The organism is Dialister micraerophilus DSM 19965 (genome assembly GCF_000194985.1).
GTDB classification, from domain to species: domain Bacteria; phylum Bacillota; class Negativicutes; order Veillonellales; family Dialisteraceae; genus Dialister; species Dialister micraerophilus.
In genome coordinates this window covers 1,140,282-1,255,624 of sequence record NZ_GL878519.1, presented here as the reverse complement: position 1 = coordinate 1,255,624, position 115,343 = coordinate 1,140,282, and the positions used below count along the sequence as shown (strand labels likewise).

Genomic DNA, 115,343 nt, shown 5'->3' with positions numbered 1-115,343 from the left:
TATTTTCCTTATATCATTAAAATCAAGTGCATCATAGATGGATTTACGTATCATATATTCCTCAAAACTTATCGTCATTAAATTACATAAAAATAAAAGAGGACATCCGCCCTCTTTTATCATACAATCACTTTAAATTTATTGTCAATTACCAATTAAAATTATTGAAGTTCAGGGAACCAAAGTTTTACTTCTCTATTGGCTGTTTCTACTGCATCCGATGCATGAACAACGTTTTCATCAATAGATGTTGCAAAATCACCGCGAATAGAACCCGGAACTGCTTGTAAGGGATTTGTAGCTCCATTAATTTGACGAACTGCAGCAACTGCATTTTCTCCGCTTATAACCATTGCTAACACTTTGCCGGATGTGATAAATGAAATCAAAGCATTAAAGAAACCTTTACCTTCATGTTCTGCATAATGTTTCTTTGCCAATTCTACCGGAACATCAATCATTTTAATTGCTTCGATATTCAATCCTTTTCTTTCAAATCGAGAAATAATTTCTCCGCAAATATGCTTTCTTACACCATCCGGTTTTACTAATACCAATGTTTTTTCAGACATAATTATCCTCCTTAAATTAATCGCATTTCTCTTGCAATTTTATATAATTTCTCTACACGTGCCTCGGTTGAAGGATGTGTAGAAAATAATCTTGCCATATCTCTTACTCCCGACAAAGGATTTATAATAAATAAACTTGCCATAGCCGGAGTAGACTGTGAAATAACTCTTCTATGTGCATAATCATCTAATTTCTGCAATGCACTGGCCAATGCCAACGGTTTCTTGCAAATTTTTGCTCCGCTTTCATCTGCCAAAAATTCTCTTGATCTTGACAAAGTCATCTGAAGTATCATTGCTGCAATCGGAGCAATAACAGATGCAACAAGTAATGATATTGCATTCCCACCGTTATCTCTTTCCCTATTACTTCCACCGAAAATTACCGACCACTTTGCAATATTTGCAAGATAGCCTATTGCAGTTGCAATGGAAGCTGCAAGTGTCATCACCAAAGTATCTCTATTTTTTATATGAGATAACTCATGAGACAACACGCCTTCCATTTCATCTTTGTCAAGCAATTGCAATATTCCTTCAGTAACGGCGATTGCCGCATTTTCGGGATTTCTTCCTGTTGCAAATGCATTTGGCACCGAAGTGGGTATAATATAAATTCTCGGCATAGGAAGCTGCGCTTTTATAGACACTTGTCTTACCAATTCAAATAACTCCGGAACTTCACTCTCCGACAAAGCTTTAGCATTATAACTGTACAATGCAATTTTATCACAATTCCAGTAAACTATAAAATTAATACCGAGAGAAATCAGGAACATAACCAGAGCTCCGTCTTGCCCTCCTAAAATATTCCCGAAAAAAATCAATATAACACTTAACAATACAAGGAGCATTACAGATTTCAAAGTATTCAAATAATAACCTCCTTATAAAATATATTAAAAAAAATGGTCGGAACGACATGAGTTGAACATGCGACCTCTACCACCCCAAGGTAGCGCTCTACCAAACTGAGCTACGTCCCGACAATTACTACATTGAATAGCATACACATTTCATCTTTTTTTGTCAAGTTCAGCATATATTTTTAAATATTAAATCTCTTGATTTATTATTTCTACGGACTTAACGCCTTTCATATGTCCTAATGAATTAACAAAAGATGCCAATAAAGTGTCATCAAATTCTGTCCTGAATACTACCACAGTTACACAATATTTACCGACGGGAATATTCCTATTTATTGAAACAATCGCATTCTCTTTTACTATTCTTTTAATAATTTTATTAAAAACTGATATTTCATCGGATAACATCAATTCCAATACGCATAGTCTTGTATTAGGAACTTCTGATGCCGGTGCAACATGATCTTTATACTTATAATATGCACTTCTGCTTATACCTACTTTATTTACAGCTTCATGAATAGTTGATGTTAATCCTTCTTTCAACATTTCTTTTACGTTTATCGTTTTCTTTATAGATTCCGGTAAAATTTCAAAATCAACCAAGTAAAACTTCTGCTTAGATTTTTTCATTACTTACTCCCTACATCCTTATATGAAATCAATTCTATGTGATTATTTTTTATTTTTTCTTTTACCTTATTTGATAATAAAGCATATAATTCGCGTTCCCCATGATAACCCCATTTAAATTCTTCTTCCATTGCACATTCATCTGAACTTGGATGAGTCATAAACTCATTTACACCTTCCTCTAATGAGTCAATAGCCTCCAACATATGCTCTTCGGAAAAATGCCCGCCATAAATCATTCCCCAAAACCAATCATTCGACTTCAAATTATTTTTTATTAAATATTTTCTATTATTTTTAGATAATACAGACAATCCGATTTTTGCCATTCCTCGGATTATATTTTTTAATTTCACTCCGAAAAAATAATTTTCATCCGGTACACGTATACAAGGAATATTATATTTTTTTGCCAATTCAATTGTTATCGGGAAAAAACTTTTCCACATATGCATATGTTGATGTCCGTCTAAATGCGTAACTTCAATACCTTCGTTTATAATTTTTAAAATTTGGGAATCCCATTCTTCATAAACTTCCTGATAGTTTATCAAACCTCTTAAATCTCTTTTTATTAAATCTAAATAGCTATGACAAAAAACACCATGTTCCCATGTTAAACTCGGAACCTCATGAGGTGAACAAACAGACTTTATATCACCTACCAAAGTCAAATGAACACCTACACCCAATCTATTCATTTTCCTTATTTTAGTTACTGCATCAGTATATGCATTTCCACCCGCTATTAAAGATGTACTTGTTAAAATACCATCAAAAAATGCTTGTTCAACTGCCTCATTTACAGAATAATGAATTCCCAAATCGTCAGCATTTACTATAAGCTTTTTAGTCATTTAAATCTCCTGTCAATACACTTTTATGAATAATAAAATAAAATAACTGCAGTAGCTATAGATACATTAAGTGATTCTACGTTCGATTTAAGAGGAATATAAATCTTTTTATCTGAAATATTTAATATTTTTTGACTAATGCCATTACCTTCATTCCCAAATATAAACATGCAGCAACCCGATAAAGAAATTTGCGTATACGGCTCTGCATCTTGTAATGATGTTCCTACAAAAAATATATTTGTTTCATTTTTCCATTTAATCAATTCATCAATCGATACATCTGTTACTACAGGAATTCTGAATATACTTCCCATTGAACTTCTTATGGCTTTTTCTGAATAAGGATCTGCACAACCTTTACTTAAAATAACGGCATCCATTCCTGTTGCCGCCGCAGTTCTTATAATAGTTCCTACATTTCCGGGATCTTGAACTTCATCTAAAAAAACATATCTTTCATTATTTTTATACTTCAATGTACCTAAATTAATACATCTCTTTTTTACTATTGCAACAATACCTTGTGTATGTTTTGTCCCCGACAATTTATTCATAACTTTTTCACTTACAAATAAAATTTTCCATTTTAATAAATTTCCATTTTTTATTAAATTTTGTATTCTTTCCTTTTCTGTTACATTTTCAGATATAAAACATACAACTTCCGAGTATTTAAGTTTAACTGCCTCTTCTACCAGTCGAATTCCTTCCATAATGAATAAATTATTTTTATCTCTATATTTTTTTAATCGCAATTGTGAAACCGTTTTTATCCATTTATTATTAAGACTGGTAATAATTTCCATACTATCTCCTTTTATGGTTAAATAAATCAATTATTTCGTTATATACTCTTTTTACAGTTATAGTACTCATATCAGCATTTTTATTTCCTGAATTTTCAGCACATATTACCCTACTGTACGGATTATTATACGGTCCGCTTTTTTGTGAAAAGGTAGGCCCGAATAATGCAACTAGAGGTTTTTTCAATGCATTTGCTATATGCAAAGGTCCTGTATCTACTGATACATGCACTGCCGATAAATTTTCTATAGCAATTAAATCCAATAAACTTGTTTTTCCTACAATATTTAACACTTGATTATTTTTAAAAGATGAACTTATTTCTTCTATCATTCGTTGTTCTTGTAACATTCCCGTTATTACTACCGGAATATTTTGTTCCACCAATTTTTCAACAAGTAATTTCCAATTTTTCACAGGCCACATTTTACTTGCACCGCGAGTACCTGGAACAACAAGTACATATTTTCCCTTTATTCCGTTTTCTTCCAACTTCAATTTTATAGAATTCTCTTGTAATTTAAAATCAGGTAAAGGAAATTCTATTTTTCCATCTTTACCACCTAAATATCTTACAACATCTAAAAGCTGCTCGATAATATGCCCGTTATTATTAGGTCCGCTTATAGGTTTTGAAAAAAATTTACTTAATTCTGTATTTTTATTTTTTCCAATTTTAACTTTCCCGTCAGATAAATAAGCTATAACTGAACTTTTAAATAGCATTTGCAAATCTATTACCAAATCAAACTTGCGAGACTTCAAATCGTTATGTACTTTACGAAGATAAGACAAATTTGTCATTTTATTTCTATGTACAACATATTTTTCATTTATCCACGGTTTTCCCGGCAACACATCAATATAAGGATCATGCACTGCCCAAGTAATGTGAGCATCGGGATATGTATGTCTTAGCATATATAAAAATGGCAAAGAATGTACAATATCTCCTAAAGAACTCATCTTGATAACTAAAATTTTTATAGGCATTTCAACACTCATTTATTTTCAAATTCCAAACATTTATTTACAAATTTATCCAAATATTTTTCATTAAACAAATAGCCGCGAATTCCGGCATTTTTTGCTGCTTGTAAATCTCTAATACTGTCTCCAATTAAAAAAGATTTTTCCTTATCTATAGAATACTCTTCCATTGCTTTTAATATCATTCCCGGATTAGGCTTTCTTAATGAAGAATCTTTATCATATTTTTTTATTTTTGCACCTTTTAAATATGGACAATAATAAAATTTTGTAATAATACCGCCAACTTTATTTATTTCAGCATGCATATATTCATGCAATTTTTGTACATCTTTTTCTGTAAAATAACCCCTTGCTATCCCACTTTGATTTGTAACCACAAAAACAGACCACCCCTTTTGATTTAAATCGGCAATGGCCTTTTTTGCTCCGGGTATCCAAATTAATTCATCTATAAATCCCACGTAGCCCGTATCTTTATTTATTACACCGTCTCTATCCAAAAAAACTGCTTTTTTCACTTTTTACCATTCAAACTCATCAATAATTTCACAAATAATATGAGCACATAATATATGCATTTCTTGTATTCTCGCCGTTATATCGGAAGGAATTACTAAAGAAATATCAGAAATATTTTCTAAAATTTTTCCATTTTTGCCTGTAAAAGCTACAGTTTTAATTCCGTTTTTATTCGCCGTATTTATAGCATTAATTACACTTTTGCTTTGACCGCTCGTAGATATACCTATTAATACATCACCAGAATTACCTATAGATTCAACCTGCCTGGAAAAAACACAATTATATTCATAGTCATTACTTATAGCTGTCAATATAGAAGTATCTGTAGTAAGTGCAACAGCGGGCAAACTTTTTCTGTTTTTTGAATATCTTGCAACAAATTCTGCAGCTATGTGTTGTGAATCTGCAGCACTTCCACCATTTCCACATACTAAAATCTTATTTCCGGATTCAAATGCATTTTTACATAAATTTGCAATTTTTTCAATTTGAGGATATAAAATTTCAGATTTTTTTAATACATTTTCATGACTATTAAAAGCATTTTCAATAATTGAAATCATAATTTTTTATTTTCCTTAACTTCTTTATCTAAACCATTTTCATTGGATTCTTTACGCATAAGCATTCTCAACTCACTCATAAAACTTTCCAAATCTTTAAACTCTCTATAAACTGAGGCAAATCTGACATATGAAACTTGATCGAGTTCTTTCAACTCTTCCATAATCCAATTGCCTATAGTTTCTGTATATATTTCTTGTTTTAATGCATTGTAGACTTTAATTTCAATTTTCTCTACAACTTGTTCTATTTGCTCAGTTGATATATTACGTTTTTCACAAGCACGTATCAATCCGTTACGTATCTTATTTTTATCAAAAAGTTCTCTTGTTCCGTCTTTTTTTATAACACGTACCGGTGTACTTTCTATTGATTCATATGTAGTAAAACGCTTTTTACAAGTTAAACATTGTCTCCTACGTCTTATAGAAGTACCGTCATCCGTATCTCTGGAATCTGTAACTTTGGTATCTTTATTTTTACAAAATGGACATTTCATAATAAACTCTTTTCGTAAAAAAAGAGTCGCACAACAACCGGTGCGACTCTTTACATTATTTCTTAAGAAATTCCGGAACTGCTATAGATGTATTATTCACACTACTTCTAAAACTATTTGTCCCTACAGTCCCACGATTTTTCTTTGATTCAAATCCGGTTGCAATAACGGTTATTTTTACCGTATCGTCTCCCAAATTCGGATCTACTGAAGTACCCCAAATAATGTTTGCATCCGGATCTGCAGCTTCCGTAATAATTTGAGATGCTTCATTTATCTCAAACAATCCCAAATCTTCATTACCTGTAATACTTATAATAATTCCTTTAGCTCCATCTATACTGCGTTCAAGTAAAGGACTGTTGATAGCCATAGTTGCAGCATCACTTGCACGATTGTCACCGGTACCTACACCGATTCCCATAAGCGCTTCACCTTGGTCACTCATAATTGTGCGAACGTCAGCAAAATCCAAATTTATTATTCCCGGAACTGTAATCAAATCGGAAATTCCCTGTATACCTTGTCTTAATACGTCATCTGCGGTTTTAAATGCATCTTTTACCGATGTCTTTTTATCAATAACGCCTAACAACTTATCATTAGGTACAATTAAAATTGCATCTACACTTTCTTTTAACTTTTCAATTCCTTCTATAGCGTTTCTCATGCGAACTTTACCTTCAATGGTAAATGGCTTTGTTACAACTGCAACGGTCAAAGCACCTAATTCTCTGGCACATTGTGCAACTACAGGAGCAGCTCCTGTACCTGTTCCTCCACCCATTCCTGCTGTAACGAATACCATGTCCGCGCCGGATAAAGAGCGCACTAAATCATCTCTTGATTCTTCAGCTGCTTGTTCACCTATTTCCGGTTTAGCACCTGCGCCCAAGCCTTTCGTTACCTTTTCACCTATCTGAATTTTCTCGCCTGCATTAGATTTATCCAGAACTTGAATTTCTGTATTTACGGCAATGAAATCAACACCTTGAACCTCAGCTTCAATCATACGATTTACAGCGTTATTTCCACCGCCACCAACACCGATAACTTTAATTTTTGCAATTCCCGAACCTTCCATGTCTGCTCCTCCTTATATATTAGCGGATTATATCTATAAAAGTCATATTTTCTTCAATGTATTTAATATCTTTTATTTTACAATACTTTATTGCAATTCGCCACTAATTACAAATTTAAAATTATTTTTTTAATTTTATGAACGGTGAAGAAGTATTTGCATCAATATATTCTACAGACAATTGACGTGAACTTATATCTCCAACCATATTTTCCGCCAATTTTGCCTGATTTGCAATATTTTTACCGTTACCCAATTTTACAGCTATACCGCTTCGTGTATAAGCGATTATATTATCTTTATTTCCTATGTTGATTTCTGAAAATAATTTTACACCGTCTTCACTTAAACTATTTATAAATTTCAACGCAAGAAGTACATCTGATTCGGAAACGGTATCTCCTAAAAGAAGATTTCCCCATTTTTTCCCGGTTATCATCGGATAATTTGCTTTTTTTAATGAAGTTTCGGTTTCTATAACTAATCCTGTTTTATCCAATATAGCATAGCAAAACTCGCCTTGAACTATCACCAAAGGTTTTCTCTCTTTAACTTTTATATTTATAGTAAAAGGAAATTGTCTGCTTACATCTACCTCTTCTATACGAATATCATTTAACAATCTTTTTTCTACATTAGATGTTCTTATTTGGAAAATATTTATAGGTTTTTTTATTTCAGCCTCAAAAAAAATATCTTCTGTTTTTATAATATCATTTCCTGTAACTGTCAAAATTCCAAAAGGTATCGGCAAAAAAAGCAATGAAACTACAATAATTATTATGAAAATTATTAAATAAAACAATACTTTAAATTTTTTATTTTTTTTATGCTTCTTTCGTTTTTTTAGAACTTTACGAATCTTTTTATCGTCAAAATTCTTGTCGTTTAAATCTTTATTATCATTTTCACTGACATTTACATGTTCGTTACGTATTTTTTTTTGGAAATTTTCAAAATCATTATATTCATGCATTTTTTACTCTCTTTACACTTTATTCAGTCCTGCTCCTTCTAATATCATTTCACACAATTTAGCAAAACTTATACCTATATTTGCTGCAGATTTAGGAACCAAACTTGTTTCTGTCATTCCAGGAATTGAATTTGCTTCCAATACATAAGGAACTCCATTATGATCGGTTCTCATATCAAATCTGACTACACCTTCACATTCAGCAACATGATATCCTTTTTCCGCCATTAATTGCATTTCACTTTTCAGTTCTTCTGAAATTGGTGCCGGTACTAAATAATCAGTTGCACCCTTTGTGTATTTTGAATGAAAATCATATTGACCTGAATGTGGGCAAATTTGAATCACCGGCATAGCTTTCCCATTCATTACCGGAACCGTAAATTCTTCACCATCTAAATATTCTTCTACCAAAATACGTGATTCAACTTTAAATACACGACATATTGCATCTTTTAAATCATTTGATTCTTTTACAATTTCTATACCTATAGTGGAACCTTCACATGCAGGTTTTAAAACTACAGGCATATTAAAATTTTTCAAGATTTGATTATTGACAAAATCAATTCCCTCTTTTTCTTTAAAAGACATAGATTTTGCCATTCTTATACCTTGTTCTTTAAAAATATGTGCAGTAAAAATCTTATCCATTGTAATTGCACTTGAACTTACACCTGATCCTGTATAAGGAATTCCAGCCAATTCAAGTAATCCTTGAATCGTTCCGTCTTCACCATATTTACCATGTAATGCCAAAAAAACTATTTCCGTATTAAGTTCTTGTAATTGCTTAAGTACGCATTCAGGATGATACTCCAAACCCACAACGGAATATCCTAATCCCGATAACGCATTAACTATAGCTTTACCTGTCTTTCTTGAAATTTCGGCTTCATCTGACGGACCGCCCATCAGTACAGTAATTTTAGTATTTTTAGTATTTTTATTAATCATTATCTCTTTCCTTTATTGACATAATCAAATCTTCACCTACACGATAAATATTACCTGCACCCATAGTAATAATCATATCATCTTTTTGCATTTCATTTTTTATTGCTTCCGGAAGATCTTCCATATTTTTAATATATGTAATTGTTTTTGTTGGATGTTTCTCTTTTATTAAATCAACCAACATTTTACCGCTTATCCCGTTAATAGGCTTCTCTCCAGCAGAATAAATGTCCGTAATAAATATTATATCCGCATTATCAAAAGCATTTGCAAATTCGTACTTCAATAAATTCGTTCTTGAATATCTATGTGGCTGAAATGCACAAATTACACGATGCTTTCCACATTCTTTCGCTGCTTTCAATGTAGACATAATTTCTGTCGGATGATGCGCATAGTCATCAACTATTTTTACCTCACCCGAGTATTTAATTTGAAACCTACGTTTAACTCCATTAAATTCCATTAATGATTTTACTATGGTTTTAAAATCTATACCGCAAATTAAACCTGTAACTAAAGCTGCTAAAGCATTTCTGACATTATGTGTTCCCGGAATCATCAAACTTACAGTTCCCAAAAAACTTTCTTTATGATATACATCAAACATCATATAAGAATCAATATATCTTTTATTAATAGCTTTATATTCAGCATTATCAGAAGTTCCATAAGTTATATAAGAATTTTCATCCAACTTGGGTAAAATACTTTTTACGCCTTCATTGTCAATACATAATATTGTATTTCCATTAATTTTATCTGTTTGATTAATAAATTTTATAAATGCATTTTTTATATTTTCTACTGTCAAATAGTGATCTAAGTGATCGTCTTCTATATTAGTTATAACAGATATAAACGGATTAAATTTTAAAAATGATCCGTCACTTTCATCCGCTTCTGCTATTACAAATTCACCATTTCCAAAAATTGAATTTCCATTTAAATAATCTACTTTCCCACCCAGAACAACTGTCGGATGTTTTTCAGCATCACAAAAAACTTTTCCTATCATTGCCGATGTTGTAGATTTTCCATGTGCTCCTGCAACACAAATACTTTTACCTCCGCAAAGAATCGCTGCTAATAAATCAGATCTGTGAAATACCGGTATTTTATGTTTTTTGGCCTCCAAAACTTCTGAATTATTTTTTGAAATAGCTGTCGATACTATAAGAACATCAGCATTTTTAATATTTTGGGGATTATGCCCTACAAATATTTCCACTCCCAATTTTCTTAAATTTTCAAGTTCTGAAGAATATACATTATCAGATCCTGATATCATATATCCTTTATCTATCATTATTTTAGCCAATGCTCTCATTCCGACTCCACCGATTCCTACAAAGTGAAATCTTTTATAATTATTTAAATTCATCTTTTTCCCCACTTCGACAATTCAAACACCAATTTGGCAATCTCTTGTCCTGCATTTATTTTTTGCACTTTCTTGGTAGCCTCAGACATATATCGCAATATATCCGGATTGGCAATTAAATCTTCTATATCTTGAATTAATTCTTTCCCTGTAAGATGCTTATCTACAATCATTTTCGATGCCCCGGCAGCAACAAACACTCTGGCATTATATGTTTGATGATCTTCAGACGCATATGGATACGGTATCAATATTGATGGCAATTCTTTTGCAGCCAGTTCTGCCAATCCTATAGCACCAGCTCTATAAATTACCAAATCTGAAGCTGCCAAAGCCGTAGGCATATCATGCTGGTATCCTACAATAATACTGCTTTTACCGTATTTTTTTTCACCACCGGAATTTAATGCATTCATAACATTTTCATACTCTTTATCACCTGTAACATGGTATAAACAAAGATTTTCAGTATTTTTAAAATGATTATGAACTTCGATCATTGCATTATTTATAGCTCTGGCTCCTCTGCTTCCTCCTGCAATCAATACCATAAACGCATTTTTATCAATATTTAACTTTTGTCTCGATTCTTCTCTCTTGGCATCTATAATTTCTCTTCTCACAGGATTCCCTGTATAAATACATTTTTCCGGATACTTAAATCTGAACTTTGCATCCTCATATCCAAGAGCTATTTTATCAACAAATCTGCTCAAAATTTTATTTGTTATACCAGGTATTACATTTTGCTCTTGTATTAATGTCGGTATCCCTGAAAGTGCCGCCGCAAGTAAAACAGGTCCGCATACATATCCGCCTGTTCCGACAACCACATCAGGTTTAAAACTTTTTATTAATTTTTTAGCTTTCCAAACGCTACCGAATGTTTTGAATACAGTTTTAAAATTTTCAAATGATAAATTACGTTTCAAACCGGAAGATGAAATACCGAAAAAATCGAAACCTTCTTGTGGAATGATTTTTGCTTCCATTCCTAAAGGTGTTCCGACAAACAATATTTCTGCTTCTACAATTTGCAAAATTTCTCTGGCAATTGTTATACCGGGATAAATATGACCGCCTGTCCCGCCTCCGGATATAATTATTTTTTTCATTCAGCACCTACTTATTGCATAGAATTTACAATTCTTTTAAAATCATTTCCACGCTCTGCCATATTTTTATACATATCAAAACTTGAACATGCAGGCGACAAAATAATTATATCTCCCGCTTCGGCAAACTTTGTAGCTTTATAAACGGCATCTTCCATATCTTTTGCTCTTGTTATATTGGAAACTCCCTCTTTTATTGCAACTTTCTCAAATCTTTCCGTTGCTTCTCCGATTAATATCAATTCTTTTGTATGTTCTTTAACTTTTTTCATGTATTCGGAAAGAGGTATACCTTTATCATGTCCACCTGCAATCAGTATCACAGGTTTATCAAAAGCTTCCATACCTTTTATAGAAGCATCTGTGTTTGTAGCTTTAGAGTCATTATAGTAATTTATATTTTTAAATTTTCTTACAAATTCTATTCTATGAGGCAATCCCTTAAATTCTTTTAAAGCTGCTCGAATAGCCTCTAAAGAAATCCCGCTGAAAAATGCTAAAAATGATGCTGCTAAGGCATTTGCATAATTTTGTTTACCTTTTATTTGTAACTCATTTTTGTTACAAATATTAATCTTATTACCTTTATATGAAATTACAAGCTCTTCCCCATCAAGAAAAGCTCCGTTATCAATATTTTTTTGTATACTGAATAAACATACATTAGTATGCTTATTCGCCATTTCAGTCAGTTCATTCGTATATTTATCATCTGCATTTAAAAGAATACAATTTTCAAAATTCATATTCTCAAAAATTCTTGCTTTTGCTTGAACATAAGCTTCCATTGTATGATGACGTTCTAAATGATCAGGTGTAATATTTAAAATTGCAGCTGTTTTGGGTTTAAAATTTTTAATAAATTCCAACTGAAAACTTGAAACTTCTGCTGCTATTATACTTTTCTCATCAATTAAATCAGCTTTATCACTTAATGAAACTCCTAAATTTCCGGCAACTGCGAATTTTTTACCGGAATTTTTAAGCATAAGACCCAATAATTTTGTTGTCGTTGTTTTTCCATTAGTTCCGGTTACCGCTAAAATTGATGCTTTTGTAATACAAAAAGCCAATTCTATTTCACTTATTACTGCAATATTTCTTGCTAAAGCTTCCCTTACCAAAATATTTTCTAATGATATTGACGGAGACACCACAACAGTATCTATGCCTTTCAACTGTTCGCTTGTCTGAATTCCAAAATAAAATTTAACACCTTTCTTTTTAAATACTTGATATTCTTCCGTATTTTGAAAAGAATTATTTAAGTCTGAAATAACAACATTACAGTTATGTCGAAGCAAAACATGTGCAGCTCCCACTCCACTAATACCCGCTCCGATAATTAAAACATTCTTCATGTTTCCCCCTCGGATATTATTTTTTCAATAACAATTAGTATATAACTTTATTTTTAAATAAACAACCTTATCAAGCATTATTTATAATCATAAACAATGTTCCAAACGCAATAAAAAATTCAAAAGTCCAAAATACCCATACAACTTTTGTTTCTTTCCATCCTGAAAGCTCAAAATGATGATGAATAGGACTCATTTTAAAAATTCTTTTCTTATACAACTTAAATGAGGTAACCTGAATTATCACAGATAGTGCCTCAATAACAAAAATAAATCCAAATAAAATCAAAAGTAATTCACTTCTCGTAAGTACAGAAACGGCCGCAATTGTTCCGCCTAAAAAAAGCGAACCTGTATCCCCCATAAATACTTTTGCAGGATTATAGTTAAAAAATAAAAATCCTACACAACATCCAACAACAATCAGACACATATAACTAAGATTGATATATCCGCTTAAATAGCAATATGCGGAATAAGCGGCAAACGCAATTGTACAACATCCGCTTGCCAATCCATCCAAACCGTCAGTCAAATTTACTGCGTTAGATGCTCCTATAATTACAAGAACCACAAATGGATAATATAACCATCCTAATGATATATCATAATTTAAAAAAGGTATTGAAATTGCAGTAGGAATTTTTAAAATCTCTACTACCCCATAGCAAAATACAACGGATAAAAATAATTGACCCAACAATTTTTCTTTGGCAGTTAAACCCAAATTGCGTTTTTTTCTGGCTTTTATAAAATCATCTAAAAATCCTAAAAACCCATGCCCTACCGCTACAAAGAGAAAAAGTATAGATTGGGCAGAAATCAAACCGTTCATAACTGAAACCGCAATAAAACTTATAATCATAAAAATTCCGCCCATTGTCGGTGTTCCTGATTTAGCTCTATGTGCTTTAGGACCTTCTTCTCTAATAGATTGCCGTGCTTTTAACTTACGTAAAACCGGCATACCTATAAAATATAAAATAACAACTGCCAATATTGCTTCTATCAAATAAAAGAAAAAATTTTTATCCATTATTTCTCTAACTCTTCTTTCAGTAAATCAGGTATCGTATACATCTGCATTGAATGCGACCCTTTTAATAAAAAAACATCTCCTGCTTTTGCTATATTTAAAATGCATTCCGCAGCTTCTTTACAAGTATCGAAAGAATATATCATTTTCATGCCTTTTTCTTTTGCACCTTTTGCTATAAATTTTGCCAAATCTCCGACAGTAATTATTCCGCAAAATCCCATATCTGCCGCTTTTAAGCCTATTTCATAATGAAATTTTTCTTCATTTTTCCCAAGCTCTTTCATATCGGCAAGAACCAAATATTTATTTTTAGCAGATATTTGCTTCAAAGAACGAAGAGCCATTTCCATAGACAACGGATTTGCATTATATGCATCATCAATAATTTTAATTCCATTAATTTCAATTAATGATTGCCTGCCCGCTCTTGGAGAAAAATCACTCAAAACTCTTTGTATTTTTGTAACATCAACACCTAAAATACGTGCCGTAGAAGTTGCTGCTAAAGCATCGTAAACATTATGTATTCCTAAAAGTTTCAAATTTACTTTAAAAGCTTCATCAAAACATACGCAAGTATATTTTGTACCGAAGTTTTCAAAACTTACCTTTTCTCCATAGACGGTATAATTACCGTTTAATCCATAATAAATAACTCTACCTTTGAAATTTTCTCCCATCTTTTTGACAAATGAATCATCACCATTTAAAACTGCAATTCCATTTTCAGGTAATGATTGAATCAATTCACCTTTTGCTTTTGCAATATTTTCCTTACTACCCAATATACCTATATGTGAAGTCCCAACATTAGTAATAACACCTATAGTAGGTTTTGCTATATTACATAATTCTTCAATCTGTCCAAAACCTCTCATTCCCATTTCTACGACACATGCATCATGTTCTTTTGTGATATTAAGTAATGTCAAGGACAGTCCGATTTCATTGTTATTATTTTTTTCAGTAGAACACACATTGAATTTTGAGGAAAGTAAAACGGAAATCATATCCTTAGTAGTTGTTTTCCCATTTGATCCGGTTACAGCTACTACAGGTATATCAAAACGCATTCTATTAAAATGCGCTAAATCTTCAAAAGCCTTTTTAGTATCTTTAACTAAAAACACCGTACAATCTTCAGATATTTTTTCCAAACACTCAGAATCGGAAATAATTACAGCCGAAGCCCCTTTTTTGCATGCATTAATTACAAAATCATGCCCATCAAAACGTTCTCCTTTTAAAGCTATAAATAAATCATTTTCCTTTATTGTACGGGAATCTATACTCACATTAAAGCAAACTCCCGTTTTTTTACCGCTGACCAGCTCAGCACTTGTTGCTTTTTTTATCTCATTGAAAGAAAAAGATGCCATAAACTTAACCTCTTAATACTCTCCTTGCCTCTTCACGATCATCGAAGTGAATTGTTTTATTCTTCAATATCTGATAATCTTCATGACCTTTTCCGGCAATAATCACTATATCATTAACTCGTGCAATTTCAATAGCTTCTTTAATTGCACTTCTTCTATCAACTAAAACTTTATACTTACAATTATATTTTTCGGCATTTTCTTTAACACCTTTTACTACTTGTTCAACAATAGAATTCGGATCCTCAGTACGTGGATTATCACTAGTTACTATAGCAATATCTGAATACTTTGCAGCAATTCTTCCCATTATCGGACGTTTCATAGGATCCCTGTCTCCTCCACATCCGAATACAACTATAATTTTACCGGTTGTTATTTCTCTTGCTGTTGTTAATATATTTTCCAATCCGTCGGGAGTATGTGCATAATCAACCACAACGGAAAATTCCTGACCTTCATCAATTAATTCAAAGCGTCCCGGAACATTAGTAAAATCAGTTAATGCCTTTATTATAAAATTAAAATCTATTCCCTCTGAAATTGCTGCACTCATTGCCGCCATAATATTATAAACATTAAATCTTCCCATCAATTTTACCGTAACAGGATATTCTTTATTCTTATACACACAAATAAATTTCGTGTTTTTACCTGTAAATTCAGTTGATATAACTTTAAGTTCAGCATCTCTATTCATACTGGAAGTATGCAACTTGCAAAGCTTTCTATCTTTAATGGCATCAATCATAATATGTGAATAGTCATCATCTATATTTATACAAGCATTTTTATTTGATTTTACTTGTCCCTCTTCCGAAACCATAGAAAACAATTTTGCTTTTGCATTGGCATAATTAATCATGGTTTTATGAAAATCTAAGTGATCTTCGGTTAAATTTGAAAATACTGCAGTATCAAATTCACAGCCTTCTACTCTGCCCAATACCAAAGAATGTGATGAAACTTCCATGCAAACATGTGTTACTTTTGCTTTTTTCATTTTATATAATAATCTTTGCAAATCGATAACATCCGGTGTTGTATTATGTGTTTCAAACTCTTCATCACCAATCAATGCATGTATTGTTCCTATAACACCAGTTTTATATCCGGCTTTTTTTAAAATATGCGAAATTATATGAGTGGTAGTTGTTTTTCCGTTAGTTCCCGTAACAGCTATCATTCTCATACTCTTCGACGGATAATCAAAAAAAAGCGGTGCTATTTTTTCCATTACCGTTCTGGTATTTTTTACGTAAACCACAGTAACTCCTTCAGGAACTGAAATCTTTTTTTCCGCAATAATTGCGACTGCTCCTTTTTCTACCGCTTCACTTACATACTTATGACCATCTACATGATATCCGGATAAACATATAAATAAACTTCCTTCTTTCACCATCCTTGAATCTGCAGTAATATCTATAATATCCTTATCAACATTTCCAATAATTTTTATATAAGAACTATCATTCAATAACTCTTGAAGATTTTTCATTTTTTACCTCTTTCACAAATTATATTATATCGCAAAGTAGCGGCCAAAGGCCGCTACTTTTTAATCACGTATTTTTCTATGACTATCTTTAACTTCATTCATTCCATAAATAGCGGTAGACGGCATTTCCATACCTAATTCTTTTTCAGCTATTTCCTGAATTCTTGTAGGTGCTTCCAAACCTGCAACCTCCAATTTCAATCTGGCGTTTTCTCTAGATAATTCAATAACTTCAGTTCTTAAATTTCTCATAACATATCGCTCTTGATCGTTAATCAATCTGAAACAATATGTAACAGCTAAGGGCAACAATAAAATCAAAAGAATCATTTTAACGTCACGAAAAGCAATAGATGTTTTTACTTTACCTGCATAAACTTTTGCAGGTACATCAAAAGTTGTTCCAACTGACTTTGAATAGCTTAACATCTTTACATTCTGTGACAGCATATAAAATGCCTCCTTATTTTATATTTTTTCCGCAACACGAAGTATTGCACTTCTAGCTCTCGGGTTTTCCGCAATTTCTTCATCCGTCGGACGTATTCCATTTCCCAACAATTTTATTTTCCGTTGATGATTACATACACATAAGGGAAATTCCGGTGGACAAATACATTGCTTGGCAAGATTTTTAAAAGTTCGCTTTACTATCCTATCTTCCAAAGAATGAAATGTAATTATTCCTATACGACCGCCGGAAACTAAACAATCTACACAATCATTTATTGTGCTTTCAATAATACCAAGCTCATTATTAACTTCAATGCGTATAGCTTGAAAAGTTCTTTTTGCAGGATGTGGACCGTTTTTCCTTGCCCCCAACGGTATTGCAGCTTTTATAATACTTACCAATTCCCCTGTAGTTTCTATAATTTTGTTTTTCCTATAATCTACAATGAATTCTGCAATACGTTTTGCCCATCTTTCTTCGCCGTATTCTTTTATAATAAATGCTATTTTTTCTTCAGAATACTTATTTACAACATCATGTGCAGTTAATTCACTATTCTGATTCATACGCATATCCAACCGACCTTCATGCATATAAGAAAATCCCCTATTTGCCTCGTCCAATTGATATGAAGAAACTCCTAAATCAAAAATAAACCCATTAATTTGATTTAAATTTTTTTCTGACAATATATTTTTTATATTCGAAAAATTACTATGAACAAAATTCAAATTGCATGTGCAATCTTTCATTCTCAATTCTGCAGCTTTTAATGCATCTAAATCTTGATCTATACCAATTAAAAGTGCACCATTTTCAACTTTTTCCGATAGAAGAGATAAATGACCCGCACCACCTAACGTACAATCTGCATAGACTCCGTTTTTATCGGTTAAAATTGCAGAAATCATTTCTCTTCGTAAAACTGTTACATGTTTAAATTCCATTTTTCTCTAAAAATCAAAATCCATAGGCATATCCAAAGACTCTGCCAATTCATCTATAGGTTGACTTTCCGTTTCTTGTTCTTTCAAAACCTCAGAGCTCCAAATTTCTATAGTTGATCCTGTCCCTATAATTCGTGCGTTCTTTTTAAGTTTTGCAAGTGTTCTAAGATGTGCCGGAATTAAAATTCTACCTTGCTTATCACATTCCATTTCCGTACTTTTACCAATTAAATAACGACGTAATTGCCTCACATCTTTTTTCGTAAATGGTAGTTTTTGCAATTTTTCAATCATGGCATCCCAGCGTTCACGAGGATAAATACATAAGCATGAATCCAATCCGGGTGCCAAAATGAAAGATTCGCCCAATTCTTCTCGAAATTTGGCAGGAAGAATCATACGACCTTTTGTATCAATCGTATGTGAATATTCATTCATAAACATTTTATTCTTCCACCTCCTCCACTTTCATCCACATTCTACCACAATTCACCACACATATACAACAAAATATTTGTTCTACTATATAAATTTATTTTATTTTGAAATAAAAAACAGATCAGCTTTATATTTCTGATCTGTTTTCTTATTATATTTCAGTTTTTATTAAAACTTTTTTTAAAACAACATCTTTTAAAGGTTTATCTGAAAAATCAGTTTCGACATTACTTATTTCTTGCACCTTTGCATAATTTTTTACCACCTTCCCAAATATAGTATGATGATTTTGCAACCATCTTGTAGGTACTACGGTAATAAAAAATTGTGATCTTCCTGTATTTGGACCCGAATTTGCCATTGCCAACACTCCGGCTTCATCAAAAGTAAGTTCCGACACAAACTCATCCGGTATAACCTGATCCGATCCTCCATATCCCGTTCCTTCAGGATCTCCTCCTTGAATCATAAAATCAGGAATTATTCTATGAAAAATAGTATTGTCATAAAATCCCGATTCTGCCAACTTTTTAAAATTGGCTACAGTAATCGGTGTTTTTTCTTCAAACAATTCAACAACAAAAGAACCGTAATTAGTTTGAAATTCTGCATAAAGTTTATTATTCATATTTTTCTCCTGACTTAATTAGGTAATGAACGAATTTTTTTAAATATTTCTTCAGATTTTTTTACCTTGTGTTCAGAACCCATTACACACAAATAAGGTTCATTGATAACCGATTCTACCAAATCGGCAAGTTTATGAATATCCTCCAAAGTGCAATTTATAATTTCATTTCGAATTCTTTCTCTATCCTCGGCGGTACTTCCTTTAAAATAATCTGCCGCAGCTCTATCACCTAACATTGATGGAGTAAACTGTACTTCTTCTGCAGCCATAGTACCTATTACATATTTCGTCATTTCACGCTCTGAAATTTTCAAGTTACGTAAATAATCCGGAATACCCTTGAATACATCTAAAGTTTCTTTCAAATTGGGATCACGATATGAACATAAAACAGCATTTCCATTCGGTGAAAATTGAACAAATGCCCCATATGCACCACCCAACACTCTAACCTTCTTCCAAAGATAATCATATCTTAAAATTGTTTCCATTACACGAACGGCTCCGGTATATTTAAATCCGTACTTTTTAAAATTTCCACCTTTAGATACATAATTAACTTTGCCTGAAGTCAAAAAGCCTTCATTATAACAATCATTATTGAATTCAAATGAATTTTTATTGTTTTTCTCACCGATTTCCATATCACAAATAAGATACTTAACTAAATCTTTTACACTTTGACTGTCTTTTTCATTTCCTATAACTTCAATTGTCAAATTATTACGTGTAAATATTTTTGCCGATACACTCTCAAGTTTTTTTACAATTTCATCATAATTCTTATCATAGTTATTTACTAAATCTGCCAAGAAATAATAATAACTTAATGCCAATTTTTCGGTAAACTCACCTGTTTTCGAGAAATAAGAAATCAAACGGTTCATTGTGAGCAAATGACCCCTGTCAAATACCGTCATATCCCATTTTGTTTTCTCGGAGAGAATTAATTCTTTTAGACGTTTTCTTTCAGTATATTCGGTATGACAAATAATTTCTTTCAATAATTCCACCATACATTTATTATTAGCTGTCAAAGCTTTACCACCCACTTCAAATGTCGGAATATATTTATCGGAATTATTATAGTCACCAAAGCACATAACGCTGAAATTAATTCCACCCGTATTGGAATTTTCTAAACGTGTAAGTTCTCCATATGTATATTTCTGAGTATCCATTGAACCGAGCAAGGATGTCAAAAGATTTGCATAGAAAATGTCATTTTCATTGATTCCGAAAAGATTAAAAAATAACCTTACATACGAAATTCCTGAAGTATTGACATCGTAATGTAAATAATCTACACCGTTAACGAAATCCTTCTTTATTTTTTTCTCGGTAATAATTCTCTTAAGATCTTTACGTTCGAGCAAAGGTATTGTTTTTAATGCATCTTCGCTATCTTTTGAAGCCTGACGCACTTTAAGCTTCTTGGTATTTTCAACAATTTCATTTAATTGCTCTTCACTTAAACTGTTCTTAAAAGCTTCCAATTTTTGCGCAGTTAAAGCATTTTTCTTTTCTGTTAAACCTTTTTCCGGTTCCATTGTTATCAAAACTTGATGATTATTTTTGATAACATATTTTAAAATTAAATTTTCAAAATAATTTGTATCTATAAACTTTTTCAATTGCTTTAAATTATCAAAATATTTTAAAGCATCCATCGGATTTCTATCATACAACCACAATTCCATTGCTCTGATTCCATAGAATAATCCTTTTGGACGTCCTCTATAATCATTTTCTCTTAAAGTAAACTCTATACGATTTATAGCAGCTTTAAGCATTAATTTATCAATACCGTTTAACGCCAATGCACGTAAAGTTTCGTCAATAGTCTCTTCAAACTTTTTTTGATTATTTACATCTGTTCCCGATAATTGAATAGTCCATACAGGTTGTTTATATCCGTCAGTATATGAACCCGACAATTCACTTCCCAATTCTGCATCCAAAACAGCCTTTTTAAGTGGAGCCCCTTCAATTTCTATAAGCACGTAATTCAAAACTTCAAATGCTAATGAATCCAAAGTGCTCATATAATCGTTAAAAGCTGTATATAATGCATGGATAGCTTTTTTATCGGTACTTTCGCTTTCAGAAATTCCATATTTTCGATTTATCACTTCGCGTTTCTTGAAAGGTACTTGTGTTTTAATTTGTGAATCAATTTTCTTTTCATTGAAATTACTCAAGTATTCACTGTCAATAAAATTCAAAGTTTTTTCTATATCCATATCTCCATACAAAAAGATATAACTGTTTGAAGGATGATAAAACTTTTTATAAAATTCTACAAATTCCTTGTAAGATAAAGCAGGAATAACTTCCGGATCACCTCCGGATTCTACCCCGTAAGTTGTATTTGGAAATAGCTTTTCCATTGCAAAATTTTCCATAATTGCATCTCCGGAAGAAAGTGCACCTTTCATCTCGTTGTATACAACTCCGTTATAAGTTAATTCAGAGTCCTTATCTTCAAGCTCATAATGCCAACCCTCTTGCATTAAAATTTGAGGATCATCGATACAATTAGGATAAAATACTGCATCTAAATACACATCCATCAAATTATGAAAATCTACTGCATTTCTGCTTGCCACGGGATACATTGTCTTATCAGGCCATGTCATAGCATTAAGAAACGTATTAAGAGACCCTTTGACAAGTTCTACAAACGGTTCTTTCAACGGAAATTTTCTAGACCCGCATAATGTAGAATGCTCCAAAATATGCGGTGTACCTTTAGAATTATCCGGAGGTGTACGAAATCCTATAGAAAACACCTTGTTATCATCGGTAGTGTCCAAGTATAACAATTTGGCTCCTGATTTTTCATGAACCATCAAATATACATCTGAGTTCACCTCTTGTATAAATTGATTTTGCTTTATTTTAAATCCTCCGATTACATCGCCTTTATTAAATTTCATAAACAACCTCCTTAACTTATAAAGACCGGACACTCCGGTTCTTTACTAAGTCTATAAATTATTAAAAAATTCAGAATGAATACGTTGTACTGCATCTTTAACATTCTTTTCAAGTATAATAAACGATATGCTTATATCTGTTTTAAAAGCTATATCTACAGCAATATCAACATCATCAAGCGCTTTAATAACTCTTGATAAAACGTTTTCTGAATCAAGCATATCCATACCAACTACAGAAACTTTAGCAATATTTGATTCATATACAATACTGTCAAATAATTTTTCGCTCTTTAAAGAAGCCAAAATAATTTTAGCATCTTCCAAATCAGTATGTTTTATCGTAAAAATAATATTCTTATTATCTCTAATAAACATATCTGCACTTATATTATTCTTTATAAGTTCATTTTTTATAATATCTATAATATTTTCTTCATTTTTAAATCCAGTAATTAAAACTTTAGAAACATTTATATCATGAGTTACACCCTTAACCACGTATTTATTATTTTTTGTTTTACAAGTTTCTTTTATTACAGTTCCTTCATTTTGGGAAAAAGTAGATCTTACATGTATAGGAATATGGTATTGCAATCCTATTTCAACACTTCTAGGTTGCATAACTTCAGCACCCAAACGTGCCATTTCCAACATTTCAGCATTTGTAATTTCTTTCATTTTTACAGCATTATGAACATATCTGGGATCTGCTGAATAGACACCTTCTACATCTGTAAAAATTTCACATATGTCAGCGTGCATAGCTCCGGCCAATGCAACTGCAGTAGCGTCACTTCCACCTCTTCCCAATGTGGCAACATTTCCATTTGAATTAATTCCTTGAAATCCGGCAACAATAACTATATTTCCGTTTTCCAATTCATTAAACACTCGTTCTGGATTTATTTCTGATATAAAAGATTTTCCATAATCACCTTTTACAAAAATCCCTGCTTGTTCTCCTGTCAAAGAAACAGCACTCACACCGAGATTCATAAATGTCATTGCCAACATGGAAATGGCTACCTGTTCCCCTGTTGCAAGTAAAACATCCATTTCTCTGCCATGTTTCTCTTTAGTTACTTTACCGGCTAATTTAATTAATTCATCAGTTGTATTTCCCATTGCAGATACAACAATAACTATTCGATCATTTTCTTTTTTTTCGTATATTACACGCTTGGCAACACCTATCATTTTTTCCGGTGTTGCAACAGAACTTCCACCAAATTTTTTTATGTAAAGAGACACGTTTACCCCCACTTTCATGACTCTTAATTAAGCTATTTCAGATTTTATCATGTTGTAAATATACTGTAAAGAAAACTTGAAAATTTTAAAATATATTTGATTTTAAATAAAAAACCTGTAATAACAGGTTTTTCACTACTAATTATGATCTCTGATTGTAAATGATAAAGGTAAGTGCATTATACATTCAATAGGATTTCCATACTTATCTTTTCCCGGAATAAAAACCCACTGCATAACAGCCTCCAGTGCATTTTGATCCAAAACTGCATCTCCACAGCTTTCAACAACCCATGCATCCGAAACAATTCCGTCAGTATTTATTCGTATATCTAAACGCACTATTCTTTGCACATCTGAATCATCATTTATTCTACTCTCAGGATATATAGAAGAAACTGATCTTATAACTATAGGTTTTGTTGCTACCAAGTCACTATCATTTTCACCGGTACCGTTTCCTATACCATCGCCTACTCCGTCGCCTATGCCATTGCCTCTTCCATTGCCTTGCCCATTACCTACTCCGTTACCTATACCACTTCCAATTCCGTTACCGTTTCCTATACCTATACCGTTACCTTTTCCTGAACCTTTGCCTTCTCCTTCTCCGGTTCCGATTCCTCCACTTTTACTTATCCCCGCACCTGTAATTGAACCTTCATCGAATAAACTGCTTGTCTCTTTATCATTTAATTTACTTTCACAAAAGCTCAAATCAGATAAATCGATAGAATTATTTAAAGAATCAAATACTTCAGATAATGCACTTTTCCCAATATTGTTAATTTGCTGCTTATCGGAATTTGAGGATTCCGCCAAGTTTTTACCTCGACTTCCTCCACCGCCGCCTCCGCCGTCAAGAGTAACTTCTACAACAGTTTCTTTTTTTTGCGTTGGAGTAATGCAAACAACAGCACCTATAATTCCCACAAATACAATATGTATAATCAAAGAGACACCGTATGCGGATAACCATTTTTTCTTATCTTTACTCATAGCTCGCCTCATCAACTTTTGTTTTCAGAAGAATCTACTGCAATACCTATTTTTTCTATACCTATAGATTTAAGTTCATCAATTACAAATACAAAATTCTTATGCTTTGACCTTTCATCTGCACGTATAATTACTGATAAATTAGGATTTACTTTTTTAGCAATTTCCATTCTTGCTCTAAAATCCGATTTTTCAATTTTTTGTTTTTCTACATAAATTGTTCCTTCAGAATCTATTGCAATCGGCAAATTTGAAGTTTGTTCCATTTGTGATGTAGATGCTTTGGGTAAATTTAAATCTATAGATTTTTGAGAAACCATAGTAAGCATGCTCATCATAAAGAATACAAGCAAAAAGAAAATTATATCTATCATCGGTATAATCATTATCTTAGTTTTTTTTCAAACATAAGAGATTTTAATTTCATTCCGATTCTCCTTCTATCATAGTTAAATAAACAGTAGATATTTTTTCAATATCCAAAATCAATTTATTTACACGAGCTGTTAAATATGTATATGCTAAAAGTGCCATTATCGCAACACCTAATCCGATGGCAGTACATACCAAAGCTTCTGCGACGCCTGATGTAACAGCAAACGGTTGTCCGCTAACTACTGAAAGAACATTAAAAGATCCAATCATACCTACAACAGTTCCTAAAAGTCCCATCAAAGGGGATAATGTAACAATAACATCTAAATATGTTATATACTCTTTTAACTTGCCTATAGCATGTATAGCGGCACCTTCTATTATTTTTTCTTGACTTGAAGCTCTATTTGTTGAATTGATACCTTCGAGTATAATTTGCGCAGGTATCCCTCCGTCTTTTTCCAATATAAACTTCAAAGTTTTATTTCCTTTAATATTGCCGCTTTCCTCAATATTTTTTATCAAATAAGCAATATTTGATTCTGATTTTTTATAATATTTAACTCTTTCAATAAAAATAGCAATAACTGCAATAGAACAAAATATCAGCGGATACATCATAATTCCACCGGCATTAATTAAGTGTAATATATACATAAATTCCTCAGAAAATTAATATTTTTTTTGTAAGAGAATATCATAGGCTAAGTCTAAACGTCAAATTATATTTGCCTAATTTTTATTTTTCTTGTTTTTTTCAACATTTAAAAAATAAAAAATGTGCATTACCTAAAATGCACATTTTTTATTTTATCACTAAACGTTTTGAAGTTTTTTCAAAAGTATTCCGTTTACAACTCTCGGATTTGCTTTACCTTTAGTAGCTTTCATAATTTGTCCCATCAAGAATCCTACAGCTTTTTTCTTTCCTTGCTTGAAGTCATCTACAGATTGAGGATTTTTTAAAATTACATCATCTACTATGGATTCTAAAGCACTTGTATCACTAATTTGAACAAGTCCCTTTTCCTTTACGATAAGTGCGGGTTCTTTATGTGTTTCCCACATTTCTTTAAATACTTGTTTTGCAATTTTACCTGAGATAACACCCTTTGATATAAGATCCAACAACGATGCTAAATCTTTTGCCGTCACAGGAGTATCTTCAATTTCCAAACCGGAATCCGATAAATGACTCATAAATTCTCCCATAAGCCAATTAACGGTTGCTTTAGGTTCAGCTCCGACTTTCACAATCTCTTCAAAATAATCTGACAATGATTTATTATTCGTCATCATTTCAGCATCATCTGAACTTAATCCGAAATCTTTGATGTATCTTGCTTTTCTCACATCAGGCAATTCAGGTAAAGTACTATTGATGTTTTCAATATACTCTTCACTTACAGTAAACGGTACCAAATCAGGTTCAGGGAAATAACGATAATCGTTAGCCTCTTCCTTTGAGCGCATGCTCTTTGTTATGCCTTCTTTTTCATCCCATGTTCTTGTTTCTTGAATAACTTTTCCACCTTCTTCAAGCAATTCTGCTTGCCTTATAGCTTCATATTCAATTGCTCTTCCTACTCCACGGAATGAATTAATATTTTTTATTTCAGTTTTAGTTCCAAGTTTTGTAGTTCCTGCCGGTCTTACGGATATATTTGCATCGCAGCGCAAACTTCCTTCTTCCATTTTGCAATCTGAAATCCCAACATATTGTAAAATTGTACGAAGTTTTTCCATATAAGCAACAGCTTCTTCAGCAGATCTCATATCAGGTTCGGACACAATTTCCAATAATGGCGTACCTGTTCTGTTATAATCTACCAATGAATAATCCGAATCGGTAATAGATGTTCCATGATGTACAAGCTTACCTGCATCTTCTTCCATATGTGCACGTGTAATATTTATGCGTTTTTTTACACCTTCAACTTCTATATCTAAATATCCTGGGCCACAAATAGGTAAATCAAATTGTGATGTTTGAAAATCTTTAGGCAAGTCCGGATAATAGTAATTCTTTCTGTCAAATTTACTATATCTTGCAATTTTACAATTTAATGCCAACCCCGCACGAACTGCAAACTCCAAAACCTTTTCATTCAAAACCGGCAATACTCCGGGTAATCCCAAACAAACAGGACAAACATTAGTATTAGGATCCGCACCGAAAGAAGTTTTACAACTGCAAAATATTTTTGTATTGGTTCTCAATTCTGTATGAACTTCAAGACCGATAACTGCCTCATATTTCATGCTTATGCCTCTCCTTTCGTAATTTTATTTAAATCCAAATGTGCTTGTTCAAATGTATATGCCGCTCTCAAAATTGTTTCTTCTCCCAATGCAGGTCCTATAAGTTGCATTCCCAACGGCATACCGTCTTTGTATCCGACAGGAATACTTATAGCCGGTGCACCTATTAAATTTGCCGGTACTGTACAGATATCTTCCATATACAATGACAACGGATCTTTAAAGGCTCCAAACTTAAATGCTGTTCCGCTTGCAGCCGGTGCAACTATAACATCACAAGTTTTATATGCCTCTTCAAATTCATTTTTAAGTAAGGTTCTTACTTTTAAAGCTTTTAAATAAAACGCATCATAATAACCTGCAGAAAGTACGTATGTTCCAAGCATAATACGACGTTTTACTTCTTCACCGAAACCGCTGCTACGAGTATTGATATACATTTCAATCAAATTTTTTCCCGGCTTGCGATATCCGTAACCCACTCCGTCATAACGGGAAAGATTTGAACTTGCTTCAGCAGGCGCAATAATATAATAAATTGAAACACAAGCTGAAATATGAGGTAATGAAATATCCACTATTTCAGCGCCTTCTTTTTCATAAAAACTCAACGCTTTTTTTATAGCTTCTTTAGTTTCTTCTTTAATACCTTTTCCGAAAAATTCTTTTGCAACTCCTATGCGAAGTCCCTTAACATCTGAAATTAATGCTTTTTTATAATCTTTCTTTTCTTGCGGTATAGAAGTAGAATCCTTTTTATCATATGCTGCAATAGAATTCAAAACTATTGCAGCATCAGTTACATCTTTAGTAATAGGTCCAATTTGGTCCAAAGAAGATGCGAATGCCAAAAGTCCATATCTTGATACCAATCCGTATGTAGGCTTTAATCCTACCAATCCTGTAAAAGAAGCCGGTTGTCTTACAGAACCACCGGTATCCGAACCTAAAGCCCAAACAACTTCATTCGCAGCTACGGCAGCTGCACTTCCACCGGAAGAACCTCCAGGTACATATTCCGTATTTAAAGGATTTAATGTTTTTCCAAATGCTGAATTTTCGGTACTGCTTCCCATAGCAAATTCATCTAAATTTGTTTTCCCCAAAGAAACATAATCTTGTTTTTCCAACTGTTCGATAACTGTTGCATTATACGGTGGAATAAAATTCTCAAGCATTTTAGATGCTGCTGTACATGGTAATCCCTTAATGCATATATTATCTTTTATTGCCCCTGGAATACCCGCGATTTCCGATATAACTTCTCCGGACTTTATTTTATTATCAACTCTTTCTGCCGCTTGCAATGCACGCTCATCATTAGTTGATAAAAATGCATGAATTTTTCCATCAACATTATTTCTGTTGGCAATCATTTTTTTAGTTAATTCAACAGCAGATATATCTTTATTTACAAGTTTTTTATGTAATTCATGAATTGTATACTGACTCACCACGGCACCTCCTATATAATTTTAGGAACTTTAAAATATCCATCTTCTCTTTCAGGAGCATTGGACAATGCTTCTTCATTTGAAAGTGATTCATGAGGGATATCTTTTCTAGTTACATTAAATTGTTCTACAGCATGTGCCGTAGGTACTACACCTTCAGTATCATACTGTTTAAGTTCTTCCATATGTGTCAAAATACTGTTCATGGAATCATTCATTTTTTCTAAATCTTTATTATCAAATTCCAATCTTGAAAGAAATGCTATTTTTTTTATTTCTTCCTCATTTATTTTCATATTTACACATCCTTATCATAAATTTGTTCAATACGCTCAAAACTAAAATCAAACTTATTATAACATTTTTTACCATACATAACCATGAATTAAAAATGTTATCACTCTTATTATAATTGCAATTATGGATTATTGTTTTCCCTATCGACATTAAACATAATTATAAATTAATTACAATGATTTTTATGCACTTTTGATTGATTTTTATGCATTACAATGATACATTAAAATTAAGTAATTTAACTGTTATCTGTTTATAAAGGAGGAATTTATGAATATTTCCGGAATTCAATTACGAAAAAGAAAAGGTTTCACATTTTTAGAAATACTTATCGTTGTTGTAATAATAGGTATTCTTGCAGCAATTGCAATTCCGAATTTTATCGGTATGACTGATCGTGCAAAAATTGCGCGCATACAATCCGATTTACAAGCAATAGGTGTTGCTTCGGAAATGTATTATATGGATAAAGGTTCTTACCCGGAAAAATTATCTGCTTTGGTAAATGAAAATACTTCCGATTCATACTTACAATCTATTCCTAAGCCTCCTGTTGAAAATGATTCTTATTCATGGGATGCTGCAAAAGGTGAAGCAACTTATACCTTTAAAAGTAAAAAATATTCATCCAGAAACATGACTTCATAATGAAAAAATTTTTAAAAATAGAACTTATTATACCGTTATTATATTTTCTATCCGTTCTTCCTTGCTTTCTTTTGAATAATTTTAACGTTTTATCATATGGTTGGATTATTCCTGCAATTTTTGGAGCATACGAAGATTTAAAAAGCTCATTGATTTCCGACTCTTGGAGTTTATCCATAGGAATCTGCGGGCTTTTTCATGCTTTTATCTTTTCTCATATAAAATATTCACTCCTGTCTTTCATATTAACAGGAGTTTTTTACTTGATTATTTATTTTTTATTCAAAAAAGGATTCGGTGCAGGAGATGTTATTTTCTCTCTTGCATTATCCTTATGGCTTAATCCGAAATATATTTTAATTTTTTTATGGATATCTGCATTTTCTTCTTTAATTTTTATATTTTTATATTTTCTTATATGCAAAAAACATTTTAAAAAAAATATTCCTTTTATCCCCTTCTTGACCATAGGAGGTATTATTACATATTTTTATGGATATGAAATTTATCTTATCATAGAAACCATTTTATTATAAAACTTTCTGAAAATTATAAAATATTCTATTTTTATAACTGATATTAATTCCCTTTATCCATATATTGTTCATATATTTCATAATATTAAAAAAATATTTTAAACGTAACTTTTTCAAATAGTTTATAATCTTTTACTTGCACAAAGTATTATTTTCTTTATTCATTTATAATTGTTATTCAATAAATGCTTTTATAAGTAGTCAAATAGAAAATTATAGTTTTCTGCCTTTATAGGTTATTTGTGCTTTTCTTTCTCCAATCATTTATATTCCTTTCGTGTAGAAATAAAAGAGAAGTAGAGTTTTTGTTTCTCTACCTCTCTCTATCTTTGTTATTTTACCATTTCCAAGTAAGTATACAATAGGCTATAACTATAATCCATACAGTCGTAAAGAAAAGAATACCTAATCTATCAAAAAACTTATCTTTAAAGCTTTCTTTTTTCACGTCTTTTCCTCCTTTATTTGCCCAGTATGCTGTCTATTGCCGATGCTTTGTTTCTTGTATATGTTTTACGTGTTGTTTCTTTCTTCTTTTTCTTTTGCTTCGGTATGGTGTCTTTTGTTGCCGAGTGTATCAGTCCTGTCATGTATGTCATTCCTACCCAAGTACTTAACAGGAGTGTTCTCACAAAGTTGTCTATATCTCGTTGATCTCCTTATGCGGTCATAAGTGAGTAAAGACTTTGTGTACCTTTCATGCCTTTATCCAATTGTGACAGCGCAGATACTTGTGTCATTGCACGATATAGTAAGTCCGTTGCCGTGGGTATTTCGCCTGTATTATTATACCTTACTCTGTATAAACTCTCCATAAGTTATATATTTAATTAAAGTATATTATAAATTTTTTACTTTAAAAACCATTCGTTTCATATTACGAATACATAAATTAAAAAAATGTTGTACAAATATATGTACAACATTTTTTAAATTACACATTAAATCTGAAATATGCAATATCTCCATCTTTAATAATATATTCTTTACCTTCAATTCTTAAAAGTCCTTTGTCTCTTGCAACTGCAAAAGAACCGCATTTCATCATTTCATCGTATGAAATAATTTCCGCTTTTATAAAACCTCTTTCAATATCTGTATGAATTTTACCGGCTGCATTTGGAGCTTTCGTTCCCGATTTTACAGTCCATGAACGACATTCATCCTCTCCTACAGTAAAGAAATTAATCAAACCCAACATAGAATATGCACTTCTGACTAATCTATTAAGTCCCGGCTCTTTTTCTCCTAAATCTTCCAAAAATATTTTTGCTTCTTCTTTATCCAATTCTGAAACTTCTTGCTCTATTCCTGCAGATATTGTTACCCATTTCGCATTCTCTTTTTCTGCTTCACTTATTGCGATTTTTACAAATTCATTGGAAAGCGGATTTGATATATCATCTTCTGAAATATTCAATACATAAAGCATGGGCTTCAATGTTAACAAATTTAATTCTTTTATCATTTTTAATTCGTCTTCATTCAATAATAAAGCTCTTACTGAAACGCCTTCTTGTAAAGATTCATATATTTTATCAAGTAATTCAATCAGCATCTTAGCTTCTTTATTTCCGGATTTCGCAAGTTTTTCAGCTTTAATTTTTCTTTTTGATACGGTATCCAAATCTGCCAAGCAAAGTTCAGTATTAATAATCCCCATATCACGTACAGGATCTATTGTGCCTTCTACATGTGTTATGTTACTGTCGGCAAAGCATCTTACTACATGGGCTATAGCATCAGTTTCTCTTATATGACTTAAAAATTGATTTCCTAATCCTTCACCTTTAGATGCTCCCGCCACTAATCCGGCAATATCAACAAAACGAGTAAATGCAGGTGTTAATTTTTTCGGATTAAAAAGTTTTGCCAACTTATAAATTCTTTCATCCGGAACTTCTACAACACCTACATTCGGCTCAATGGTGCAAAAAGGAAAATTTGCGGCTTCTGCACCGGCTTTTGTTATAGCATTAAACAATGTACTTTTACCGACATTTGGTAAACCCACGATTCCGATTTGTAAATTTGTACTCATTTTTCATCCTCTGCAATTCAATACCGATTTTAATCTATTCATAGCTTCTTCTGTTTTTTCCGGAGTATTAAAAGCAGTCAATCTTATGTATCCTTCCCCGCAAGGTCCGAATCCTGCCCCCGGCGTACATACGACTTGTGCTTTTTCAAGAAGAAAATCAAAAAATTCCCAGCTGTTCATTCCACAAGGCACGGAAACCCAAATATATGGACTGTTTACACCTCCGGATGCATTCAATCCTATTGCTTTAATTCCGTTCAAAATAGTATTTGAGTTTTTCTTATAAATGTCTAAAGTTTGTTGAATTTGTTTCTTTCCTTCTTCTGAATATATAGCTTCTGCCCCACGCTGAACTATATATGAGCAACCGTTATATTTTGAACTTTGTCTTCTATGCCAAAGTTCATTTGCACTCACCTTTTCTCCTTTTATTGTTTCTAATTTCAACGCTTTAGGAACAACAGTATATCCACATCTTACTCCTGTAAAACCGGCAGTTTTAGAGTAAGATCTGAATTCTATCGCAACTTCTTCTGCGCCTTCTACTTCATAGATACTGTGAGGAATATTGTCTTCGGTAATAAAAGCTTCATATGCAGAGTCAAATAAAATAACAGAGCCCGTTTGTTTTGCATATTTAACCCACAGCTTCAATTCTTTTTTGTTTAGTGTCGCACCTGTCGGATTATTCGGAGAACAAATATAAATAAGCATCGGATCATGTGAAGGTAATAATGATTTAAAATCACATTCTTCAAAACATTCCAAATATTCTATTTTTGAAAATCCTGAATTAACAAACTTCCCGGATCTACCTGCCATTACATTGCTGTCCACATATACCGGATATACGGGATCGCTTACAGCTACTGTATCTTTAATTGAAAAAATTTCTTGAATGTTACCTATATCACATTTTGCCCCGTCACTTACAAATATTTCATCAATATCTATATTGCATCCACGCTTTTTAAAATCATTTTCTACAATTGCTTTTCTTAAAAAAACATATCCTTGTTCAGGTCCATAACCTCTAAAAGTTTCCTTAACACCCATTTCTGAAACAGCTTTTGTCATAGCTTCAACTACAGCAGGTATCAAAGGTTGCGTAACATCTCCGATACCAAGAGAAATTATTTGAGCTTCAGGATTTCCGGCTTTATAAAGTTCTTGTTTTTTCCTTATTTTTTCAAATAAATAAGCGCCTTGTAAATTTAAAAAATTTTCATTGCAATGTGCCATTTAAATACCTCATACAATTATATAAATTTAATTATAACATACTCATTGTAAACGTCTGTATAAATCACAAAGAACATAATAACGTTCCAAGTACATGATCTACGGGAACTGCACCTATAAATCTGCTGTCACTGCTATGATTTCTGTTATCACCCATAACAAAAACACAATCTTTGGGAACTGTATAACTTCCTTCCATAGTAAATTCCATAGGTTCATTTATATAAGTTTCTTCAAGTAAATTTCCGTTTCGATATACATGCCCGTTATGAAATTCAAGTTTGTCACCTGCTTTACCAATTACTCTTTTCACCCATACAACGTGACTTGCTTGGTTTTTATCAAAAATAGAAAGATAATTTTTCATAGGTTCTTGTATATCATCCAACCATGAACGTGATCGTTCGGTTCTGCTGTCTATAATTACTATTTCTCCATAATTCGGAACATTTCTAAAAACATGACCTATTTTAGATACAATTAAATATTGTCCGTCATGTAAAGTAGGATACATTGATTGCCCGTCGACTTTTGTCGGAACAAATACGAATATATGTATCAACATAGCTAAAAAAACAGCAACAACTATCGAATATATCCAATCAAAAATTTCACTCATATTTTCTCCTATTGTAAATATTATTTAAATATAAACGTGCTGCCTTTAGATTATAAATCAGAACAGTTTATGTTACAACAATTTTATATTTATATTTTATGTAAATAAATACAATAAAATTACCCTGAAAGTCTAACAATTTAAACTCCAGAGTAATTTTATTGTAAATTTGCATTTATAAAATAACTTCAGTTTTTGAACTTCCAAATCTATGTACAGTTTCAATAAATCTTACGGTCCCTGTTTTATATCTAAGTACCAACGTACTCGTTTTTGCCCCACCTTCGAAATATTTTACACCTTTCATAGTAAAGCAATCCGTTATTGCAGTTTCAGTAAATATGCAATCATCACCTTTTACCAAATCGTCCATATATAAAACTTTATTTACATCTTTAATTCCCATTGCATGCATTCGTTTAATTTGTTCTTCATTTTGTGGGATTAATTTTGCTTGCATATCTCCACCTAAACATTTTAAACCTACAGCTGCCAATACTCCTTCCGGTGCGCCTCCGATACCTACTGCCATATGTATACCGCTGCCTTGTATTCCGCACTCAACTGAAGGTGCTACATCACCATCTGATATAAGACATATTCTTGCACCTGCTTTTCTTGCTTCATTTATAATTCCTGCATGACGTTCTCTATCTAAAATAACCACTGCTAAATCTGAAATTTTTCTTTTCATAGCATTTGCTACATTAGTTAGATTCTCAGTTATAGATGCATTTATATCTATACATCCTTTTGCACGTGGTCCTACACAAATTTTTTGCATGTACATGTCGGGTGCATGAAGCAGACATCCCTTCGGTGCTATGGCAAGTACAGCTATTGCTCCCTGTTTCCCTTTTGCCACTAAATTTGTACCTTCAACAGGATCTACGGCAATATCTACTTCTTCTCCACCTTTACCTAATTTTTCACCTATATAAAGCATAGGTGCTTCATCCATTTCACCTTCGCCGATAACAACTGTCCCCGAAATAGGTATCATCGCAAATTGCTGATGCATTCCGTCAACGGCCGCTTGATCTGCACCTTCTTTATCTCCTCTTCCCATAAGTTTTGCACTTCTAAGTGCAGCTTGCTCTGTTACTCTTACAAATTCTATAGAAAGTTGTCTATCCATATATACCTCCAATATTTATATTTTATCACGTTTTGCATTAAAAGCCGAAGATAAAATCTTCGGCTTTTAATTATTTATTAGCTACACGTTCATGCCATTTTACCCATAAAGATGTAGCGATACATACTGATGAATAAGCTCCGGAGATAAACCCTATCAACATTACCAATGCAAAGTTTTTTGTTGTGTCCCCACCAAAGAAATATAATGCACCTGTTGCAAATAAAACTGTTGAAAGTGTATACATACTTCTGTGAATAGTCTGATGTATAGAGTCATTTGCCAATTTTGCGAAACTGTCAGTTCTTTTATGTGTATGAATATTTTCACGAATACGATCGAAAATAACTACCGATTCATTCATCGAATATCCTAAAACTGTTAATACCGCAGCCAAAAATGAGGCATCTACTTCTAAATGAAATATTGCAAAAGCACCTAACACCATGAGTATATCATGACAAATAGCAATTATTGATGAAATTGCAATTTTATGTTCAAATCTTACCGTCATATAAATTATCATGGCCAGGAATGAAAATCCTACATTTAAAAGTGTATTTTCTGTAACTTCGGATCCTATTACAGCACCTACTGTTTCCATACGTTTAACATCAACATCTCCGATTCCCTTTTTTATATTTTCAATTACTTTTTGGGATTCTTCAGATGAAAGATTTTTTGTACGAATCATTACATTTTTACCGGAATCTTCATGTCCATCTCCAAGAAGTTGAATTGTGCTTGTTTCCAAATCATTATTCCGCAATTCTTCTCTTACCTGTTGAACTGTAACATTTTGCTTAAATTCCAAATCTAAAATTGTTCCTCCGGTAAAATCTATACCGAAATTAAATTTAAACATAAATATCGCAATAAAAGACAATATTACCAATATTCCGGAAATTGTAAACCATACTTTAGAGTGTTTTATTACATTGAAATTGCTCATTTTTCATAACCCCTCTTTCCACCAAACCACCAGGGATTATGAATCCAAGACGCATCTATAAGCATCATCAATAAAGTACGACTTACAGTTATTGCAGTAAACATTGATATGGCTACACCCAATCCTAGCGAAAAAGCAAACCCCTTTACAGTTCCACTTCCTAAAAAGAACAATATACACGAAGTTATGATTACTGTCATATTAGCATCAAAAATTGTAGTAAAAGCTCTCTTAAATCCTGAGTGAATAGCCATTCTTAAAACTTTTCCGCTTTCGATTTCTTCTTTAAATCTTTCAAAAATAAGTATATTTGCATCTACAGCCATACCTATAGAAAGAATAACACCTGCAATACTCGGTAGCGTTAATGTTGCATTTAATAAACTTAATATTTCGAGCAAAATAAGTACATAAACAAGCAGTGCTACATTAGCCACAAATCCTGCAACACGATACATACATAACATAAATAAAACAATTAAGGATAATCCTATAGTAAATGCAGTTACAGATTTATCTTTTGAATCTTGTCCTAAAGAAGGTCCTACGGTTCTTACTTCCAAGACAGACATTTTAACAGGCAAAGCACCGCTTCTTAATAAAATTGCCAAATCTTTTGCTTCTTCAAGAGTTCTTTGTCCTGATATAACTGCAGATCCTCCGGTAATTGCTTCATTAACTACAGGATTTGTAAGCATTTCTCCATCAAGATATATGCCTATGTGTCTTCCGATATTTGCAGCCGTAAGATTTGCAAATTTAGTTGCTCCGTTTTCTGTAAATTCCAGTGCTACAAGTGGAGATTTATTTTGTCCTACTTGTTCTTTTGCATTTTTTAAATCTTCACCGGTAAGTTTTACATTACCATCTTCATCTTTAAACTCCAAAACAGCAGTTTTACCTATAGTTTCAATAGCTTTTTTAGGATCTTTTTCACCGGGCAATTCAATTATTATTCTATTTCCGCCTTCACGCTGAATTATGGGTTCCGTTAATCCCATTTCATTTATACGCTTTTGCATAATATTGATTACTTGCCCTATAGCTTCATTTGTAACTTTATTCTGCGGTGTATCTTCCGCTTGCATAACTATATGTGTTCCGCCTTGTAAATCAAGTCCCTGTCTTATATTTCCGGCGAGCCGACCTACAGTAAAAGCAAACACCGCAATTATTACAATTATAACTCCGAAAAATCGAGCCAACGCCCCTTTTTTTATCGGAATTAATTTTTTCTGTTCCAAAATTTCAACTCCTTTACAAAATTTCACCTTTTTCAGTTATTATTTTACTTACTTTTCTATCAAATTTATCAATAGGTACATTGTGTATTACTTGAAAACTCCAAATAACCGCTATACGTTTTTTATAAGGTATTTCAGTCAAATATCTGTCATAATATCCTTTTCCCATGCCTAACCTGTTACCTCTTAAGTCACAAGCAACAGATGGAATTAATACCAAATCAATTTCATCCGGTTTTGCAATTTCATATGGATACGACAATGTACGAATATCATACATTCCAATTTCCAAATCTTCAAAAGAATTAATACGTGCTGCAAACATATTTTGTTTATCAACACAAACAGGTACATATACTGATTTACCATCAATTAAAGCATATCTAATAAATTCATCCAAATCCGGCTCGCCTTCCATAGCTAAATAAGCTAAAATTTTTGACGATTTCTTGTAAATATCAAGTTCTTTTATATATTTACTAAAAAATTTTCCGTTTTTTATTTTAGTATTTATAACAGAAAGAGCTCGCCTTTTGGCGAGCATCCTCTTACGCAATTCCTTCTTGTAAAGAGAAATATCAGCATCGGGTTGCATCACTTATTTTCCTCTTTTTTTGATTTGGCATTATTATCTTCCACTTCTTCAATAATTTCAGTTCCGACATCTTCAGGATTATCGACTTCAACTATTTCTTCTACTACTTCAACCGGTTCAGCAGATTTTGTTTTCACATTACTTTTATTGTTCGATTTACTGAATTGTGCAATACCTTGCTTATCAACACGAACAACTATTTTATGCGCTATTTCAAGTTCAACATATTTATCTCTTATTGACTTTATAATACCATAGACCCCACCGAAAGTAATAATTTCATCACCTTTTTTCAAAGAGTTCAAGAAAACGTCTCTTTCATTTTGTCTCTTTTTCTGCGGTCTGTACATAAAGAAATAAATAAATGCCAAAACTAAAACAAATGGCCAAAATCTGGTTACAATGGCGGTAATATCTTCCAAAACATTCACCTCCTGAGATTTAATTACAGACTTATTGTATCATAGCTTTTTTACTTTGTCTTTATTTTATTTTATCTTGCATAATTTTCTTTAAAATTTTTCATAAAATCAACAAAACTTCCATTAATAATCGAATCTCTCATATCACGCATAAATTGTAATAAAAAATATAAATTATGTATTGTTACCAATCTAAATGCCAATATTTCTTCCGCTTTATACAAATGACGTATATAGGAACGGGTAAAATTTTTACATGTGTAACATCCGCATGTTATATCCAACGGTAAAAAATCTTTTTCATATTTTTTATTTTTCATATTCATTCTGCCGGATTTTACCATTGCCATTCCGTTACGTGCAACACGTGTAGGATATACACAATCAAACATATCTACACCACGTGCAACACCTTCAACAAGACAGTCGGGTGTACCTACTCCCATTAAATATCTTACTTTGTTTTCAGGTATAAATTGTGTTGTGTATTCCAATATTTCATACATCAATTCTAGCGGTTCGCCTACAGAAAGTCCTCCGATTGCAATTCCGTCAAAAGGCAATCCGCAAATTTCATCTGCACTTTGCTTTCTTAAATCCTTATACATTCCTCCTTGAATTATACCGAACATTCCTCTATCGGTTCTTGTATGTGCTTTTACAAAACGTTCCGCCCATCTTGTGGTTCGTTCTGTAGATTTTTTGCTATATTCATAATCTGCAGGATACGGAATGCATTCATCAAGAGCCATCGCTATATCACTACCTAAATTTTCTTGCGCATGTGCGGCAACTTCAGGAGAAAGAAATCTTTTTGAACCGTCCAAATGTGATCTGAAATATACTCCTTTTTCAGTAATTTTTCGCATTTTCCCTAAACTGAAAACTTGAAATCCACCGCTATCGGTCAAAATGCCTCCATCCCAATTCATAAAAGAATGCAATTCACCTGCTTCTTTTATAAGCTCGGTTCCCGGCCTTAAAAATAAATGGTATGTATTACTTAAAATAATTTGCGCTCCCATTTCTTTAAGTTCATGAGGTGTCAATGTCTTTACAGTCGCTTGTGTTCCGACCGGCATAAACATCGGAGTCTTAAATGTTCCATGCGGAGTATGTAATAAACCTGCACGTGCTCCGGTATGTTCATCTTTTGCAATCAATTCATATTTTATTACCATTATTATCATCCTTACTAAATTCTTTATTTGAAATAATTAAATCGCATATATATTAAAATATCAATATTTTTTTCAGCTTTCAATACCGTAATTGAAATACTTTTTTCAAATGACTGAAAAGTTCCATCTTTATCGACAATTAGTGGATTTTTAATCTTATAATTGTTATAATGAAAAATAAAAACAAAGGAAAAAATATGAAACAATATATAGGTAAACAATTACTAATTGATTGTTATCGCTGCAACTTTGAAAATTTAATGCAGCAAGATCAAATAATCGCTACACTTACAAAAGCAGCTGAAGATATAAATATGGAAATTATAAAAAACTTCATTCTGCAAACAGACACAGATTTACTTGCAATAGTTTACGGAAATCAATCTTATATTTCTTTGAGGATATATCCTTTTTTAAATTATGCATCTATAGATATATATCTTTTCAATAAAGATTTATTACCATCTAAAGCAATGAAGATTTTCCGTGCTGCTTTATCTCCGGAACAAATTCGTGCAACAACGGTTAAAAGAGGCAATTTTAATTTACCTTTAGATATGAAACCTAAAACAAATACAAAATCCACCACAATGCATAAAATAAAAAATACAGGAAGAAAAATAAATAAAGCCGGCAAAAAAGTAGTTAATATAATCAACATAAAAAAATCAAGAAAATAATATCGGAGTAAGAAATTTCTTACTCCGATATTATTTTTTATTAAGTTATTCACGTAATGAAATATCTTCTTTTGAAAGTTCTTCAATTATTTTGTTTATCCATTGATTTACTTCTTCATCCGTTAAAGTTCTGTCTTTAAGCCTGAATTTTAAAGAATATGCCATACTCTTATAACCGGATTTAATTTGTTCACCTTGATATAAATCAAACAATTTTAAACTTTCCAAATATTTACCTGCGGCCTTACAAATAATATTTTCAACGTAGTTATTGGATTTTGATACCGGTACTGTTATTGCCAAATCACGTTCTACTGCAGGATATTTTGCAATTTTACTATAAATAATTTTTTCATCGGCATATTTATCCAAATTCTTGAGTTCCATAATAAAGCCGAAAACTTTTTCTTTAATGTTAAGAACATCAAGTACATTAGGATGAATTTCACCGAAAATTGCCAATACACAACCATCTTTTACAAATTCTGCTGAAATACCGGGATGAAGAGTAGGATGTGACGAACGTCTTATTTCATAATTCTTTATACCTATATTACTAAGAACATTTTCAACAATTGCTTTTATATCATAGAAATCATATTTTTTTACTTCGTTAGGATAACCTTCATTTTCGGTATTTCCGCACAAAAGTCCTGATATCATTACAACTTCTTCGGGCAATTCTTTCAACGGTAATTCTTTCGGATAATATACTTTACCTGTTTCGAAAATTGCTAAATTATTATTTTTCTGTGATAAATTATATTTCAATGTTCTGAAAAGCCCCGGAAGTAATGTCGTTCTCATAACAGGGTATTCTTCAGATATAGGATTTATAATCGGAATTGCTTTATTTACAAAATCTTTTTCAGTGTAATTCAATAACTTTAATGCATTCTTGTGCATAAAACTATATGTTAAAGTTTCAGTCATTCCGTTTTCTATCAAACTGTTTTGTACTTTTATAAGAGTTTCCATCTCTTTTGTCATTCGACCTTTAACAATTGCACTCCACGGTGTTGTATTCGGTATTTTTGAATATCCGTATACTCGTGCAACTTCTTCAGCCAAATCCGGCATTCCTGATTCTATATCCAATCTGAATAAAGGCACTTCCACTTTTAATTTATTTTCTTTTTCTTCAACAGTAAAACTTAAACGTGTCAATATATCAATTATTGTTTCTTTCGGAATATTCATCCCGATATATTTATTTATCTCTTCTACAGTTGTAATTACCGTTTGCTTTTCCTTCGGAACCGGATACAAATCCAATATATCTCTTGCAACAGTACATGCATTTTGTTCCAAAAGAATTTGACAGAATCTGTTTAAGGCATCTAAAGACGCTTCAGGATTTACTCCTTTTTCATATCGTCCGGATGCTTCAGATCTTAGTCCTAATCTACGAGATGTTCTACGAATTGATGCACTGTCAAAAACTGCAGATTCCAACAAAATGTTTTTTGTTTTATTTGTTACTTCAGAATCTAATCCACCCATTACACCTGCAATACAAACCGGACCTTTTTCATCTGCTATAACTAAATCTGTCGGTAATAATTTTCTTTCTTTTTCATCAAGAGTAATAATCACTTCATCTTTTTTTGCATGTCTGCAAGTTAATGAATGTCCGCTTATTTTATCATAATCATACGTATGCAACGGTTGCCCCATTTCAAGCATTACATAATTTGCAGCATCTACAACATTATTAATAGGTCTTATACCGTTACTGCGCAATCTGTTTTCTATCCATTCAGGTGATCTGCCTATTTTTACATTTTCAATAAGTCTTAAACCGAATCTAGAGCAATATTCCGGATTTTCAATTGCCAAATCTGCTCTGCCTTTAATAGTTTCACCTTTTTCTTCAATAGATATTTCAGGTAAATTGACTTTTCTTTTAAAAATGGCTCCGACTTCTCTTGCCATTCCTATCATACTGAAGCAATCTGCACGATTTGCAGTAAGCTCCATTTCATAAATTACATCATCCAAATCATACAATGTTGTAAAATCTATTCCTATGGGTGTAGATTCAGGCAATATCATAATGCCTTCAGATTCCACTCCTATAAATAAGTTGCAGTCAAGCCCCAATTCCCCAACGGAACACATCATTCCATCAGATTGTACACCTCTTAGTTTGGATTTTTTTATTTTTATATCGCCTTTTGCCAATCCTCCTGGTTTGCTTGCATCATGTTTAGCAGGTAAATGTGCACCGTGCAAAGCCACGGGAACAATTTGACCAACCTTTACATTCGAGGCTCCTGTTACTATTTGTATAGTATCTTTTTCACCGATATCCAATTGACAAACAACTAATTTATTTGCATCAGGATGTTTTTCTATTTCTAATATTTTACCCGTTTTCACATTACTTATACCTTTAGCAGGATATACTACATGCTCAACAGGAATCCCGTCTACAGTTAATGTCTCAGCCATATCTTCTGCATTTATCCCTTGTATATCAACAAGAGTTGCAAGCCATTTTAAAGAAACGTTCATTTATATATCCCCCTTATTAAAATTGTTTCAAGAATCTCATATCATTTTCATAGAACAGTCTCAAATCATCAATTCCATATAACAACATTGCTATACGTTCTATACCCATACCAAATGCAAATCCGCTCACTTTTTCAGGATCATAACCATTCAATCTCAAAACATTTGGATGAACCATTCCGCAACCTAAAATTTCCAACCAATCCGGTTCATCATTCTTCGTTGAAAATGCAATATCTACTTCAGCACTCGGTTCTGTAAACGGGAAATAACTTGCACGGAAGCGAATTCGTGTATCTGAACCGAATAAATTTTTAAGGAATACTTCCAATGTTCCTTTTAAGTCTGCAAAAGAAATTCCTTTATCAACTACCAACCCTTCTACTTGATGAAATACAGGTGAATGTGTTGCATCATTATCCCAACGGAACACTTTGCCTGCCGCAATCATTCTTATCGGACTGTTCGGTTCATGCCTTTGCATTGTTCTGGCTTGAACGGGAGATGTATGTGTTCTTAAAAGAATGTCCGGTGTTATATAGAAAGAATCTTGCATATCACGTGCCGGATGATCTTTTGGCAAATTCAAACAATAAAAATTATAGTAATCTTTTTCAATTTCAGGTCCTTCTTCTACAGAATAACCCATACGAATGAATGTATCCATTATTAATCGCATAGCTTTATTTAATGGATGGATATGCCCTATTTTATGATGTCTTGCAGGTAAAGTAATATCTACAGTTTCCTTTTCAATTCGTGCTTTCAATCTTTGCTGTTTAAATTCTTGAACTTTATTTTTTTCCAAGCTTTCAATCATTTCTCTTACTTCATTTGCAATTGCTCCAATAACGGGACGTTCTCCCCCTCTTAAATCTTTCATACTGCGAAGTATAGAAGTAAGTTTACCCTTTTTACCTAAAAAAGAAATTCTTATTTCTTGAAGCTCTTTTTCACCGATACATTTTACTATTTTCAGCTTTGCATCATTTTGCATTTTATTTAAATCTTTCTTTAAAGACTCCAAAAGATTTGAATGCAATTCATTTGCAACATCGGTTAAACTATTTTTTTCTTCATCCGATAATTTTTTTATTTTTGAAAGAACGTCGGATATTTCCGCTCTAACAGAAGAATATGAATCGCTTTCACCGAGCTGCTTGGTTTTACCTGATAATTCTTCAGCTTTCTTTGTCAGCTCTTCAATTAATTTTTTGTCCATTTCCTTTCCTCCCGAAAAATTTAAGAAATAAAAAAACGCCCCTAAAAGGGGCGAATAATATCCGCGGTACCACCCTACTTTGTACTCTTAAGCTTGTAACGCAGCCAACCGTTTATTCTACTTATTTTCAAATAAATACTCAGAAGTGAATAGATTTGAAATATTCCTCCGGCGTCCCACTATCGCCGAATCCCTTTGCGAATACCGACTCAAATCACGTCTTCATCATTGCTTTTCTGTATTATATCAATATCTTACTCCATTTGCAATTACTATCTTTTGAACTTGATTTGTTCCTTCATAAATTTGCATAACTTTTGCATCACGCATATATTTTTCATTGGGATTTTCTTTTGAATATCCGTTTCCACCCATAACTTGCACCGATATTGTGCTTACTTCCATCGCTACATCAGATGCATAAGCTTTGGCCATAGGTGAAAAAATTCCTTTTGACGGCATATCATTATCAAGCATCCAGCATGCTTTTTGTACCAATGCTCTTGCCGATTCGGTTTTTATAACCATATCCGCAATCATATCTTGCACCATTTCAAATGATGATATTTTACTACCGAATTGTTTTCTCTGATGTGCATAACGAACTGCAGATTCCAATGATGCTTGTGCAATACCTACAGATAATGCGCCTACAACAGGACGAGATTTTTCAAGTGTTTTCATTGCAATTTTAAATCCCATACCTTCACGCCCCAATCTCGAAGATTCAGGAACAAAACAATCTTCAAATATAATTTCAGATGTTGTAGATGCACGTATACCCATTTTATCTTCTTCTTTACCTATAGATACACCTTTTGAATTTGAATCTACAATAAATGCCGTTAACCCTCTAATTCCTCCGGTTTTTCTTGTATTTGTAAATACTACTATTTTTTCGGCAATCGAACCGTTTGTTATAAAACATTTCGTACCGTTCAGTATATACCCACCATCCACTTTTTGAGCATGACAGGCTACTGCACCCGCATCGGAACCCGCACCCGGTTCTGTAAGTGCAAAAGCAGCAATTCCACCATTATTAATAAAATTGCAAAAACTGCTTTTTTGTTCTTCAGTACCTGCAATTAAAACAGGATAACTTGCTAAGGCATTAGCCATACAAATAGTTGCAACACCTGCACAACCTTTGCTTAATTCTTCAGTAATCATTGAAACGGTTAATAAATCGAGCCCGGCACCTCCATATTCTTTAGGAATTGCCAAAGCTGTCATACCTGTTTTTTTCAATATGTCCAATAATACAGAATCCATTTTACCTGTTTTATCAATTTCCAAAGCACGTGGCGCTATTTCGTTTTCTGAAATATTTCTTGCCAAATCTATAAGTTCACGTTGTTCGAGTGTAATAGAAAAATCCATATTTTCCTCCTCATATCAATATCAATTACAAATTATTATAACAGAAAATTGTCCATATAAAAAAGAAGGAAACTGTCATTCCTTCTTTTATTCATAGTGTAATGCATCTATAGGATTTAATTTTGCAGCTTTTTGTGCCGGATAAAGACCGAAAACCAATCCCACAGCAACCGAAAATATAAATGAACCTATTATAGGACCGAAATAAATTACAGTTTTTATCCCCGTTAACAACCCCACCAATTTAGTTGCACTTACACCTAAAATCATTCCTATAATTCCACCTGAAAGACTTATAAATATCGCTTCTATAAGAAATTGTGCAACAATCATATTATAAGTTGCCCCCAAAGCTTTTCTTATCCCGATTTCTCTTGTGCGTTCAGTTACAGAAACAAGCATTATATTCATAATACCTATTCCGCCTACAAGTAGTGAAATGCTTGCAATACTTCCTAAAAATAAAGTAAGCATTTGAGTTGTATCTCCCAAGAAATTCATTAAATCTCTTGAGTTCATTATAGTAAAATCATTGTCTGCACTTCCAATTAATCTGTGTTTTGCCCTAAGCAAATTTGTTACATCAACTTCTACTTGAGGCATAACTTCTATAGATGAATAAGTTAAAACTATAGCATTTAAGTAATCTATTCCAACTATACGTTCCTGTACAGTACTGAACGGAGCCAAAATACGATCATCTTGATCAAAACCGAATAACAAACCTTTAGGTTCAAGAACACCTATAACAGTAAACGGCATATTATTTACACGAATTTTTTTACCTATCGGAGATATTTCTCCAAAAAGATTATTTGCCACAGTCTTACCTAAAACAACTACTCTTTCACGATTAACATATTCTTTTTCAGTCCAAAGTCTTCCTTCTATCAATTTTTGATCTGTCATTGTAATATATTCGGAATTAACTCCCGATATATCGGTATTCCAATTTTTATTACCGTTTACAGCCACATATTGTCCATGCACTAACGGAGATGCATTTTTTATGTTCGGTAACTTTTTTATAGCTAAATAATCTTTATAAGATAAGCTTTCCAAAGCCCCTGTTCTTTCGCTACCGTACTTACTTCTGCTTCCCGGATGTATTGCAACTATATTTGAACCGAGTCCTGAAATTTTACCTTCTATCCTGTCTTGAATTCCAAACCCCAATCCCAACAAAACAATCACGGCAGTAATTCCTATAATTATTCCAAGCATCGTAAGCAAGGAACGTAATTTATTACTTTTTACTGCATCCCATGCCATCCACAAACTTTCAACATAAATATTATTCATCACAAAGATCCTCGTATATCTTTATAAATCTCTCCGTCCGAAAGTATTATATGTCTTTTTGCATATTCGGCAACATCATCTTCATGAGTAACAAGAATCAAGGTTTTACCTAATTCATTTAATTGAGAAAAAACTTCCATAACTTCTTTAGTTGAACGACTATCCAAATTACCTGTAGGTTCGTCTGCCATAATAATAGCCGGATCATTCATCAATGCACGTGCTATTGCTACACGCTGCTTTTGACCTCCTGACAATTCGGAAGGCATATGATGTATTCTGTCTTTTAACCCTAATCCTTCTAAAATTTTAATTGCACGAGCCTTTCTATCTTGCTTATATGTACCACCATAAACCGTAGGCAATATAACATTATTTAAAGCGGATAATCTGGGTAACAAATTAAATCCCTGAAACACAAAACCTATTTTTCTGTTACGTGTATATGCCAATTCATCTTCAGACAAATCAGATACTTCATTACCGTCCAACAAATATGAACCTGATGTAGGCTTGTCCAAACATCCCATAATGTTCATCAATGTAGACTTTCCTGTACCTGATGCTCCCATAATAGATAAAAACTCTCCATTAGAAACAGACATACAAATATTTTTCAATACGGAAACTTCTTGTGTTCCTATAATATATTTCTTTTCAATTTTATCCAGTTTAATGATATTTTTACATTTGTTATTCATATTATTTACCCTGATGTCCAACTTTTTCTTTTGCTGAAACTTCAGTTTTTTCTTGTTCTACAACTCCACTTACTACAATTTTATCGTTTTCAGCCAACCCCGACAAAATCTCAATTTCGGTTTCAGATGTTAAACCGGTTGTTACATATACTTTTTCCAAAGTTTTACCCGATTGTTTATATACATAAGAACCGTTTACGTCACTTCTTATAGCTGTAACCGGAACTTTCAAAGCATTTTTATTCTCATTTCCTCTTATAGATGCTCTTGCCGTCATAGAAGGATACAATCCATCTTTATCGTTATCATCAACATCTACATAAACAGTATAATGAACTACAGCTGCGGCAGCACCCGTTTTTTGTTTTTCTTTCCGTGAAATATCTGAAACTTTTCCATGAAATATTTTCCCCGGATATGCATCTACGGTAAATTCTACATACTGTCCGATTTTTACCAAACCTATATCCGTTTCATCTACTAAAAGTTCTATTCTCATAGAAGAAAAATCTGCAATAGTCATAATTACCATTTGACTCGAAAGTCCTTGTGATAAAGTTGTACCCTCTTTCATAGGTTCGCCTATTACATACCCGTCTATAGGTGCCACAATTTCAGTCTCATCCATATCGGTTTTGGCTTTTTCATATAAAGCTTTACTGTTAAGATAATCCAACTTGGCATTTTCAAGCGCTTGCAGTGAAATTGCATTTTCATCATAAAGCTTTTGCATTCTGTTATAATAAGATTCTTTATTAATCAATGTATTTTGTGCTTGATGAAATGCATCACCTATACCTCTTGAAAAAACAGTTGCAAGCACTTGACCTTTTGTTACATAATCGTTTTGTTTTACCATAACTTTTTCCAGAGTTCCGGATAAAACCGTTGACAAATCAACTCTGTTTACCGGTTGAATTGTACCTGTAGCATCAATCGTTGATACTATATCTCCCCTGGTCACATTACCTAAAACATATTCTACTTTTTTATCATGCTGAGTAAAAAATTTCCAATACACAAAAAAAATGAGAGAAACAATAACTACTACAATTGCAAAAATCGTTAGCTTCTTTTTCATTAAGGCCTCCCTATAAAATAAATATATAAAAATATACATATTAGTAATAAATTATATCATAAAATTAATGTATAATCACTATTGTCAATTAAACAAAATAAAAGAATGAGTTTCCTCATTCTTTTATTTTATCAAATTATTCCACTCATTTGCCAAACGTGCATATTCTTCCATAGAAAAAGTTTCCCCGCGTCTTTTACCATCTATACCCGCTTTAAATAGAATTTCATTTATCATATCTTTAGGAATTCCACCGGATTTCATAGCATTTGTGAAAACTTTTCGTCTCTGTCCGAAACCCATTTTTACCAATCTGAAAAATAATTTTTTATCATTCACCTCAACTGCAGGTTTATCTCTCTTTTTCATTTTAAGTATAGTAGATGTTACAGCCGGTCTTGGTATAAATGCAGTAGGAGGTATATCCATAATATGTTCAACTTCACAATAAAATTGAACTGCTATAGACAATGCACCATATGCTTTTGTCCCCGGTTTTGCAGAAATCCTTTCTGCAACTTCTTTTTGCATCATAAATACAAATGTGGATATCGGAAAATCGGATTGAACTAAATATAAAAGAATAGGTGTAGTTATATAATACGGTAAATTAGCTGCAACACTCCAATTCTTACCATCTAAAATTTTATATAAATCAGCTTTTAAAACATCTTCAAAAATTATTTTTACATTAGTATATGGTTCTAATGTATGTTGTAATATGTTTTCTAACGATTTATCAATTTCAAAAGAAATTACATTGGCTCCTGTTTGTGCCAAAGCTTGTGTTAAAGTTCCTATGCCTGAACCGATTTCCATTACATTTGAATTTTCATTAAGTTCCGCTGCATATGCAATTTCCTTAACAATATCCGGACGAATTAAAAAATTTTGTCCCAACTTGTGCTTTGTTCTTATACCGAATCTTTTCATTAAATAATATACAACTTGTTTGTCAGCCAAATTTACTTCAATCATTTTCATCTCCACACATACGTATAGCTTTATTCCAATCATCTCGAGTAATTCCGAAATGATTCAATTTTTTTAAAAATTGCTTGGAATTTCCATAACCGATTCCTAATAATGCACCTACTTTATTACGTTTTTCAACACATTTTTCAGCACCCGAAAGATTATTTTCTATTAAATCTTTCATTGAAAATTCTTTTGAATCTTTTTGATAATTAATTTTTAAATTTAATAAAGCTTCACGTATAGATTCACAACTTGCGTTTTCAATACCTACATCTTTTGAAGTAGATGCTTTTGATTTCGGTATAAATGCATGCAAAGCATCAGGAAAAAGACGAGTTAAACGCTTACGAATTTTTTCTCCGGGTCCATCCGGATCTGTAAGTATAATAATACCACGTTTTTCATAAGCAAATCTAATTTCTTCAACAACAACAGACCGGAGGGATAACCCTCCGGTCGTTATTACATCTGCTTCTACCGCTTGCTTTATGCGTGCTTCATCAGATTTTCCTTCTACAATTATAACTTGACGTATCATAAAACTCTCAATCTCTTACAACATAACCTATTCCACGTACGGTATGAACATACTTTTTGCCGAATTTTTCATCAATTTTGCTACGAATATATCTAATATAAACGTCTACAATATTAGTTTTTCCGGAATACTCATATCCCCAAACTTTTTTCATTATTTCATCACGCTTGAGCACTCTGTTTTTATTTTTAACTAAAAACAATAATAAGTCAAACTCTTTCTTAGTTAACTCAATAACATTTTCACCTATTCTCACTTCATGTCTTTCAGGATATATATACAAATCTTGAATATTGAAAGAAGGATCTACGACAATCTGTGGTTCTTTATGTCTACGCAACAATGCATGAATTCTTGCAACAAGTTCTTTCGTTGCATATGGTTTTACCAAGTAATCATCAACACCGGACTCAAAAAGTTGAACTTTCTTTTCAACATCTGCATCCGATGAAATAACAACAATCGGCAAAGAACTTACGGCTCTGACATCTGAAATCAATTTTGAACCTTCGATGTCCAATGAATCGGAATCTAAAATAATTACATCTACTTGTTTTTGTCCCGCAAGATCTACAGCTGCTTCTCCACTATAATCAACTAAACAAGTAAAATCAGCTTCTTCCAATTTCCCCTGAATAAAATGTGCTACATTTATGTCTTTCTCTATAATCAACACACAATTTCTCACAATAAACCCTCCGCAAAGTTTAATAACAAATTACAACATTAAAAATTATTTATATATTGTGTAAAATGATACTGCTATAATAGCACACAAATTCAGTTTTTCAAGAGTTTTTTAATCTCTTTATATTAAAAAAATTATACTTTTATGACCAACCTCTTTAATTTTTGATTTTAGTTAATATTTTTTATCATAACAACCTAAATTATATGGCGCTTTTTATATTCATAAATCGAATTGTTTTGGTTAAAATATATGATTTTTTGTTATAAGTCTCACTACTACTCAGATAATTAAAAAATACTTATGTAAGATACAAAATTGACTACATTAATAAAAAAATATATAAAAAAAATTTATTGCCTTATTAAAAAAATCATTTATTTATCTTTATTTTTCTATTAACTAAAAAAAGTAGCACTTTTATGTTTCATTTGATTCAAAATTTAATGTTTACATAAAAGTGCTACTTAAGAAATGTTATTTAAATCTGTTTAATTTATTTATTTCCAAACTGCCATATAAAGCATCTGTATCAAGAATTTCTTCTATTCTCAACAATTGATTATATTTCGCTACTCTTTCAGTACGTGCAGGAGCTCCGGTTTTTATTTGTCCTGCATTCATCGCAACAGCTATATCTGCAATAGATGTATCTTCAGTTTCACCAGAACGATGTGAAATTATCGTTGTATATCCGTTACGATGTGCCATCTGTATAGCGTCAAAAGTTTCTGTCAGAGTTCCGATTTGATTTAATTTAATTAAAATTGAGTTTCCGACTTTTAAATCAATTCCTTTTTTCAAACGTTCAGTGTTTGTGACAAATAAATCATCACCTACCAACTGAACTTTATTACCTAAAGTTTTTGTCATTAATGACCATCCGTCCCAGTCATCTTCTGCCAAGCCGTCTTCAATAGATACAATAGGATAATTTGAAACAAGATTTTCATAAAATTCAATCATTTCTTCAGCAGTTTTAGCTTTTGATTCACCGGTTAAATAATATAATCCGTCATCTTTTAAAAGTTCAGATGCTGCTACATCTGTTGCTAAAACAATATCTCCGCCTACAGAGTAACCTGCTTTCACAATTGCTTCACAAATCATTTCCATTGCAGATTCATTTGATGATAAATCAGGAGCAAATCCTCCTTCATCACCTACTGCGGTTGAAAGTCCTTGTTTTTTTAATACATTTTTTAAAGAATGATATACTTCGGAACACATCATCAATGCTTCTTTGAATGATTTGGCTCCTACAGGCATAATCATGCTTTCTTGTATATCTACATTATTATCTGCATGAGCTCCGCCGTTTATAATATTCATCATAGGAACAGGTAGTCTGCAAGCATTTATACCTCCCAAATATTGATACAACGGTAATCTGCAAGAAATTGCACCTGCATTTGCTGCTGCCAAAGATACACCCAAAATTGCATTGGCACCTAATCTCTTTTTGTTCTCAGTTCCGTCCAAGCCTATCAATATTTGATCAAGACCTCTTTGGTCTGTAATTTCCCATCCTATCAATGCATCTGCAATTTCACCGTTTACATTTTCAACTGCATTGAGCACACCCTTGCCTAGATAACGTTCCTCATCATTATCTCTAAGTTCTACAGCTTCATGAATACCTGTTGATGCTCCCGAAGGAACACAAGCTCTTCCATATGAACCGTCTTCCAAAAAAACATCTACTTCAACCGTAGGATTTCCTCTGGAATCCAATATTTCACGTGCATGTATTTCATTAATTGCAGCCATCATTATACTCCTTGAGTCAAAATAACTTTATTATATATTTCTCTAAATTTAGCTGTATCTAAACTTGCTCCTCCAATAAGAGCTCCATCTATATCTTTTTCTTTTATGAAATCAGATATATTCAAACTGTTTACGCTTCCTCCGTATAAAATTCTCACAGATTCTGCATATGTTTCACCATGTATATTTGCAATATAATTTCTTATATTTTGTGCAATTTTTTGTGCATATTCCGGTGTTGCGGATTTTCCGGTACCTATAGCCCAAACAGGTTCATATGCAACAACAGGTATTATTTTTTCATTTTTACTTATTTTTGAAAATACAGATTCGATTTGAGTTTTTATCTTTAATAACGCTTTTCCTTCTTTTATATCTTTTTCATTTTCTCCTACACAAAGTATGGGAGTCATCTTTTCATCAATAACGGATAATACTTTCTTAACTATTATTTCATTGTTTTCATTAAAAATATCTCTTCTTTCCGAATGCCCGCAAATAACATAACTGCATCCAAGTTCAGAAAGCATAATCGGAGAAATTTCGCCGGTAAAAGCTCCAAATTTTTCAGGATACACATTTTGCGCACCCCATTTTATAAAACTGTTTTTCAGTATTTTACTCATAGCTGAAATACTGATAAACGGCGGACATATTAAAAGTTCTATATTTTTATTTTCAATATTCAAATTCTTTAAAAAATCTATAGCTTGCTTTTCGGTGAAATTCATCTTCCAATTTCCCGCAATTAATATGGACCGCATACAAATTACTCCTTATCTTGTAAAATTGCAACGCCCGGCAAAATCATTCCTTCTAACATTTCCAATGATGCACCTCCGCCTGTAGATACATGAGAAAATCTATCTTCAATTCCCAACTGATCCACAACAGATGCAGATTCTCCTCCACCTATAACAGTTTTAGCATCCAATTCTGCAATCGCTTCAGCTATAGTAAATGTACCGTCTGAAAAAGGTTTCATTTCAAAAACACCCATAGGTCCGTTCCATACTACCGTTTTCATCTTTTTCAGAACTTCTACATACTTAGATATTGTCTTGGGCCCTATATCCAGCGCCATCCACGGATCTTCAAATTCATTTGCTTCCAAAACTTTTGTTTTTGCATTTGAAGAAAATGAATCTCCGGCTTTGAAATCCACCGGCAACATAATTACCGAACCCATTTCTTTCGCTTTATCCATTAAGTCACGTGCCAAATCAAATCTGTCTTTATCTTGAAGAGACTGTCCCATGTCATAGCCTTCCGCCGCTACGAAAGTATTTGCCATACCGCCACCGATTAAAATAACATCGGCTTTTTCCATTAAATTTGCAATTACTTGTATTTTATCTCTTATTTTAGCGCCTCCAATAATTGCTGCAAATGGACGCTCAGGAGATTCCATAAGTCCTCCTAAAAAATCTATTTCTTTTTTCAGCAATAATCCTGCCACCATAGGTAATTTTTTACCTACACCTGCAATTGAAGCGTGCATACGATGCGATACACCGAAAGCATCGTTTACGGCCAATTCACAACCTTTTATCAACTGTTCCACGAATTCAGAATCATTTTTTTCCTCTTCTGTATGGAATCTTAAATTTTCGAGCAAAAGTACTTCACCTTGCTTCAGTTGAGATTTTTTTATTTCAACTTCTTCACCTATACAGTCATCGGCAAAATATACTTTTTGTCCCAATAATTCAGATAATCTTTCCGCAACAGGTTTAAGTGACAATTCTCTTTTTACTTCACCTTTAGGTCTTCCCATATGACTTGCAATAACAATTGATGCACCTTCTTTAATAAGGTATCTCAACGTAGGAATTGTTGCTCTTATTCTTCTGTCATCTGTAATACCGTACTCATTATGCGGAACATTATAATCTGTACGTAAATAAATTTTCTTGTTTCTTACATCAACATCATAAATAGTTTTCTTTTGCATATTTTATAATCCTTTTGATGCAATAAATGCTACTAAATCAATAATTCTCATGGAATAACCCCATTCGTTATCATACCATGCAATAACTTTTACCATTTTATCTTCCATAACCATAGTTAATAAACTGTCTATTGTAGTACTTACATCAGTTGTTTTAAAATCACTCGAAACTAAAGGCTCATCAGTGTATGCAAGAATTCCTTTCATTTGGCTCTCAGATGCTTTTTTAAATGCTGCATTTACTTCTTCAACAGTTACTTTACTCTTAAGCTCACACGTTAAGTCAACCATAGATACGTCAGAAGTCGGAACTCTTACAGACAGTCCGTTTAATTTACCTTTCAATTCCGGTATAACAATTCCGATGGCTTTTGCGGCACCTGTACTTGTAGGAATCATATTTTCTGCGGCAGCACGTCCACGTCTAATGTCTTTTTTATGAGCTTTTTCCAAAATGGCTTGATCGTTTGTATACGAATGAATTGTTGTCATTAAACCGTAGTTTATTCCAAAATTTTCTTGAAGAACTTTTACAACAGGTCCTAAACAATTCGTTGTACATGAAGCGTTGGATACTACGTGATCTTTTTCAGGATTATAAACATCTTCATTTACACCCATAACGATAGTTGTAATACTGCCTTTTCCCGGAGCTGTAATTACAACTTTTTTAACAGTGCCTTTTATATGTTGTCCTGCACATTCTTTATCTTTAAGTTTTCCGGTAGATTCAACAACTATTTGAGTACCGTATTTACTCCAGTCCAACTTCGACGGATCACGATCCATAAATACATGAATTCTTTTCCCATCTACAATTAAATCTTCACCGTCGATTTCAACCGATTTTCCCAATCTTCCATGAACAGTATCATATTTCAATAAATATGCAGCCGTTTCAACTCCGCTCGGATTATTAATTGCAACTATTTCTAAATCATCTCTTTCCAAAAGACCTCGAAATACCAATCTGCCGATTCTTCCAAATCCGTTAATTCCGACTTTTATCATATAGTTGCCCTCCTAGAGCCAATAAATAAAATAATGCACACATTCTAAATTATTAAATATAAAAACTATATATTTTACACAATTAGTATATCACGTCAATCTTTTTTGAACAATATTTAGTAACTTTTAGTGAATAAGTGTACCATTAATTGATAAATATAAAAAACAGTAATAAAATAGAGATAACATATTTTACAAATTAAATTATTTACAATAAAGGAGAATTTATACTATGTGGAACACAGAGCTGACAAAACTTCTTAATATTGAATATCCTATTATTCAAGGTGGAATGGCACATATTTCAGATGCAAAACTTGCTGCTGCGGTTCGTAGTGCCGGCGGTGCAGGTGTTATGGCATCTGGCGGATTTTCCGTTGATGAAGTTCGTAAAAATATAAAATTATATAAAGATATAATGGGGAAAAATCAATGTTTCGGTGTAAATATAATGATTAAAGCGCCTAATAAAGATGATATTTTACAATTAGTTTGCGATGAAAAGGTTCCCTTTGTTACATTAGCTGCAGGAGATGCATCACCATATTTCAGCACACTTCAAACTAATGGAATAAAATGTATTCCTTTAACAACAACTTTAAAATCTGCTATATATATGCAAGAAAAAGGTGCTGATGCATTAATATTGGAAGGTATGGAGTCCGGAGGTCATGACGGAAAAATTACAATTATGTCATTAATGCAAAATATTGTTCCTTCAATAAAAATTCCTATTATTGCTGCAGGAGGTATCGTTGATGGCAAAGGTATTGCAGCAGCTTTAATTTTAGGTGCATCCGGTGTTCAAATAGGCACACGATTCCTCATATCCGAAGAATGTGCGATACATGAAAATGCAAAAAATGCCATCATAAATGCCACAGATACAGATTCTACGGTAACAGGTTTTTCAACAGCAGCAAGTGTTAGAGGACTAAAAAATAAATTTTCTGAAAATTATATTTCAAAAGAATATAACGGCGCATCGCAATCAGAATTAGATTCATTAGCAACAGGCACTCTTGAAAAAGGTATGCTCCAAGGTGATATTGAAAACGGATACGTACTTGCAGGAATGTCACTGGTTAAATTAAATAAAATATTACCTGCAAAAGAAATTGTTAAAGAATTAATTTATGAGACTGAACTTGCTTTAAATAAAGCTCCTAATCTTATTTGATAATTAAAAACACGTTTCACTTCAAAGTGGAACGTGTTTTAATTTTATAATCCCGGAAAATCAAGAGTTGAAAATAAATCATTTAAAGTTTCATTTCTTCTTATTTTTTGAATTGTACCGTCCGAATGTAATAATAATTCTTGATGTCTGAGTTTACCGTTATAATTAAATCCCATTGAATGTCCATGAGCTCCTGTATCATGTATAACAATCAAATCACCTTTTAAAATTTTCGGTAATTTTCTGTTTATTGCAAATTTATCATTATTTTCACATAAAGAACCCACGATATCATAAATTTGAGTTTCATTTGTATCTTCCTTGGAACAAACTGTAATTTCATGATATGCACCGTATATTCCGGGTCTCATTAAATCTGCCATACAAGCATCTACACCTATATATTTTTTATAAATATTTTTATGATGTATAACTTTTGTTACCAAGTATCCATATGGTCCGGTAATTGCTCTTCCACATTCAAAACTCAATTGAGTTTTTTCAAATCCGCTCATCATTGATTTAAACAACTCATGAGTTCTTTTTCCCAATTCAAATAGATTTACAGCTCTATCATCAGGATGATAAGGTATTCCTATTCCTCCACCGAAATCTATAAAATCTACAATTACATTAAATTTTTCTCTTATTTCAATTGCCAACTCAAACAACATTCTAATATTGGCTATTAATACATCCAATGTTAATTCTGATGAAACAATCATCGTATGTATGCCTATAAACGGTATTTTAAGTTTTTTAGCTATTTGTACGCTTTCAAGAAGTTGTTCTTTAGTCATTCCATACTTTGCATCTTCAGGCTTTCCTATGAAATTATTTCCTATGGATACTTTATTTCCCGGATTATACCTAAATGAAATTTTTTCCGGAATAATTTTTAATCTTTCCAAATCTCCAAACATTGATATATCATCCAAATTAATAATAGCTCCTAAAGAATTTGCTTTTATAAATTCTTCATCGGCAGTATTATTTGATGAAAAAACAATTTCCTTTCCTTTTAAGCCTACAGCTTCTGCCAAAATCAACTCTGCCATCGAACTGCAATCTGCACCTATACCCATGTTATGTAATAATTTTAAAATCCAAGGATTGGGTGTGGCTTTTACTGCAAAATATTTATAAAAATTTGAGCACCAAGAAAAAGATTTTTTAAAATTATTTATATTATCTTCAATACCTTTTTGATCATATATATAAAAAGGAGTGCCATATTCTTCTGCAATTTTATATAAACGATGTTCTGTAATAGGTAATTTTTTCAGAACCATAAATAAGTCCTCCTAAAATATTTTGTTCTATTTTAACACAAGAAATAAAGAAAGAAACACTTCAAGTATTTCTTTCTTTATTTTTCATCAAATTATATAAAATTTTTACAACTTCTTTTGCACTTTGTACGGTATTTGCTCCACAGGCTTCAGCCATTTGTTTCCTTTTTTCGGAATTTTGCAAAATACTTTCTACCGCTTCCGACAACTCTCCACGTTTAACCCACAATGCACAACCCTTATTAACCATATAAGATGCATTTGCTCTTTCTTGTCCCGGCAAAGTATTTACAAGTACCATAGGTAATTTCAACATCATGGCTTCAGTACAGCTCAATGCCCCGGGTTTAGTTACCAAAATCTCACTTCTTTTCATTATTTCTGCAACTTTATTTGTATAACTATGTAATTCCACAGGATGTATCAGATGTTCCGACAATGCCGATACATCTTCATAGAGACTAATATTTTTACCTGTAATAACAATAAATTTTTTTATTTCTTTTACTTTATCCAAACGTTTTAAATTATCGGTTATATCTCCAAGTCCTAATCCTCCACCCATCAAAAGCACCGTTCCTTTTTCAGGTGTTATGTTGTCCGAAACTTCATAAAACGACTTTCTTATCGGTATCCCGGTAGAATAAATCTTATTTGAATCAATTCCATAATTTTTTAGATGTTCGGCCAAATTATCGGTTGCTACGCATAATGCATCCAATTCTTTATCTATCCACAGTTGATGTATATCAAAGTCTGTAATAACACCCAACAACGGAATTTTTATTATTTCTTCTTTTTTCAATAAATTTGCGGCAGCAGCCGGAAACGGATGAGTAAATATTAAAGCATCAGGATTTAATACTTTAATTAATTTTTTCATTCTGTTTTTAAAACTCCAAGAAACTAAAATTTGTGAAGTTTCTCCAAAACGACTTTTCTGCGAATTACTATATAAACTGTCATAAAGTTCCGGAAATAATTCAATCATCTTCAAGTACGATTTTTTTATCATTGAATCAATAGAAAAAAAATCTCTTGAAACAAAATCTAAAACTCTTACACTATCTTGCGGATGTTCTTCCTTGATTGCTTCTGCAATCGCTCTTGCAGCTTGACTGTGTCCTGTCCCTATACTTGCCGTTAAAATAAAAAAACGACGAGATCTTTGTTTTTCCATTAATATCACATTCCATTTCATAAGCTTTTTTAATTATAGAGGAAAGAGCTGCAAAGGTAAAGAAATTTAAAATCTTTTATAAAATTAAAAAGCAACACCGCGCTGTGCAATGTTGCTCTTTAATTCTATATTACATTATTTTGCATTTACTTTTTCTTTCAACTGCTTGCTTACACGGAATGCAGGAGCCTTAGATGCAGGAATCTTAATCGGCTTCTGTGTTGAAGGATTGTGACCTTCTCTTGCTTTACGTTCACGAACTTCAAATGTTCCGAATCCGATTAACTGAACCTTTTCTCCTTTTACCATAGCATCTGAAATAACATCAATAACTGCTTTAACTGCTTTTTCAGCGTCTTTCTTTGTCATTTCAGCCTTCTGTGCTACTGCCGTAATCAATTCCGTTTTATTCATATTTAAACATCCTCCTTGAATTAAATGCGATTATATTCACTTAACAAAAATATAATAACATTTTCTGTCTTTTATAGAACACGGACTATAAAAAATAAAAATTAACAAATATAATCGCTTATACAAGCACTTTCAGTCGCCAGTGCCCTATGGAACTGACTTTCTACTGAATTATACACGTTATATCATCTCTTGGCAAGGATATTTGCATTTTTTATGCTTTAAATCTGATTTTTTTATATATATCAATCTTCAATCAGCTCTTAATGCTTAATTTTCTTATAATTTTCGCTAATTTATTTCCTATTTTCGGTATTCTTACTACATCATCTTCTTTTACCGCTTTAATCAAAATAATTGATGCAACATATACTACAATACCTGCAATTATTGAAAATACTGTCGGTATAGTATTTCCTTTTACTATACTATGCAATCCGTTATAAACTCCATAAACTGCCGCACCCATAATGAAAGCTGAAATAAATATTTTTATTGTATGAATCCAATCCATCATATATTTTCTGTATTTATACAAAAATATAAGATTTAAAACAGCTGCAACACCAAAGTCTGCATTTGTTGCCCATGCAGCTCCAAGTACTCCGAAACAAGGTATCGCGGTTAAATTCCACGATAAAACAACTTTCACGGTAGCACTTATAACCATGTTTATAAAAGGTATTGAAGTTTTGCCCATACCTTGTAGTACACCTGTTGTTACTTGTTGAATTCCTAAAAGAAATATACCAAAACTCATTACTGCTATGGATGGTCCGGCATCCGGAATAGCATAAAGCATCGTCGAAATAGGAGTTGCAATTACACACATTCCTATAAAAGAAGGAATTGTAACAAGATTTGATAAACGAATTGCGGTATCGGTTCTTGAGATAATAACTTCTTCTTTTTTTTGTGCTATAGCTTCAGAAATTACAGGAACAAGGCTTGCAGCAAGTGATGCTGTTACAATGGTAGGCATATTCACTAGTGATGTTGCCATACCGGTCAAATATCCGAACAATGTTGTTGCTTGTTCGACATTGTATCCTGCTACTTCCAATCTCTGCGGAACTATAAATAAATCTATATTTGAAACTATAGGAAGCATAATATTTGCTAATGATACAGGTATTGCCAAAACTAAAAGTCTTTTTATAATTTCAAAACTTCCTTGAGGTTTTATACTTAAATCTTGTTCATGTGCCAATTCATTTCGCCAATTGCGTGTAGTATAGAAAAATGCAATCAAAACCATTATTCCCATGAAGGCACCGGGAGCCGCACCAAGTGTTGCTCCTGCAGCACCGAATTCCAATCCATAAGGTAATAATATAATTGCAAAAATAATCATGGCCGCTACTCTGACTACTTGTTCTATAATCTGCGACACTGCAGTAGGTGTCATTAATTGCAATCCCTGGAAATAACCTCTCAATGTTGCAAGCATAGTTGCACAAAAAATAGCCGGAGATAAAGCTAAAAGTGACCAGTAAGCTCTTTCGTCACGAACCATACCGGAATCAACCAACCATTGTGCGCCGAAAAATAAAAGAACACTGAAAAACAATCCGGTGGCCGCCAACGATATCATTGATATACGGAAAACTTTTTGACCACCAAGATAATCATGTATGGCATTTCTTTCCGCAACCATAATTGAAATCGCAACAGGTAATCCTGCAGAAGATACAGATAAACACAGCAAATAAATAGGATATGCCATTTGGTATAATCCTATACCTTCACCGCCGAGCAATCTTGATAAGTATATACGACTGAATGCACCTATAAATTTTACAATAATACCTGCCACGGCTAAAACCATAGCACCTTGTATAAAAGTATTTTTACGCACTTTTTCACCTATGAATTTCTTTCAATATTTTATCAATAAATTCTGATATCCAATCCGTTATATTTTCTTGAATAGCAGCTTTATTAATTCTAACACGAGCAGGAGAACCTGGCAAAATATGTATTTTCATAAGGATTTCTTTTGGAAGATTCATCCAATTTATTTTTTTCAGACACTCTTCTGCTGCCCATGTAATCAATACAGTCTTACCTTCATCCATTATCGAACCGATCCCCAGTTCACTTGCTTTAATACGCATTTCTGCAATTTTAAATAATCGCTTCACAGGCTCTGTAGGAGTACCGTATCTATCAATTACTTCATCAATGAAATCATTTAATTCTTCTATAGATGTAACGGACGACAGTCTATAATAAATTTCCATTTTACTGTTATCATTATCTATATAATTTTTATCCAAATACGCTTCTTGCCTGAATTCAATCATTGCGTGATGAATTTTTTTAGGTATTGGAGTTTTATATATTTTTGCGCGAAGTTTAGATACTTCTTCTTCCAACATATTACAATATGTAGAAAACCCTATATTGTAAATATTTCCATGTTGTTCTGAACCTAAAAGATTTCCTGCACCTCTTATTTCCAAATCTCTCATTGCAATTTTAAATCCGCTACCTAGTTCCGTAAACTCACGAATTGTATTTAAACGCTTTTCGGCAACTTCCGAAAGAACTTTATCTTTTCTATAAAAAAAGTATGCTTTAGCAATTTTATCGGATCTTCCGACTCTACCTTTCATTTGATAAAGCTGAGATAATCCCATAAAATCGGCATCATAAATAATAATGGTATTTGCATTAGGTTGGTCTAATCCATTTTCTATAAGTGTAGTACATAATAATACGTCATATTTATCTTGATAAAAATCAAACATGACTTTTTCAAGTTCACTGCCTTTCATTCTTCCATAAGCTACACCTATACGTACTTTTCCCTTAAATATTTTTTCAAGCCTGTCTTTCATCATATCTATACTTTCGATACGATTATAAACAAAATAAACTTGACCGTTTCTTTCTTTTTCTCTTAAAACCGCTTCTTTAACAATATCTTCATTGTATTCAATTACATATGTTTGTACTGCATGCCTGTTCTGAGGTGCTTGCGTAATTGCAGCCATATCACGTACTCCGGATAAACTCATATGTAAAGTTCTCGGTATAGGTGTTGCAGATAAAGTAAGTATATCAATTCCGCTTGTCAATGACTTCCATTTTTCTTTTTGAAATACTCCGAAACGTTGCTCTTCATCTACAACCAAAAGTCCTAACCTTCTGCAATTTATAGACTTTGATAAAACACTGTGAGTGCCTATCAAAACATCTATTTGCCCTGATTTCAAACCAGATAATATCTTATTTTTTTCACTTGTTTTTACAAAACGATTTAAAAGTTGAACATTAACTCCGAATTTATTCATTCTTTCTGAAAAAGTTTTAAAATGTTGACTTGCCAAAACCGTTGTAGGGCAAAGTACTATAGATTGATATCCGCTCATTACACATTTAAATACGGCACGCATTGCAACTTCAGTTTTACCGAACCCTACATCTCCACACAAAAGCATGTCCATAGGTGTGGAAGATTCCATAGATTTTTTTATTTTTTCCGTTGCAGATAATTGATCGGGGGTTTCTACATATTCGAAAGCATCTTCAAATTCAATTTGCTCACTGCTGTCAGGTAAAAAAGAAATCCCTTTTGCTAATTGACGCTCTGCATATACTTTTAATAATTTTTCCGCCAATTCTTTTATGGATTTTTTTGCTTTATTTCGAATTCGTTCCCATTGAATACCGCCCATTTTATTTAAAGCAGGAACTTTTCCTTCCGGACCTATGTATTTTTCAAGCGTTCGTATTTTTTCCATAGGTAAATATAATTTATCATCACCTGCATACTGTATTGTTACATAGTCACGATGAATACCGTCAATTTCTATAGTATTGACCCCTATATATTTTCCTATTCCATGAGATCTCTGAACTACATAATCCCCGACTTTCAAATCTGAAAAGTATCGTACTTGTTTTCCTTGAGAAAATTTAGCAAAACGTTTTTTCTTATGTTTACCGAAAATATCTCCCGCAGAAAATACAACAAAAGATGAAGAAGGTACTTCAAAACCTCCTGATATTGTTCCGTTTGTAAGGTATACTTCACCGTTTTTTATTTCTTTTGATATATTTATTCCGAAATCGGAAAATAAATTTTGTAATTCTTTATAAATTGAAATACTTGGAGCTAAAACAATAACACTCCATTTTCTTTCAAGCAATTTTCTTAAATCTTCTATAAAAATCTGAATTTGTCTTTGATAATTCGTAACGGTCTGACCGTCCCAATTAAAAGATGATTGTATTTCTATTCCTTCAATTTTTTGTTTTAAAAGTGAAAAGAATGTACATTTTCCTATATTTTCTTTTTTGTTTAAAATATTGATTACGTAATTCCAGTCAAATGCTTTTTCTTTGTTCTCTTTTTCCTCTTTAAAATATTTCTTTAACTGTTCTTTACATCTTGACGGTTCATCAAAAATCAAATGACTGTTATTTAAATATGAAAATATACAATCATCAATTTCCATTCCTATAGTTACAGGAAATATAGTAGCTTTATTTAAACCGCTTACAGATCTTTGAGTATCTTTATTAAAATACCTTATATTATCTACAACATCTCCAAAAAATTCAATTCTTATCGGATTTTCCTCATTTATTGAAAATATATCAAGTATATCTCCTCTTATAGAAAAATGCCCTACTCTCTCAACTTGATCTACACGTTCATATCCCAAATCAACTAATTTGTTTAATATTCTTCCACGAACAATTTCATCTTGAAGAGAAATTGTCCATGTCTTTTGAATTACATTTATTTTAGACGGTATTTTTTGCATTACCTCTACTATTGATGCTATCACAACTACATCTTTATTATCGTATAATGCCGCTAAAGATTGTACTCTGTCCCTTAATCTTTCCGTACTGCTATATGTAACTTCAAAATTTACCTTATCCATAATCGGGAAAAATAAAACTTGTTTTTCCGGCATAAAAAACTTAATATCTTGATTCCATAAGAATATATCTTTCTGTTCAGGAACAATAATCAATGTAGAATTATTATTTTTTAAAATTGAGGTAAGATATGCTTTTTGCGCTCCAAAAGCGCCGGATATCATATTTATTTTACCGGCGTTGTATTTATTTAAATCATTTTTTATGTAAGATTTATTATTTAAAAAATCAATAATCTCTTTACCTGCATATAAATTTACTTCATAATCATCTTTTTTTATTTTTCCTAAAATGTTTTTTGATGGAAGAGTTACTACATTGGCATATTCCGTCTTATCATTCATAAAATTCACCTTTACCACTGCAATTTATATTTGATTACATCTTCATAACCGTTAAGCTCTTCTATTCTATTTTTTATAGTTTGATTTTTAAATTTAAATTCAGGTCGTATATCACATAGCGGAATCAAAACAAAAGCTCTATCCCAGAAAAACGGATGCGGTATTTTTAATGTTTTCGTATTTACATATACATCATCAGCATAAATAATATCTAAATCCAATGTCCGAGGTCCCCAATGTACAATTCTTTTTCTTCCAAATTCTTTTTCGACCGAAAGCAAATATTTCAACAATAAATCCGGTCCTTTATCAAAATTAATTTCTATTACAGAATTTAGAAATACAGGTTGATCTGTTTTACCCCATGGTTTTGTTTTATAAAGTGCAGATTTCGAAATAATTTTACAACCTTTACATTCCAAACTTTTACATGCGCATTTAAATATTTCTTCACTTGCACCTTGATTGGATCCCAATGCTATATAGTACTTCATATCTCACGCTTCTTTTGTATGGTAATAACTATGTCATCCAATATTCCTTGAATCGGTGCTCCGGGTTTATGTACGGATGTTGTTACTGCTTTAACATCGGAGTAATTATTTAATATCTCTTCATTTATTTTCCCCGCAAGTCTTTCCAGCAGTTTGCAAGAATCCTCTTCCACAATTCTTTCCACTCTTTTAAAGACCTCTGCATAATTAACAGTTTTTTCTAATGAATCTGTTTCAGATGCTTGAGATAAATCCAATTTCATAATTAAATCAACATATATACGTTGTCCTATTCTTCGTTCTTCTTTATCTGTTCCATGATGCCCGAAGAAAGACATATTTTTTAAAAAAATCTCATCCATTTTACACCTTCGTCGACAAAGCATTCCACATTTTTATCAATCTTGCATTTAAAGCTACATTATGCACCCTCATTATAGTACATTTTTTCGTTATTCCCCAAATACTTACAGCACCTGTTCCTTCATCTCTTTCATTTACAGGTAAATCGAGCACGGTTCCTATAAATCGTTTGCGACTAACACCTAAAAGCCATGGATATTTATATTCACATGTGAGTTCATCAAGTCTTTTTAAAATTTCTAAATTTTCTTCTGAATTCTTATTGAAACCTATACCTGGATCCAAAATAATTTGTTCTTCATCAATTTTATGTTTAGCTGCAATTTCTAATGATTTATCAAAAAATGATTTTAAACAATCAATAATATCCCCATTGTAAATATCATCTTTTTGATTATGCATTATAATCACGGGTACATTTTTATCTGCAACGACATCTGCCATTTCTCCATTATCATATTGCAATCCCCATATATCATTTACTATATGAGCACCGGCTTCAATTACATATTTAGCAGTTTGCCAATGATACGTATCTACCGAAATCGGGACTGTCAGCTCTGTTATCAAAGAAGGAAGAATTTTTTTCAATCTTTCTATTTCTTCTTCATAGGTTAAAACTGTATGTCCGGGTCTTGTCGATTCCGCACCTACATCTATTATATCTGCTCCTTGTAAAACCATTTCTTTCCCATGTTTCACAGCAGCTTCAATTGAATTCCATTTCCCGCCGTCAGAAAAAGAATCGGGAGTTATATTTAAAATACCCATAATGGAAGGTTCATCACCCAACTCTAATGTTTTGCCGTCATCCCATGAAAATAAACGTTTTTTGAAATTCATAGTTACCTCTCAATTTATTATAAATATTTTAACTTAGATAAAATTGTTATCGATTATAAATAGATAAAGAATTAAAACCATCCTGCCGGAAACAATATTTTAAAACCATCCTCCCGAAAGGATGGTTTTAATTACAATAAAGTTCTTAAAATTATTGCGGATTCAATACATTCATCCAAAATATTTTTTAATTTTTCAATTATTTCTTTCCATCGTATTACATACAAAGTTCTATCTTCCATAGTATATAAACTTTTCAACAAATCTGAATAGCATGCATCTCCACGTTTTTTATATTCGAAAATTTTTCTTATTCTCGCTTCCGCTTTCATGTACGAATCATCGATATTTTCAGTATATTGCAAAATTTTTACCAATTCTCCAAAAGAACATCTTATCAAATTTAGTACTACTTCCAAATTTCTCGGACATTCTTCTTGAGGAAATGTCTGAATTTGCAAAAATATTTCATCAATCAACACTGATGCAGTATATATTTTGTCTACCAATCTATAAACTAAGAATCCTTCATCGGATATTTTACAAATTTTAATAGCCCTTCGATTTATTTTAGGCATTAAAATATTTATATTTTGCTTAGTCTCACTTATAGGAGCAAATGCATCAAAAACATTTAAATTACCTTCAAAGACTTTTTGTAGCAAATTTATTTCATTTTCACAACTTGCTGTAATTTCACAAAGTTGTTCATAAAATTTTTCTTTTTTATTTCCCATAAGTATTCTCCGAATGACAAATCAATCATAAATTTTTAAATAAATTTATCATTTCAAGTGCATCTACAGCACACTCAAATCCCTTATTTCCGGATTTCATTCCGGCTCTGTTTATAGCTTGTTCAACAGTATCAGTGGTCAAAATTCCATAAAGTACAGGCATTCCTGTGTTTAATGATACGGAGGCTATACCTTTAGTAACTTCTGTTGCTACATGTTCATAATGATCCGTTTCTCCTCTGACTACGGCACCTAAACAAATTATTGCATCATATTTATTGCTTTCAGCCATTTTTTTTGCTGTAACAGGAATTTCAAATGCTCCGGGCACCCATACGAGATCGACACTTTCCATATCTACTCCGTGACGATCCAAAGCATCTGCTGCACCGTCTATCAACTTAGATACTACTACTTCATTAAATCTTGATGCTATAATACCTATTTTTACATCACTTTCATTAAGCATACCTATTTTAATATTCATTTCAATACTCCTTTATTAAATTAAATTTTTAACATATGACCCATTTTTTCTTGTTTTGTTTTCAAATAAAATTCGTCTTCATGTGTAGGTTTCATTTCTATCGGAACACGTTCAACTATTTCAATACCATACCCGCTTACATCATGAATTTTATGTGGATTATTTGTCAACAGTTTAATTCGTGTTGCATTCAAATCCTTTAAAATTTGCGCTCCTACCATATATTCTCTTAAATCTGCAGCAAATCCCAATTTTAAATTTGCTTCTACAGTGTCATATCCCTGATCTTGCAGATTATATGCTTTTATTTTATTTATAAGACCTATTCCTCTTCCTTCTTGTCTTAAATAAACCATAATTCCGCATTTTGTTTTTGCAATTTGTTTCATCGCAGCTGCAAATTGTTCTCCACAATCACATCGTAATGAACCGAAGCAATCTCCTGTCAAACACTCCGAATGAATTCGACACAATACTTCTTTTTCTTTTGAAACATCTCCCATAACAAGTGCTACATGGTGCTCATTGTTCAATTTATTAATATACCCATATATTCTGAATTCTCCATATTTTGTAGGCATTTCAGCTTCTGTAACACGTTCAATTATTTTTTCATGCTTTTTCCGATATTCTATTAAATCCTGAATATTCCCTATTTTTAAATTTTTTTCTTTTGCTAATTCAAATAATTCTTTTTCACTTGACATCATACCTTTATCACTCATTATTTCGCAACATAGTCCGGCAGGTTTAAGTCCTGCAAGTTTTGCCAAATCAACGGTTGCTTCAGTATGTCCGGCTCTTTCTAATACACCCCATTCCCTTGCTTTTAAAGGAAATAAATGTCCCGGCTTTCTAAATTTTAAAGGGTCTACATCATCTTTTATCGCTTCAAGTGTTGTCAATGATCTTGCATATGCAGATACACCTGTTCCGGAATCAACATGATCTATAGATTCAAGAAATGCCGTTTGATGATTATCGGTATTCTTTGCAACCATCGGCCTTAATCTAAGTTTATCTACAATTTTTTCATCCATAGGCATGCAAATTACGCCTCTTGCTTCGATAGCCATTCGTGCAACATTTTCAGGTGTTGCAAATTCGGCTGCACAAATATAATCACCTTCATTTTCACGCGAACTTGCATCTTTCATAATTACAATTTTTCCGTTTTTTATATCTTCTATAATATCTTCAATAGGATCATATTTATATCCCATAACGTTTCCCCCTTACAAGTTCGAGATCTTTCATCGTCAATTTTTCATTGCTTTTGTTTATCAGTTGTTCTACAAATTTACCCAGATAATCGCATTCAAGATTTACCATATCACCAACTTTTTTGTTTAATAAAGTTGTTTTAATCCCCGTATGAGGAATAATTGTTACAATAAATGTTTTTCCGCTTTTTTCTGAAATCGTAAGACTTATACCGTCTACAGCTATTGAGCCTTTTTCAATTATATATTTAAACCACTTTTCTTCCGTTTCAATTTTTATATGTACTGCATTTTCATCTTTACGTTCGGATATAATTTTACCGCAGCAATCTACATGTCCCAATACAATATGTCCGCCCAAACGTCCTTTAAATGATAATGCTCTTTCCAAATTCACTTCCGTTCCGATTTGTAATAATGAAAACGCAGTCCTTCTCATTGTTTCCGAAGTTACATCTGCAGAAAACGAATTTTCTCCGAATTCGGTTACCGTTAAGCACGCTCCGTTTACTGCAATACTGTCTCCAACACTTACATCTTGAATTACTTTTTTACATTTTACAATCAACTTGAAGGAATGAGTATTTTTTATGATATTTTCCACTTTTCCTATTTCTTCTATAATTCCTGTAAACATTTTGCATCCTTTAATTAATTTTTACCAATTTGTATATGCTTCAAAAATTGTATCTTCATTTAAATTATTTATACTTATATTTTTAAGTTTTATTGCATCTGAAATTTTACTTACTCCGGATCCTCCTATAATTGATGGAGATGTTTTTCCGCCTATTATAATCGGAGCTATGTATATTCGCAATTTATCTACAATCTTTTGATTAAATGCTTCCGCTGCAGTCTCGGCTCCACCTTCCAGCAATATACTGTTTATGCCTTTTCGTGCAAGTATTTCCAATGATTTATTTAAATCTACTTTGCCGTCATTCCCTAAGTTTGAATATATAAGTTCAATTCCCTTATTTTTAAATTTTTCCACATTTTTCTTATCTGCATATGAAGTTGTTAGTACAACAGTTTTTCCACCATCTTGAAAAACTTTGGAATCTATCGGTGAAGATAATTTACCGTCAACTATAATACGTATCGGATTGCGTTGATTTTTCATCAATTCTTTTTCACCGTTTTTTTTATTAATTATATAAAATCTTGACGTCAAAGAAGGATTATCTTTTTTTATAGTACCTGCGCCGACCATAATAGCCTTATATTTATTTCGTAAGTAATGCACATCATTTCTTGATGTTTCTGATGATATCCATTTAGAATCGCCTGTATAGCAAGAAATTTTTCCGTCAATCGACATTGCAGCTTTATATAAAACGAAAGGTTTATGTTCGGTTATGTATTTAATAAAAATTTCATTAAGCTTTACCGCTTCATTTTCCAACACACCTACAATTACTTGAATACCGTTTTCTTTTAATATTTTTATACTTTTACCTGAAACCAACGGATTCGGATCTTTCATTGCTATTACTACTCGCTTAACTTTTTTTTGAAGAACAAGATTCAAACATGGAGGTGTTTTTCCGTAATGACAACAAGGTTCAAGTGTGACATATAAAGTTGCATGTTCCGTATTTTCTTTGCAATTTTTAAAAGCATTTACTTCAGCATGCACGTCTCCATACTTTTTGTGCCAACCTTCTCCTACAACTTTTCCGTTTTTTACCAGAACCGCACCTACCAAGGGATTTGTTTCCGTATACCAATATCCGTGCTTTGCCAAATCCAATGCATGTGACATCCATTTTTCATCTTCATTTATAAACAAAAAAACCTCCCTTCTTCAGGGAGGCATAACACACAAAAAACATTCTTCTTTCATCCAGACTGTCATGTTTTACTGTCGGCTTCGGAATTTCACCGAATCTACCTTTCGGTTCGTGGGCTTTACCACCGGTCGGGAATTTCACCCTGCCCTGAAGAATCATATTTAATTATATAAGTTTTTAAATTACATTGCAAGAATTTTTCCGTTTACCGTTTTATAAATTTCTTCTGCAATTTCCTCAACTTTCTTTAACTCTTTTTTATTTGTACATGAAATTTTTTCCCAATTGTATCTTTTACAAAGCCATTGATATGAATCATAACACTTATGTAAATAGTCTAAATGCTTTTCATGTATATCCATATTCCCACCGCTTAAAGCTCTCTCTTTTACAAGTTTTTCCGATATTTCAAGAGGCACATCAAGCAAAATAACCATATCCGGAGTCGGTAATCCCAATATTTTATATTCCGTTTCTTCCAACCACTTTAGGAATTTTTCACGTTCATCTTCATTATCATATTTTGTCATTTGATGAACCATATTACTTGTAGTATATCTATCTGCAATTACAATTCCGCCCTGTTCATAAAATTTTTTCCATTTCATTTTATAAGAGGCAAATCTGTCTACAGCATAAAACATTGAAGCGGCATACGGATTTACATCTTCGGGTGCTGTTCCGAAATTTCCGTTTAAATACATTTTCACCAAAGATGATGATTGACTTTCGTAATCAGGAAATGTTACTTGAATAACACTTTTATTGTTTTTTTTCAAAGCTTCGGCGAGCAATTCAGATTGTGTCGCTTTACCGCTTCCGTCTATCCCTTCCAGTACGATAAGTTTACCGCCCATATTTCCTCCAAAATTCCCGTAATAAAAGGTTGCATCGCTTTTGCAATAAACAACCTTTCATTTACATTACACTTATTATTTATTTTTTTTATCATTGAAATAATTCATTGCTTTATCAATATTTTCTTTTAAAGCAAATTCTATAGATTCAGCTACTTTTTCTTCAGCTTCTTCTATTTTCTTTATATCTTCTCCATATGGCCTTCCGAGAACATGTTCAATTACGGTATGTCCGTTTTTAGGATGTCCTATTCCTACCCTAAATCTGCAAAAATTTTCAGATTGTAAATGTGCCATTATTGATTTCAATCCGTTGTGTCCGCCTGCAGACCCTTTTTTGCGAATTCTGACTTTCCCTACAGGTAAATCCAAATCATCACAAATAACCCATATATCTTCAGGTTCAATTTTATAGTATTTTGCAATATCTCCTATCGATTCCCCACTGTTATTCATATATGTTTGAGGTTTTGCAAAAATAATTTTCTCACCGTTATTCATTACAGTTACAATTTCAGAATTCATGAAATTCTTCCACAAACTTAATTTATTTCTATGTGAAAAAAGTTCCAATACATCGAACCCTATATTATGACGAGTTTTTTCATACTCTTTTCCCGGATTTCCTAAACCTACAATCAATTTCATTTTATTTATCAAACATCTGACTCACGGATGCATCGTGGAAAATACGTAAAATAGCTTCTCCTAAAATAGGTGCTATAGAAAGAACGGTCATCTTATCAATCATTTTGTATTTTTCTATCGGCAATGAATTTGTTACAACAAGTTCTTTAATTGCAGATGCTTTTATACGTTCTATTGCCGGATCTGTAAGTACCGGATGACAAACAGCTGCATACACACCTCTTGCACCATATTCCATAAGTGCATTTGCACCTTCACACAGAGAACCTGCAGTATCTACAATGTCATCTACTACAAAGCAGTTTCTGTCTTTTACTTCACCTATAATATTCATTACTTTCGCCACACCGGGTTCAGGTCTTCTTTTTTCTATAATTGCAATCGGAGCTCCTACACGATCCGCCAATTCTCTTGCACGTGTAACTCCACCCAAATCAGGAGACACAATTGTAAGATTTTCAAGTTTTTTTGATTTTACATAATCTGCAAGAAGTGAAGATGACAACATATGATCTACCGGCATATTGAAAAATCCTTGGATTTGTCCTGCATGCAAATCCATTGTAACCACACGTGTAACACCGGCTACTGTCAATAAATCTGCAACCAATTTGGAGCTGATTGGTTCTCTTCCTCTTGTTTTTCTATCTTGTCTTGCATATCCATAATATGGAACAACCACGGTAATATGACGAGCGGATGCACGTTTTAAAGCGTCTACCATTATTAATATTTCCATCAAATTATCATTAACAGGTGCACCGGTAGGTTGGATAATAAAACAATCTTTACCTCTTACACTTTCATTAATCATAATTTGAATTTCGCCGTTATTAAATCTTCCGCATATAGCTTTACCTAACGGTACTCCGATATAATCTGAAATTTCTTTTGCAAGTGCCGGGTGTGAATTACCGGTAAAAATCTTCAGTTTTGACGTATCTTCCATTTCCATTGTTGGGTCGCTCCTTTTCCCTAGATATTAGAATATATTTCGGATTTGTATAAAACAGTATACTTTGTTGTATCGCTTTTATTATATAACAAAATCGACCGTTTTTATAACATTTTTTATTACAAAATTACAGATTTTTGATTTTTTTTATTTTTTTACTTCAAATCATCTTTATAAGTTCCTTTTTTCACCCAATTTTTAATATTTTTTTGACGTTGACGTGCAATAGCAAGTGAATTTTCAGGAACATCCTCGGTAATAGTAGAACCCGCTGCCGTAAATGCACGTTTACCTACACGAACAGGTGCAACTAAATTCGTATTACAGCCTATAAATGCATGATCTTCAACAACAGTTCTATGTTTTTCTTTTCCGTCAAAATTAACTGTCACGGTTCCACAGCCGAAATTTACATTTTCACCCAAATCCGCATCTCCGCAGTAAATCAAATGCGGTAACTTGGTTCCGCTTTTTATCGTGGAATTTTTTACTTCTACAAAATTACCCAGTTTTACATTATTTTCTATTTCAGTTCCGGGTCTTATATGTACAAACGGTCCTATATTATTATCATTTCCTATTTCCGAATCTATTGCGTACACTCTATTTAAATTGCAATTATTTCCGCATTTAACATTTTTCAATTGAGTTTCAGGTCCTATTATACATTTTTCTCCGATTTCCGTACTTCCTTGCAATATTGTTCCCGGATAAATTATTGTATCTCTTCCTACCTTTACGTCTTGCTCTACATATGTGTTTTCTGCATCAATAACAGTCACACCTTGAGTCATCAACTCATCCAATTTTCTTAATCTCAAAATTTTTTCCGCTTGTGATAATTGCTGACGTGTATTTACACCTAAAGTTTCTTCTTGATCTGTTATTACAGGTATTACTTTTTTGCCTTCAGATATCATTATTTCAAATACATCTGTCAAATAATATTCGTTTTGTGCATTTTCATTACTTACTTTAGACAATGCTTCCAAAAAAGTTTCTACGTGAAAAATATATGTTCCGGTATTTATTTCTTTAATTTTCAACTCTTCGGGTGTTCCGTCTTTTTGTTCTACAATAGATTTCATATTTCCATTTTTATCACGAATAATTCTTCCGTATCCGAAAGGATTATCTACAATAGCCGTTAGAACTGTCGCTGCGGCATTGTTTTCTACGCAAGTGTTCAATATTTTTTTTACTGTTTCCACCTTTAATAACGGCGTATCTCCGCACACTACCAAAATATATCCGTCTTTATCATCTTTGAACTCCGGAACAGCTTGCATAACTGCATGTGCTGTACCGAGTTGCTTTTCTTGATGTACAAAAGTAACAATATTTCCTACTGTTTCACGTACATATTTTTCTTTAAAACCTGTTATAACAACACATTTTTTAAATCCGGATTCAGTTGCCACTCTAATAACTTGTTTAACCATAGGCACACCGCAAACACTATGTAGTACTTTCGGATAGTCGGATTTCATTCTTGTGCCCTGCCCTGCTGCCAAAATTACGGCTGTCATTTCTTTCATAACCATCCTGCTTTCTATATACTTATTTTTCAACATAAATTAATTCTCAGTTACAACAGAAAATTATACATTAATTACAACTTAAACTCAATATAAAACGGCAATAACTGCCGTTTCATTAAATTACGTATACTAAAACATCTTCTTTATATCCCCATTGATATGCTTGATTTAAAGTATCTACTCCTACATCTATTATGTTTCCTTTTATGCTTCCGCCTATATCATCGCAAACCGCATATCCGTATCCTTCTATAAAAACTGTACTTCCTAAAGGTATTACTGAAGGATCTACAGCTGCATGACCTTTGCCCGCATATGCTCCCATACTGGTTTTTCCGTTACCGTCACCGTCTAACGGTGTGTATGCGGTAGATTGCATATGAATTTTCTTTTTATATTCTCCTTTAAAGTATGGTGCTTTTTTTAATTTTTTTATTACAACACTGTCTGCTATTCCAGTTACTTCCAAATTATTATCTTTTTGAAATAACTTTACTGCGGTTTCTGTATCATTACCGAAAAAACCGTCGGCAATTCCCGGATTATATCCATGTAAAATCAATTTATTTTGTAATTCACCTACATCGGTACCGCTGTCACCTATCATTATATATTTTTTATGTAAACTTTTATCATATACATTTTTTGTATTTAAAAGTTCTCTCATCGTTTCTTCGTCAATACTGCCCGATATTGCCAATCCGCTTTTTTCTTGAAGCTTTTTGACCGCGGTTTCTGTATCATTACCGTATATACCGTCGATGTCTCCGTCCAAATAACCATATTCTTGTAATTTCGTTTGAATATTTTCTATATCTTTACCTACATCACCTGATGTATATAAATAAATATTATTATTTTTTCTCGCCAAATCTATTTTTTCTTTTCGCTTTTCCAAAGCACTAAGTGTCATTTCATCAATAGCACCTGATACCGGAATATCATTATTTTTTTGAAACAGCTCTACAGCGTTGAAAGTTTCTGTGCCGTATATTCCGTCAACATCTCCATTCAAACATCCCGACTCATATAAAACTTTTTGCCATTTTTCCACTTCGATTCCAAGATTACCTTTTGCGTATACTATGCCTCCACCATTTCTGTATCCTTTATTTTCAGCTTTTTTTATAGCCTTCAACGTTTTTTCATCAGCCTCTCCGGTAATGGTAAGTCCTTTATCTTTTTGAAATAACGATACGGCCTTCTCAGTTGTTGAACCATATTCGGAATCAACTGTTCGCGCTAAATAACCTGCAGCAACCAATGAATTTTGAAGTGCAGTTATTTCTTGCCCTTTCATTCCTATCTTTAATGTTTTTGCAGATATATTGACTGATACACTTAAACACATAATCAAGAGAATAATTCTTGCAAAAAAACGCATGCTTACACCTCCAAATGATTACATTATAACATTTTTACATAAATGCTTAAAATTTCTATTTTATAATTTACCCCTTTAATAAACATTTACCTATTAATACTTTATATTTTAGTAAATTATTCCATTTTTTATTTTTCAAAACATTAATTGCAAATTTTATTTAATATTCTCATATACAATAATCAAATTTGTCTGTTTTAAACTTTATAAAAATTAAAAGTTTATTTCCATGTGCATAAATTACTGAAAAATTATTGAAAACGTGATACTATTATATTTATAAGCTTTATATGATTATAAATAACATATTTAAATTAAATTTATATTATGTATTTTACTTAATATAACGTAAAGCCGAATTCTTATTCAAAAACATTCAATATATAAAAATAATTTTAACAACAATATGTTTCATTTATTTCAAAATATAGAGCATAATGTGAGTTTAAGGTAAATATAAAGAGGAGAAGTGTATGGAAATTCTAAACAGCTTTATTACTATGATTAACGATTTCCTTTGGTCTTCGGTAATCATAATTCTGCTTGTCGGTGCAGGTTTTTATTTTACTTTCAAAACAAAAGCCGTACAACTTAGACATTTTAAACGGATGTTCAATCTTATTATAGATTCTGCCGGAAATAAAACTTCCGGAAAAAAAGTTTCTTCGTTCCAAGCTTTTTGTATAAGTACTGCATCACGTGTAGGTGTAGGTAATATAGCAGGTATTGCAATAGCCATTACAACCGGTGGTCCGGGTTCAATCTTTTGGATGTGGTTTATTGCAGTAATAGGTTCCGCTACAGGATTTGTAGAAAGTACATTGGCTCAAATTTATAAAATTCCGGCCGAAGATGAAGATTCCAGTTTCAGAGGCGGCCCCGCCTACTATTTAAAGAACGGATTAGGTTATAAATTATGGGCCGCAATTTTTGCAATACTGATTTCAGTTACATATGGTATGATTTATAATTCTGTTCAGTCAAATACAATTTCATTGGCATTAAACAATGCTTTAGGTGCTGATCGTATGATAGTCGGTATAGTTATTACCGTTTTATCAATGATTGTTATTTGTGGCGGTATGCATCGTATTGCAAAAGTTACTGAATGGATAGTACCTATCATGGCGGGAATTTATATTATTATCGCTCTTGGTATTATGATATATAACATTAAAGCGTTACCTGACGCTTTTGCATTGATTTTCAGAAGTGCATTTGACTACAAGGCTGCATTCGGTGGAGGTATGGGTGCTGCTGTTTTAACCGGATTCAAGCGCGGACTTTTCTCAAATGAAGCCGGTGAAGGTTCCGTTCCAAATGCAGCAGCTTCAGCTGAAACTAAACATCCGGTTACTCAGGGTTTAGTTCAAGCTTTCGGTGTGTATGTAGATACTTTATTCATTTGTTCTGCATCAGCTTTCATCGTATTACTGTCCGGAGATTATGCATCTGCAGGAATAACCGGAATTGAATTGATTCAATGGGATTTCACACAATATTTCGGACCTAACGCTTCAGTAGCAATTTCAATTCTTATTTTATTATTTGCTTTCAGCTCCATCATAGGAAATTACTACTATGGTGAAATAAATATTATGCATTTGACAAATAAAAAATGGCCTCTCTATTTATTCAGAGTTTTAATTGCAGTAATGATTTTATTCGGTGCAGAAGCGGAATTACCGTTAGTTTGGAATTTAGCCGACTTATTTATGGCTTTCATGGTGCTGACAAACGTAACCGCACTTTTAATTTTATTCCCTCAAGTTAAAGCCGCTTTGACTGATTATGAAGAACAATTACGAAAGGGAATCAAATCTCCTATATTCAATAAAAAATGTTTACCTAAACAAAAAGGTATCTTCTGGTGGAATGATTAATACTAAATAAAATCAATTTAAAAAATTCCCTCTAAAGTATTTATGCAAAATCACTTTAGAGGGAATTTTTATAATTTGTAAACTTAAGTACAAAAACCGTGAATGTCTATATCTGAAATTCAAATAAACATTCACGGCTAAATAATTTTTTATAAATTTTTTAAATTAGAAATTCAAGGTGTTAACCAATTCATTTATATTTTTTATTCCCTGCGAATCTCCCCATGCGTTCAATTCATCGGTAATACGCATAATTGCATCGGGATTAATCAAATTTGCTGTTCCCACTTGCACTATATCAGATCCCGCTATAAAAAATTCTGCAGCATCTTTTCCTGTCATAATACCGCCCATTCCGCATATAGGAATATTTACAGCATTTCTTACTTGCCATACCATCCTAAGTGCAACCGGTTTTATCGCAGGACCGGATAACCCTCCTGTAATATTTCCTAAAACAGGTCTGCGAGTTCTTAAATCTATAGATATACCTAATAAGGTATTTATTAATGAAATTGCATCCGCTCCGGCATTTTCTACAGCTTTTGCTATAGCCGCTATATCCGTTACATTAGGTGATAATTTCATTATTACCGGTAAATGCGTATTTCTTTTTACTTCCTTTGTTATTTCTGCGGCACTTAAGGGATTTGTTCCAAATGCCACTCCACCTTCTTTAATATTCGGACAGGAAATGTTTACTTCAAGTGCGGATACACCTTCAACTGTCAATGCTCTTGCAACTTTCCCGTATTCTTCTTTCGTTTTTCCGAATATATTTGCTATAACCGGAACATCATACTTTTTTAAATCCGGAAGTATTTTATTTATAAAATATTCAGCTCCCGGATTTTCCAAACCTATACAATTCAGAATTCCTGAAGGTGTTTCAGCTATTCTTACACCTTTATTCCCTTCAGAAGGCATTAAGGATAACCCCTTAACAGATATTGCGCCCAATTTATTTAAGTCCAAATAATCTTTATATTCAATACCATATCCGAAAGTACCGGATGCTGCAACTATCGGAGATTTCATTGAAATACCGCAAAATTTTACATTCAAATTCATAAAATAACCTCCGATGATTTAAACACCGGTCCGTCGGAACAAACTTTTGCATGACCTCCGTTTACTTTATTGCATACACATGCCAAACATGTACCTGTACCGCAACCCATACGTCTTTCCAAAGATACTTCACACTCTACATTTGAATTGTCAGCTATTTCTACAGCTTTTTTCATCATCGGCAGCGGTCCGCAAACGTACATTTTTTTTGTATTTCCGTCTTTTAAAATTTCCGGAAGAACAGCAACTGAGTAACCTTTTATACCGTATGATCCGTCATCTGTAGTTACTACTACTTTTTTTACTTTTTCAGGAAATAAATCTTTCCAGAAAACTTCTTCTTCGTTTCTTCCTCCTATTACTACCGTCAATAAATTCTCTTTTGATTGTCGAGAAAGAAACAGTATGGGTGCTATACCTACTCCACCGCCTACGGCTATACTGTTTTCTACAGGTAACTCGAAAGGTTTCCCCAACGGTCCAAGTATATCTAAAAAATCACCTGTTTTCATTTTAGACATGTTTTCAGTTCCCGGCCCTACTACTCTGTAAATTATCTCTACAATTCCGCTTTCAGGATATGCTCCCGATATAGAAATGGGTCTACGAAGTATTCTTGACGAATCATTAATTTTTACATGTATAAATTGTCCGGCACGGGCCTTTTGTGCAGTCAAAGGTAATTTAATTTGCATACGATAAATTTCCGGACCTATTTTATCATTAGTGTAAATTGAGCCGCTTTCAGACAATGAATACATATCAACGCTCCTTCATATATTCTTGCAATGATTTTACTTTGTAAATATGTTCTTTTTCATTTTCAGCCATTACTCTCAGAACTTCTTTCGCAGTATCAAGCGATGTTAAGCACGGTATTGCCAATTCTACCGCTATACGTCTTAAATCATATCCTTCTTGTTCAATTCTGCTTCCGTAAGATATTGTATTTATTACCATATCAACTTTTCCGGATTTCAGATATTTTTCACAATTTTCACCTTTTTCGTGTATTTTCTTTATTATTTCGACATCTATGCCTGCTTTTTGGAAATATTTACCTGTACCTGCGGTACAAATTATGTGATAACCCAATTTTATTAATGTTTTCGCTAAATTTACGGTTTCTTCTTTATCTCTGTCACTTACTGTTATAAGCACATTACTTCCGGGTTCTACAATTATATTTGATGCAACGATGGCTTTATACATTGCCTCTTCATATGTGGACCCTATTCCCATAACTTCTCCTGTAGATTTCATTTCCGGTCCCAATTTTATTTCTATAAGTCCGAGTTTTGAGAATGAAAATACAGGAGCTTTTATTGCTACATAATTTTTATCCGGAACCAATCCTTTCGGAAGTCCCAAACTTTCAACAGTTTCTCCCAATGCAATTCTTGTTGCACATTCAACCATATTTATTCCCGTAACTTTACTCATAAACGGAACTGTTCTGCTTGCTCTAGGATTTACTTCTATTACATACACTTTATCTTTAACTACGATAAATTGAATGTTAACCAATCCTTTTACGTTCATGGCACATGCAATTTGTTTTGTATAGGTAACAAGTTTATCAATAATTTTTTGATTCAAGTGTTGTGGAGGATATACTGCAAAGGAATCTCCTGAATGTACTCCGGATCTTTCAATTTGTTCCATTATTCCCGGTATACATACATCTATACTGTCAGATATTGCATCTATTTCAACTTCTCTTCCTATCATATATTGATCAATTAATACGGGATGTTCATGAGATGCAACTACCGCTTCTTTTAAATATTGTCGTAATTCGGCATAATTATAAACAATTTGCATTGCTCGTCCGCCCAATACATAGCTCGGTCTTACAATTAAAGGATATTCCAAATCTTTTGTTTTTTCTATAGCTTCTTCGATACTTTCAACTAAACATCCTTTCGGTCGAAGAATATTCAATTGCCCCATCAATGTGTCAAATCTTTCACGATCTTCCGCCATATCTATACTTTCATTTGATGAACCTATAATGCGGATACCTCTTTTTGCCATCGGTGTAGCTAAATTAATTGCCGTTTGACCTCCGAATTGACATATAACGCCTTCGGGGTTTTCTTTATCTATTATTTCCATAACATCTTCTTCAGTAAGAGGTTCAAAATAAAGAGAGTCAGATGTATTGAAGTCTGTAGATACAGTCTCAGGGTTGTTATTTATTACAATTGATTTCTTTCCTGCTTTCTTCAATGCCCACGCAGCATGAACTGAGCAATAGTCAAATTCTATACCTTGTCCTATTCTTATTGGACCGGATCCGAATACAACTACCGAGTCTTTTCCTTGCGCTTCAACTTCATCTTCACTTCTATATGAAGAGTAATAGTATGGAGTATGTGCTTCAAATTCTGCCGCACAGGTATCTACCATTCTGAAGGATGAACGGATGTTATTTTTTCTTCTAAATTTTTCTACTTCTTTTTTACTTACTTCGCAGAAATGCGCTATTACTTTATCAGGCATTTGAATTCGTTTTGCTTCCGTCAAAGAATTTTGTGTCATGCCTTCTTTTATCAAAAGTCTTTCTACTTTAATTATATTTTGTAATTTATGAATGAAGAACAAATCAATTTTGGTTATTCTATTGATTTCTTCAGGTTCAATACCTCTACGTAATGCTTCGGCTACAACAAAAATACGTTCATCATCAACTCTGTGCAGCAAACATTTTATGTCATATAAAGATTGATTATCGAGTTTGTTTAAATGCAAATAACCTTCCCCGGTTTCCAATGCACGTACTGCTTTTAGCATTGCTCCTTCAAAAGTTCTGTCCATAGCCATTACTTCACCGGTTGCTTTCATTTGTGTTCCTATGGAGCGATCTGCAAGTGTAAATTTTTCAAAGGGCCACCTTGGGAATTTTACAACAACATAATCCAATGAAGGTTCGAAACATGCTTTAGTATTTCCTGTTATACAATTGCTTATTTCGTCAAGTGTTTCTCCCAATGCAATTTTTGCTGCAACTTTCGCTATAGGATATCCCGTTGCTTTGGATGCAAGTGCCGATGATCTGCTTACTCTCGGATTTACTTCTATTACATAGTATTTATTTGTTTTACTGTCTAACGCATATTGAACGTTGCATCCGCCTTCTATTTCCAAATATCTGATTATATCCAATGAAGCTTTTCTCATCATCTGATATTGTGTATCTGTCAATGTAAGCGTAGGTGCAACAACTATGGAATCTCCTGTGTGTACTCCAACCGGATCTATATTTTCCATTGCACATACAATTATGCAATTGTCGGATTTATCTCTCATGACTTCAAATTCTATTTCTTTCCATCCTGCAACACTTCGTTCTACAAGAATTTGATTTATCGGAGATAATTTTATTCCGCGGTTTGCAATTTCTTCCATTTCATATCTGTCCCTTGCAATTCCGCCGCCTGTTCCACCTAATGTATACGCCGGACGTATAATTACCGGATATCCCAATTTTTCGGCAAAGTCTACTGCAGGTTGCAATTCTTCAAATATTTCACTTTCCGGTACAGGCTGATTGATTTTTTGCATAGCCTCTTTAAAAAGTTCTCTATCTTCCGCATGCTTGATAGCGTGTAAAGAGGATCCTAAAAGTTTTACATTGTATTTTTCCAAAACACCTGCAGAAGCTAATTGCACCGCCATATTTAATCCTACTTGTCCGCCCAATGTTGCAAGTAACGCATCAGGACGTTCTTTTTTTATAATTTCTGTAATAAAGGGTAGTGTAATCGGTTCAATGTAAACTCTATCTGCTAAATCTACATCCGTCATAATCGTTGAAGGATTACTGTTAACCAAAACTACTTCTACGCCTTCTTCTCTCAATGATTGGCAGGCTTGTGATCCTGCATAATCAAATTCTGCAGCTTGCCCTATTACAATAGGACCGGATCCTATGACCAATACTTTTTTTATATTTTTATCAATCATTCTTTTCAGCCTCCATCATTTTTATAAATTCTTCAAATAAATAAAAATTGTCTACGGGTCCAGGGCCTGCTTCAGGATGATATTGAATTGCCTGTATAGGTAATGTTTTGTGTCTGAACCCTTCTACGGTATTATCATTTACATTTATGTGTGTGATTTCAATGCAGTCCGGAATATTTTCCGATGAAACGGCATATCCGTGATTTTGTGAAGTTATATAAACTTTACCTTTTCTTAAATCTTTTACCGGATGATTTGAACCTCTATGCCCAAAAGGTAATTTATAGGTTTGTGCACCTAGTGCAAGTGCTAAAACTTGAATACCCAAACATATTCCGAAAATAGGCTTTTTACCTATTAATTGTTTAACTGTATCAATCACATAATAAGCATCCTTAGGATCTCCCGGTCCGGGACTTAAAAAGATTCCGTCCGGATTTGTACTTAATATTTCTTTTGCTTCTGTTTTTGCAGGGTAAACTGTAACTTCGCAATCTAAGGCATTAAGTCTTTTTAAAATATTTTTCTTCAGTCCGCAATCCAATAACGCAACTTTATACTTACCTTTTCCACAAACATACTTTTCAGAAGTTGTTACACGTTCCACGTTATTTTTATGTAAATCTTTTGAAAGCATTTCTTTTATAATTTCTTTTGAAGTATCCGCTTTAACAATTACGGCTTTCATAGCTCCGCCGCTTCTTATAGCTTTTGTTACTGCTCGTGTGTCTACATTATAAATACAAGGTATATTATTGGTCTTGATAAAATTTTCCAATGTATTCTCACATTCCCAATTACTTGGTTGTTTTGTCAATTGATCTATTACTATACCTGAAACAATAGGTTTTTCATATTGATTAAAATGCTCTGCCACACCGTAATTTCCTATTAAAGGGTATGTAAGTGTAATAATTTGACCTTCATATGACGGATCTGTAAAACATTCTTGATATCCTGTCATTCCGGTATTAAATACCAATTCACCCATTACAGATTCTTCAGTCAGAAGTTCTCCCTCAAAACACTTTCCGTTTTCAAGCACAAGTAAACCTTTCATACAGATACCTTTCCTTTTTCCATAACAACTTTACCGTCAACAATTGTCAATATTGCTTTACCTTGTAGTTCAATACCTTCATATGGAGTAAATACTGCTTTTGTGTACAAATCCTTTCCCGTAACTGTCCACTTGTAATCAGGATCTATTACAGTGATGTCTGCATCAGCTCCTTCTTCAAGTATTCCACCTTCTATTTCCAATAGTTTTGCCGGATTAACCGACATTATTTCAACTACTTTATCAATTGTAATTTCCCCTGTGTGATACAAAGTTGTAAGTACTGAAGCTAAAGACGTTTCAAGTCCTGCAATACCGTTCGGTGCGCATTTAAAAGGCACGTCCTTTTCTTCAGAAGTATGAGGGGCATGATCTGTTATGATTGCATCAACAATTCCTTCTTTAATTGCTTCAATCAATGCTTTTCTGTCATCATCCGTCCTTATAGGAGGTGCCATCTTAAATGATGATTCAAAATTCTTTAAATATTCATCTGTAAAATATAAATGTTGAGGTGTGACTTCACATGTTACCGGAAGTCCTTCAGCTTTTGCTTTTCTTATAATTTCTACAGATTTTGCAGAACTTAGATGTGCTATATGTACATGACATCCTGTCATCTCCGAAAGCAACACATCTCGTGCAACTGCAATATTTTCTGCAACTGAAGGTCTACCGGTTATTCCTAATTCGCATGAAACTTTACCTTCATTCATATACCCGTGTTCAGTCATTGTTTTATCTTCAGCATGATCTATAATCATTTTTCCGAACATATTTACATATTCCATTGCACGTCTCATAAAATCGGAATTCTCAATATAACTTCCGTCATCCGAAAATGCTACTGCCCCGGCCTCTACCATATCACCTATTTCAGAAAGTTGTTTACCTTCGAGATTTTTTGATACTGCACCTATTACATGTACTTTTACACAAGCACTTTCTTGTATCCTGTAAAGCAAATCTTTTACAAGAGCGGCATTATCAATTACCGGAGATGTATTCGCCATTGTCGCTACTTGCGTAAATCCCCCGGCAGCGGCAGATTGAGTACCGGTATAAATATCTTCCTTTGCTTCTTGTCCCGGTTCTCTTAAATGAACATGCATATCTATAAGTCCCGGAGTAACAAAACAACCTTTAACATCATATATTTTTGCATCTTCATCAATTAAATTCTTCCCGATGCTTTTTATACGATTATTTTCTACCAATACATCTAACTTTTCATGTTGACCTTTTGCCGGATTTACTAAAGTTCCGTTTTTAATCAGTAATTTCAAGATCATTCCCCTCCGTCATAGTTAAATACAACAAAGCCATTCTCACGGCAACTCCGTTTCTTACTTCTTCCTGAATCCAGGATTTTTCATTATACGCAACATCATAACTTATTTCTATTCCTCTATTCATAGGACCCGGATGAAGAACTTTACAATTTTTCTTTGCCAATTTCAAACGTTCACTATTTAAACCGAACAACCTTGAATATTCTCTTAATGTAGGAAAAAATCCTCTTGCAGCACGCTCCAATTGTATACGAAGAACGTTTACGGCATCTGCACCTTCAAGTGCTTCTTCCATACTGCTTGCAACTACAGCTCCCATACTTTCAAATTCTTTGGGTACCAAAGTTGCAGGTCCATACAGATATACTTTTGCACCCATTTTTATGAATCCTTTTATATCACTTCTTGCAACCCTTGAATGCAATATATCTCCCAATACGGCCAATTTCATCCCTTTAAAGCTGACACCGGACTCTTTCAAAGTCAGCATTTCCAACAATGTTTGCGAAGGATGTTCATGTGCACCGTCTCCTGCATTAATAACTATAGGCATTTTAATATGATGATTAATTATTTCGGACGCAAAAAAAGCGGAACCCTCGGACGAATCTCGAATAACAACAGCATCAGCTTCCATCGCCGCCATTGTCAATAACGTATCTTTTACGCTTTCACCTTTCGTCATCGAGCTACCGCTCTTGGAAATATTAATAACATCGGCACCTAAATACTTGCCGGCAAGTTCAAATGAACTTCGTGTTCTTGTTGAATTTTCAAAAAACAAATTAACAACAGATTTCCCTCGTAAATATGAAGTCTTCTTATAATCGGAAATAAGAATTTTTTTCATTTTCGAAGCAATGTCCAAAATTTTATCAATCTCAATTGCAGATAATGAATCCATTCCCAAGACTGATTTCCCATACAATGAATTATTTATCATTTCCGCCTCCCAGAATACTTACTTTTTGTTATCTTTGCTATTGTATTGCATTACAAAAACTTTTTCAAGTTTTAAAAGGTTAAAAATGAATAAAAATTTTTTAATTGAAATGATAAATTTTCCGACATATATAAAATAAATGTTTCAAATAAAAAATATATAAACATTTATCATCATTGACAAAAAGATATTTGCTTTATACCCTAATATACGGAGGTTGTTATGAAGAAACAAAAAAAGACAAATGTTATGAGAATACTTGATAAAGCCGGTATTCCATATAAAACAAAATCTTATGATTTCGATTTGGATGATTTATCCGGAGTTCATGCAGCAGAAGAATTAGGTTTCAATCCCGATATGGTTTTTAAAACTATTGTTACAAAAGGAAATAAAACCGGTCCCGTTGTCTTTTGTTTACCGTCAAATAAAACATTGGATATGAAAATTGCAGCATCGGTAAGTGGAAACAAAAGTATAGAGATGATACATCTAAAAGATTTACGTACTTTAACAGGTTATGAAAGAGGAGGATGCTCTCCAATCGGAATGAAAAAAGATTTTCCCACTTATTTTGATGAATCGGTTTCCAAACATAATGAAATAAGTGTAAGTGCCGGTCATCGTGGACAACAGATACTTATTTGCCCAAACAGTTTAATAAAATTCATAAATGCAAAAATTTATAAAATCACTTTAGATTAAATATTTTTCGCATACTTTCCTTGACAAAAGCAACTGTGATAGATATACTAATAAAGTAATACGGCCCGGTGGTGTAGCGGTCTAACATGTCGCCCTGTCACGGCGAAGATCGTCAGTTCAAATCTGATCCGGGTCGCCATTAGCGGAAGTAGCTCAGTGGTAGAGCACCACCTTGCCAAGGTGGGGGTCGCGGGTTCGAGTCCCGTTTTCCGCTCCATTGAGGCGGCATAGCCAAGCGGTAAGGCAGAGGTCTGCAAAACCTTTATCCTCAGTTCGATTCTGAGTGCCGCCTCCATTTATTTATGCCGGGGTGGCGGAATTGGCAGACGCAAGGGACTTAAAATCCCTCGAATCGAAAGATTCGTACCGGTTCGACTCCGGTCCTCGGCACCAAAAAAAGCGATTTATATCGCTTTTTTTATTTATAAAAATAGCTTGAAGAGAAAACTCTTCAAGCTATTTTTTAATCCGATTTTAGTCCAATATATTCAATTTGTAAACATAATACAAATCATTCAAAACTTCAGTCTTTTTCATCATTTCAATTTGAAGTTCAGATGCTGTATCATAATCACCTGTTTCCAATGCATCTTTCAATCTGCTGCAAATACATTTACTATTCACTGTATCTTTAGCCAACTCTCTTCTTAATACATTAATTTCTTCCCATCGTTTCTCATCTAAAAGATCTTCACATTTTAATTTTTTGTAACCTCTTACAATACTTTCCGTATATGGGATAATTCTATCAATCAATTCATTTTTCCATCTGAATAAAATTGTCTGTATAAATGAATCTATAATCGGTTTTGTAAATGAATTTCCACTAAGAAGCGCTTTTACTTTTTCAGCATTTTCTTTCATTATTTTTACATTTTCCCAGACCGTTGCCGGAGGTTTTCCAAATATCGCATCCCTTTCTTCTTGTGTAAAGTCATCGAATATATTTTTTTCACATCTGTATTCTCTACCTTTTTTCAAATATTCATATTCTTCAGATGCTTTTTTAGACAATTCTGCCAACAATTCCTGACCGGTTTTACCTGACTCTACAGCATATTCAATTCCTTCAAGAGCCGCCAAGTACAACGCAGCAACTGCAATATATGCATTTGTAAACGGATTTGGAGCTCTGAGTTCAAATCTTGTTGCTTTAGGATTTCCTATATCTCTTATCAAACCTATTAAAATTGTTCTGTTTCTAGATGGAAATTTCGGTGTCAATCCTAATGATGTAACTATACAAATCGGAGCTTCAAATCCCGGCTTCAATCTGTTAAATGCATCCGTTGTAGATGTAACGAAAGGATTTATAACTTCATAGTTTTTTAAAATTCCCATTACGAATCCATAGCCTAAAGGACTTAAATACTCTTTTTCGGTGTCTTCCGGAACCATTAAGTTTATTGATTTTCCGTTCTTAAGTTTTGCAATAATTCCCAAATGTGTATGTTTTCCACTCCCTGCAACACCTTGAATAGGTTTTGCTTTAAATGATACGTCCAAACCGTTTTTTCTGAAAATTTCACGTACCATAATTCTTACTTCGAGTTCATTGTCACAAGCTTGCAAAGGATTTGTAGTAAATCTCCAATCCAATTCAAGCTGCTCACATACATCTACAATATGACCTTCATCATCTACTTTTGGTTTTATTCCGCCAACTTCTTTATGTCCCATTTCAACTTTAAGTCCACGTGCTTCCAGTTCGGAAATGGTTTCTTCCATAGCTGTACGAACATTACCGCGCATTTTCTGCCAATACTGCTCTTGCAATCTCTGTGATGTAGACAAATGTTGAACAGTTTCATTTTCACTTGGAGTTCTTACCCAAAATTCAAGTTCCGTACCGGTTGTAAATGCAATATCTTGTATTTGATCAACAGGAACATGACTCATTCCTTTAAGCTTATTTGAATTCAACAATTCTTTTATTCTTCCTGCTACATAATCACAAGAACGTTTTAAGATAGAACGTGAATCAATTAACTCGTTATTATGAATCAAAAAAGCCGGAATTCTTAATGTTCCTACAGGTAAATCGTTTTTATCCAAATGCTCATAATTATAATCAACATACCAATTTACGCTGCTGTCGGCAATCATATCCACTCTCGCATCATTTAAAGTTGCAATATTTCCGAATACTACCGATGAACCGTCAGTCTGCACAGCTTTACCTGCAAAGAAATCTTCATAATTTTTTCTGAATAATTCAATCGGTATTCTCTCGTCAGTATCATTTCCACCCAAATCTATCCCGATTAAAGATACAAATTTTATCTCAGGATGCTGAGCCAATAAAGATAATACCCCTTCTTTACCGTACTGCCCTGCCGGAATATAGTATAATAAATCCTTTTTCATAAAAAACCCTCCCAAGCGGTATAATCTTCAAAAGACAAAATGACCCATTCATAAAGAATGAGTCATCATTGACACCAAAATATTAACTTATGGAATAAGAATACAATACATGTCACATTTTGTCAAGCTTACTCAGCAAGTATTTCACGAACGACAGTACTTATAAGCTTACCGTCCGCTTTACCTCTCAACTTAGCCATAACGGATTTCATAACCAAACCCATCTTTCTGTCTTCAGGGTTCATTGCATTTACGATTTCCACTACAACCTTCTTGACAGCTTCTGCTGAAAGCTCTGCAGGCAAATATTTTTGTAATATATCAATTTCAGCCTGTGTCGCCTCAACCAGGTCTTCTCTACCGGAATCTTTTATTTCCGCAAGCGTTTCTTTACGCTGCTTAACTTCCTTACGTAGAATTGTAAGAACCTGATCATCATCGAAGTCTGCGTGTCCGTTGTCAATTTCAGCTTGTCTTATATGTGCTCTTGCCATTCTAATTACATTTAATGCAAGCTTACCGTTTTCTTTAGCTTTCATGGCAGCCTTCATATCTGCCATAAGCTGCTGTTTTAATGACACAACTATCACCTTGACCTTAACGTTACGAACGACTTAAAATAAAAACCTTATTAAATCGAACAAAACCGATAAAATAACAAACTATTTAAATTTGCGTTTTCTTGCGGCCTCAGATTTAAGCTTACGTCTTACGCTTGGCTTTTCATAATGTTCACGTTTTCTTACTTCAGAAAGAACCCCGGCTTTTTGGCAGGAACGTTTAAATCTGCGAAGAGCACTATCAAGAGATTCGCCCTTTTGGACTTTTACTTCAGACATCTATATCCCTCCCTCCAAATAAGACTGATGGGGTGCTAATGCACACTATTAAATTATAAAATATTCATGAATTGATGTCAATCTAAAAGTACTAAAAAGTATTGAACTTCAGATTTCAATTCAAAATATGGTAATTTTTAATGCTTGACGGTTTCCGGAAACGGCGGCCATCCCATATCTTTTCCTCCGATAATATGTGCATGAAAATGAAATACTGTTTGTCCCGCTTTTTCCCCTGTATTCATAACTAAACGAAATCCGTTTTTACCTAAATTTGCATTTTCAGCTATTTCTTTTATCTTCAAAAAGAAATCCGAAAAAATTTCATTGCTTTTTGTATTTATATCTAAAATGTTTTTTACGTGTGTTTTAGGTATAACTAAAATATGTACCGGAGCACATGGCTGTATATCTTTGAACGCAAACCACTTTTCATCTTCATAAACTTTCGTGCTCGGGATTTCTCCTGCTGCAATTTTACAAAATAAACAATTATCCATTTTAAACCTCCTCTATAACTCTACCTATAAGTCCCTCATCGGTAACTTCCTCTACAATAACGGAGTATAAATGTCCCCTTTTTACATTCTCCCCTTTTATAGTAACACGAATATACTCATCGGAAAATCCTTCAAAGTATTCTTCTTTCTTGTTTTCAGCCAATACATGTACAATTTTATTTAAAAATTCACATCTAAATTCTTTTGAAATCTTTTTTTCCAATTCTTGTACACGATGAACACGTTTTTTCTTTTCTTCATTAGTAATTTGATTGGGATACATTGCCGCCGGTGTTCCCGTACGCTTTGAAAAAGGAAATACGTGTATTGCGGAAAATTTCAATTCATGTAAAGTATTTAAAGTTTCTTTGAAATTTTCTTCAGTTTCTCCCGGAAATCCTACAATCAAATCTGTGGTAAGTGCCAAATTCGGGATTTTTTTCCTAAGCATAGCAATCAAATCTTTATATTGCCTAAGCCTATAATGCCTGTTCATACTTTTAAGTACCGCATCCGAACCTGACTGCAACGGCAAGTGCAAATGATGACAAACACGTTTTTCATTTTTTATGATATTTATCAATTCATCTGAAAGTTCTACAGATTCAATTGAGCCTAAACGTATTCTTAAAAGATTCGGAATTTTCAAAAGTTCAGATACCAATGTTGATAAAGATGTTCCATTTCTTAAATCTTTTCCGTAATTACCTAAATGTATTCCTGTTAAAACTACTTCTCTATAACCTTTTTCTACCAGTTTTTTGATTTCATCAACAGCATCTTCTTGTTTTCTTGATTTCAACCTTCCTCTTGCATACGGAATAATGCAAAAAGTGCAATAATTATCACACCCCTCTTGCACTTTTACAAATGCACGAGCTTTTACCTCGCCTTCCGGATCTACTGTCAAATTTTCATATTCACGTATTGACATTATATCCTTGACTGCATTTACCGTTTTTTCACTTTTTTCTGCTTCTTCTATATAATCTACTATTTTATTTCTGTTTTGATGCCCGACAATTACATCGACATCTCCCATTTTTTCCAATTCTTCCGGTGCAACTTGAGCATAACACCCTGTTGCGGCAATAACGGCATCAGGATTGTTTCTACGTATTTTACGTATAACCTGTCTTGATTTCCGATCACCTATACTTGTAACTGAGCAAGTATTTATAATATAAACATCGGCAACTTCAGAATGCTCGACAGGTTTATATCCTCTATGTATAAAAAGTGTACGCATAGCATCACTGTCATATTGATTTACCTTGCATCCCAATGTTATGAATGATACTTTTTTTGTGTTTTTACATTGTTCTCTTTCGTTAATCATTCTTATCTCACTTATTTCTACCAATTTATTCTATTAAAGTATATTATACTCAATTTCAGTATTAATTGCATTCAAAAAAGTTTCGGTTTTCACCGAAACTTTTTATTTATTTTCCTGTACTTCCGAATCCGCCTTTTCTAGTACTTTCTGAATTGTCGTTTTCAATTTTTAAATATTTTTGAAAAATTCCTTGTGCAATTCGTTCCCCTTTGGTTACGGAAAAATCAGTTTCACTTGTATTGTACAATGCAATCATAATATGCCCTTCATTTTCAGGATTATTATAATAATCTGCATCTATAATTCCTGTTGAATTCATCAATACAATTCCTTTTTTTATAGCAATACTTGAACGTATATGAATACTTAAGTACTCATCATTTCCCATATATGCTTTCAATCCTGTAGGAATTATTTTCATTTTTCCTTTTTCAATAACCGCATCAATCGCACTTTCAATATCATATCCTGCACTCGCAATTGTTTTACGTTCCGGCAATGAAATTGCTTTACCTTTCCATTCCGTTACAATTTCAAAACCGCGTTTATTGTTCATTTTTCTTCTCCTGAAGCAATGCCTTTCTAGATAAATTAATTCTTCCTTTATCATCGATTTCCATTACTTTTACCATGATTTCATCGCCTTCATGAACAACATCTTCTACTTTTTCTACACGTTTCAATGCCAATTGTGAAATATGCACCATTCCTTCTTGTCCCGGTAAAATTTCAACAAATACACCGAATTTCATCAAGCGTGTAACCTTACCGAGATATACTTCTCCCGGCTTAACTTCATGCGTTAACGACTCAACCATCTTCTTAGCTTTTTGCGCTGCTTCTTCATCAACTGAAGCAATATAAACTCTTCCGTCTTCTTCAACATCAATTTTTACACCGGTTTCGGTTATTATCTTGTTAATTGTTTTTCCTCCGGCACCGATTACATCACGAATTTTATCTACTGGAATTCTAAGTGTAATAATTTTTGGTGCATATGGTGACAAATGTTCTGCAGGTTTTGAAATACATTCTGCAATTTTCCCTAAAATAAACATTCTACCCTTATGTGCCTGTTTCAATGCCGCCATCAAAATTTCACGTGACAATCCATGAATTTTTATATCCATTTGAATTGCAGTAATACCTTTTGCAGTACCTGCCACTTTGAAGTCCATATCTCCCAGAGCATCTTCCATACCCTGAATATCTGTCAAAATTGTAAAATGCTCACCTTCATTTACAAGTCCCATTGCTATTCCGGCTACCGGTGCATGTATCGGAACACCTGCATTCATAAGCGACATTGTACTTCCGCAAACAGATGCTTGTGATGACGATCCGTTTGATTCCAAAATTTCCGAAACTACACGTATAGCATACGGAAATTCATCTACTGACGGAATAACCGGTTCCAATGCACGTTCAGCCAATGCTCCATGCCCGATTTCACGACGTCCCGGTCCCCTTGAACTCTTAGTTTCTCCTACACAATATGAAGGGAAATTATATTGGTGAATATAACGCTTTTCATTTACCAATGTTAAATCATCAATAATTTGAGTTTCATTCATCGGTGCCAATGTTGTAATTGTCAACGCTTGAGTTTGACCGCGAGTAAATAAAGCTGAACCGTGTGTTCTCGGAATCATACCTACTTCACAGGTAATAGGACGAATTTCATCCAATGCTCTTCCATCCGGACGAATTTTATCTACAGAAATCATTTTTCTTACAATAGATTTGGTCAAATGATCCAAACAAGTAATTACATCGGATTCATTATCCGGATAAATTTCTTTAAAATGATTTTCAGCTTCTTTTCTTACTTCTTCCATATGAGCTTCTCTTGTAAGCTTATCGGGATTGAAAATTGCTTCTCTCAAATTGTTTTCAGCATATTCATAAATAGCTTTTTCTATTTCTTCGGGTATTTCTGAAAAAACCAATTCTTTCTTTTGCTTGCCTACTTTTTCAATTATTTTTTTCTGAAATTCAACAAGTTGTTTTATTACGGTGTGAGCATACATAATTGCATCAAGAACTTCTTCCTCCGATGCTTCTTTTGCTCCGCCTTCAACCATCAAAATAGCTGTTTCAGAACCTGCTACTGTAATATTCATCGTAGAGCGTTCCAACTGTTCTTGAGTTGGATTTACAACAAACTCACCATCAACTTTACCGACTCTGACACCCGCTACCGGACCGTCCCAAGGAATATCTGAAATCGCAATTGAAGCAGATGCTCCAAGTAATCCGCACAATTCCGGTGCATTATCATAATCAACCGAAAGAACCGTTGCAACTACGTGAACGTCATGTCTACATCTTTTATCAAATAATGGACGAATAGGACGATCGATAAGTCGTGCATTTAAAACGGCAGAATTACCCGGACGTCCTTCTCTTCTGAGAAATCCTCCAGGCATCTTACCTACTGAATACATTTTTTCTTCATAATCTACCGTAAGCGGAAAGAAATCTGTTCCTTCACGCGGTTCCTTACTCCATGTTGTCGCTACAAGAACAACAGTGTCTCCATATCTAACCAATACTGATCCGCTTGCCTGTTTTGCCATCTTGCCTGTTTCAATAATTAATGGACGGCCTGCAAGTTCCATTTGAAATGTTTCGAACATTTCTCGTCCTCCTCTGTCTTTTAACCTTCTATATTTACATACAATACATTATACAATTTTTTTTTTAGAAATGCACTAAATATATATTCTGAAAAATTAAAAAGCCGGATAATCCGGCTTTTATTACAAATATTAACGTTTTGAGAACTGGCTTGCTTTTCTTGCTTTTTTAAGACCGTATTTCTTACGTTCTTTCATTCTCGGGTCACGAGTAAGCAATCCTGCACTCTTAAGAACTTTTCTGTAGTCTGCATCTACTTCCAAAAGAGCACGACTGATTCCGTGTCTGATTGCACCTGCCTGACCTGTATGTCCACCGCCTTTTACACTTACGATAACATCATATGCCGATGTTGTTCCTGTCAATTCAAGCGGCTGTTTAACAATCAATTCCAATGTCTGAAGACCGAAGTAGTCATCCATGGAACGACGATTTATTGTAATATTTCCTTGACCCGGTACCAGACGGACTCTGGCAACGGATGTTTTTCTACGACCTGTACCGTAGTAAATAGCTTCTGCCATAATTTTTTCCTTCCTTTCCGGGTTAGCGAATATCAAAAACTAATTCTTCAGGTTTCTGTGCTGCATGCGGATGTTCACTGCCCGCATAAACTTTCAACTTGCGGAACATCTGATCACCTAATTTGTTCTTTGGCAACATACCTCTGATTGCATGTTCAAGAACCCAAACCGGCTTCTTACGAAGAGCTTCACCTGCTTTTGTAAATTTATCTCCACCCGGGTATCCGGAATAATGGAAATATTCCTTTTTCAATGCCTTCTTGCCTGTCAATACAACTTTTTCTGCATTAATTACAATTACAAAATCACCTGTATCTACATGTGGTGTAAAAGTAACTTTATTTTTTCCCCGAAGGACTTCTGCGACTCCTGCTGCCAATCGGCCGAGCGTCTTGCCTTCAGCATCAACAATATACCATTTGCGAGTAATATTTCCCGCATTGGCCATAAAAGTAGTTTTCATTTCTTTTCCTCCTAAAACTGAACGCAAGATTTTATCCTTCCTCCGGGGCTAGTGGGTTCCGGACAAATCTCACAAGGAGTATTATAACTTTTTACAATACTCATGTCAAGTTTTAATAAAAGTATTTTCAAAGCAAAAAGCCTGTTGCGGCTTTTTGACTTTATCAATTATCATCGCTTTCAAGTATAAGCATCGGTTCTTCACCGGGTGCGTAAATTGAATGATACTTGAATAAGTTTTCAACTTGTTGTTTGTTTATAGTTTCTTCTTCAAGTAAAGCTTTTGCCATTGCGTGTAATACTTCGATATTTTCATTTAAAATTCTCATAGTATCGTTAAGTGCATCCATAAGATATTTATGCATTTCTTCATCAATGGCGGAAGCTACGTCTTCTCCGTAATTTCTTTCGGATCCGAGCTGTTTTCCTAAAAAGATTTGCTCTTGATGTTCTCCGAAAATCATCGGTCCGAGTCTTTCACTCATACCCCATTCCATAACCATTTTTCTCAAAATTGCCGTAACTTGCTGCAAATCTCCGGACGCTCCGCTTGATATTTCGTTAAATATTATTTGTTCGGCACAACGTCCTCCCAAAGCTACACGTAATTTTGCGAGTAAATGAGCTTTCGTTATGAATGAACGTTCTTCATGCGGAAGCATCATTGTATATCCGCCTGCTTGTCCACGTGGAACAATTGTAACCTTATGAACGGGATCAGCATCTTTAAGTACTGTTGCCATAATAGCATGTCCCGATTCATGATATGCTGTAAGTCTGCGTTCTTCTTCACTGACTTTATGACTTCTTCTTTCAGGACCATAGGCTACTTTTTCACTGGCTTCTTCCAAGTCTTGCATGGTTATAAGTTTTCGATTTGTTCTTGCTGCTAAAAGTGCTGCTTCATTCAGCAAATTGGCCAAATCGGCACCTGTAAATCCCGGAACTTTTTTAGCAATCGTTTCAAGATTTATATCTTTATCCAAAGGTTTATTTCTTGCATGAACTTTTAATATCGCAACTCTTCCGCGTAAATCCGGTTTTCCTACAATAACTCGTCTGTCAAATCTGCCCGGACGAAGTAATGCAGGATCCAATATATCCGGTCTGTTTGTTGCTGCGATAGTAATTATACCTTCATTAATACCGAACCCGTCCATTTCTACGAGAAGTTGATTGAGTGTCTGTTCACGCTCATCGTGACCGCCGCCCAAACCTGAACCTCTTTGACGACCTACGGCATCAATTTCATCTATAAAAAGAATACACGGTGCATTTTTCTTGGCTTGTGCAAATAAATCACGTACACGTGATGCACCCACACCTACAAACATTTCTACAAAATCGGAACCCGATATTGAAAAGAAAGGAACTCTAGCCTCACCGGCAACAGCTCTTGCAAGAAGTGTTTTACCCGTTCCCGGAGGTCCTACTAAAAGTACACCTTTAGGAATTTTTGCACCTATATCGGTATATCTTCCGGGATTTCTCAGAAAATCTACCACTTCGGCAAGTTCTTCCTTCGCTTCATCTGCACCTGCAACATCTTTAAAAGTAACGTGTATCTTACCTTCGCCTGCCATTTTGGCTTTTGATTTACCAAATGTCATTACTCTTCCGCCGCCTTGAGTCTGATTCATAATCCAGAACCAAACTACAACGAGAATTACAATGGGAAGTACAGAAGATAACAAACTCATCCACCATGCAGGTTGTTCCGGTGGTTTAACATTTATAGCAACTTCAGACTTAGTTAATTTCGGTAAAAGCATCGGATCATTATCCGGTGCATAAGTCGAAAAAACTGTACCGTCTTTCAATTTGCCTGTAATAGAATTTTCCGTCATCACTACAGAAGACACATTCTTATTGTCTACTTGAGAAATAAAATCGCTATATGCAATTTCAGAATGTTTTTGCTGAGGATGTACAAAAGTATTGAATATGGACACCGCAACTATAATAATTAATACGTAAAGTGCCACATTTTTAGCAAACTTATTCAATATTTTCCTCCTTTTGCTATTAGTATATTTTAAATTTATGTTAACAGTTATTCTAACACAAATTTACTTATTTAATCAAATTAAATGTGTTCAAAAACACTCGGATATAATGTACAAATATACGGCAAATTTCTATATTTTTCCGCATAATCACATCCATATCCTACTATAAATTCATCAGGTATTTCAAATCCTACATATTTTGTAAAAACTTCTTTTTGTCTACGTTCTTTTTTATCAAGACACACAGCAATTTCTACGGATTCCGCTCCTCTTTCGCAAAAAATATTTTTTAAAGCTGCCATAGTAATACCTGTATCTATAATATCTTCGACAATTATTACATGTTTGCCTTTTATATCACTGTCAATATCTTTTTTTATTTGTACTTCTCCGCTGGATACAGTTCCTGCACCGTAACTTGATACGCAAATAGTATCTATTGAAACAGGTAAATGTATCTGTCGCATCAAATCACATAAAAACGGCATTGCACCTTTAAGAACACCTACAAGTATTACATCTTTATCTTCATAATCTTTTGTTATTTGCGCACCAATTTCTTCTGTGCGTCTTTTTAATTGTTCTTCAGTAATCAAAATTTCCTTAATGTCGCTTTTCAACATTTTTTATAACTCTCTCCTGTTCATTTTATTAAGGTAACCACCAAAAAATCGGTCGTTTTATCTGTTACACGAGCCTCTTTGCTTCCTCTGCAAAACGGAATCCAATAAATATTGTTTTCATCTGCAAGAAGCGGCCATGTTTTTCTGTCCGCCGAATCAATCCTTAAAGACTGCATACATTTTACAATTTTTTGAGTTCCGTCAATACCGTTAGGACTGAACATATCTCCGTTCTTTTTATATCTGAGCTTCAATTTACCTACTTTATCGGCATCAAGAACGTATTGATTACGAAGTACAACCTCAGGCTTCGACGTGGTTCTATATTCATATAATGAATATTTTCCCAATTCACAAATCTTTTTTGACTTTTCAACGCACTGTTTCATTATATCAGCATATGATTGATTTAGGAAAATATTTTTCATATATTCTTCATATCTATAATCAATATTACCGATAATTTTAAATGATTTTAAATTTCTTGTATTCCCTTCCGTAAATATACAGTATCCTTTTTCTATTTTTAAAAGCATGTTCGATGAAGAAGTTATATTTCCTGTTTTCCCGGAATATATCAACTCACGAAATCTCTCTACAGAAATATAATCAAGGGTATAGTGCTCATTATTATACTCCGAAAAAATATATCTTATAATTCTTCTTTGTAAAGCAGGCATTACAAATTTAAATTCTTCAGTATTCAATACCGTAAATCCATGTTCTTTTTTTATATGTTTTTTTGCAAAGTTTAAAACTTCCGCTCTTATGTATTCATCTTCATCTTGCATTATGGCTGCCGTTCTGCATATTGTATTTACAATATTGGGATTATATTTTTTTAAATAAGGAATAAGCTGCAGTCGTATTTTGTTTCTTGTAACATCCGGAATATCATTTGTTTTATCATGTGCCGGTATATAAGGAAATTCATCTATATACGCTTGAATTTCTTTTTTTGTTACAGCTAAAAACGGTCGTATAAAATATTCTCTTTTAGGAAGCATTCCGGATAATCCTGTCATACCTCCCCCTCTGATCAGACGATGAATAACGGTTTCAGCTTGATCGTCAGAATGATGTGCCAATGCAATTTTAGTATATTTATATTTTGTAAAGATTTCTTTTAATGCTTCGTATCTAAGTTCTCTTGCTGCAGTTTCACATGATTTATTGCTTTCTTCTTGTCTTTCTTTTACATTTATATCGATAACTTTACAATCTATTCCCAATTCTTCACAAATTTTATTTACATAAATAACTTCTTCCGCACTTTCTTTTCTGAGATGATGATCTATAGTACAACATCCTATAGAAAACCCTTCACTACTTTTAAGTTCATTCATCGCAAGTAATAAACCCAAGGAGTCAGGTCCTCCGGATACTGCAAGTAAAATTTTATCTTTTTTTGTCCATAGCATTTTATCATCTGCAAATTTTTTTACTTTTTTAAAAACTTATTTTTATCATTCATTTTCTTTATGTTTTAAAATATCCGCTTCAAGCAGTCCTTCCAATAAATCTTTATCACTTACAATAAATTCACTCAATGCAAAATATTCCATTAAACTGTCTATTATTACACTTCCAGCAACTATTATATCCGCACGTTCTTCAGGTATCCCCTTCAATGCACATCTTTCTTCATGAGACATTCGAGAAAGTTCTTTTGAAAGACGTTGAACATCTTCTTGCTTAAGGATGCAACCTTGTATTTTTTCCGAATCATAAATTTCCATTTCCAATAAAATAGATGCCATAGATGTTGCTGTACCTCCTACGGCAATCCATCTTTTAACGGAAGCTATACTATCGGCACTCTTGAATAATGAAAAACAGTGCTTTTTCAATTCTCCTATACCGCGTGCGGTTGTCATATCAAAAGCACAGGAATCACGTACACATCCCAAATTGAAGCTATAACGGCAATCAACTTCCGCACCTAAACCTACACAAATTTCGGTAGATCCTCCTCCGACATCTACAACGGCTGTAACTGCCGAAGAATTTCCCGATGCACCTATATAACTGTAATATGCTTCATCTTTTCCGGATAAAACAGTAACGGGAATTCCTGTAGATTTTTTTATTTCATCTGAAAAATCTTTTCCGTTTTGAGCATCTCTCATAATTGATGTTCCATATATAAATATGTTTTCCGAATTTTGTTTTTTGGAAATATCTATAAACTCCTCTACTGCCATTTTGGTACGTTTTCTTGCACTGTCCAAAATGACGGCATTATCGGACATTCCTTCTCCAAGTCGTGTACTGTTCAATCGTTTATCTAAAGTTTCCCATTCGTTTCCGTCTTTTTTTTCTGCTATTAGCATGCGGACCGAATTGGTTCCTACATCAATTATTGTTTTCTTCATCTGTATTCCTCCAACAAAGAAAAAAGAGCATCTGAGACGCTCTTTACAGTTAATCGGATCTGCGACCGCCCCGGCCACCTCGTTTTGATTCTACATTACGTTTCAAATCCAATAATCGTTCATCACTTTCTTTTAAAAATTTACTTATTTTATCTTCAAATGACGTTATATCTTCACGTTTACGTTCAGCTTGAAATGAACGAGAATTTTGAGCATTTCCCGATTTCCGATATGCATGGGTTCCTTTTGCGGATAAATTGTTTTCATGGTGAAAATTTTTATATTCACTTGATTTATTCCCTTTTTCATAACTTTTCTTATGCTCAGGATTTGATTGTGCTTGCTTTATTGACAAAGCAAATTTGTTATGATTATCAATTGAAATTATTTTTACCTTTACTTCATCTCCGACTTTCAAGAATTCATTAACATCTTCAACATATTCGTGTGCAATTTCCGAAATATGTACCAAACCGGTTTTCCCTTCTCCCAAATCTACAAATGCTCCGAATTTTACTATTCCGCTTACTTTTCCTTCTACAATACTACCCACTTCTAAAGCCATGAAAAAATAACGTCCCCCTTAATCAACAGTTTTTTTTATTATACGAAAAAACACATACAAGTGCAAACATCACTATACTACCTTACATAAGGAAGTTCGCCTTTTTTTACAAGTCCCAATTCATCTCTTGCTTTTTGCTCAATTTTTGAGGAATCGTTAAGTTCCTCTTTTCTTTTTTCCAAATCCTGTTTCTCTGCATTTAACTTTTCTTTTTCTTGCTTCAATTCTATTTCCAAAACTTTTATTTCATAAAAACGATATACATTTTGTACAACCGTAAAAAGAGCAATTATAACTGCTAAAACAAAAATTATACGTAACAAAGGGCTATGTGGAAATAAACGCTTCAAGATAGGTTGTTTTTTATTTTTTCTCATTTTATTCATTCCCCATTATCCTATTTACCACTTTGTAAACAAAAGGTTCTTCACGCATGGCTTTTTCATACATTTCTTCATTTTTTATGGCATCAAAACCGTAATCCAACAATTTTTTTACATCTTCCCACCTGTTTTCGTCATTATATATGGAAACTACAACAAGATGACCTTCACGTTCTGCAGATGCAACTAAACAATCTCCCGCAGCTTCTGTCATTCCGGTTTTAATTCCGTTGGCACCTTCATATCCGCTTTCCAAAAATTCATTTCTGTTTTCTATTCTTCTGATTGTTCCGTCTCTATATGTCATCATATGGAAAGGTTCTTTAACTATTTTCCTGAAATTTTGATTTTTCATTGCATATACTGCAATTTTTGCCATATCGCTTGCTGTTGTATAATGATTTTTATCCGTTAATCCGTTTGCATTTACAAAATTTGAATTTACAGCACCTATATTTTTTGCTTTTGCATTCATCAACTTAATAAATGTTTCATAATCTCCGCCCACAGTTTCAGCCACGGACACTGCCGCATCATTTCCTGAAACAAGCATCATTCCGTAAAGCAATTCTTGTAAAGATATGGGTAAATCGGGTTTCAATCCCAAACATGTTCCGTCCTGCTTTGTTGCATTTGGTGTAATCAATGCATTATCATTTAATTTATCGTGACCTTCTTCAAGTGCAATTATACAAGTAAGTATTTTGGTAGTGCTTGCCGGATAGACTCGCAATTCTGAATCTTTCCCACCTAAAAATTTTCCGGTATTTCCATCTGCAATCGCAACCGAAACCGCATCTACTTGAGGTAAAACTTTCATTTGAGGCTTCTGCGGGGGCGGAGGAGTTATTTTTATCAGAACGGCTATTGCCGCTATAACCGTTATAAGCAAGATTATTATTATTTTCAATACTGTTTTTTTCTTCTTATTTTCATGTTTTTTTGTTATAATATTTATTTCATTCATTATATATCCTTATTCAATTTTGTCATTTTTTTATTTTTTTCGTTTTTAATTGTATCATTTTTATTCAATTTAGTATAATTGAATTGATATTCTTATCAACACAATATTTATTAAAATTTATTTTAAAAGGAGTTTTTTATGACAGTCGATAATTTAAGCTTCTCTCTTGAGATTGACTTTATCCCAGACTTGGAAGAAGGTCGTGCAGACTTCAAAAAGCGTATGAAAGAAGTTGCAGCAAAACATGATTGTACATTTACACTTGATAAAAAATTCAGACCTGTTATATCCGGACTGTCAAAAGACGATGTTGAAAAAATTCTTTCGGAAATAGGACTTTCAGCATTCGGTTCATGGCCTTCATGTATTTTGACTTGTACAATCAATTCGCCGTTACCTATGTATTCTGTAGGTATGTCCGACGGTTGGGATATATATACCGGTGCAAAAACATTTTTTGCTTTCGCACAATTTCCTACAGATGCCGTTCAAATAATTTTGAAAGCATGCACGTACTACCTTGAACATGAAAATTATCAAACAATGGACGAATTTATTGCTGAAACAGGTTATGACAAATTCAGGGATATCGTTTTGGAAACCGAATCCGATATTCCGGTTTCCAGCGGTTCTTCATCCACAAACAGTTATTTGGATCCTAACCTTCCGGCTTTGTCTCCCGGAGATTTTATTCGTCCGGAACATAACATAATGCAAGTTATAGAAGTTTATCCCGATATGGGTCCGTTCCTTTTGGAATATGGAATGTCTTGTGTCGGTTGCTTTGTTTCTTATGATGAAAATGTATGGCAAGCTGCACAGGCACATGGATTGGATGTATTTGAAATTTTAGGTGAAATGAATGAATTTATAGCTGATAAATATAATAAGCCTCTTCTTACGGAAAATACTCCTATGGAAGAAATTCTTACACTTTATCCTCAACTGCTTTCTATTTTCCAATCACATAAAATAGATATGCCTTCAGATATGCAAACACCTATAGGAAAACTTTGTGAGAAATCCGGTGTGGATTTGAAAAAACTTATTGAAGAATGTGATGAAAGATTAAGAAACGGCAGTGAATTCTAAAAAAATGCAACTTTTGTTTTTCAAAAGTTGCATTTTTATTTTTATTAATTTTTTATTGCTTTTTTCAAAGCTTTTATAATCGGAGTAACTATTAAACCTGACAATAAAGCTTCCGGAATTCCGTTCATTGCCACTATACCTGTCAAAAGTGAAAATGTTGTACTTATCGGTATACCTTTTGCCAAAGAATAAGTTTGACCGATTAAAACAAACCATGTTCCTAAAAATAATACTGTATTTGTAACTGTACCCAATACCGCTGCAAGGCAAATACGAACCGTTTCATTTCCTTTGAAATATTTATAAACCGTCCATACCGCAACACATATACACATACGAGGCACAATACATATAAATGCATCATAAATAATACTTTCAGTTAATGCAAACTGCAATAAAAGACTTGGGGCTCGAATACTCTGTATAAATGAAAACAGTCCGAACAAAAATCCTACTGCAACACCTACTTTCGGACCTCCTACCAAGGTACCTATTATCGTAGGTATATGCAAAACGGTTGCATTCATAAAAACCAACGGTACAAATCCATATCCGGTCAATCCCAAAAATATCGTCAATCCCGACAATATCGCAGATATTGTCAATTGTCTGACACTGAAAAAATGTTTCTGCTTATTTACAATACATGTTTTTTCCATAAGATCCTCCGCTCTCGTTCTTTTAAAAAGATACAAGTCGTAATAAAACTTACTCTTATTCAATTGTCCGATTCTTAAAAGATACCGGCATTAGTGAATATAAAATTATAAAGTTTTCTTTCTTCTCTGACGCATGTTTCTGCCCTTGTGTCCAAGCGCTTTATGTTCTTTTTTCTTTGTAGGCTTGTACATCCCCGGCGTCACAACACGTCTTTTAGGTTTCGCTTGTCTTACTTTTTTTACTCGACCCCTTTCATCATATCTTGTCAATGTTTCATGAATACTTTTTTCAAGTTTTCTCAACATAACTGCATCTTTGGGCGTTACATATGTAATGGCCATCCCTTTAGTTCCGGCTCTTCCTGTACGACCTATTCTATGAACATAATATTTTAAATCTGTAGGTATATCATAGTTGAATACATGTGTCACACCTTCTACATCAAGACCCCTTGCGGCTATATCCGATGCAACCAAAACTTGTATTGCAGCTTTTGAAAATTGTCTGATTACATGATTTCTTTGCCCCTGTGTCATATCTCCATGCAATTGATCTACAACCATATGTGTTGCTCTATATACTTCGCCTGCAAGTTCGTAAGCACCTTCACGTGTATTACAAAAAACAACTGCCATATAAGGATTCATTTCTTTCAAATGTTTAACAAGTAATTTCAATTTACCTGCCTCTGTTGTTTCGTAAATTCTTTGTTCTACAGTTGATGCGACTTCTTTTTCAGATACATCCGCTATAAGAGGAGCTTTTACATATTTTCTCGCCAATTTTTTAGACTCTTCGGTAATTGTTGCAGAAAGCATAAGAATTTGACGCTTTTTAGGAGTCATATCAATCAATATTTCTATATCTTCCCTGAATCCTGCTGCAAGCATTTGATCCGCTTCGTCCAAAACGACTGTTTTTACTTGTGTCAAATCTATAGTATTTTTTCTTATATGATCGATTAAACGTCCGGGTGTACCGACAATAATATGTGGATTTCTTTTTAATTTTTGTATTTGATTTTCTATAGTTCTTCCACCGATAACACCTACACTGTCGACATTCAGCAATTTTGAAAAATCTGATAATACATCATAAATTTGTCTGGACAATTCTCTTGTCGGTGCCATAATAATAACTTGCGTACTTGAACTTTCTTTTTTTATACGTTGTACCAGAGGAAGCAAGTAAGCCAAAGTTTTTCCTGTACCGGTCTGAGCACGACCTATAATATTTCTTCCTTTAAAAATTGCAGGAATAACTTCTTTCTGTATGGGCATAGGATTTATAATCCCTCTTTTTTTCAAATATTCTGATATTTCAGGAATTATACCCAATGAAACAAATCCGCTCATATATCCTCCTGTTTATAATTAATTTCAATTGTTTTTGATATTATAACATATAAATTTTATAATTCATTTTATTGTTTATATTATTTATTCAATGTTATCTTTTATATTTTTAATTTTTAAATACATTGTTATCCTATCATAAAAAATATTATTCCGTAAAAAAAGAAAGAGCAATTTGCTCTTTCTTTTCTTATACCAACTTACTGAAGTCTCCCCACATTTTATAAAGATTCAAAACCTCAATAAGTAATGAAATTCTGTTATTTTTTACATCTTCATTTTCAACCATAACCATGACTGAGTCCAAAAATGCATTTATGTATTTAACCAAATTTTTCAAAGGTTCAAACATTTTTATATATTCATGAGCTTCACATTCTGCTTTTAATTTATCGGCAATTTCGATGTACGCTTTATAAAGTTCTTTTTCTTCATTTGCTTCGAATAAACTTTCTTGAATTTTTACCGGATTTTTATCTTTTGTTATGTGTGAAAGTCTTGTTACTACTTGTCTGAGTTCTATTTCTTCTTTCACATTCATCTCTATAACCGCATTTGCTTTTCTAAACACTGAATAAATATCGGTCATATCATCGGATACCGCATCTACAATATCATAATCTATTTTCAAATCCGACATTATAACTTTCACTCTTTGACGTATAAACTCCAAAATTTGCAAAAGCACTTTGTTCTTTTGTTTTTCATCATCGGATAATAAGTCCAATGCTTTTTTTATTCCGCTTGTAATATCCCAGTGTATTTTTCCGTCATTAAGTATATTTACAATTCCGATTGTCTGACGTCTTAATGCAAACGGATCTTGTGAACCAGTAGGTATAAGTCCTCTTAAAAACGTTGCAGTTAAATTATCCAATTTATCTGCCAGTGACAATGCACGTCCTATATTGCTTTTCGGTAAAACATCTCCTGAAAATCTTGGAAGATATTGTTCAAATATCGCATTTGCAACGGTTTCTTTTTCGTTATCCAAAAGCGCATATTCTTTACCCATTTCTCCTTGAAGTTCAGTGAATTCCGTTACCATATGTGTAGCAAGATCTGATTTGGATAAATAAGATGCTCGTTTCAAATCTTTTGCTTCTTCATCGGAAAGTTTCCATTCTTTTGCAAATAATTCCGTCAAAGCGCTTAAACGATTTGCTTTATCAAGCATGGTTCCCATTCCTTCTTGATAATTTATTCGTTTAAGATTTTCTCTGAAATTTTCTAAAGATTTTTTTCTGTCTTCATCGAAGAAAAACTGTGCATCTTCCAATCTCGCACGAAGTACACGCTCGTTTCCTACTTTTACATTCTCAAGAGATTGCGTTCCACCGTTTCTAACAGTAAGAAAATACGGCATGAGCTTACCGTTTTTATTTCTCAACGGATAATAACGTTGATGATCACGCATGGGTGTTACAACTGCCGGTACAGGAAGTTGTAAAAACTTTTCATCAATTTTCCCGTACAATGCTGTAGGATATTCTACTAAATAATTTATTTCTTCAAGTAATCCTTTATTTTCCCACAAAATCCCGTTAAGCTTTTCGGAAACTTTTTTCAACCCTTCTATAATCATTTGTCTGCGTTCATCTTGATCTACTATTACAAATGATTTTTTCATCGTTTCTTTATAACTTTCGGCATTTTTTATTTCTACATGATCACTTGCAAGGAAACGATGACCTCTGCTTATATTTCCGCTCTTTACATGTGCAAATTCTACCGGAATTATTTCTTCATCACACATTGCAACCAACCAACGTATAGGTCTTATAAATCTTTCTTTTTCAGTTCCCCAATTCATGCTTCTTGAGAAATTAAGATTTGAAATTAAATTTTTGAATATAACAGGCAATACTTCTTGAATCTTTTTACCTTTGTTTGTAATATTCGCCCAAGTATATTCGCCTTCTTTTTCTATTTTTTCTATATCTACTTTTTGTGATTTGGCAAATCCTTGTAATGCACGTGTAGGATTTCCTTCTTTATCAAAAGCGGCTTTTATTGAAGGTCCGCGCTTTCTTAAATTTTCATCTGATTGTATTTCCGAGCTTTTTTCGATTATTACTGCCAATCTTCTCGGTGTTGCATATACTTTTACATCGTCAAAAGATAATCTTGCATTTTTCATTTCAATATTTGCAAGTTGATTTAATTGTTCTACAAGTCCCGGCATAATTTTCGCAGGCATTTCTTCCGTTCCTATTTCAAGCAATAAATTTTTACTCATGTTCTTCACATCCTTTCAACATCGGAAATCCCAATTCTTTTCGTTTTTCATAATATGCTTTTGCACATAATCTTGCCATTGCACGTACTCTCCCTATATATTCAGTACGTTCCGACAAGGAAATGGCACCTGCAGCATCGAGCAAATTGAAAGTGTGCGAGCATTTCAATACATAATCATATGCCGGAAGTACATATCCTTTTTCTATAACGGCTTTTGCTTCTTTTTCATACATATCAAAAAGAGAGAATAACATTTCATGATTTGAAAGTTCATAACTGTATACGGATTGTTCATATTCATTTTCATGCCAAATATCTCCGTAGGTTATTCCTTCTGTCCACACCAAATCGTATACATTGTCTTTTTCTTGAATATACATTGCAATTCGTTCAAGACCGTAAGTTATTTCTACCGATACCGGATTCGCATCTATACCCCCGATTTGTTGGAAATATGTAAACTGCGTAATTTCCATTCCGTCAAGCCATACTTCCCAACCCATTCCCCATGCACCGAGTGTAGGAGATTCCCAATTATCTTCTACAAATCTTATATCATGGTCTTTAGGAGATATTCCCAAAACTTCCAAACTTTCAAGATACATTTCCTGAATATTTTCCGGTGAAGGCTTCATAATTACTTGAAATTGATGATGTTGATATAAACGATTCGGATTTTCTCCATATCTTCCGTCATCAGGTCTGCGTGACGGTTCTACATATGCAACATTCCAAGGTTCCGGCCCTATAGTTCTTAAAAAAGTAGCCGGATTCATTGTACCTGCACCTTTTTCTACATCATAAGGTTGCTCCAATATACATCCTTTTTCGGACCAGAATTTTTGAAGATTAAAAATAATTTCCTGAAATGTCATTTCATTCCTCCTTAAATTATTTCCAAATATAAAATCCCTGTAACATCAATGTTACAGGGACGAGATTACCCGCGGTTCCACCCTAATTGGTATTATACCCACCTTAATTTATTATTGCCCTACTCCATTCAGGCAACAGCTCCAAAACGCCTTCGGCACTTTTCAGGTTCACACTCTTCCTGAATCACTTTTATGTGCTTACTACTTTTTTTCATCGCCATAATTTTCTTAATATTAACAAATAAAATTTAAATTGTAAAGAAAAAAATCTGCAATTTGCAACAATACATGCATTACATGTATAATAGCTTCTGAATACTATTATATTTTTTATTTATATTTATGCAGAATATATAAATGTTTTATTTTATATATTCTTTTTCTTTGAAACAAAGTATAAATTTCTAATTATCTTTTTATATTTTCTTAAATGCTCGTAAAGCCTTATTCTATGTGCTTTCGAGTATTTTTACTGTAGGAAGATACTTCACGTTTCTTTGCATATTTCCTCATGTCTTAGCTGTCAGAAGTGGTAAATAAGTAGTAAATTCATTTGTACTACTAAGCAACAAGACGCTCCTGTTGCTTCTCTTTATTCAAGCGTTTCATTTCTGCCATTGCAGAATCGAATGTTGCATGTGCGTAATAGTTCAGCGTCATGGCTATATTAGCATGTCCCATAATGTACTGTAATGCCTTTGGATTCATTCCTGCATTTGCATAGTTGGTACAGAATGTATGTCGCAAACTATGTGGAGTGATGTGTGGCAATTTATCCTCGTTATACTTATTGTATTTCTTAACAAGACCTTTCATCATGCCGTTGTAATCACTTGCCACTTTTGGATAGTTCTTTCTATTAAGAAAGAGGAAATCACTATATCCATCAATCTCAACACGCTTATCATTCTTTCGATTCGCTAACACTCGCTTAAATGCTTGATAGGCTTCTTCAACCATAGGAACTTGACGTTCGCCACTTTTGGTCTTTGGTGTTTCAATGTAGTACCCAATTTCAGTATCTCTCAATAGCTGATGGTCTATATTGACAAGACGATTCTCAAAATCTAAATCTGGAAGTGTCAAACCACCAAACTCTGAAATACGAAGACCTGTTTTTAAGAGTATCAGAATTTCATCATAATTTTTGCTGTAGGTTTTATCAGCTTTTGCAAAGGCTAACAGTTTTTCTTCCTGTTCTTCTGTTAGTACGGTCTTAGGGACAGTATCATCATCAAGAACTGCTTTCAGTTGAAAGTCAAATGGATTCTTCCGAACACAATCATCTTGTATAGCAATATAGAATGAAGCCTTTAAAGAACGTTTGTAGTTATTGATGGTTTGATAAGCATAACCATTTTCACTCATTCTAATAGCCCATTCTTTAGCGTCTGATGGCTTAATACTGTCAATACTTCTTACACCTAACTTGTCTTTCTTCAAAATATCCATAAGATATTTGCGTCCAGTTTCAGTGTTTTTTCTAACCTTTGGTCTTTGAGCGTTCTGTTTTGCGTAAAGCTGGCAGAGTGTCATTTTCTTTCCTACAACATCAATACCATCATGAATGTCTTTCTGTAACTCTGCGATTTTCTCTCTAAGTGAGATACAATCACGCTTTCCTGCTGGTACTCGGTCTGTAGCCACAAGTTTCCACGAGTAAACAAATTGCGGTTCTCCAAATGAATCTATATATTTGTATAAGTATCTTCCGTCTTTTCGTTGGCTCTCTCCAGTCTTTAAGATTCGACCTTTATTGTCACGTCTTTTTTCTGACATGGCATTTGCTCCTTTCCTTTATGGAAAGAGCCTTGATACGACTTAATACTATTTAATCATATACAAGACCCTTTGGCGACGCTAGATTGCGTCCAATGTATCTATAATTTTTTCAAATTGTTTTCGTTTAATCTGAATACGATTGCCATTCATAATCAGCCAATTTGCATTTTTATTTTCCTCTGCCAAGCGTCGTAGCTTGTTTTCGCCAATACGAAAATATTTTGACGCTTCTTCAATGGTTAGGGTATAACGTTCCCAAATAGGAATGTCAGTCTGCTTCATAAAATCCTCCTTTCCAAATCACTTATTTGGATTTCATAAAAGTTGTTTTACCAGCAATCGAACAGCTTTAGCAAAGCTCACGGGAGTTCCACCCCTGCATGGTTCTCATGTAGCCATACTCATTGCCTGCGACGGTTTTATCACGCTCGGACTATTGACTGTATGGGAGTATCATTATCACGATAAGAATGTCGTTGCAGGCAATCCTGCTAAAGATTGCTTCTCGGATCACTAACATGAATCGCTCGCTATCTTTATAAGATAGGTCATGGCGGTTAGTTCCGTTGGCTCTTTTCTTATCGAAACGTATTCGATTACTTTTATTCAGTTTTCAAAGAACAATGGCTCGTTAGCCTATCAAAACACATTGAAAGCTCAATATGCTTTGGTGGAATAACAAACCTCCCTGTTCGGGAAGCGTGGAATGGTTTAGCACGCTTCCACGAAAGGAGAGAGGATATTACTTAATTTCAAATGACAAAATCTTTGTAATCAGTCTGGTTTCCATTCTTCCACGTAAGACTTCATCAACGACCATACTTTGATTGCCATATTCATCTTTCATAAGTCGTAGGGAACGCTTCGTTATGTACCCTCTGTAATGATGTAGAATCTGGTTAATCGCTTCGGTATCGCCATCTGTTGCCTTTACAATGAGAGGAAAGGGAATCATAGGATATTGTGTTTTCATTCTTCAAATTCCTCCATAAACTTTTTAATTAAGGCTAGTCCACTGGTTCTATGCCGATAGACAGTAGAACGGTTCAATTTCAACAGGTCTGCAATTTCTGAATCGCTCATGTCCATAAAGTAAAACAGCAGTAGAATTTCACGTTTCTTGTCTGGCAACTCACGTAATGCTTCACTCAACAAATCATTTTCAACGCCTACTGATAACCCATTGAGTGTAAAAATCTGAAAGTCAGTTGAATAGTTATCTGTTGTCGCAAACTGGCTAACAAGATAATCGCCAACATCCGAAAAGGACACCTCACGCTTTGCAATCCTTGAAAGATAAAGCATATAATTCTTTCGCTCGTCTTCCATAGCACGTTTACAGATATAGTCAAACTGATTTTCTATTGTGGTCTGAAAAGAAGATGGTTTCATGTTTCTCACCCCCTTTCTGTCTAGGAAAGGAAGTGAGCCTTGCTCGTTTATCTCCTTTCACTCTTAGTCCCAATGTGAAAGGGGGATTTGTTGCATTACTGATAAATAAACTTTGTAAAAAAGTTCTGAATAGCCAAAAAAGCATATAAACAGATTTATTTCTCTGTTTACATGCTTCTGTTATTCTATCTATATGATTTATAAAACCACATTGGTGGACGTACTTATCTATTGCAGATAGACGACTTTTTTTGACAAGAACCCAATGTAAGGAAATTTATTGTATATGATGTACTTCATGGCGACGTTGACCTCCAACAAACCGCCATTTGGAAGTAATATACAATATTTTAACAGCGTAAATAGCACTACCATATAACGGTTTTTTTTATTGGCGTTTAGTAGTGCTTTTTATTAAATATAAACCTATAAACCATATAACACGTTTTTCTATACCTGTTTTTAATTCAGTAGGAACAATAAAATGTATAGAGGTGGTCTACTATGCGTAAAAAAGAAGATAAATATGATTTTAGAGCCTTTGGTTTAGCCATTAAAGAAGCTCGATTGAAACGAGGTTTAACTCGTGAACAAGTGGGAGCATTGATTGAAATTGACCCACGGTACTTAACTAATATTGAAAATAAAGGGCAACACCCCAGCATACAAGTTCTTTATGACCTTGTATCGTTACTTCATGTTTCCGTTGATGAATTTTTCTTACCTGCTAATAACTTGGTAAAAAGCACCCGACGATTACAGATAGAGAAATACATGGATAGCTTTACAGACAAAGAACTATCCTTAATGGAATCTTTAGCCAGCGGTATCAACGAAGCAAGAAACATCGAAGACTAATTAAAAGAATCCATACATAACGGAAAGAGCCGATAAAATGAGATTGTATTAATCTCATTTTATCGGCTCTGCGTCTTTGCGTCTGGCTCTGTAATCACAGTTACTTTGAACTGCTTTATTTCAATTAAATTTTCTTGTCTGCATTTCGGACAATAGAGGGGGAATTTTTTTAATTCAGTATCTTCCCTTATCTTTAATCGTGTTTTATTTCCACATACAGGACACAATATCCACTTGTAGTTTATAATAACTATCTCCTCCTTTACACTTTAATTCAAATCTTTATTAAAAAATATTTCATCTTATTTAACAAGAAACCATATTTATATAACAACATAAAATACACTAAGTTATTTTATTGAACATATATCGTACTTTATCTATCCGACTATTTGGACGACGGGGCTGGCAAACAGGTTCACCGGTAGTAACATGGTACCCTTTTAACTCTGTTAAACAAACACTACGTCCATTTGTAAAGAAAGTTAAATCACTACGATATTCTTGAATACACCGAGCAGGGATTTCTCCACTAAGAATGACCTCATTATTTTTCAATTGAGTGTCTACGATGTTCGCACAATATTTAGGAGCATCGTTGTATGCTCGTGAAAGATATTCCTGTGGCGCATAAATTTTAAAACTAAGATATGGCTCTAACAATTCTGTTCCAGCTTTTTTTAAGACTTGTTCCAATACAATAGGAGCAAGCATCCGAAAATCTGCTGGGGTACTAACAGGGCTATAGTATAAGCCATACTTAAAACAGATTTTACAGTCCGTCACATTCCAACCATATAATCCTTGTTCGCAACCATAGCGTATCCCTTCCATAACTGCATTTTGAAATGATTGATTTAAGTATCCAAGAGAAACCGAGCTCTCATACTGCATTCCACTTCCCAACGGAAGCGGTGATACAGATAAACCAATGGAAGCCCAGAAAGGATTTGGCGGCACTTCGATGTGAATGGTATATTCTGCATTTTTTAACGGTCTCTCCATATAAATGACTGTAGGCTCTTTTAGTTCTATCTCCACATGATACTTTTCTTGCAACAGTGCACTAATCACTTCCATTTGTACTTTCCCTAAGAAAGAAAGTATAATTTCATGTGTCGTAGAATCCACGTAATATCGTAGAAGCGGATCACTATCTGAGATTTCCAAAAGGGCATCAAGCAACATTTCTCTCTGTTCAGGTTTACTCGGTTCAACAGTTGTTTGTAGTAGAGGGTGCGGATTTTCAATCTTTTTTCTCTGTGGCAATAGTTTTGTATCTCCAAGAACACTATTTAACTTCAAAAACTCATTTTGCAAAATAACAATTTCTCCAGAATAAGCTCTATCAATCTTACATAATTCACCATTTATTGAAGTATACATTTCTGTAACTTTTATTTTTTCTTTTTCTGATACTCTAACCGAATCTCGTAAATGTAGTACTCCACTATAAAGGCGTATATATGCAAGACGTTGTCTTTTTTTTGTATATTCAATTTTGAAAACATTTCCGCAAAGTTCAGACGGACCTCGATGTGTTGATGAATAAAATTTATTAGTAATAACTTCTATAAGGTTATCAATCCCTATATTACTTTTTGCACTTCCATGATAAAGAGGGAACAGAGAACAATTCTGAAATCTTATGCTTTCCTCTTGTTCGAGTTCCAATGCTTCTAATGATTTACCGGACATATATTTCTCTAAAAGGTCATCGTTTCCCTCTATTACCGTATCCCATTGTTCAGATTCGGTAAAGTTCGTCACACACATATTAGGATACAGTTCTACCTTCTGTTTGATTACAATTTCGGCAGAAAGTTTCTCTTTAATATCCTGATAAACCGTTGATAAATCAATTCCATTTTGGTCAATCTTATTGATAAAAAAGATTGTGGGAATCCCCATTTTCCTAAGTGCATGAAATAATATACGAGTTTGTGCTTGTACGCCATCTTTTGCAGAAATCAGTAGAATTGCCCCATCTAAAACTGATAATGAACGATATACTTCTGCTAAGAAATCCATATGTCCTGGCGTGTCTATGATGTTCACCTTCGTATTTTCCCACTGAAAAGAGGTTATTCCTGTCTGAATTGTAATTCCTCTCTGACGTTCTAAAAGCGTATTATCCGTCCTCGTTGTACCTTTGTCCACGCTTCCTAATTCTGTAATCGCTCCACTGTTATATAATAAGCTTTCTGTTAAGGTAGTTTTTCCTGCATCAACATGAGCTAAAACTCCAATATTAATAATTTTCATGTGATTTTCCTCCATTCAAAAACCCAAAAGGGCATAAAAATCCCAGTGATAAATACTTTTAT

At 33.3% G+C, this 115,343-nt stretch carries 114 protein-coding genes, 5 tRNA genes, 1 riboswitch and 1 other annotated feature (1 of these 121 only partly in view); of the genes, 12 read left to right on the top strand and 107 right to left on the bottom strand.

Annotation, left to right across the window (positions count from 1 at the left end):
- The 32 genes from HMPREF9083_RS06005 to gatC all read right to left on the bottom strand — a co-directional run.
- Positions 1-54 carry the 5' portion of an endonuclease MutS2 gene (locus HMPREF9083_RS06005; protein WP_256998189.1) on the bottom strand. It extends 2,304 nt beyond the left edge of the window, so only the first 54 of its 2,358 coding nucleotides appear in the window; the start codon lies at positions 52-54; the stop codon falls past the left edge of the window.
- 107 nt (positions 55-161) lie between these two features.
- Positions 162-572 (bottom strand): nucleoside-diphosphate kinase, encoded by a 411-nt coding sequence (gene ndk / locus HMPREF9083_RS06000; RefSeq protein WP_007553839.1) that lies wholly within the window; start codon positions 570-572, stop codon positions 162-164.
- Between the two features lie 11 nt (positions 573-583).
- Positions 584-1,447 (bottom strand): zinc metalloprotease HtpX, encoded by an 864-nt coding sequence (locus HMPREF9083_RS05995; protein WP_007556498.1) that lies wholly within the window; start codon positions 1,445-1,447, stop codon positions 584-586.
- A gap of 34 nt (positions 1,448-1,481) precedes the next feature.
- Positions 1,482-1,558 (bottom strand) — tRNA-Pro (locus tag HMPREF9083_RS05990).
- A 69-nt stretch (positions 1,559-1,627) separates the two neighbouring features.
- Complete coding sequence (locus HMPREF9083_RS05985; RefSeq protein WP_007553882.1) at positions 1,628-2,074, bottom strand: hypothetical protein; 447 nt, start codon at positions 2,072-2,074, stop codon at positions 1,628-1,630.
- Positions 2,074-2,931, bottom strand: coding sequence for a ChbG/HpnK family deacetylase (locus tag HMPREF9083_RS05980; RefSeq protein ID WP_007556497.1), 858 nt, complete (start codon positions 2,929-2,931; stop codon positions 2,074-2,076). Before HMPREF9083_RS05980 ends, HMPREF9083_RS05985 begins: the two co-directional genes overlap by 1 nt.
- Before the next feature lie 23 nt (positions 2,932-2,954).
- Positions 2,955-3,740 (bottom strand): TrmH family RNA methyltransferase, encoded by a 786-nt coding sequence (locus HMPREF9083_RS05975; RefSeq protein ID WP_035062756.1) that lies wholly within the window; start codon positions 3,738-3,740, stop codon positions 2,955-2,957.
- Between the two features lies 1 nt (position 3,741).
- Complete coding sequence (locus tag HMPREF9083_RS05970) at positions 3,742-4,734, bottom strand: glycosyltransferase family 9 protein (RefSeq protein WP_035062883.1); 993 nt, start codon at positions 4,732-4,734, stop codon at positions 3,742-3,744.
- An 8-nt stretch (positions 4,735-4,742) separates the two neighbouring features.
- The gene (locus HMPREF9083_RS05965) at positions 4,743-5,252 is read right to left on the bottom strand and encodes a D-glycero-alpha-D-manno-heptose-1,7-bisphosphate 7-phosphatase (RefSeq protein WP_007556494.1); all 510 of its coding nucleotides are present in this window, start codon (positions 5,250-5,252) and stop codon (positions 4,743-4,745) included.
- Between the two features lie 3 nt (positions 5,253-5,255).
- The gene (gene gmhA, locus HMPREF9083_RS05960; protein WP_007553845.1) at positions 5,256-5,819 is read right to left on the bottom strand and encodes a D-sedoheptulose 7-phosphate isomerase; all 564 of its coding nucleotides are present in this window, start codon (positions 5,817-5,819) and stop codon (positions 5,256-5,258) included.
- On the bottom strand, positions 5,816-6,319 hold the full coding sequence (nrdR, locus tag HMPREF9083_RS05955; protein ID WP_007556493.1) for a transcriptional regulator NrdR: 504 nt from the start codon (positions 6,317-6,319) through the stop codon (positions 5,816-5,818). The genes gmhA and nrdR overlap by 4 nt, the downstream gene beginning before the upstream one ends.
- 55 nt (positions 6,320-6,374) lie before the next feature.
- Positions 6,375-7,403: a cell division protein FtsZ gene (ftsZ, locus tag HMPREF9083_RS05950; protein ID WP_007556492.1), complete on the bottom strand. Its 1,029-nt coding sequence runs from the start codon at positions 7,401-7,403 to the stop codon at positions 6,375-6,377.
- 121 nt (positions 7,404-7,524) lie between these two features.
- The gene (locus HMPREF9083_RS05945; protein ID WP_007556491.1) at positions 7,525-8,379 is read right to left on the bottom strand and encodes a cell division protein FtsQ/DivIB; all 855 of its coding nucleotides are present in this window, start codon (positions 8,377-8,379) and stop codon (positions 7,525-7,527) included.
- A 12-nt stretch (positions 8,380-8,391) separates the two neighbouring features.
- Positions 8,392-9,336: a D-alanine--D-alanine ligase family protein gene (locus HMPREF9083_RS05940; RefSeq protein ID WP_007556490.1), complete on the bottom strand. Its 945-nt coding sequence runs from the start codon at positions 9,334-9,336 to the stop codon at positions 8,392-8,394.
- The gene (murC, locus tag HMPREF9083_RS05935; RefSeq protein ID WP_007556489.1) at positions 9,329-10,720 is read right to left on the bottom strand and encodes a UDP-N-acetylmuramate--L-alanine ligase; all 1,392 of its coding nucleotides are present in this window, start codon (positions 10,718-10,720) and stop codon (positions 9,329-9,331) included. The genes HMPREF9083_RS05940 and murC overlap by 8 nt, the downstream gene beginning before the upstream one ends.
- Positions 10,717-11,835 (bottom strand): undecaprenyldiphospho-muramoylpentapeptide beta-N-acetylglucosaminyltransferase, encoded by a 1,119-nt coding sequence (gene murG, locus HMPREF9083_RS05930; protein ID WP_007556488.1) that lies wholly within the window; start codon positions 11,833-11,835, stop codon positions 10,717-10,719. Before murG ends, murC begins: the two co-directional genes overlap by 4 nt.
- Positions 11,836-11,846: 11 nt before the next feature.
- Positions 11,847-13,196 carry a UDP-N-acetylmuramoyl-L-alanine--D-glutamate ligase gene (gene murD / locus HMPREF9083_RS05925; protein WP_007556487.1) on the bottom strand — a complete coding sequence of 450 codons (1,350 nt, stop codon included), beginning with the start codon at positions 13,194-13,196 and terminating at the stop codon, positions 11,847-11,849.
- A 70-nt stretch (positions 13,197-13,266) separates the two neighbouring features.
- Positions 13,267-14,232 (bottom strand): phospho-N-acetylmuramoyl-pentapeptide-transferase, encoded by a 966-nt coding sequence (mraY, locus tag HMPREF9083_RS05920; RefSeq protein ID WP_007556486.1) that lies wholly within the window; start codon positions 14,230-14,232, stop codon positions 13,267-13,269.
- Positions 14,232-15,614, bottom strand: a complete 1,383-nt coding sequence (locus HMPREF9083_RS05915; protein WP_007556485.1) for a UDP-N-acetylmuramoyl-tripeptide--D-alanyl-D-alanine ligase — start codon at positions 15,612-15,614, stop codon at positions 14,232-14,234. Before HMPREF9083_RS05915 ends, mraY begins: the two co-directional genes overlap by 1 nt.
- Before the next feature lie 4 nt (positions 15,615-15,618).
- Positions 15,619-17,115, bottom strand: coding sequence for a UDP-N-acetylmuramoyl-L-alanyl-D-glutamate--2,6-diaminopimelate ligase (locus tag HMPREF9083_RS05910; RefSeq protein WP_007556484.1), 1,497 nt, complete (start codon positions 17,113-17,115; stop codon positions 15,619-15,621).
- Positions 17,116-17,175: 60 nt separating this feature from the next.
- Entirely contained in the window at positions 17,176-17,565 is a 390-nt protein-coding gene (locus HMPREF9083_RS05905) for a cell division protein FtsL (RefSeq protein ID WP_007556483.1), read from the bottom strand.
- 18 nt (positions 17,566-17,583) lie between these two features.
- Positions 17,584-18,516 carry a 16S rRNA (cytosine(1402)-N(4))-methyltransferase RsmH gene (gene rsmH / locus HMPREF9083_RS05900; RefSeq protein ID WP_007556482.1) on the bottom strand — a complete coding sequence of 311 codons (933 nt, stop codon included), beginning with the start codon at positions 18,514-18,516 and terminating at the stop codon, positions 17,584-17,586.
- A gap of 6 nt (positions 18,517-18,522) precedes the next feature.
- Entirely contained in the window at positions 18,523-18,960 is a 438-nt protein-coding gene (mraZ, locus tag HMPREF9083_RS05895) for a division/cell wall cluster transcriptional repressor MraZ (protein ID WP_007553886.1), read from the bottom strand.
- A gap of 145 nt (positions 18,961-19,105) precedes the next feature.
- Positions 19,106-19,582: a peptidylprolyl isomerase gene (locus HMPREF9083_RS05890; protein ID WP_007556481.1), complete on the bottom strand. Its 477-nt coding sequence runs from the start codon at positions 19,580-19,582 to the stop codon at positions 19,106-19,108.
- Between the two features lie 14 nt (positions 19,583-19,596).
- Positions 19,597-22,524, bottom strand: a complete 2,928-nt coding sequence (locus tag HMPREF9083_RS05885; protein ID WP_007556480.1) for an insulinase family protein — start codon at positions 22,522-22,524, stop codon at positions 19,597-19,599.
- Between the two features lie 51 nt (positions 22,525-22,575).
- A complete protein-coding gene (locus HMPREF9083_RS05880) occupies positions 22,576-23,778 on the bottom strand; it encodes an aspartate kinase (RefSeq protein WP_035062752.1) in 1,203 nt (400 codons plus the stop codon).
- A gap of 138 nt (positions 23,779-23,916) precedes the next feature.
- Positions 23,917-24,777 carry an energy transducer TonB gene (locus HMPREF9083_RS05875; RefSeq protein WP_155800646.1) on the bottom strand — a complete coding sequence of 287 codons (861 nt, stop codon included), beginning with the start codon at positions 24,775-24,777 and terminating at the stop codon, positions 23,917-23,919.
- 11 nt (positions 24,778-24,788) lie between these two features.
- Entirely contained in the window at positions 24,789-25,151 is a 363-nt protein-coding gene (locus tag HMPREF9083_RS05870) for an ExbD/TolR family protein (protein ID WP_256998188.1), read from the bottom strand.
- 49 nt (positions 25,152-25,200) lie between these two features.
- Positions 25,201-25,809 (bottom strand): MotA/TolQ/ExbB proton channel family protein, encoded by a 609-nt coding sequence (locus HMPREF9083_RS05865; RefSeq protein WP_007556475.1) that lies wholly within the window; start codon positions 25,807-25,809, stop codon positions 25,201-25,203.
- Positions 25,810-25,968: 159 nt separating this feature from the next.
- Positions 25,969-27,414, bottom strand: coding sequence for an Asp-tRNA(Asn)/Glu-tRNA(Gln) amidotransferase subunit GatB (gene gatB / locus HMPREF9083_RS05860; protein ID WP_007556474.1), 1,446 nt, complete (start codon positions 27,412-27,414; stop codon positions 25,969-25,971).
- Between the two features lie 2 nt (positions 27,415-27,416).
- Positions 27,417-28,868, bottom strand: coding sequence for an Asp-tRNA(Asn)/Glu-tRNA(Gln) amidotransferase subunit GatA (gene gatA, locus HMPREF9083_RS05855; RefSeq protein ID WP_035062751.1), 1,452 nt, complete (start codon positions 28,866-28,868; stop codon positions 27,417-27,419).
- 11 nt (positions 28,869-28,879) lie between these two features.
- Entirely contained in the window at positions 28,880-29,164 is a 285-nt protein-coding gene (gatC, locus tag HMPREF9083_RS05850; protein WP_007554166.1) for an Asp-tRNA(Asn)/Glu-tRNA(Gln) amidotransferase subunit GatC, read from the bottom strand.
- A 271-nt stretch (positions 29,165-29,435) separates the two neighbouring features.
- Here gatC and HMPREF9083_RS05845 point away from each other — a divergent pair, with 271 nt between their 5' ends.
- Together HMPREF9083_RS05845 and HMPREF9083_RS05840 are read left to right on the top strand one after the other, a co-directional pair.
- A complete protein-coding gene (locus tag HMPREF9083_RS05845; RefSeq protein ID WP_007556472.1) occupies positions 29,436-29,813 on the top strand; it encodes a prepilin-type N-terminal cleavage/methylation domain-containing protein in 378 nt (125 codons plus the stop codon).
- Entirely contained in the window at positions 29,813-30,349 is a 537-nt protein-coding gene (locus tag HMPREF9083_RS05840) for a prepilin peptidase (RefSeq protein WP_007556471.1), read from the top strand. Before HMPREF9083_RS05845 ends, HMPREF9083_RS05840 begins: the two co-directional genes overlap by 1 nt.
- Positions 30,350-30,810: 461 nt before the next feature.
- Here the strand turns inward: HMPREF9083_RS05840 and HMPREF9083_RS06550 are convergent, their stop codons facing one another.
- The 11 genes from HMPREF9083_RS06550 to tgt all read right to left on the bottom strand — a co-directional run bounded on the left by HMPREF9083_RS06550 (position 30,811) and on the right by tgt (position 39,786).
- Positions 30,811-30,981 (bottom strand): hypothetical protein, encoded by a 171-nt coding sequence (locus tag HMPREF9083_RS06550; RefSeq protein ID WP_155800643.1) that lies wholly within the window; start codon positions 30,979-30,981, stop codon positions 30,811-30,813.
- A 27-nt stretch (positions 30,982-31,008) separates the two neighbouring features.
- Positions 31,009-31,164 (bottom strand): hypothetical protein, encoded by a 156-nt coding sequence (locus HMPREF9083_RS06545; protein ID WP_007556469.1) that lies wholly within the window; start codon positions 31,162-31,164, stop codon positions 31,009-31,011.
- Positions 31,165-31,283: 119 nt separating this feature from the next.
- Positions 31,284-32,390: a redox-regulated ATPase YchF gene (ychF, locus tag HMPREF9083_RS05835; protein ID WP_007556468.1), complete on the bottom strand. Its 1,107-nt coding sequence runs from the start codon at positions 32,388-32,390 to the stop codon at positions 31,284-31,286.
- Between the two features lie 3 nt (positions 32,391-32,393).
- Complete coding sequence (locus HMPREF9083_RS05830; RefSeq protein ID WP_007556467.1) at positions 32,394-33,632, bottom strand: LL-diaminopimelate aminotransferase; 1,239 nt, start codon at positions 33,630-33,632, stop codon at positions 32,394-32,396.
- Positions 33,633-33,696: 64 nt separating this feature from the next.
- On the bottom strand, positions 33,697-34,251 hold the full coding sequence (gene lepB / locus HMPREF9083_RS05825) for a signal peptidase I (RefSeq protein WP_007556466.1): 555 nt from the start codon (positions 34,249-34,251) through the stop codon (positions 33,697-33,699).
- 175 nt (positions 34,252-34,426) lie between these two features.
- Positions 34,427-35,389: a class II fructose-bisphosphatase gene (gene glpX, locus HMPREF9083_RS05820; RefSeq protein WP_007554245.1), complete on the bottom strand. Its 963-nt coding sequence runs from the start codon at positions 35,387-35,389 to the stop codon at positions 34,427-34,429.
- 70 nt (positions 35,390-35,459) lie between these two features.
- Positions 35,460-36,341, bottom strand: coding sequence for a protein translocase subunit SecF (gene secF / locus HMPREF9083_RS05815; protein WP_007556464.1), 882 nt, complete (start codon positions 36,339-36,341; stop codon positions 35,460-35,462).
- The gene (secD, locus tag HMPREF9083_RS05810) at positions 36,338-37,561 is read right to left on the bottom strand and encodes a protein translocase subunit SecD (protein ID WP_420864490.1); all 1,224 of its coding nucleotides are present in this window, start codon (positions 37,559-37,561) and stop codon (positions 36,338-36,340) included. The genes secF and secD overlap by 4 nt, the downstream gene beginning before the upstream one ends.
- Before the next feature lie 37 nt (positions 37,562-37,598).
- On the bottom strand, positions 37,599-38,180 hold the full coding sequence (locus HMPREF9083_RS05805) for a 5-formyltetrahydrofolate cyclo-ligase (RefSeq protein WP_007556462.1): 582 nt from the start codon (positions 38,178-38,180) through the stop codon (positions 37,599-37,601).
- Complete coding sequence (yajC, locus tag HMPREF9083_RS05800) at positions 38,180-38,611, bottom strand: preprotein translocase subunit YajC (protein WP_007556461.1); 432 nt, start codon at positions 38,609-38,611, stop codon at positions 38,180-38,182. Before yajC ends, HMPREF9083_RS05805 begins: the two co-directional genes overlap by 1 nt.
- 62 nt (positions 38,612-38,673) lie before the next feature.
- Positions 38,674-39,786 carry a tRNA guanosine(34) transglycosylase Tgt gene (gene tgt, locus HMPREF9083_RS05795; protein WP_420864489.1) on the bottom strand — a complete coding sequence of 371 codons (1,113 nt, stop codon included), beginning with the start codon at positions 39,784-39,786 and terminating at the stop codon, positions 38,674-38,676.
- A gap of 194 nt (positions 39,787-39,980) precedes the next feature.
- Between tgt and HMPREF9083_RS05790 the strand changes: the two genes are divergently transcribed.
- Positions 39,981-40,463 carry an S-adenosylmethionine decarboxylase family protein gene (locus HMPREF9083_RS05790; protein WP_007554168.1) on the top strand — a complete coding sequence of 161 codons (483 nt, stop codon included), beginning with the start codon at positions 39,981-39,983 and terminating at the stop codon, positions 40,461-40,463.
- 45 nt (positions 40,464-40,508) lie between these two features.
- Here HMPREF9083_RS05790 and pheT read toward each other — a convergent pair whose 3' ends face one another.
- The 13 genes from pheT to gap form a co-directional block, all read right to left on the bottom strand.
- Positions 40,509-42,980 carry a phenylalanine--tRNA ligase subunit beta gene (pheT, locus tag HMPREF9083_RS05785; protein ID WP_007556458.1) on the bottom strand — a complete coding sequence of 824 codons (2,472 nt, stop codon included), beginning with the start codon at positions 42,978-42,980 and terminating at the stop codon, positions 40,509-40,511.
- Between the two features lie 16 nt (positions 42,981-42,996).
- Positions 42,997-44,202 (bottom strand): phenylalanine--tRNA ligase subunit alpha, encoded by a 1,206-nt coding sequence (gene pheS / locus HMPREF9083_RS05780; protein WP_007556457.1) that lies wholly within the window; start codon positions 44,200-44,202, stop codon positions 42,997-42,999.
- 43 nt (positions 44,203-44,245) lie between these two features.
- Positions 44,246-44,440: a binding site (T-box leader), on the bottom strand.
- 8 nt (positions 44,441-44,448) lie between these two features.
- Positions 44,449-45,585: an acyl-CoA dehydrogenase family protein gene (locus HMPREF9083_RS05775; protein WP_007556456.1), complete on the bottom strand. Its 1,137-nt coding sequence runs from the start codon at positions 45,583-45,585 to the stop codon at positions 44,449-44,451.
- An 87-nt stretch (positions 45,586-45,672) separates the two neighbouring features.
- Positions 45,673-46,887: an ABC transporter permease gene (locus HMPREF9083_RS05770; protein WP_007556455.1), complete on the bottom strand. Its 1,215-nt coding sequence runs from the start codon at positions 46,885-46,887 to the stop codon at positions 45,673-45,675.
- On the bottom strand, positions 46,887-47,588 hold the full coding sequence (locus tag HMPREF9083_RS05765) for an ABC transporter ATP-binding protein (RefSeq protein WP_007554184.1): 702 nt from the start codon (positions 47,586-47,588) through the stop codon (positions 46,887-46,889). Before HMPREF9083_RS05765 ends, HMPREF9083_RS05770 begins: the two co-directional genes overlap by 1 nt.
- A gap of 1 nt (position 47,589) precedes the next feature.
- The gene (locus HMPREF9083_RS05760) at positions 47,590-48,669 is read right to left on the bottom strand and encodes an efflux RND transporter periplasmic adaptor subunit (RefSeq protein ID WP_035062745.1); all 1,080 of its coding nucleotides are present in this window, start codon (positions 48,667-48,669) and stop codon (positions 47,590-47,592) included.
- 123 nt (positions 48,670-48,792) lie between these two features.
- Positions 48,793-49,647, bottom strand: coding sequence for a 16S rRNA (adenine(1518)-N(6)/adenine(1519)-N(6))-dimethyltransferase RsmA (gene rsmA, locus HMPREF9083_RS05755; RefSeq protein WP_035062743.1), 855 nt, complete (start codon positions 49,645-49,647; stop codon positions 48,793-48,795).
- Positions 49,640-50,185: a ribonuclease M5 gene (rnmV, locus tag HMPREF9083_RS05750; RefSeq protein ID WP_007556451.1), complete on the bottom strand. Its 546-nt coding sequence runs from the start codon at positions 50,183-50,185 to the stop codon at positions 49,640-49,642. The genes rsmA and rnmV overlap by 8 nt, the downstream gene beginning before the upstream one ends.
- A gap of 7 nt (positions 50,186-50,192) precedes the next feature.
- Entirely contained in the window at positions 50,193-50,873 is a 681-nt protein-coding gene (locus HMPREF9083_RS05745; protein ID WP_007556450.1) for a response regulator transcription factor, read from the bottom strand.
- A gap of 477 nt (positions 50,874-51,350) precedes the next feature.
- A complete protein-coding gene (gene eno, locus HMPREF9083_RS05740) occupies positions 51,351-52,643 on the bottom strand; it encodes a phosphopyruvate hydratase (protein ID WP_035062742.1) in 1,293 nt (430 codons plus the stop codon).
- Between the two features lie 2 nt (positions 52,644-52,645).
- Positions 52,646-53,407: a triose-phosphate isomerase gene (tpiA, locus tag HMPREF9083_RS05735; protein ID WP_007556448.1), complete on the bottom strand. Its 762-nt coding sequence runs from the start codon at positions 53,405-53,407 to the stop codon at positions 52,646-52,648.
- Between the two features lie 5 nt (positions 53,408-53,412).
- Positions 53,413-54,597, bottom strand: a complete 1,185-nt coding sequence (locus tag HMPREF9083_RS05730; protein WP_007554221.1) for a phosphoglycerate kinase — start codon at positions 54,595-54,597, stop codon at positions 53,413-53,415.
- A 3-nt stretch (positions 54,598-54,600) separates the two neighbouring features.
- Positions 54,601-55,608 (bottom strand): type I glyceraldehyde-3-phosphate dehydrogenase, encoded by a 1,008-nt coding sequence (gap, locus tag HMPREF9083_RS05725; protein WP_007556447.1) that lies wholly within the window; start codon positions 55,606-55,608, stop codon positions 54,601-54,603.
- A 232-nt stretch (positions 55,609-55,840) separates the two neighbouring features.
- Between gap and HMPREF9083_RS05720 the strand changes: the two genes are divergently transcribed.
- A complete protein-coding gene (locus HMPREF9083_RS05720) occupies positions 55,841-56,788 on the top strand; it encodes a nitronate monooxygenase (protein WP_007556446.1) in 948 nt (315 codons plus the stop codon).
- A gap of 44 nt (positions 56,789-56,832) precedes the next feature.
- Here HMPREF9083_RS05720 and lysA read toward each other — a convergent pair whose 3' ends face one another.
- From lysA to HMPREF9083_RS05630, 18 genes are all read right to left on the bottom strand, one after another.
- On the bottom strand, positions 56,833-58,080 hold the full coding sequence (gene lysA / locus HMPREF9083_RS05715) for a diaminopimelate decarboxylase (protein WP_007556445.1): 1,248 nt from the start codon (positions 58,078-58,080) through the stop codon (positions 56,833-56,835).
- A gap of 61 nt (positions 58,081-58,141) precedes the next feature.
- Positions 58,142-59,260 (bottom strand): MGDG synthase family glycosyltransferase, encoded by a 1,119-nt coding sequence (locus HMPREF9083_RS05710; RefSeq protein ID WP_007554219.1) that lies wholly within the window; start codon positions 59,258-59,260, stop codon positions 58,142-58,144.
- A gap of 135 nt (positions 59,261-59,395) precedes the next feature.
- Positions 59,396-59,674, bottom strand: coding sequence for an HU family DNA-binding protein (locus HMPREF9083_RS05705; protein WP_007554151.1), 279 nt, complete (start codon positions 59,672-59,674; stop codon positions 59,396-59,398).
- Positions 59,675-59,930: 256 nt separating this feature from the next.
- Positions 59,931-61,532: a putative polysaccharide biosynthesis protein gene (locus HMPREF9083_RS05700; RefSeq protein ID WP_007556443.1), complete on the bottom strand. Its 1,602-nt coding sequence runs from the start codon at positions 61,530-61,532 to the stop codon at positions 59,931-59,933.
- A 4-nt stretch (positions 61,533-61,536) separates the two neighbouring features.
- The gene (gene mfd / locus HMPREF9083_RS05695) at positions 61,537-64,917 is read right to left on the bottom strand and encodes a transcription-repair coupling factor (protein WP_035062740.1); all 3,381 of its coding nucleotides are present in this window, start codon (positions 64,915-64,917) and stop codon (positions 61,537-61,539) included.
- An 11-nt stretch (positions 64,918-64,928) separates the two neighbouring features.
- The gene (folK, locus tag HMPREF9083_RS05690) at positions 64,929-65,411 is read right to left on the bottom strand and encodes a 2-amino-4-hydroxy-6-hydroxymethyldihydropteridine diphosphokinase (protein WP_007554149.1); all 483 of its coding nucleotides are present in this window, start codon (positions 65,409-65,411) and stop codon (positions 64,929-64,931) included.
- A complete protein-coding gene (gene folB, locus HMPREF9083_RS05685; RefSeq protein ID WP_007556440.1) occupies positions 65,408-65,773 on the bottom strand; it encodes a dihydroneopterin aldolase in 366 nt (121 codons plus the stop codon). The genes folK and folB overlap by 4 nt, the downstream gene beginning before the upstream one ends.
- Position 65,774: 1 nt before the next feature.
- Positions 65,775-66,617: a dihydropteroate synthase gene (gene folP, locus HMPREF9083_RS05680; RefSeq protein WP_007556439.1), complete on the bottom strand. Its 843-nt coding sequence runs from the start codon at positions 66,615-66,617 to the stop codon at positions 65,775-65,777.
- A gap of 131 nt (positions 66,618-66,748) precedes the next feature.
- The gene (locus tag HMPREF9083_RS05675) at positions 66,749-67,354 is read right to left on the bottom strand and encodes a hypothetical protein (RefSeq protein ID WP_007556438.1); all 606 of its coding nucleotides are present in this window, start codon (positions 67,352-67,354) and stop codon (positions 66,749-66,751) included.
- 25 nt (positions 67,355-67,379) lie between these two features.
- Positions 67,380-67,841: a 6,7-dimethyl-8-ribityllumazine synthase gene (gene ribH / locus HMPREF9083_RS05670; RefSeq protein ID WP_007556437.1), complete on the bottom strand. Its 462-nt coding sequence runs from the start codon at positions 67,839-67,841 to the stop codon at positions 67,380-67,382.
- Between the two features lie 20 nt (positions 67,842-67,861).
- Positions 67,862-69,064: a bifunctional 3,4-dihydroxy-2-butanone-4-phosphate synthase/GTP cyclohydrolase II gene (locus HMPREF9083_RS05665; RefSeq protein ID WP_007556436.1), complete on the bottom strand. Its 1,203-nt coding sequence runs from the start codon at positions 69,062-69,064 to the stop codon at positions 67,862-67,864.
- Positions 69,054-69,701, bottom strand: coding sequence for a riboflavin synthase (ribE, locus tag HMPREF9083_RS05660; RefSeq protein WP_007556435.1), 648 nt, complete (start codon positions 69,699-69,701; stop codon positions 69,054-69,056). Before ribE ends, HMPREF9083_RS05665 begins: the two co-directional genes overlap by 11 nt.
- Before the next feature lie 21 nt (positions 69,702-69,722).
- Positions 69,723-70,859: a bifunctional diaminohydroxyphosphoribosylaminopyrimidine deaminase/5-amino-6-(5-phosphoribosylamino)uracil reductase RibD gene (gene ribD / locus HMPREF9083_RS05655; RefSeq protein ID WP_007556434.1), complete on the bottom strand. Its 1,137-nt coding sequence runs from the start codon at positions 70,857-70,859 to the stop codon at positions 69,723-69,725.
- Positions 70,860-70,897: 38 nt separating this feature from the next.
- A riboswitch (FMN riboswitch) is annotated at positions 70,898-71,019 on the bottom strand.
- Positions 71,020-71,042: 23 nt separating this feature from the next.
- A complete protein-coding gene (gene tmk, locus HMPREF9083_RS05650; RefSeq protein WP_007556433.1) occupies positions 71,043-71,717 on the bottom strand; it encodes a dTMP kinase in 675 nt (224 codons plus the stop codon).
- Between the two features lie 75 nt (positions 71,718-71,792).
- On the bottom strand, positions 71,793-72,365 hold the full coding sequence (pth, locus tag HMPREF9083_RS05645) for an aminoacyl-tRNA hydrolase (RefSeq protein ID WP_035062877.1): 573 nt from the start codon (positions 72,363-72,365) through the stop codon (positions 71,793-71,795).
- A 1-nt stretch (position 72,366) separates the two neighbouring features.
- The gene (locus HMPREF9083_RS05640) at positions 72,367-73,320 is read right to left on the bottom strand and encodes a ribose-phosphate diphosphokinase (RefSeq protein ID WP_007554140.1); all 954 of its coding nucleotides are present in this window, start codon (positions 73,318-73,320) and stop codon (positions 72,367-72,369) included.
- A gap of 155 nt (positions 73,321-73,475) precedes the next feature.
- Positions 73,476-74,858, bottom strand: a complete 1,383-nt coding sequence (gene glmU / locus HMPREF9083_RS05635) for a bifunctional UDP-N-acetylglucosamine diphosphorylase/glucosamine-1-phosphate N-acetyltransferase GlmU (protein ID WP_035062875.1) — start codon at positions 74,856-74,858, stop codon at positions 73,476-73,478.
- A 118-nt stretch (positions 74,859-74,976) separates the two neighbouring features.
- Positions 74,977-76,245, bottom strand: a complete 1,269-nt coding sequence (locus HMPREF9083_RS05630) for a peptidoglycan-binding protein (protein WP_007556429.1) — start codon at positions 76,243-76,245, stop codon at positions 74,977-74,979.
- A gap of 473 nt (positions 76,246-76,718) precedes the next feature.
- Here HMPREF9083_RS05630 and HMPREF9083_RS05625 point away from each other — a divergent pair, with 473 nt between their 5' ends.
- Complete coding sequence (locus HMPREF9083_RS05625; RefSeq protein WP_007556428.1) at positions 76,719-78,128, top strand: alanine/glycine:cation symporter family protein; 1,410 nt, start codon at positions 76,719-76,721, stop codon at positions 78,126-78,128.
- 165 nt (positions 78,129-78,293) lie between these two features.
- On the opposite strand, the gene HMPREF9083_RS05620 is transcribed toward HMPREF9083_RS05625, so the two are convergent.
- The 6 genes from HMPREF9083_RS05620 to HMPREF9083_RS05595 are packed head-to-tail and all read right to left on the bottom strand — an operon-like array spanning position 78,294 to position 86,463.
- Positions 78,294-79,199, bottom strand: coding sequence for a dihydroorotate dehydrogenase (locus HMPREF9083_RS05620; protein ID WP_007556427.1), 906 nt, complete (start codon positions 79,197-79,199; stop codon positions 78,294-78,296).
- Positions 79,196-79,960, bottom strand: coding sequence for a dihydroorotate dehydrogenase electron transfer subunit (locus tag HMPREF9083_RS05615; RefSeq protein ID WP_007554256.1), 765 nt, complete (start codon positions 79,958-79,960; stop codon positions 79,196-79,198). The genes HMPREF9083_RS05620 and HMPREF9083_RS05615 overlap by 4 nt, the downstream gene beginning before the upstream one ends.
- A gap of 1 nt (position 79,961) precedes the next feature.
- Positions 79,962-83,168 (bottom strand): carbamoyl-phosphate synthase large subunit, encoded by a 3,207-nt coding sequence (carB, locus tag HMPREF9083_RS05610; protein ID WP_007556426.1) that lies wholly within the window; start codon positions 83,166-83,168, stop codon positions 79,962-79,964.
- Positions 83,161-84,228, bottom strand: coding sequence for a carbamoyl phosphate synthase small subunit (locus HMPREF9083_RS05605; protein WP_007554134.1), 1,068 nt, complete (start codon positions 84,226-84,228; stop codon positions 83,161-83,163). Before HMPREF9083_RS05605 ends, carB begins: the two co-directional genes overlap by 8 nt.
- Entirely contained in the window at positions 84,225-85,514 is a 1,290-nt protein-coding gene (locus tag HMPREF9083_RS05600; protein ID WP_035062869.1) for a dihydroorotase, read from the bottom strand. Before HMPREF9083_RS05600 ends, HMPREF9083_RS05605 begins: the two co-directional genes overlap by 4 nt.
- Positions 85,498-86,463: an aspartate carbamoyltransferase catalytic subunit gene (locus tag HMPREF9083_RS05595; RefSeq protein WP_007556424.1), complete on the bottom strand. Its 966-nt coding sequence runs from the start codon at positions 86,461-86,463 to the stop codon at positions 85,498-85,500. Before HMPREF9083_RS05595 ends, HMPREF9083_RS05600 begins: the two co-directional genes overlap by 17 nt.
- 222 nt (positions 86,464-86,685) lie before the next feature.
- Here HMPREF9083_RS05595 and ybaK point away from each other — a divergent pair, with 222 nt between their 5' ends.
- The 5 genes from ybaK (at position 86,686) to HMPREF9083_RS05570 (ending at position 87,561) form a co-directional block, all read left to right on the top strand.
- Positions 86,686-87,168, top strand: coding sequence for a Cys-tRNA(Pro) deacylase (ybaK, locus tag HMPREF9083_RS05590; RefSeq protein WP_007554121.1), 483 nt, complete (start codon positions 86,686-86,688; stop codon positions 87,166-87,168).
- Positions 87,169-87,230: 62 nt separating this feature from the next.
- A tRNA-Asp gene (locus HMPREF9083_RS05585) sits at positions 87,231-87,307 on the top strand.
- A gap of 3 nt (positions 87,308-87,310) precedes the next feature.
- Positions 87,311-87,385 (top strand) — tRNA-Gly (locus HMPREF9083_RS05580).
- A 4-nt stretch (positions 87,386-87,389) separates the two neighbouring features.
- Positions 87,390-87,463: transfer RNA gene (locus HMPREF9083_RS05575), tRNA-Cys, on the top strand.
- A 9-nt stretch (positions 87,464-87,472) separates the two neighbouring features.
- Positions 87,473-87,561, top strand: a tRNA-Leu gene (locus tag HMPREF9083_RS05570).
- Between the two features lie 81 nt (positions 87,562-87,642).
- Here the strand turns inward: HMPREF9083_RS05570 and HMPREF9083_RS05565 are convergent.
- The 16 genes from HMPREF9083_RS05565 to HMPREF9083_RS05490 all read right to left on the bottom strand — a co-directional run bounded on the left by HMPREF9083_RS05565 (position 87,643) and on the right by HMPREF9083_RS05490 (position 102,761).
- Positions 87,643-89,535, bottom strand: a complete 1,893-nt coding sequence (locus HMPREF9083_RS05565; RefSeq protein WP_007556423.1) for a type I glutamate--ammonia ligase — start codon at positions 89,533-89,535, stop codon at positions 87,643-87,645.
- Between the two features lie 128 nt (positions 89,536-89,663).
- Positions 89,664-90,116, bottom strand: a complete 453-nt coding sequence (locus tag HMPREF9083_RS05560; protein ID WP_035062736.1) for a GatB/YqeY domain-containing protein — start codon at positions 90,114-90,116, stop codon at positions 89,664-89,666.
- Positions 90,117-90,197: 81 nt separating this feature from the next.
- Positions 90,198-90,374, bottom strand: a complete 177-nt coding sequence (rpsU, locus tag HMPREF9083_RS05555; protein ID WP_007554217.1) for a 30S ribosomal protein S21 — start codon at positions 90,372-90,374, stop codon at positions 90,198-90,200.
- Positions 90,375-90,511: 137 nt separating this feature from the next.
- Complete coding sequence (locus HMPREF9083_RS05550; RefSeq protein WP_007556421.1) at positions 90,512-90,874, bottom strand: histidine triad nucleotide-binding protein; 363 nt, start codon at positions 90,872-90,874, stop codon at positions 90,512-90,514.
- A gap of 1 nt (position 90,875) precedes the next feature.
- Positions 90,876-92,213, bottom strand: coding sequence for a tRNA (N(6)-L-threonylcarbamoyladenosine(37)-C(2))-methylthiotransferase MtaB (gene mtaB / locus HMPREF9083_RS05545; protein WP_007556420.1), 1,338 nt, complete (start codon positions 92,211-92,213; stop codon positions 90,876-90,878).
- Positions 92,214-92,319: 106 nt separating this feature from the next.
- Positions 92,320-92,769: a dUTP diphosphatase gene (dut, locus tag HMPREF9083_RS05540; RefSeq protein WP_007556419.1), complete on the bottom strand. Its 450-nt coding sequence runs from the start codon at positions 92,767-92,769 to the stop codon at positions 92,320-92,322.
- Entirely contained in the window at positions 92,759-94,852 is a 2,094-nt protein-coding gene (locus HMPREF9083_RS05535) for a polyribonucleotide nucleotidyltransferase (protein ID WP_007556418.1), read from the bottom strand. The genes dut and HMPREF9083_RS05535 overlap by 11 nt, the downstream gene beginning before the upstream one ends.
- Positions 94,853-94,984: 132 nt before the next feature.
- Positions 94,985-95,377 (bottom strand): 30S ribosomal protein S9, encoded by a 393-nt coding sequence (rpsI, locus tag HMPREF9083_RS05530; RefSeq protein WP_007554258.1) that lies wholly within the window; start codon positions 95,375-95,377, stop codon positions 94,985-94,987.
- Between the two features lie 22 nt (positions 95,378-95,399).
- Positions 95,400-95,840 (bottom strand): 50S ribosomal protein L13, encoded by a 441-nt coding sequence (gene rplM, locus HMPREF9083_RS05525; protein WP_035062734.1) that lies wholly within the window; start codon positions 95,838-95,840, stop codon positions 95,400-95,402.
- A 163-nt stretch (positions 95,841-96,003) separates the two neighbouring features.
- Positions 96,004-97,845, bottom strand: a complete 1,842-nt coding sequence (gene ftsH / locus HMPREF9083_RS05520; protein WP_007556416.1) for an ATP-dependent zinc metalloprotease FtsH — start codon at positions 97,843-97,845, stop codon at positions 96,004-96,006.
- Between the two features lie 80 nt (positions 97,846-97,925).
- Positions 97,926-98,471 carry a hypoxanthine phosphoribosyltransferase gene (gene hpt / locus HMPREF9083_RS05515; protein WP_007556415.1) on the bottom strand — a complete coding sequence of 182 codons (546 nt, stop codon included), beginning with the start codon at positions 98,469-98,471 and terminating at the stop codon, positions 97,926-97,928.
- A 20-nt stretch (positions 98,472-98,491) separates the two neighbouring features.
- The gene (tilS, locus tag HMPREF9083_RS05510; protein ID WP_007556414.1) at positions 98,492-99,892 is read right to left on the bottom strand and encodes a tRNA lysidine(34) synthetase TilS; all 1,401 of its coding nucleotides are present in this window, start codon (positions 99,890-99,892) and stop codon (positions 98,492-98,494) included.
- A gap of 45 nt (positions 99,893-99,937) precedes the next feature.
- On the bottom strand, positions 99,938-100,846 hold the full coding sequence (locus tag HMPREF9083_RS05505; protein ID WP_007556412.1) for a Ppx/GppA phosphatase family protein: 909 nt from the start codon (positions 100,844-100,846) through the stop codon (positions 99,938-99,940).
- A gap of 49 nt (positions 100,847-100,895) precedes the next feature.
- A complete protein-coding gene (locus HMPREF9083_RS05500; RefSeq protein WP_007556411.1) occupies positions 100,896-101,411 on the bottom strand; it encodes a S1 RNA-binding domain-containing protein in 516 nt (171 codons plus the stop codon).
- Between the two features lie 77 nt (positions 101,412-101,488).
- Positions 101,489-101,797, bottom strand: coding sequence for an FtsB family cell division protein (locus HMPREF9083_RS05495; protein WP_007554179.1), 309 nt, complete (start codon positions 101,795-101,797; stop codon positions 101,489-101,491).
- Complete coding sequence (locus tag HMPREF9083_RS05490; protein ID WP_007556410.1) at positions 101,790-102,761, bottom strand: D-alanyl-D-alanine carboxypeptidase family protein; 972 nt, start codon at positions 102,759-102,761, stop codon at positions 101,790-101,792. Before HMPREF9083_RS05490 ends, HMPREF9083_RS05495 begins: the two co-directional genes overlap by 8 nt.
- A gap of 138 nt (positions 102,762-102,899) precedes the next feature.
- Between HMPREF9083_RS05490 and HMPREF9083_RS05485 the strand changes: the two genes are divergently transcribed.
- Positions 102,900-103,853, top strand: a complete 954-nt coding sequence (locus tag HMPREF9083_RS05485; protein WP_007556409.1) for a DUF1858 domain-containing protein — start codon at positions 102,900-102,902, stop codon at positions 103,851-103,853.
- A gap of 44 nt (positions 103,854-103,897) precedes the next feature.
- On the opposite strand, the gene HMPREF9083_RS05480 is transcribed toward HMPREF9083_RS05485, so the two are convergent.
- From HMPREF9083_RS05480 to HMPREF9083_RS05445, 8 genes are all read right to left on the bottom strand, one after another.
- Positions 103,898-104,512, bottom strand: coding sequence for an ECF transporter S component (locus tag HMPREF9083_RS05480; RefSeq protein WP_007556408.1), 615 nt, complete (start codon positions 104,510-104,512; stop codon positions 103,898-103,900).
- 105 nt (positions 104,513-104,617) lie between these two features.
- Positions 104,618-105,868: a DEAD/DEAH box helicase gene (locus HMPREF9083_RS05475; protein ID WP_007554160.1), complete on the bottom strand. Its 1,251-nt coding sequence runs from the start codon at positions 105,866-105,868 to the stop codon at positions 104,618-104,620.
- Positions 105,869-106,058: 190 nt separating this feature from the next.
- Complete coding sequence (gene glyS / locus HMPREF9083_RS05470) at positions 106,059-108,107, bottom strand: glycine--tRNA ligase subunit beta (RefSeq protein ID WP_007556407.1); 2,049 nt, start codon at positions 108,105-108,107, stop codon at positions 106,059-106,061.
- Complete coding sequence (glyQ, locus tag HMPREF9083_RS05465; RefSeq protein WP_007554189.1) at positions 108,100-108,984, bottom strand: glycine--tRNA ligase subunit alpha; 885 nt, start codon at positions 108,982-108,984, stop codon at positions 108,100-108,102. Before glyQ ends, glyS begins: the two co-directional genes overlap by 8 nt.
- A 561-nt stretch (positions 108,985-109,545) precedes the next feature.
- Positions 109,546-110,763: a tyrosine-type recombinase/integrase gene (locus HMPREF9083_RS05460; RefSeq protein WP_001291561.1), complete on the bottom strand. Its 1,218-nt coding sequence runs from the start codon at positions 110,761-110,763 to the stop codon at positions 109,546-109,548.
- A gap of 81 nt (positions 110,764-110,844) precedes the next feature.
- Entirely contained in the window at positions 110,845-111,048 is a 204-nt protein-coding gene (locus HMPREF9083_RS05455) for an excisionase (RefSeq protein ID WP_000814511.1), read from the bottom strand.
- 460 nt (positions 111,049-111,508) lie between these two features.
- Positions 111,509-111,739: a helix-turn-helix domain-containing protein gene (locus HMPREF9083_RS05450; protein ID WP_000857133.1), complete on the bottom strand. Its 231-nt coding sequence runs from the start codon at positions 111,737-111,739 to the stop codon at positions 111,509-111,511.
- Positions 111,736-112,158, bottom strand: a complete 423-nt coding sequence (locus HMPREF9083_RS05445) for a sigma-70 family RNA polymerase sigma factor (protein ID WP_000804885.1) — start codon at positions 112,156-112,158, stop codon at positions 111,736-111,738. Before HMPREF9083_RS05445 ends, HMPREF9083_RS05450 begins: the two co-directional genes overlap by 4 nt.
- A 504-nt stretch (positions 112,159-112,662) precedes the next feature.
- Between HMPREF9083_RS05445 and HMPREF9083_RS05440 the strand changes: the two genes are divergently transcribed.
- Complete coding sequence (locus tag HMPREF9083_RS05440) at positions 112,663-113,016, top strand: helix-turn-helix transcriptional regulator (protein ID WP_001227347.1); 354 nt, start codon at positions 112,663-112,665, stop codon at positions 113,014-113,016.
- 59 nt (positions 113,017-113,075) lie between these two features.
- On the opposite strand, the gene HMPREF9083_RS05435 is transcribed toward HMPREF9083_RS05440, so the two are convergent.
- The 3 genes from HMPREF9083_RS05435 to HMPREF9083_RS06800 form a co-directional block, all read right to left on the bottom strand.
- Positions 113,076-113,243 (bottom strand): cysteine-rich KTR domain-containing protein, encoded by a 168-nt coding sequence (locus tag HMPREF9083_RS05435; protein ID WP_000336323.1) that lies wholly within the window; start codon positions 113,241-113,243, stop codon positions 113,076-113,078.
- A gap of 118 nt (positions 113,244-113,361) precedes the next feature.
- Complete coding sequence (gene tet(M), locus HMPREF9083_RS05430; protein WP_000691736.1) at positions 113,362-115,281, bottom strand: tetracycline resistance ribosomal protection protein Tet(M); 1,920 nt, start codon at positions 115,279-115,281, stop codon at positions 113,362-113,364.
- A 15-nt stretch (positions 115,282-115,296) separates the two neighbouring features.
- The coding region (locus HMPREF9083_RS06800; protein ID WP_438940134.1) for a hypothetical protein at positions 115,297-115,343 on the bottom strand (47 nt) is incomplete at its 5' end.

Coding starts and splice junctions, on each gene's coding strand:
- ndk (WP_007553839.1), bottom strand. CDS start 572: ATGTCTGAAAAAACATTGGTATTAGTAAAACCGGATGGTGTAAGAAAG.
- HMPREF9083_RS05985 (WP_007553882.1), bottom strand. CDS start 2,074: ATGAAAAAATCTAAGCAGAAGTTTTACTTGGTTGATTTTGAAATTTTA.
- HMPREF9083_RS05980 (WP_007556497.1), bottom strand. CDS start 2,931: ATGACTAAAAAGCTTATAGTAAATGCTGACGATTTGGGAATTCATTAT.
- HMPREF9083_RS05975 (WP_035062756.1), bottom strand. CDS start 3,740: ATGGAAATTATTACCAGTCTTAATAATAAATGGATAAAAACGGTTTCA.
- HMPREF9083_RS05970 (WP_035062883.1), bottom strand. CDS start 4,734: ATGCCTATAAAAATTTTAGTTATCAAGATGAGTTCTTTAGGAGATATT.
- gmhA (WP_007553845.1), bottom strand. CDS start 5,819: ATGATTTCAATTATTGAAAATGCTTTTAATAGTCATGAAAATGTATTA.
- nrdR (WP_007556493.1), bottom strand. CDS start 6,319: ATGAAATGTCCATTTTGTAAAAATAAAGATACCAAAGTTACAGATTCC.
- ftsZ (WP_007556492.1), bottom strand. CDS start 7,403: ATGGAAGGTTCGGGAATTGCAAAAATTAAAGTTATCGGTGTTGGTGGC.
- HMPREF9083_RS05945 (WP_007556491.1), bottom strand. CDS start 8,379: ATGCATGAATATAATGATTTTGAAAATTTCCAAAAAAAAATACGTAAC.
- HMPREF9083_RS05940 (WP_007556490.1), bottom strand. CDS start 9,336: ATGATTAATAAAAATACTAAAAATACTAAAATTACTGTACTGATGGGC.
- murC (WP_007556489.1), bottom strand. CDS start 10,720: ATGAATTTAAATAATTATAAAAGATTTCACTTTGTAGGAATCGGTGGA.
- murG (WP_007556488.1), bottom strand. CDS start 11,835: ATGAAAAAAATAATTATATCCGGAGGCGGGACAGGCGGTCATATTTAT.
- murD (WP_007556487.1), bottom strand. CDS start 13,196: ATGAAGAATGTTTTAATTATCGGAGCGGGTATTAGTGGAGTGGGAGCT.
- mraY (WP_007556486.1), bottom strand. CDS start 14,232: ATGGATAAAAATTTTTTCTTTTATTTGATAGAAGCAATATTGGCAGTT.
- HMPREF9083_RS05915 (WP_007556485.1), bottom strand. CDS start 15,614: ATGGCATCTTTTTCTTTCAATGAGATAAAAAAAGCAACAAGTGCTGAG.
- HMPREF9083_RS05910 (WP_007556484.1), bottom strand. CDS start 17,115: ATGAAAAATCTTCAAGAGTTATTGAATGATAGTTCTTATATAAAAATT.
- HMPREF9083_RS05905 (WP_007556483.1), bottom strand. CDS start 17,565: ATGCTGTCACAGAATGTAAAGATGTTAAGCTATTCAAAGTCAGTTGGA.
- rsmH (WP_007556482.1), bottom strand. CDS start 18,516: ATGGAATTTAAACATGTAACAGTTTTACGAAGAGAAATGATTTCTGCA.
- mraZ (WP_007553886.1), bottom strand. CDS start 18,960: ATGTTTATGAATGAATATTCACATACGATTGATACAAAAGGTCGTATG.
- HMPREF9083_RS05890 (WP_007556481.1), bottom strand. CDS start 19,582: ATGAATAATAAACTTTATGCAGAATTTCAAACTAATTACGGTTCTTTT.
- HMPREF9083_RS05885 (WP_007556480.1), bottom strand. CDS start 22,524: ATGAAATTTAATAAAGGCGATGTAATCGGAGGATTTAAAATAAAGCAA.
- HMPREF9083_RS05875 (WP_155800646.1), bottom strand. CDS start 24,777: ATGAGTAAAGATAAGAAAAAATGGTTATCCGCATACGGTGTCTCTTTG.
- HMPREF9083_RS05870 (WP_256998188.1), bottom strand. CDS start 25,151: ATGATAGATATAATTTTCTTTTTGCTTGTATTCTTTATGATGAGCATG.
- HMPREF9083_RS05865 (WP_007556475.1), bottom strand. CDS start 25,809: ATGTATATATTACACTTAATTAATGCCGGTGGAATTATGATGTATCCG.
- gatB (WP_007556474.1), bottom strand. CDS start 27,414: ATGAAATATGAGGCAGTTATCGGTCTTGAAGTTCATACAGAATTGAGA.
- gatC (WP_007554166.1), bottom strand. CDS start 29,164: ATGAAAATAAATGAGGAAGAAATAAAAAAAATAGCATTTCTTTCAAGA.
- HMPREF9083_RS05845 (WP_007556472.1), top strand. CDS start 29,436: ATGAATATTTCCGGAATTCAATTACGAAAAAGAAAAGGTTTCACATTT.
- HMPREF9083_RS05840 (WP_007556471.1), top strand. CDS start 29,813: ATGAAAAAATTTTTAAAAATAGAACTTATTATACCGTTATTATATTTT.
- HMPREF9083_RS06545 (WP_007556469.1), bottom strand. CDS start 31,164: ATGGAGAGTTTATACAGAGTAAGGTATAATAATACAGGCGAAATACCC.
- ychF (WP_007556468.1), bottom strand. CDS start 32,390: ATGAGTACAAATTTACAAATCGGAATCGTGGGTTTACCAAATGTCGGT.
- HMPREF9083_RS05830 (WP_007556467.1), bottom strand. CDS start 33,632: ATGGCACATTGCAATGAAAATTTTTTAAATTTACAAGGCGCTTATTTA.
- lepB (WP_007556466.1), bottom strand. CDS start 34,251: ATGAGTGAAATTTTTGATTGGATATATTCGATAGTTGTTGCTGTTTTT.
- glpX (WP_007554245.1), bottom strand. CDS start 35,389: ATGGATAGACAACTTTCTATAGAATTTGTAAGAGTAACAGAGCAAGCT.
- secF (WP_007556464.1), bottom strand. CDS start 36,341: ATGAGCAATTTCAATGTAATAAAACACTCTAAAGTATGGTTTACAATT.
- HMPREF9083_RS05805 (WP_007556462.1), bottom strand. CDS start 38,180: ATGCAACCCGATGCTGATATTTCTCTTTACAAGAAGGAATTGCGTAAG.
- HMPREF9083_RS05790 (WP_007554168.1), top strand. CDS start 39,981: ATGAAACAATATATAGGTAAACAATTACTAATTGATTGTTATCGCTGC.
- pheT (WP_007556458.1), bottom strand. CDS start 42,980: ATGAACGTTTCTTTAAAATGGCTTGCAACTCTTGTTGATATACAAGGG.
- pheS (WP_007556457.1), bottom strand. CDS start 44,202: ATGGACAAAAAATTAATTGAAGAGCTGACAAAGAAAGCTGAAGAATTA.
- HMPREF9083_RS05775 (WP_007556456.1), bottom strand. CDS start 45,585: ATGGATTTTTCTATTACACTCGAACAACGTGAACTTATAGATTTGGCA.
- HMPREF9083_RS05770 (WP_007556455.1), bottom strand. CDS start 46,887: ATGAATAATATTTATGTTGAAAGTTTGTGGATGGCATGGGATGCAGTA.
- HMPREF9083_RS05765 (WP_007554184.1), bottom strand. CDS start 47,588: ATGAATAACAAATGTAAAAATATCATTAAACTGGATAAAATTGAAAAG.
- HMPREF9083_RS05760 (WP_035062745.1), bottom strand. CDS start 48,669: ATGAAAAAGAAGCTAACGATTTTTGCAATTGTAGTAGTTATTGTTTCT.
- rsmA (WP_035062743.1), bottom strand. CDS start 49,647: ATGATTGAAGTAAATTTGGCTGACAAACAAGTTGTATATTATTTAATG.
- rnmV (WP_007556451.1), bottom strand. CDS start 50,185: ATGATACGTCAAGTTATAATTGTAGAAGGAAAATCTGATGAAGCACGC.
- eno (WP_035062742.1), bottom strand. CDS start 52,643: ATGGCTGCAATTAATGAAATACATGCACGTGAAATATTGGATTCCAGA.
- tpiA (WP_007556448.1), bottom strand. CDS start 53,407: ATGCGGTCCATATTAATTGCGGGAAATTGGAAGATGAATTTCACCGAA.
- HMPREF9083_RS05730 (WP_007554221.1), bottom strand. CDS start 54,597: ATGCAAAAGAAAACTATTTATGATGTTGATGTAAGAAACAAGAAAATT.
- gap (WP_007556447.1), bottom strand. CDS start 55,608: ATGATAAAAGTCGGAATTAACGGATTTGGAAGAATCGGCAGATTGGTA.
- HMPREF9083_RS05720 (WP_007556446.1), top strand. CDS start 55,841: ATGTGGAACACAGAGCTGACAAAACTTCTTAATATTGAATATCCTATT.
- lysA (WP_007556445.1), bottom strand. CDS start 58,080: ATGGTTCTGAAAAAATTACCTATTACAGAACATCGTTTATATAAAATT.
- HMPREF9083_RS05710 (WP_007554219.1), bottom strand. CDS start 59,260: ATGGAAAAACAAAGATCTCGTCGTTTTTTTATTTTAACGGCAAGTATA.
- HMPREF9083_RS05705 (WP_007554151.1), bottom strand. CDS start 59,674: ATGAATAAAACGGAATTGATTACGGCAGTAGCACAGAAGGCTGAAATG.
- mfd (WP_035062740.1), bottom strand. CDS start 64,917: ATGAATGATAAGACGGAATATGCCAATGTAGTAACTCTTCCATCAAAA.
- folK (WP_007554149.1), bottom strand. CDS start 65,411: ATGAAGTACTATATAGCATTGGGATCCAATCAAGGTGCAAGTGAAGAA.
- folB (WP_007556440.1), bottom strand. CDS start 65,773: ATGGATGAGATTTTTTTAAAAAATATGTCTTTCTTCGGGCATCATGGA.
- folP (WP_007556439.1), bottom strand. CDS start 66,617: ATGAATTTCAAAAAACGTTTATTTTCATGGGATGACGGCAAAACATTA.
- HMPREF9083_RS05675 (WP_007556438.1), bottom strand. CDS start 67,354: ATGGGAAATAAAAAAGAAAAATTTTATGAACAACTTTGTGAAATTACA.
- ribH (WP_007556437.1), bottom strand. CDS start 67,841: ATGAATATTAAAATAGGTATGCTTAATGAAAGTGATGTAAAAATAGGT.
- HMPREF9083_RS05665 (WP_007556436.1), bottom strand. CDS start 69,064: ATGGGATATAAATATGATCCTATTGAAGATATTATAGAAGATATAAAA.
- ribE (WP_007556435.1), bottom strand. CDS start 69,701: ATGTTTACAGGAATTATAGAAGAAATAGGAAAAGTGGAAAATATCATA.
- tmk (WP_007556433.1), bottom strand. CDS start 71,717: ATGGGCGGTAAACTTATCGTACTGGAAGGGATAGACGGAAGCGGTAAA.
- pth (WP_035062877.1), bottom strand. CDS start 72,365: ATGAAATTGATTGTAGGTTTAGGAAATCCGGGAAAAGAGTATGAAAAA.
- HMPREF9083_RS05640 (WP_007554140.1), bottom strand. CDS start 73,320: ATGGAAATGGAAGATACGTCAAAACTGAAGATTTTTACCGGTAATTCA.
- glmU (WP_035062875.1), bottom strand. CDS start 74,858: ATGAAAGAAATGACAGCCGTAATTTTGGCAGCAGGGCAGGGCACAAGA.
- HMPREF9083_RS05630 (WP_007556429.1), bottom strand. CDS start 76,245: ATGCGTTTTTTTGCAAGAATTATTCTCTTGATTATGTGTTTAAGTGTA.
- HMPREF9083_RS05625 (WP_007556428.1), top strand. CDS start 76,719: ATGGAAATTCTAAACAGCTTTATTACTATGATTAACGATTTCCTTTGG.
- HMPREF9083_RS05620 (WP_007556427.1), bottom strand. CDS start 79,199: ATGAATTTGAATGTAAAATTTTGCGGTATTTCAATGAAATCTCCGATA.
- HMPREF9083_RS05615 (WP_007554256.1), bottom strand. CDS start 79,960: ATGTATTCATTGTCTGAAAGCGGCTCAATTTACACTAATGATAAAATA.
- carB (WP_007556426.1), bottom strand. CDS start 83,168: ATGATTGATAAAAATATAAAAAAAGTATTGGTCATAGGATCCGGTCCT.
- HMPREF9083_RS05605 (WP_007554134.1), bottom strand. CDS start 84,228: ATGAAAGGTTTACTTGTGCTTGAAAACGGAAAGTGTTTTGAGGGAGAA.
- HMPREF9083_RS05595 (WP_007556424.1), bottom strand. CDS start 86,463: ATGATAAATAATTCATTGTATGGGAAATCAGTCTTGGGAATGGATTCA.
- ybaK (WP_007554121.1), top strand. CDS start 86,686: ATGAAGAAACAAAAAAAGACAAATGTTATGAGAATACTTGATAAAGCC.
- HMPREF9083_RS05565 (WP_007556423.1), bottom strand. CDS start 89,535: ATGAAAAAGGATTTATTATACTATATTCCGGCAGGGCAGTACGGTAAA.
- rpsU (WP_007554217.1), bottom strand. CDS start 90,374: ATGTCTGAAGTAAAAGTCCAAAAGGGCGAATCTCTTGATAGTGCTCTT.
- HMPREF9083_RS05550 (WP_007556421.1), bottom strand. CDS start 90,874: ATGGATAATTGTTTATTTTGTAAAATTGCAGCAGGAGAAATCCCGAGC.
- mtaB (WP_007556420.1), bottom strand. CDS start 92,213: ATGATTAACGAAAGAGAACAATGTAAAAACACAAAAAAAGTATCATTC.
- dut (WP_007556419.1), bottom strand. CDS start 92,769: ATGAACAATAAACGCGGTTTTGAAATTGTAACGGAATGGAAAGGTAAA.
- HMPREF9083_RS05535 (WP_007556418.1), bottom strand. CDS start 94,852: ATGTTCGAAACATTTCAAATGGAACTTGCAGGCCGTCCATTAATTATT.
- rpsI (WP_007554258.1), bottom strand. CDS start 95,377: ATGGCAGAAGCTATTTACTACGGTACAGGTCGTAGAAAAACATCCGTT.
- rplM (WP_035062734.1), bottom strand. CDS start 95,840: ATGAAAACTACTTTTATGGCCAATGCGGGAAATATTACTCGCAAATGG.
- hpt (WP_007556415.1), bottom strand. CDS start 98,471: ATGTTGAAAAGCGACATTAAGGAAATTTTGATTACTGAAGAACAATTA.
- tilS (WP_007556414.1), bottom strand. CDS start 99,892: ATGCTATGGACAAAAAAAGATAAAATTTTACTTGCAGTATCCGGAGGA.
- HMPREF9083_RS05505 (WP_007556412.1), bottom strand. CDS start 100,846: ATGAAGAAAACAATAATTGATGTAGGAACCAATTCGGTCCGCATGCTA.
- HMPREF9083_RS05500 (WP_007556411.1), bottom strand. CDS start 101,411: ATGGCTTTAGAAGTGGGTAGTATTGTAGAAGGAAAAGTAAGCGGAATA.
- HMPREF9083_RS05495 (WP_007554179.1), bottom strand. CDS start 101,797: ATGAATAAAATGAGAAAAAATAAAAAACAACCTATCTTGAAGCGTTTA.
- HMPREF9083_RS05490 (WP_007556410.1), bottom strand. CDS start 102,761: ATGAATGAAATAAATATTATAACAAAAAAACATGAAAATAAGAAGAAA.
- HMPREF9083_RS05485 (WP_007556409.1), top strand. CDS start 102,900: ATGACAGTCGATAATTTAAGCTTCTCTCTTGAGATTGACTTTATCCCA.
- HMPREF9083_RS05480 (WP_007556408.1), bottom strand. CDS start 104,512: ATGGAAAAAACATGTATTGTAAATAAGCAGAAACATTTTTTCAGTGTC.
- HMPREF9083_RS05475 (WP_007554160.1), bottom strand. CDS start 105,868: ATGAGCGGATTTGTTTCATTGGGTATAATTCCTGAAATATCAGAATAT.
- glyS (WP_007556407.1), bottom strand. CDS start 108,107: ATGAGTAAAAATTTATTGCTTGAAATAGGAACGGAAGAAATGCCTGCG.
- glyQ (WP_007554189.1), bottom strand. CDS start 108,984: ATGACATTTCAGGAAATTATTTTTAATCTTCAAAAATTCTGGTCCGAA.
- HMPREF9083_RS05460 (WP_001291561.1), bottom strand. CDS start 110,763: ATGTCAGAAAAAAGACGTGACAATAAAGGTCGAATCTTAAAGACTGGA.
- HMPREF9083_RS05455 (WP_000814511.1), bottom strand. CDS start 111,048: ATGAAGCAGACTGACATTCCTATTTGGGAACGTTATACCCTAACCATT.
- HMPREF9083_RS05450 (WP_000857133.1), bottom strand. CDS start 111,739: ATGAAAACACAATATCCTATGATTCCCTTTCCTCTCATTGTAAAGGCA.
- HMPREF9083_RS05445 (WP_000804885.1), bottom strand. CDS start 112,158: ATGAAACCATCTTCTTTTCAGACCACAATAGAAAATCAGTTTGACTAT.
- HMPREF9083_RS05440 (WP_001227347.1), top strand. CDS start 112,663: ATGCGTAAAAAAGAAGATAAATATGATTTTAGAGCCTTTGGTTTAGCC.